102 protein-coding genes, 4 tRNA genes and 1 riboswitch (2 of these 107 only partly in view) are annotated in these 114,114 nt (G+C 64.5%); of the genes, 70 read left to right on the top strand and 36 right to left on the bottom strand.

Annotated elements, in window-relative coordinates:
• The 3 genes from gmk to ACIGJB_RS11265 all read left to right on the top strand — a co-directional run.
• Window positions 1-584: the 3' portion of a guanylate kinase gene (gene gmk / locus ACIGJB_RS11275; RefSeq protein WP_483729900.1), read on the top strand. Its footprint begins 67 nt before the window's first position; the window shows 584 of its 651 coding nt (coding positions 68-651); its start codon lies beyond the left edge, outside the window; the stop codon is at window positions 582-584.
• 90 nt (window positions 585-674) lie between these two features.
• On the top strand, window positions 675-878 hold the full coding sequence (rpoZ, locus tag ACIGJB_RS11270; RefSeq protein ID WP_006578656.1) for a DNA-directed RNA polymerase subunit omega: 204 nt from the start codon (window positions 675-677) through the stop codon (window positions 876-878).
• Window positions 879-954: 76 nt separating this feature from the next.
• A complete protein-coding gene (locus ACIGJB_RS11265) occupies window positions 955-3,516 on the top strand; it encodes a RelA/SpoT family protein (protein ID WP_483729899.1) in 2,562 nt (853 codons plus the stop codon).
• An 18-nt stretch (window positions 3,517-3,534) separates the two neighbouring features.
• Here the strand turns inward: ACIGJB_RS11265 and greB are convergent, their stop codons facing one another.
• Complete coding sequence (gene greB / locus ACIGJB_RS11260) at window positions 3,535-4,101, bottom strand: transcription elongation factor GreB (protein ID WP_483729898.1); 567 nt, start codon at window positions 4,099-4,101, stop codon at window positions 3,535-3,537.
• Window positions 4,102-4,233: 132 nt separating this feature from the next.
• Between greB and ACIGJB_RS11255 the strand changes: the two genes are divergently transcribed.
• The 3 genes from ACIGJB_RS11255 (at window position 4,234) to ACIGJB_RS11245 (ending at window position 5,102) form a co-directional block, all read left to right on the top strand.
• Window positions 4,234-4,310: transfer RNA gene (locus ACIGJB_RS11255), tRNA-Arg, on the top strand.
• Between the two features lie 279 nt (window positions 4,311-4,589).
• Complete coding sequence (locus tag ACIGJB_RS11250; protein ID WP_483729897.1) at window positions 4,590-4,874, top strand: hypothetical protein; 285 nt, start codon at window positions 4,590-4,592, stop codon at window positions 4,872-4,874.
• A gap of 152 nt (window positions 4,875-5,026) precedes the next feature.
• Window positions 5,027-5,102 (top strand) — tRNA-Met (locus ACIGJB_RS11245).
• Window positions 5,103-5,250: 148 nt separating this feature from the next.
• On the opposite strand, the gene ACIGJB_RS11240 is transcribed toward ACIGJB_RS11245, so the two are convergent.
• Together ACIGJB_RS11240 and ACIGJB_RS11235 are read right to left on the bottom strand one after the other, a co-directional pair.
• Window positions 5,251-5,520, bottom strand: coding sequence for a hypothetical protein (locus ACIGJB_RS11240; protein WP_483729896.1), 270 nt, complete (start codon window positions 5,518-5,520; stop codon window positions 5,251-5,253).
• A 66-nt stretch (window positions 5,521-5,586) separates the two neighbouring features.
• The gene (locus tag ACIGJB_RS11235) at window positions 5,587-5,889 is read right to left on the bottom strand and encodes a hypothetical protein (RefSeq protein ID WP_483729895.1); all 303 of its coding nucleotides are present in this window, start codon (window positions 5,887-5,889) and stop codon (window positions 5,587-5,589) included.
• Window positions 5,890-6,247: 358 nt separating this feature from the next.
• Here ACIGJB_RS11235 and ACIGJB_RS11230 point away from each other — a divergent pair, with 358 nt between their 5' ends.
• The 3 genes from ACIGJB_RS11230 to lpxO all read left to right on the top strand — a co-directional run bounded on the left by ACIGJB_RS11230 (window position 6,248) and on the right by lpxO (window position 9,064).
• Window positions 6,248-7,660, top strand: coding sequence for a DUF2252 domain-containing protein (locus ACIGJB_RS11230; protein WP_483729894.1), 1,413 nt, complete (start codon window positions 6,248-6,250; stop codon window positions 7,658-7,660).
• A gap of 47 nt (window positions 7,661-7,707) precedes the next feature.
• Complete coding sequence (locus ACIGJB_RS11225; RefSeq protein WP_483729893.1) at window positions 7,708-8,013, top strand: hypothetical protein; 306 nt, start codon at window positions 7,708-7,710, stop codon at window positions 8,011-8,013.
• Window positions 8,014-8,161: 148 nt separating this feature from the next.
• Complete coding sequence (gene lpxO, locus ACIGJB_RS11220) at window positions 8,162-9,064, top strand: lipid A hydroxylase LpxO (protein ID WP_483729892.1); 903 nt, start codon at window positions 8,162-8,164, stop codon at window positions 9,062-9,064.
• Between the two features lie 47 nt (window positions 9,065-9,111).
• On the opposite strand, the gene ACIGJB_RS11215 is transcribed toward lpxO, so the two are convergent.
• Entirely contained in the window at window positions 9,112-10,587 is a 1,476-nt protein-coding gene (locus ACIGJB_RS11215; protein WP_483729891.1) for a sensor domain-containing diguanylate cyclase, read from the bottom strand.
• Window positions 10,588-10,762: 175 nt separating this feature from the next.
• Window positions 10,763-12,199 carry an aminotransferase-like domain-containing protein gene (locus ACIGJB_RS11210; RefSeq protein ID WP_483729890.1) on the bottom strand — a complete coding sequence of 479 codons (1,437 nt, stop codon included), beginning with the start codon at window positions 12,197-12,199 and terminating at the stop codon, window positions 10,763-10,765.
• Between the two features lie 176 nt (window positions 12,200-12,375).
• On the opposite strand from ACIGJB_RS11210, the gene ACIGJB_RS11205 reads away from it, so the two are divergent.
• Window positions 12,376-12,741 (top strand): hypothetical protein, encoded by a 366-nt coding sequence (locus ACIGJB_RS11205; RefSeq protein ID WP_483729889.1) that lies wholly within the window; start codon window positions 12,376-12,378, stop codon window positions 12,739-12,741.
• 123 nt (window positions 12,742-12,864) lie between these two features.
• Window positions 12,865-14,481, top strand: coding sequence for an NAD(P)/FAD-dependent oxidoreductase (locus ACIGJB_RS11200; protein WP_483729888.1), 1,617 nt, complete (start codon window positions 12,865-12,867; stop codon window positions 14,479-14,481).
• 10 nt (window positions 14,482-14,491) lie between these two features.
• Here ACIGJB_RS11200 and ACIGJB_RS11195 read toward each other — a convergent pair whose 3' ends face one another.
• Complete coding sequence (locus tag ACIGJB_RS11195) at window positions 14,492-15,763, bottom strand: TIGR03862 family flavoprotein (protein WP_483729887.1); 1,272 nt, start codon at window positions 15,761-15,763, stop codon at window positions 14,492-14,494.
• Between the two features lie 93 nt (window positions 15,764-15,856).
• Between ACIGJB_RS11195 and ACIGJB_RS11190 the strand changes: the two genes are divergently transcribed.
• On the top strand, window positions 15,857-16,456 hold the full coding sequence (locus ACIGJB_RS11190; protein WP_483729886.1) for a DUF1415 domain-containing protein: 600 nt from the start codon (window positions 15,857-15,859) through the stop codon (window positions 16,454-16,456).
• Here the strand turns inward: ACIGJB_RS11190 and ACIGJB_RS11185 are convergent.
• Window positions 16,453-17,298 (bottom strand): class I SAM-dependent methyltransferase, encoded by an 846-nt coding sequence (locus ACIGJB_RS11185; RefSeq protein ID WP_483729885.1) that lies wholly within the window; start codon window positions 17,296-17,298, stop codon window positions 16,453-16,455. The genes ACIGJB_RS11190 and ACIGJB_RS11185 overlap by 4 nt on opposite strands.
• A gap of 233 nt (window positions 17,299-17,531) precedes the next feature.
• Between ACIGJB_RS11185 and ACIGJB_RS11180 the strand changes: the two genes are divergently transcribed.
• The 3 genes from ACIGJB_RS11180 to ACIGJB_RS11170 all read left to right on the top strand — a co-directional run bounded on the left by ACIGJB_RS11180 (window position 17,532) and on the right by ACIGJB_RS11170 (window position 21,743).
• Window positions 17,532-19,154, top strand: coding sequence for a DUF342 domain-containing protein (locus ACIGJB_RS11180; protein ID WP_483729884.1), 1,623 nt, complete (start codon window positions 17,532-17,534; stop codon window positions 19,152-19,154).
• Between the two features lie 239 nt (window positions 19,155-19,393).
• Complete coding sequence (locus tag ACIGJB_RS11175) at window positions 19,394-19,867, top strand: SRPBCC family protein (RefSeq protein WP_483729883.1); 474 nt, start codon at window positions 19,394-19,396, stop codon at window positions 19,865-19,867.
• Window positions 19,868-20,186: 319 nt separating this feature from the next.
• A complete protein-coding gene (locus ACIGJB_RS11170; protein WP_483729882.1) occupies window positions 20,187-21,743 on the top strand; it encodes a methyl-accepting chemotaxis protein in 1,557 nt (518 codons plus the stop codon).
• 53 nt (window positions 21,744-21,796) lie between these two features.
• Here ACIGJB_RS11170 and ACIGJB_RS11165 read toward each other — a convergent pair whose 3' ends face one another.
• The 4 genes from ACIGJB_RS11165 to pepN form a co-directional block, all read right to left on the bottom strand.
• The gene (locus ACIGJB_RS11165) at window positions 21,797-24,004 is read right to left on the bottom strand and encodes an OsmC domain/YcaO domain-containing protein (protein ID WP_483729881.1); all 2,208 of its coding nucleotides are present in this window, start codon (window positions 24,002-24,004) and stop codon (window positions 21,797-21,799) included.
• A 235-nt stretch (window positions 24,005-24,239) separates the two neighbouring features.
• Window positions 24,240-24,315, bottom strand: a tRNA-Thr gene (locus tag ACIGJB_RS11160).
• Window positions 24,316-24,462: 147 nt separating this feature from the next.
• Entirely contained in the window at window positions 24,463-25,488 is a 1,026-nt protein-coding gene (locus ACIGJB_RS11155; protein ID WP_483729880.1) for a class 1 fructose-bisphosphatase, read from the bottom strand.
• A gap of 76 nt (window positions 25,489-25,564) precedes the next feature.
• Window positions 25,565-28,264, bottom strand: coding sequence for an aminopeptidase N (gene pepN / locus ACIGJB_RS11150; protein ID WP_483729879.1), 2,700 nt, complete (start codon window positions 28,262-28,264; stop codon window positions 25,565-25,567).
• Window positions 28,265-28,501: 237 nt separating this feature from the next.
• Here pepN and ACIGJB_RS11145 point away from each other — a divergent pair, with 237 nt between their 5' ends.
• Together ACIGJB_RS11145 and ACIGJB_RS11140 are read left to right on the top strand one after the other, a co-directional pair.
• Complete coding sequence (locus tag ACIGJB_RS11145) at window positions 28,502-29,176, top strand: DUF4136 domain-containing protein (RefSeq protein WP_483729878.1); 675 nt, start codon at window positions 28,502-28,504, stop codon at window positions 29,174-29,176.
• A gap of 267 nt (window positions 29,177-29,443) precedes the next feature.
• Entirely contained in the window at window positions 29,444-31,771 is a 2,328-nt protein-coding gene (locus ACIGJB_RS11140; protein WP_483729877.1) for an NADP-dependent malic enzyme, read from the top strand.
• Between the two features lie 100 nt (window positions 31,772-31,871).
• Here ACIGJB_RS11140 and ACIGJB_RS11135 read toward each other — a convergent pair whose 3' ends face one another.
• From ACIGJB_RS11135 to ACIGJB_RS11110, 6 genes are all read right to left on the bottom strand, one after another.
• Window positions 31,872-32,117 carry a hypothetical protein gene (locus ACIGJB_RS11135; RefSeq protein WP_483710874.1) on the bottom strand — a complete coding sequence of 82 codons (246 nt, stop codon included), beginning with the start codon at window positions 32,115-32,117 and terminating at the stop codon, window positions 31,872-31,874.
• 235 nt (window positions 32,118-32,352) lie between these two features.
• Window positions 32,353-33,420: a porin gene (locus ACIGJB_RS11130; RefSeq protein ID WP_483710875.1), complete on the bottom strand. Its 1,068-nt coding sequence runs from the start codon at window positions 33,418-33,420 to the stop codon at window positions 32,353-32,355.
• A gap of 200 nt (window positions 33,421-33,620) precedes the next feature.
• Window positions 33,621-34,139, bottom strand: a complete 519-nt coding sequence (uraD, locus tag ACIGJB_RS11125) for a 2-oxo-4-hydroxy-4-carboxy-5-ureidoimidazoline decarboxylase (RefSeq protein ID WP_483729876.1) — start codon at window positions 34,137-34,139, stop codon at window positions 33,621-33,623.
• Complete coding sequence (gene puuE / locus ACIGJB_RS11120; RefSeq protein WP_483729875.1) at window positions 34,136-35,086, bottom strand: allantoinase PuuE; 951 nt, start codon at window positions 35,084-35,086, stop codon at window positions 34,136-34,138. The genes uraD and puuE overlap by 4 nt, the downstream gene beginning before the upstream one ends.
• A 78-nt stretch (window positions 35,087-35,164) precedes the next feature.
• Window positions 35,165-36,571 carry a nucleobase:cation symporter-2 family protein gene (locus tag ACIGJB_RS11115; protein WP_483729874.1) on the bottom strand — a complete coding sequence of 469 codons (1,407 nt, stop codon included), beginning with the start codon at window positions 36,569-36,571 and terminating at the stop codon, window positions 35,165-35,167.
• Window positions 36,572-36,718: 147 nt separating this feature from the next.
• Window positions 36,719-37,468 (bottom strand): GntR family transcriptional regulator, encoded by a 750-nt coding sequence (locus ACIGJB_RS11110; protein WP_483729873.1) that lies wholly within the window; start codon window positions 37,466-37,468, stop codon window positions 36,719-36,721.
• A gap of 339 nt (window positions 37,469-37,807) precedes the next feature.
• Between ACIGJB_RS11110 and uraH the strand changes: the two genes are divergently transcribed.
• The 3 genes from uraH to ACIGJB_RS11095 all read left to right on the top strand — a co-directional run bounded on the left by uraH (window position 37,808) and on the right by ACIGJB_RS11095 (window position 40,872).
• Window positions 37,808-38,161 (top strand): hydroxyisourate hydrolase, encoded by a 354-nt coding sequence (uraH, locus tag ACIGJB_RS11105; RefSeq protein ID WP_483710880.1) that lies wholly within the window; start codon window positions 37,808-37,810, stop codon window positions 38,159-38,161.
• A 31-nt stretch (window positions 38,162-38,192) separates the two neighbouring features.
• The gene (locus ACIGJB_RS11100) at window positions 38,193-39,401 is read left to right on the top strand and encodes a urate hydroxylase PuuD (RefSeq protein WP_483729872.1); all 1,209 of its coding nucleotides are present in this window, start codon (window positions 38,193-38,195) and stop codon (window positions 39,399-39,401) included.
• Window positions 39,402-39,666: 265 nt separating this feature from the next.
• On the top strand, window positions 39,667-40,872 hold the full coding sequence (locus ACIGJB_RS11095; protein WP_483729871.1) for an ISL3 family transposase: 1,206 nt from the start codon (window positions 39,667-39,669) through the stop codon (window positions 40,870-40,872).
• A 565-nt stretch (window positions 40,873-41,437) separates the two neighbouring features.
• On the opposite strand, the gene ilvD is transcribed toward ACIGJB_RS11095, so the two are convergent.
• From ilvD to xdhA, 8 genes are all read right to left on the bottom strand, one after another.
• Entirely contained in the window at window positions 41,438-43,297 is a 1,860-nt protein-coding gene (gene ilvD / locus ACIGJB_RS11090; protein ID WP_483729870.1) for a dihydroxy-acid dehydratase, read from the bottom strand.
• 178 nt (window positions 43,298-43,475) lie between these two features.
• Window positions 43,476-44,051 (bottom strand): TMEM165/GDT1 family protein, encoded by a 576-nt coding sequence (locus tag ACIGJB_RS11085; RefSeq protein ID WP_483729869.1) that lies wholly within the window; start codon window positions 44,049-44,051, stop codon window positions 43,476-43,478.
• 106 nt (window positions 44,052-44,157) lie between these two features.
• Window positions 44,158-44,315: riboswitch (yybP-ykoY riboswitch) on the bottom strand.
• 51 nt (window positions 44,316-44,366) lie between these two features.
• Window positions 44,367-45,509 carry a fatty acid desaturase gene (locus ACIGJB_RS11080; RefSeq protein ID WP_483729868.1) on the bottom strand — a complete coding sequence of 381 codons (1,143 nt, stop codon included), beginning with the start codon at window positions 45,507-45,509 and terminating at the stop codon, window positions 44,367-44,369.
• Between the two features lie 171 nt (window positions 45,510-45,680).
• Window positions 45,681-47,003 carry a guanine deaminase gene (gene guaD / locus ACIGJB_RS11075; RefSeq protein ID WP_483729867.1) on the bottom strand — a complete coding sequence of 441 codons (1,323 nt, stop codon included), beginning with the start codon at window positions 47,001-47,003 and terminating at the stop codon, window positions 45,681-45,683.
• A 61-nt stretch (window positions 47,004-47,064) separates the two neighbouring features.
• On the bottom strand, window positions 47,065-48,120 hold the full coding sequence (locus ACIGJB_RS11070) for an adenosine deaminase (RefSeq protein WP_483729866.1): 1,056 nt from the start codon (window positions 48,118-48,120) through the stop codon (window positions 47,065-47,067).
• A gap of 20 nt (window positions 48,121-48,140) precedes the next feature.
• Window positions 48,141-49,133: a xanthine dehydrogenase accessory protein XdhC gene (gene xdhC / locus ACIGJB_RS11065; protein ID WP_483729865.1), complete on the bottom strand. Its 993-nt coding sequence runs from the start codon at window positions 49,131-49,133 to the stop codon at window positions 48,141-48,143.
• A gap of 168 nt (window positions 49,134-49,301) precedes the next feature.
• Window positions 49,302-51,665 carry a xanthine dehydrogenase molybdopterin binding subunit gene (gene xdhB / locus ACIGJB_RS11060; protein ID WP_483729864.1) on the bottom strand — a complete coding sequence of 788 codons (2,364 nt, stop codon included), beginning with the start codon at window positions 51,663-51,665 and terminating at the stop codon, window positions 49,302-49,304.
• A 12-nt stretch (window positions 51,666-51,677) separates the two neighbouring features.
• Window positions 51,678-53,180: a xanthine dehydrogenase small subunit gene (gene xdhA, locus ACIGJB_RS11055; RefSeq protein WP_483729863.1), complete on the bottom strand. Its 1,503-nt coding sequence runs from the start codon at window positions 53,178-53,180 to the stop codon at window positions 51,678-51,680.
• Window positions 53,181-53,390: 210 nt separating this feature from the next.
• On the opposite strand from xdhA, the gene ACIGJB_RS11050 reads away from it, so the two are divergent.
• Complete coding sequence (locus ACIGJB_RS11050; RefSeq protein WP_483732316.1) at window positions 53,391-54,338, top strand: LysR substrate-binding domain-containing protein; 948 nt, start codon at window positions 53,391-53,393, stop codon at window positions 54,336-54,338.
• Between the two features lie 54 nt (window positions 54,339-54,392).
• On the opposite strand, the gene ACIGJB_RS11045 is transcribed toward ACIGJB_RS11050, so the two are convergent.
• Window positions 54,393-55,226: an ABC transporter substrate-binding protein gene (locus ACIGJB_RS11045; protein WP_483729862.1), complete on the bottom strand. Its 834-nt coding sequence runs from the start codon at window positions 55,224-55,226 to the stop codon at window positions 54,393-54,395.
• Between the two features lie 142 nt (window positions 55,227-55,368).
• Here ACIGJB_RS11045 and ACIGJB_RS11040 point away from each other — a divergent pair, with 142 nt between their 5' ends.
• From ACIGJB_RS11040 to ACIGJB_RS11020, 5 genes are all read left to right on the top strand, one after another.
• Entirely contained in the window at window positions 55,369-56,466 is a 1,098-nt protein-coding gene (locus ACIGJB_RS11040) for a substrate-binding domain-containing protein (protein ID WP_483729861.1), read from the top strand.
• Window positions 56,467-56,559: 93 nt separating this feature from the next.
• Entirely contained in the window at window positions 56,560-57,171 is a 612-nt protein-coding gene (locus tag ACIGJB_RS11035; RefSeq protein ID WP_483729860.1) for a DUF4126 domain-containing protein, read from the top strand.
• Between the two features lie 71 nt (window positions 57,172-57,242).
• Entirely contained in the window at window positions 57,243-59,852 is a 2,610-nt protein-coding gene (locus tag ACIGJB_RS11030) for an ABC transporter permease (RefSeq protein WP_483729859.1), read from the top strand.
• A gap of 36 nt (window positions 59,853-59,888) precedes the next feature.
• A complete protein-coding gene (locus ACIGJB_RS11025; protein ID WP_483710896.1) occupies window positions 59,889-60,308 on the top strand; it encodes a group II truncated hemoglobin in 420 nt (139 codons plus the stop codon).
• Window positions 60,309-60,353: 45 nt separating this feature from the next.
• Window positions 60,354-60,959 (top strand): DUF924 family protein, encoded by a 606-nt coding sequence (locus tag ACIGJB_RS11020; protein WP_483729858.1) that lies wholly within the window; start codon window positions 60,354-60,356, stop codon window positions 60,957-60,959.
• Window positions 60,960-60,993: 34 nt separating this feature from the next.
• On the opposite strand, the gene ACIGJB_RS11015 is transcribed toward ACIGJB_RS11020, so the two are convergent.
• The 10 genes from ACIGJB_RS11015 to ACIGJB_RS10970 form a co-directional block, all read right to left on the bottom strand.
• Window positions 60,994-61,578 carry an LOG family protein gene (locus tag ACIGJB_RS11015; RefSeq protein ID WP_483729857.1) on the bottom strand — a complete coding sequence of 195 codons (585 nt, stop codon included), beginning with the start codon at window positions 61,576-61,578 and terminating at the stop codon, window positions 60,994-60,996.
• Window positions 61,575-62,282: a TetR/AcrR family transcriptional regulator gene (locus ACIGJB_RS11010; protein WP_483729856.1), complete on the bottom strand. Its 708-nt coding sequence runs from the start codon at window positions 62,280-62,282 to the stop codon at window positions 61,575-61,577. Before ACIGJB_RS11010 ends, ACIGJB_RS11015 begins: the two co-directional genes overlap by 4 nt.
• Before the next feature lie 101 nt (window positions 62,283-62,383).
• A complete protein-coding gene (locus tag ACIGJB_RS11005; RefSeq protein ID WP_483729855.1) occupies window positions 62,384-62,869 on the bottom strand; it encodes a diacylglycerol kinase in 486 nt (161 codons plus the stop codon).
• Window positions 62,799-63,923 (bottom strand): glycosyltransferase family 4 protein, encoded by a 1,125-nt coding sequence (locus tag ACIGJB_RS11000; protein ID WP_483729854.1) that lies wholly within the window; start codon window positions 63,921-63,923, stop codon window positions 62,799-62,801. Before ACIGJB_RS11000 ends, ACIGJB_RS11005 begins: the two co-directional genes overlap by 71 nt.
• A gap of 58 nt (window positions 63,924-63,981) precedes the next feature.
• Window positions 63,982-64,980, bottom strand: coding sequence for a UDP-2,3-diacylglucosamine diphosphatase (locus ACIGJB_RS10995; RefSeq protein WP_483729853.1), 999 nt, complete (start codon window positions 64,978-64,980; stop codon window positions 63,982-63,984).
• Window positions 64,981-65,096: 116 nt separating this feature from the next.
• The gene (locus tag ACIGJB_RS10990) at window positions 65,097-66,080 is read right to left on the bottom strand and encodes an esterase/lipase family protein (protein ID WP_483729852.1); all 984 of its coding nucleotides are present in this window, start codon (window positions 66,078-66,080) and stop codon (window positions 65,097-65,099) included.
• Window positions 66,077-66,613 carry an RDD family protein gene (locus ACIGJB_RS10985; RefSeq protein ID WP_483732315.1) on the bottom strand — a complete coding sequence of 179 codons (537 nt, stop codon included), beginning with the start codon at window positions 66,611-66,613 and terminating at the stop codon, window positions 66,077-66,079. The genes ACIGJB_RS10990 and ACIGJB_RS10985 overlap by 4 nt, the downstream gene beginning before the upstream one ends.
• Window positions 66,614-66,718: 105 nt before the next feature.
• Entirely contained in the window at window positions 66,719-67,480 is a 762-nt protein-coding gene (locus ACIGJB_RS10980; RefSeq protein WP_483729851.1) for a DUF3106 domain-containing protein, read from the bottom strand.
• 2 nt (window positions 67,481-67,482) lie between these two features.
• Window positions 67,483-67,920, bottom strand: a complete 438-nt coding sequence (locus ACIGJB_RS10975) for a DUF3619 family protein (protein ID WP_483710906.1) — start codon at window positions 67,918-67,920, stop codon at window positions 67,483-67,485.
• Window positions 67,917-68,483 (bottom strand): RNA polymerase sigma factor, encoded by a 567-nt coding sequence (locus tag ACIGJB_RS10970; protein WP_483710907.1) that lies wholly within the window; start codon window positions 68,481-68,483, stop codon window positions 67,917-67,919. Before ACIGJB_RS10970 ends, ACIGJB_RS10975 begins: the two co-directional genes overlap by 4 nt.
• A gap of 344 nt (window positions 68,484-68,827) precedes the next feature.
• Between ACIGJB_RS10970 and ACIGJB_RS10965 the strand changes: the two genes are divergently transcribed.
• From ACIGJB_RS10965 to urtE, 44 genes are all read left to right on the top strand, one after another.
• On the top strand, window positions 68,828-70,591 hold the full coding sequence (locus ACIGJB_RS10965) for an acetolactate synthase 3 catalytic subunit (RefSeq protein WP_483710908.1): 1,764 nt from the start codon (window positions 68,828-68,830) through the stop codon (window positions 70,589-70,591).
• Window positions 70,591-71,082: an acetolactate synthase small subunit gene (gene ilvN / locus ACIGJB_RS10960; protein WP_483710909.1), complete on the top strand. Its 492-nt coding sequence runs from the start codon at window positions 70,591-70,593 to the stop codon at window positions 71,080-71,082. The genes ACIGJB_RS10965 and ilvN overlap by 1 nt, the downstream gene beginning before the upstream one ends.
• A 124-nt stretch (window positions 71,083-71,206) precedes the next feature.
• Window positions 71,207-72,223: a ketol-acid reductoisomerase gene (gene ilvC / locus ACIGJB_RS10955; RefSeq protein ID WP_483729850.1), complete on the top strand. Its 1,017-nt coding sequence runs from the start codon at window positions 71,207-71,209 to the stop codon at window positions 72,221-72,223.
• A gap of 249 nt (window positions 72,224-72,472) precedes the next feature.
• Window positions 72,473-73,126: a phosphatidylserine decarboxylase gene (locus ACIGJB_RS10950; RefSeq protein ID WP_483729849.1), complete on the top strand. Its 654-nt coding sequence runs from the start codon at window positions 72,473-72,475 to the stop codon at window positions 73,124-73,126.
• Window positions 73,127-73,151: 25 nt separating this feature from the next.
• Entirely contained in the window at window positions 73,152-74,042 is an 891-nt protein-coding gene (pssA, locus tag ACIGJB_RS10945; RefSeq protein ID WP_483729848.1) for a CDP-diacylglycerol--serine O-phosphatidyltransferase, read from the top strand.
• A gap of 127 nt (window positions 74,043-74,169) precedes the next feature.
• Window positions 74,170-74,673 carry a peptidoglycan-binding protein LysM gene (gene lysM, locus ACIGJB_RS10940; RefSeq protein WP_483729847.1) on the top strand — a complete coding sequence of 168 codons (504 nt, stop codon included), beginning with the start codon at window positions 74,170-74,172 and terminating at the stop codon, window positions 74,671-74,673.
• A 317-nt stretch (window positions 74,674-74,990) separates the two neighbouring features.
• Window positions 74,991-76,532, top strand: coding sequence for a 2-isopropylmalate synthase (locus ACIGJB_RS10935; protein WP_483729846.1), 1,542 nt, complete (start codon window positions 74,991-74,993; stop codon window positions 76,530-76,532).
• Between the two features lie 290 nt (window positions 76,533-76,822).
• Complete coding sequence (locus ACIGJB_RS10930) at window positions 76,823-78,073, top strand: branched-chain amino acid ABC transporter substrate-binding protein (RefSeq protein WP_483729845.1); 1,251 nt, start codon at window positions 76,823-76,825, stop codon at window positions 78,071-78,073.
• Window positions 78,074-78,247: 174 nt separating this feature from the next.
• The gene (rpsO, locus tag ACIGJB_RS10925) at window positions 78,248-78,517 is read left to right on the top strand and encodes a 30S ribosomal protein S15 (protein ID WP_483710916.1); all 270 of its coding nucleotides are present in this window, start codon (window positions 78,248-78,250) and stop codon (window positions 78,515-78,517) included.
• 431 nt (window positions 78,518-78,948) lie between these two features.
• Complete coding sequence (gene pnp, locus ACIGJB_RS10920) at window positions 78,949-81,117, top strand: polyribonucleotide nucleotidyltransferase (protein WP_483729844.1); 2,169 nt, start codon at window positions 78,949-78,951, stop codon at window positions 81,115-81,117.
• 163 nt (window positions 81,118-81,280) lie between these two features.
• A complete protein-coding gene (locus ACIGJB_RS10915; RefSeq protein ID WP_483729843.1) occupies window positions 81,281-82,285 on the top strand; it encodes an NAD(P)H-quinone oxidoreductase in 1,005 nt (334 codons plus the stop codon).
• Window positions 82,286-82,417: 132 nt separating this feature from the next.
• A complete protein-coding gene (gene tpiA, locus ACIGJB_RS10910) occupies window positions 82,418-83,122 on the top strand; it encodes a triose-phosphate isomerase (protein WP_483732314.1) in 705 nt (234 codons plus the stop codon).
• Window positions 83,123-83,174: 52 nt separating this feature from the next.
• On the top strand, window positions 83,175-83,540 hold the full coding sequence (gene secG / locus ACIGJB_RS10905; RefSeq protein ID WP_483729842.1) for a preprotein translocase subunit SecG: 366 nt from the start codon (window positions 83,175-83,177) through the stop codon (window positions 83,538-83,540).
• 186 nt (window positions 83,541-83,726) lie between these two features.
• Window positions 83,727-83,811, top strand: a tRNA-Leu gene (locus tag ACIGJB_RS10900).
• 163 nt (window positions 83,812-83,974) lie between these two features.
• Window positions 83,975-84,334, top strand: a complete 360-nt coding sequence (locus ACIGJB_RS10895; protein ID WP_483711464.1) for an NADH-quinone oxidoreductase subunit A — start codon at window positions 83,975-83,977, stop codon at window positions 84,332-84,334.
• Window positions 84,335-84,340: 6 nt separating this feature from the next.
• Entirely contained in the window at window positions 84,341-84,823 is a 483-nt protein-coding gene (locus ACIGJB_RS10890; protein WP_011297145.1) for a NuoB/complex I 20 kDa subunit family protein, read from the top strand.
• A gap of 1 nt (window position 84,824) precedes the next feature.
• Window positions 84,825-85,424, top strand: coding sequence for an NADH-quinone oxidoreductase subunit C (locus ACIGJB_RS10885; RefSeq protein WP_483729841.1), 600 nt, complete (start codon window positions 84,825-84,827; stop codon window positions 85,422-85,424).
• A 9-nt stretch (window positions 85,425-85,433) separates the two neighbouring features.
• The gene (locus ACIGJB_RS10880; RefSeq protein ID WP_483710922.1) at window positions 85,434-86,687 is read left to right on the top strand and encodes an NADH-quinone oxidoreductase subunit D; all 1,254 of its coding nucleotides are present in this window, start codon (window positions 85,434-85,436) and stop codon (window positions 86,685-86,687) included.
• 180 nt (window positions 86,688-86,867) lie between these two features.
• Window positions 86,868-87,368 carry an NADH-quinone oxidoreductase subunit NuoE gene (gene nuoE / locus ACIGJB_RS10875; RefSeq protein WP_211947722.1) on the top strand — a complete coding sequence of 167 codons (501 nt, stop codon included), beginning with the start codon at window positions 86,868-86,870 and terminating at the stop codon, window positions 87,366-87,368.
• Between the two features lies 1 nt (window position 87,369).
• Window positions 87,370-88,665, top strand: a complete 1,296-nt coding sequence (gene nuoF / locus ACIGJB_RS10870; RefSeq protein WP_483729840.1) for an NADH-quinone oxidoreductase subunit NuoF — start codon at window positions 87,370-87,372, stop codon at window positions 88,663-88,665.
• Window positions 88,666-88,677: 12 nt separating this feature from the next.
• The gene (gene nuoG / locus ACIGJB_RS10865) at window positions 88,678-91,053 is read left to right on the top strand and encodes an NADH-quinone oxidoreductase subunit NuoG (protein WP_483729839.1); all 2,376 of its coding nucleotides are present in this window, start codon (window positions 88,678-88,680) and stop codon (window positions 91,051-91,053) included.
• A gap of 27 nt (window positions 91,054-91,080) precedes the next feature.
• The gene (nuoH, locus tag ACIGJB_RS10860) at window positions 91,081-92,145 is read left to right on the top strand and encodes an NADH-quinone oxidoreductase subunit NuoH (protein WP_483729838.1); all 1,065 of its coding nucleotides are present in this window, start codon (window positions 91,081-91,083) and stop codon (window positions 92,143-92,145) included.
• A 71-nt stretch (window positions 92,146-92,216) separates the two neighbouring features.
• Window positions 92,217-92,708 carry an NADH-quinone oxidoreductase subunit NuoI gene (nuoI, locus tag ACIGJB_RS10855; RefSeq protein WP_011297152.1) on the top strand — a complete coding sequence of 164 codons (492 nt, stop codon included), beginning with the start codon at window positions 92,217-92,219 and terminating at the stop codon, window positions 92,706-92,708.
• A 141-nt stretch (window positions 92,709-92,849) separates the two neighbouring features.
• On the top strand, window positions 92,850-93,494 hold the full coding sequence (locus ACIGJB_RS10850; protein ID WP_483729837.1) for an NADH-quinone oxidoreductase subunit J: 645 nt from the start codon (window positions 92,850-92,852) through the stop codon (window positions 93,492-93,494).
• A 17-nt stretch (window positions 93,495-93,511) separates the two neighbouring features.
• Window positions 93,512-93,817 (top strand): NADH-quinone oxidoreductase subunit NuoK, encoded by a 306-nt coding sequence (gene nuoK / locus ACIGJB_RS10845; protein WP_011297154.1) that lies wholly within the window; start codon window positions 93,512-93,514, stop codon window positions 93,815-93,817.
• Window positions 93,818-93,880: 63 nt separating this feature from the next.
• Window positions 93,881-95,968: an NADH-quinone oxidoreductase subunit L gene (nuoL, locus tag ACIGJB_RS10840; RefSeq protein ID WP_483729836.1), complete on the top strand. Its 2,088-nt coding sequence runs from the start codon at window positions 93,881-93,883 to the stop codon at window positions 95,966-95,968.
• A 27-nt stretch (window positions 95,969-95,995) separates the two neighbouring features.
• Window positions 95,996-97,462 (top strand): NADH-quinone oxidoreductase subunit M, encoded by a 1,467-nt coding sequence (locus tag ACIGJB_RS10835; protein WP_483729835.1) that lies wholly within the window; start codon window positions 95,996-95,998, stop codon window positions 97,460-97,462.
• An 18-nt stretch (window positions 97,463-97,480) separates the two neighbouring features.
• The gene (gene nuoN / locus ACIGJB_RS10830) at window positions 97,481-98,956 is read left to right on the top strand and encodes an NADH-quinone oxidoreductase subunit NuoN (RefSeq protein ID WP_483729834.1); all 1,476 of its coding nucleotides are present in this window, start codon (window positions 97,481-97,483) and stop codon (window positions 98,954-98,956) included.
• A 19-nt stretch (window positions 98,957-98,975) separates the two neighbouring features.
• The gene (locus ACIGJB_RS10825; protein WP_483729833.1) at window positions 98,976-99,284 is read left to right on the top strand and encodes a DUF2818 family protein; all 309 of its coding nucleotides are present in this window, start codon (window positions 98,976-98,978) and stop codon (window positions 99,282-99,284) included.
• Window positions 99,285-99,329: 45 nt separating this feature from the next.
• Window positions 99,330-99,944: an NUDIX domain-containing protein gene (locus ACIGJB_RS10820; RefSeq protein WP_483729832.1), complete on the top strand. Its 615-nt coding sequence runs from the start codon at window positions 99,330-99,332 to the stop codon at window positions 99,942-99,944.
• A 155-nt stretch (window positions 99,945-100,099) separates the two neighbouring features.
• Window positions 100,100-100,558 (top strand): DUF1178 family protein, encoded by a 459-nt coding sequence (locus tag ACIGJB_RS10815; protein WP_483729831.1) that lies wholly within the window; start codon window positions 100,100-100,102, stop codon window positions 100,556-100,558.
• Window positions 100,559-100,644: 86 nt separating this feature from the next.
• On the top strand, window positions 100,645-101,847 hold the full coding sequence (locus tag ACIGJB_RS10810; protein ID WP_483729830.1) for an acyl-CoA dehydrogenase family protein: 1,203 nt from the start codon (window positions 100,645-100,647) through the stop codon (window positions 101,845-101,847).
• A 13-nt stretch (window positions 101,848-101,860) separates the two neighbouring features.
• Window positions 101,861-102,979 carry an acyl-CoA dehydrogenase family protein gene (locus ACIGJB_RS10805; RefSeq protein WP_483729829.1) on the top strand — a complete coding sequence of 373 codons (1,119 nt, stop codon included), beginning with the start codon at window positions 101,861-101,863 and terminating at the stop codon, window positions 102,977-102,979.
• Window positions 102,980-103,148: 169 nt separating this feature from the next.
• Window positions 103,149-103,592 (top strand): MaoC family dehydratase, encoded by a 444-nt coding sequence (locus tag ACIGJB_RS10800; protein WP_483729828.1) that lies wholly within the window; start codon window positions 103,149-103,151, stop codon window positions 103,590-103,592.
• 40 nt (window positions 103,593-103,632) lie between these two features.
• Window positions 103,633-104,109 carry a MaoC family dehydratase gene (locus tag ACIGJB_RS10795; protein WP_140950133.1) on the top strand — a complete coding sequence of 159 codons (477 nt, stop codon included), beginning with the start codon at window positions 103,633-103,635 and terminating at the stop codon, window positions 104,107-104,109.
• A gap of 569 nt (window positions 104,110-104,678) precedes the next feature.
• Window positions 104,679-105,650: a ubiquinol oxidase subunit II gene (gene cyoA / locus ACIGJB_RS10790; protein ID WP_483729827.1), complete on the top strand. Its 972-nt coding sequence runs from the start codon at window positions 104,679-104,681 to the stop codon at window positions 105,648-105,650.
• 8 nt (window positions 105,651-105,658) lie between these two features.
• On the top strand, window positions 105,659-107,632 hold the full coding sequence (gene cyoB, locus ACIGJB_RS10785; protein ID WP_483711465.1) for a cytochrome o ubiquinol oxidase subunit I: 1,974 nt from the start codon (window positions 105,659-105,661) through the stop codon (window positions 107,630-107,632).
• 5 nt (window positions 107,633-107,637) lie between these two features.
• Window positions 107,638-108,285 carry a cytochrome o ubiquinol oxidase subunit III gene (gene cyoC, locus ACIGJB_RS10780; RefSeq protein WP_483729826.1) on the top strand — a complete coding sequence of 216 codons (648 nt, stop codon included), beginning with the start codon at window positions 107,638-107,640 and terminating at the stop codon, window positions 108,283-108,285.
• The gene (gene cyoD / locus ACIGJB_RS10775; RefSeq protein WP_483729825.1) at window positions 108,286-108,636 is read left to right on the top strand and encodes a cytochrome o ubiquinol oxidase subunit IV; all 351 of its coding nucleotides are present in this window, start codon (window positions 108,286-108,288) and stop codon (window positions 108,634-108,636) included.
• A gap of 354 nt (window positions 108,637-108,990) precedes the next feature.
• Window positions 108,991-110,247: an urea ABC transporter substrate-binding protein gene (gene urtA / locus ACIGJB_RS10770; RefSeq protein WP_483729824.1), complete on the top strand. Its 1,257-nt coding sequence runs from the start codon at window positions 108,991-108,993 to the stop codon at window positions 110,245-110,247.
• A 93-nt stretch (window positions 110,248-110,340) separates the two neighbouring features.
• Complete coding sequence (gene urtB / locus ACIGJB_RS10765; RefSeq protein WP_483729823.1) at window positions 110,341-111,993, top strand: urea ABC transporter permease subunit UrtB; 1,653 nt, start codon at window positions 110,341-110,343, stop codon at window positions 111,991-111,993.
• On the top strand, window positions 111,993-113,198 hold the full coding sequence (gene urtC / locus ACIGJB_RS10760) for an urea ABC transporter permease subunit UrtC (RefSeq protein ID WP_483732313.1): 1,206 nt from the start codon (window positions 111,993-111,995) through the stop codon (window positions 113,196-113,198). Before urtB ends, urtC begins: the two co-directional genes overlap by 1 nt.
• Window positions 113,195-114,043 carry an urea ABC transporter ATP-binding protein UrtD gene (urtD, locus tag ACIGJB_RS10755; protein WP_483729822.1) on the top strand — a complete coding sequence of 283 codons (849 nt, stop codon included), beginning with the start codon at window positions 113,195-113,197 and terminating at the stop codon, window positions 114,041-114,043. The genes urtC and urtD overlap by 4 nt, the downstream gene beginning before the upstream one ends.
• A gap of 2 nt (window positions 114,044-114,045) precedes the next feature.
• Window positions 114,046-114,114 carry the 5' portion of an urea ABC transporter ATP-binding subunit UrtE gene (gene urtE / locus ACIGJB_RS10750; protein WP_483729821.1) on the top strand. 624 nt of this gene lie beyond the right edge of the window, so the window shows 69 of its 693 coding nt (coding positions 1-69); it begins with the start codon at window positions 114,046-114,048; the stop codon falls past the right edge of the window.

Here is a 114,114-nt window from a genome sequence, read left to right as displayed (position 1 = left end):
CCTCCGGAGCCGGCAAGTCGACGCTGGTCAACGCACTGCTCGCGCAGGACCCGGCGATCCGCTTGTCGATCTCCCACACCACGCGCGCGCCGCGCCCCGGCGAGCAGGATGGTCGCGAGTACCACTTCTGTACCGTGGATCAGTTCCGTGCCGCGCGTGACCGTGGGGAATTCCTCGAGTGGGCAGAAGTCCACGGCAACTACTATGCGACCTCGCGCGTGTGGATCGAGGAACAGATGGCGCAGGGCAACGACGTGCTGCTCGAAATCGACTGGCAGGGCGCGCAGCAGGTGCACAAGCGCTTCTCCAACGCGATGGAGATTTTCATCCTGCCGCCGTCGCTGACGGCACTGGAAGAGCGCCTGAAGAAGCGCGGGCAGGACGAGCCGAACGTGATCGTGCGGCGCCTGCTGGCAGCGGGCAGCGAAATGTCGCATGCGTCGGAGTCGGACTACGTCATCATCAACGAGGTATTCGACGACGCGCTCGAAGAACTGCGCAACGTGGTGCGTGCCACGCGCCTGCGCTTTTCCTCGCAAAAAGCGCGCCACAGCGAGCTCTTCATCGAGCTTGGCATTCACTGAGCATGCGTGCGCGCGGTGCGTCGCGGGGCGATTCGCGCGCGGTGCTGTAAAATAGCAACCCAACAGGTTTTGTCCCAAGGTGGATTTGATATGGCGCGTATTACCGTCGAAGATTGTCTGAAACACATCCCGAACCGCTTTGAGCTCGCCCTGGCAGCCACGTACCGTGCGCGCCAGCTGGTGCAGGGCCATACCCCGAAGGTGGAAGCGAAGGACAAGCCCACTGTGGTTGCCCTGCGCGAAATCGCCTCGGGCCAGGTCGGCATCGAAATGCTCAAGAAGGTACCGACCTGATTCCCCGGGCGGCCTGTGGTTCATCCTTGCATCGTATGCGCACGCATCCAGCAACCGGATTCCAGGGGCCGCCCCCATGCCTTCGTCACACCCATCCTCGTCAACCGTCTCTCCCGGCCAGCCGGCCGGCGCCGCGCCCGCGCGCAGCGAGACGGGCAGCGATGCCGGAGCGGCGTCCGCGCGTAAGCGCTCTTCGACCGGCCAGGCATCCGTGACCGCGCGCACCGGCGCTCCCAATCTTCCTGATCCGCTTGGCAACGATGTTGTCGGCGAGCGTGCCGTCGTGCCGCCGATGGCGCAGGGCAAGGCACGCATGGCGCCCGCGTCGGATTCGCACGATGACGTGATGGCCATGGAGGAGGCGCCGGCGGCACTGGCGGGCGACAGCCTGTTCATCGACGCCGTGCTGGCGCAGTCCTACCGGCACTTCTTCGGGCCGACGTCGCAACCCGCGGTGCCGCCGCGCCAGCAGGTCATCTCCATCACGCGGCTGATGGAGAAGCTGGCCTACCTGAAGGCGCCGGACCAGGCACGCGTACGCGAAGCCTTCCAGTTCTCCGACGAGGCTCACCTGGGCCAGTACCGCCAGAGCGGCGAACCGTACATTACCCATCCGGTGGCGGTGGCCGAGCTGTGCGCGGACTGGCGGCTCGATGTGCAGTCCATCATGGCGGCGCTGCTGCACGACGTGATGGAAGACCAGGGCATCACCAAGAGCGAACTGGCCGAGCGATTCGGTCCCAAGGTCGCCGAACTGGTCGATGGCCTGACCAAGCTGGACAAGCTCGAATTCCAGAGCCGCGAGCAGGCGCAGGCGGAAAGCTTCCGCAAGATGCTGCTGGCGATGGCGCGCGACGTGCGCGTGATCCTGGTGAAGCTGGCGGACCGTACGCACAATATGCGCACGCTCGACTTCGTGCCGCCGGAGAAGCGCCGCCGCATTGCGCTGGAGACCATGGAGATCTATGCGCCGATTGCGCACAGGCTCGGTCTCAACACCATCTACCGCGAGCTGCAGGAGCTGTCGTTCAAGGTCGGCTCGCCGTTCCGCTATGCCACGCTCGAAAAGGCGGTTAAGGCCGCGCGCGGCAACCGGCGCGAAGTGGTCAAGCGCATCCTGGAGGCCGCGCAGAAAGGGCTGGCCGATGCTGGCATCGTCGCGGAACTGTCCGGCCGCGAAAAGACGCTTTACAGCATCTACCGCAAGATGCACGACAAGCAGCTGTCGTTCTCGCAGGTGCTGGATGTCTATGGTTTCCGCGTGGTCGTGGAAACGCAGATGCACTGCTACATGGCGATGGGCGCGCTGCACGGCCTGTACAAGCCGATGCCGGGCAAGTTCAAGGACTACATCGCGATCCCGAAGATCAACGGCTACCAGTCGCTGCATACGACGCTGGTGGGTCCGTTCGGCACACCGGTGGAATTCCAGATCCGCACGCGCGAGATGCACCAGATTGCAGAGGCCGGCGTGGCCGCGCACTGGATGTACAAGACGCAGGCGGACCATGCCAACGATATCCAGCAGCAGGCGCACCAGTGGCTGCAGTCGCTGCTCGATATCCAGAGCCAGACCGGCGATTCGCAGGAGTTCCTGGAACACGTCAAGATCGACCTGTTCCCCGACGCGGTCTACGTGTTCACGCCCAAGGGCCATATCCGCGCGCTGCCGCGCGGCGCCACCGCACTGGACTTTGCCTACGCAGTGCACAGCGACCTGGGCAACCAGTGCGTCGCCGTGAAGATCAACAACGAGCTGCTGCCGCTGCGCACGGAGCTCAAGAGCGGCGATATCGTCGAAGTGGTGACGGCCCCGTATTCCAAGCCGAACCCTGCATGGCTTTCGTTCGTGCGCACCGGCAAGGCGCGCGCGGCCATCCGCCACTTCCTGAAGACCACCAAGCTCGACGAGGCGATCCAGCTCGGCGAGCGGCTGCTCGAGCAGTCGGCACGCCAGCTCGGCATCGAGCTGAAGGCGGTGCCGCAGTCGGTGTGGGACCGCATGATCCAGTGGACCGGCAACAAGCACCGCGAGGACATTTTCGCCGACCTGGCGCTGGGCCGGCGCGTGCCTGCCGTGGTGGCCAAGCGCATGGAGATCCTGCTGCAGGAACTGTCCGGCGATGTCGACAGCGCGCTGCTGGCGGCCGTGCAGACCTTCTCGGGAGAAGAAGCGCCGGCCGTGCCGATCACTGGCGACGAAGGCATGTCGATCCTGTTCCCGGCATGCTGCCGCGCGATCCCGGGCGACCCGATCGTCGGCTACCTCGGCAAGGGTGAGGGCCTGCAAATCCATGTGCAGGATTGCAAGGTGGCCAAGCGCCTGCACAGCAAGGATCCGGAGCACTGGATCGATGTCATGTGGGCGAAGAAGACCACGCGCGCCTTCGACGTGTCGATCAAGGTGATGGTGCGCAACGTCAAGGGCATCGTCGCCCGCGTGGCCGCGGACCTGACTTCGGCCGACGCCAACGTGGCGCACGTGTCGATGGAGCAGCAGGACGCAGGCCACCAGGAAGCCACCTACATGCAGTTCATCATCCAGGTACAGAACCGCCTGCACCTGGCCAATGTGATGCGGGCCCTGCGGCGCAACCCGGACGTGATCCGCATCTTCCGCGACCGCAACGACGGCTGAGCGCTGCCAGGGCGCGAATCAGCCTGTCTTGCGCGGCGGATAGCTGACGTCCAGGATATCGATCTGCTCCACGCCGGCAGGCGTGCGCAGCGCCACGGTGTCACCCTCGCGCGCCTTGATCAGCGCCTTGGCGATCGGCGAGATCCAGCTCACGTGATTCATGTCGAGATCTACCTCGTCCATGCCGACGATGGTGATGGTCGTTTCCTCGCCGGACTGGGTGGCGTAGGTGACCGTCGCGCCGAAGAAGATCTGGTCGTTATCACCCTGCAGGGAGGCGTCGACGACTTCGGCTTTGTCCAGCCGGCGAGTCAGGAAGCGGATGCGGCGATCGATCTCGCGCAGGCGCTTCTTGCCATAGAGGTAATCGCCGTTCTCGGAGCGGTCGCCATTGGAAGCAGCCCACGACACGATCTGCACGACATCGGGACGCTCGACGTCGATCAGCTGCATCAGCTCGTTGCGCAGGCGGTTGTAGCCTTCCTCGGTGATGTAGTTCTTGGTGCCGGCAGGCAGCGGGGTAGCGCCTTCGGGGAGATCGTCCTCGTCGTCATCGGACGATTCTTTGACAAATGCTTTGTTCATGGTCGGGATCACATCGTCGGTCTGCCATTATAGAAAACCACTCAGGCGGCCCGTGCTTGCAAGAAAAACGAAAAAAAGTGCACGAGGGGGTTCCCAAAAAAGAAAATTCAGATATAATCTCTTTTCTCGAGTGCGGCTGTAGCTCAGTTGGATAGAGTACTTGGCTACGAACCAAGGGGTCGTGGGTTCGAATCCTGCCAGCCGCGCCACCTATGCAGTACGAAAAGGGCTTCCGGAAACGGAAGCCCTTTTTCATTTCCGCCGTTCCGCGTTTCCCTCATTGCGCTATTTTCGCGCGTCTTTGATTTTCGCGCTGTTGCGGCCTGTCTTATTGCGTGCCGCCTGTCTCGCGCGACAAATCCTTTCATCCAGATTTCCTTACATGCAATCGGCATGGCTGCATGCTGATTGCCGCGCCGCCTTGCGATCGCTTGAACGCGCGCCTAGGCTCGAAACAAGGAGTGATGGTTTCGCAAAAGGAGATTGGCATGGCACAACCCGAGTGGCGTGTGGAAGCGTATCGCGACATGGATGTTTACGTGCTCGTGACGCCTCAGCATGAAGGGGGTGAAGGCGTGGTCAGCATGGAGGCATCGCCGCGCTGGGCCTACGAGGTGCGCGTCTGTCAGGAAGGCATGGACCCGGCCGATGCGGGCGACACGGAACTGCTCTCGAGCGGCGCGCAGCCCTTCGCCACCCGGCACGCGGCGGAAGTCGCGGCCTTCAGTGCCGGTTACTCCCTGGTGGATAGGATCGTCGGGCCGGCCAAATAGCGACATCGAAGCCGTGCTCGCCGAAGCCGAACCTGCAGGCAAGCAGCGCCGCAGCGCATGATGTTTCGCGCTATCGAGAGCGGGAATTCGTGCGTGGGCGGAAATAAAGCTTGCCAATCACGCGCGGGTCTTGCATAATCTTTCTTCTCAGACGCGGGGTGGAGCAGTTGGCAGCTCGTCGGGCTCATAACCCGAAGGTCGCAGGTTCAAGTCCTGCCCCCGCAACCAACACCCTTCAGGTGCCTGGTTCCAAGGCCGCTCGGCCAAATTTCCCAAAAGCAATTCAAGCAGACTCAACCGTCAAGCACGGTGCGGTCGATTTGCGTTCGCGTTCGCGCTTGATCGGTCGTGCATCGTTAATGCCGGGCGCATCGCCCTATTTCGATGCAACCAGGCTGGCGGCGCGCGCAAAGGTATCCCGCACCAGCGGCTGGCCTTCGCGATCGGCGGCCTCTGCGCGCTCGCGCAGGCGACTCGCCAGCACGCTCAGCGTGCCGCTGTCCGCGCCGCTGCGCGATGCGGCTTCGCGCACGACTTCATCGAGTTCGCCGCTGACGTCGGCGCCGTCGAATGCGCTGACTGAAAGCGCCGAAATGCGTTCGAGATAAAGGTTGACCAGCGCTTCGTCATGTTTCGGTTCGGGCATGTCTGCTCCTTGTCGACGACGGGGACACAAAGTCATTGTAGTGAAGGGGCAAGCCCCTTCCAGTACTCAGTCGTCGCGCGTGCGCCGCATAGGTTCGAGCGGAATGGGCTGGACGCGACGGCGCGCTGGACGCAAGGCCCGGGCGGGCCAGAGGACATAGTTCGTATGCGGGTCCAGCGGCTTGCCGAAGTACGACACCCAGACCTGAACGCCGTGTTCGGTCTCGGCAATGACGGCAGCTACCGCGCGGGCCGCCGCGGAAGGGGACTTGAGCAGTTCGGCCAGGGCTTCGACGCCCTGGACGACATGGTGTTTGACACCGGCAAACCATACGTACTGACGCATGGCGGACAACAAACGCTTGGTCATGAACGCGACTCTTCGTTGGATTGCGAGTGAGTGAGACTGCATGTCACTCGCTTTGTTCAGTGCATCTTGCGATGCGCTCGCGAAAGGCGCGAAAACTCATGATAGGCAACACCGCGATGAGGATCGTGCGGGCTGCATCACCTGCAAACCTTGGGTTCCAGGAGCAGCGGGGAGATTAGCATCAGTCGCCGCTCAGAGAAGAGAGTGATATCCCTGAGACGCACTGCGTAATCGTCCCGAGCTCGTAGGACTATGCGTTCCACATCTCCTGAAATTGACAAGCACCTGACCGTGCACTAGCTTCTGTTACAGATACCGCACAAATTGCAATCGCCGGTGCTCCCGGCATGGAGGCATTGTGGCAACAACGGAAGCGTTGGGCGATCGGCGCGGGAGCGGCAAGTCCGTGCGCAGAAAGGTGCCGCGCGGCGCGCATTTGTCGATCGGCAATGTGGACCGGGATCCGGTCGAGTTGCTGAAGATCAGCAGCGAAGGCCGCGTGCGGCAACTGGTGCCCTTGCGCTATGGCCGCATGATGGAATCGCCGTTCGCGTTCTTCCGCGGCAGTGCGATCGTCCAGGCTCACGATCTCGCGGGGACGCCCGATTCCGGCTTGCCCATGCAGATCTGCGGCGACTGCCACGTTGCCAACTTCGGCGGCTTTGCCACGCCCGAGCGCGCGCTGCTGTTCGATGTGAACGATTTCGACGAGACCAGCGTCGGTCCATGGGAATGGGATCTCAAACGCCTGGCCGCGAGCTTTGTCGTGGCTGCCCGGCATCTTCGGCACAAGCAGGGCGTGGCCGACGATCTGGTCTACCAGCTCGTGCGCAGCTACCAGGACCGCATGCAGGCCTATTCCGAAATGGGCATCCTGGAGACCTGGTACGACCGTATTACCTTCGATCGCCTGCTGGAACAGGAAACCTCGCCCGACATCCAGAAGCGTATCCGGCGCGGCATCGAACGCGCGGCCGACCGCACCAGCGAGGCGCTGCTGCCCAAGCTGGCCGAACTGGTCGGCGACAAGTGGACCATCCTCGATGCCCCGCCGGCGGTTTTCCACGTGCGCGGCCAGCAGACGCTGTTCGACCCCGACGACGACTGGATGACGGCAACGAATGTCGATGACGTCGCCGTGAAGGTCTACCAGGAATACCTGAGCACGCTCGCCCCTGACCGTCGGCGGCTGCTAAGCCATTTCACGCTCCACGACCGTGCGTTCAAGGTGGTTGGCGTGGGCAGCGTCGGCACGCGGTGCCTGATCCAGCTGATGATCGACAGCCATGGCAAACCGATCTTCCTGCAAGTGAAGGAAGCCACGCGCTCGGTCGTGGCGCGCCATTTCAAGTGTCCGGCGGCATCGCATGAAGGCCGGCGTGTCGTGGAGGGGCAGCGGCTGATGCAGGCCGCCAGCGACCTCTTCCTTGGGTGGACCAAGGGACCCTATGGGCGCCACTTCTACGTACGCCAGCTGCGCGACATGAAGCTGGCGCCGCAGTTCGAGCTGATGGATGTCGAGACCCTGGGCCGATACGCGGCACTTTGCGGCTGGGTGCTGGCGCGGGCCCACGCCAAGTCCGGCGGGCTCGCCGCGGAGATCAGCGGCTATCTCGGCACCGGCGACCGCATGGCCGAAGTGATGGTAGGCTATTCGAACAGCTATGCCGACCAGGTTGAAAAGGATTACGAGCGCTTCGCGGCCGCCTGCCGTTCGGGCCGGCTCGAAGCGCGCACCGAAGTCGACATGGCTGCGGATTTCCGCGTCTGACGCGGATGTGAAGCGGACGTGAAGCGGATTGCCAGGAGCGCTTGCCGATGACCGAAGACATCCTGATGCAACTCATGGTCGAGGTGGAGAAGGAAGACCCGATCGACTACGCCAACCTGCCGTTCGACGATGCGGCGCTGCGCCAGCTTGCGTGCCGGCTCATCGCCGAGCGCTCGAACGCGCTCGAAGCCTCCGGCATGCCCGCGGAAGCCCAGCTGGCGACGTTGTGGGCGTCCACCGCCAAGCTGGTGCTGGAGAACATCGTCCTCAACGCCAGGCTGCTGACCCTGCAGGGCATGCCCGATGATGCGCGTGCGCTGATCGAGCGCATTTCGCGCCAGTCGCGCGGCTAGTCCGCGCCTCGGCCGGGACGGCCATGTGTCGCCGCCTTATCACGGTGCGGCAAGCCCCGCATTTCGCTTAAAATACGCGTTTTGGCTCCGGCCCCGGCTGCGCACGTTCCGTGCGTGCGGGCTCCAGAGCCGCCTGGGGGAAATTCGGGTGATCAAGTGGATTATCGTCGCCGCGTATCTCGGCGCCATCCTGTATGTGCACTTCCGCGGCAAGGCGAGATTGCGCATCTGGCGACAGCTGCTCGACCATTCGGCGCTGGTCGCGCCGGTCAATTGCTTCATGTACGCGTTCTCGGGTGTGCCGCGCACGCCCTACATCCCGCTCGACAACTTCCCGGACCTGGAACGGATCCGCGCCGCGTGGCCGGAGATCCGTGACGAGGGCCTGGCCCTGGCAGCGATGCGCAAGATCAAGGCCGCGGAGAAGAACGACGACGCGGGCTTCAATTCGTTCTTCAAGAACGGCTGGAAGCGCTTCTACCTGAAGTGGTATGAGGCCCAGCATCCGTCGGCCGAGGCGCTGTGCCCGAAGACGGTGGCGTTGCTGCAAGGCATTCCAAGCGTGAAGGCCGCGATGTTCGCGGAACTGCCACCGGGCGGCAAGCTCAATCCGCACCGGGATCCGTTTGCCGGTTCGTTGCGCTACCACCTGGGCCTGGCCACGCCGAACGACGACCGCTGCTTTATCGAGGTCGATGGCGAGCGCCACAGCTGGCGCGACGGGCAGGGCGTGGTGTTCGACGAAACCTACCTGCACTGGGCCGAGAACAAGAGCGATGCCAACCGGCTGATCCTGTTCTGCGACATCGAGCGCCCGATGCGTTTTGGCTGGGCCAGCAAGATCAATCACTGGCTGGGCCGCAAGGTCATGACCGCGGCAAGCTCGCCCAATGACGAGAACGACCAGACCGGCACGATCAACAAGCTGTTCCGCTTCGTCTGGGTTGCCGGGCAATACCGCCGCCGCTACAAAGCCTGGAACCGCAAGCTGTACTACGTAACCAAGTTCGGGCTGATCATTGCGGGCATCGCGCTGATCATCTACCTGTAAGCAAAGAGCCGGCAAAACGCCGGCTCTTTTGCCATGGTGGAACCCGCCTAGTCCTGCCGGCGGTCCCCCCGGTCTTCGTAGTAGGCGCGCTTGGCGTCATACATGCGGCTGTCGGCCACCTTCACCACGTCGCTCAGGCGCTCGCCCTGCAGGCAGGTGGCAGCGCCAATGGAGAGGCTAAGTCCGGTACCCGGGTAGAACTGGTTGTTCAGTTCCACGACCTGTTCGATCTGCTCGACCACGGTGGCCGCGCCGCGCTCGTCGCGGCCGGGCAGCAGCACCATGAATTCATCGCCGCCGGTGCGGGCCACGCAGGCCTGTTCGCCCACGGCTTTCTTCAGGACTTCGCCGGTGCGCCGCAGCAGCGCGTCGCCGTCGCCATGCCCGAACTGGTCGTTGACTGTCTTCAGCCCGTTGAGGTCGACGGCGATGACGCTGACCGGCCACGGGCCCTTGCGGCCCAGGCGCGCCAGCTCGTCTTCGTAGAAGGCGCGGTTGTAGAGCTTGGTCAGCACGTCGTGCTTGCCCAGGAACTCCACATAGGCTTCGGCCTTCTTGCGCGCGGTAATGTCGGTGAGCGACACCAGCACCTGTTCCCAGTCCTGTTCGCAGCCCGGGAACACCGACCATTGCATGAAGACGTCGACGGAGCGGCCGTCGAGCGCGTAGTTGATGACCTCGCGCTGTTGCCAGAGCTTTTCGTGCCACAGGTCGACCAGCTGCTCGGCAAAGTGAATGCGCATGTCGTCGCGGAACACATCGCCCAGGCGCGAGAGCAGGATTTCCTTGGAGGCCGCGCCGAACATCTGCAGCGTCTGCTGGTTGACATCGAGCACGCGGATTTCCTGCATGCAGCGCGACACGAAATCCGGATGCACGTTGAGGAAGGTGCGGAAGTCCGTGATGCCGGCCGCGCGGACTTCGTCGAGCAGCATCTTCACGGCGCTGAAATCTTCGACCCAGAGCGACACGGGCGAATGCTCGAACAGGCCTACCGCGTATTGCTCGCTGCGGCGCAGGTTGCGCTCGGTACGCACGCGCGCGGTGATGTCCTCGATCGACAGCAGCACGCGCTCCCAGTCGGCTTCATGGCCGGGCATGACGGTGGCTTCCAGGCGGATATCGAGGCGCTCGCCGTCGAGCGTGTAGTTCACGGTCTGGCTGGCGAAACGGTTCCCGCCATCCCAAAGCTGGCCGAGCTCCTCGACATGCTGGTCGAACATGTCATCGCGGAAGACGGTGTCGAGATTGCCGACCAGGTCGGCGAGGTCGGCGGCGCGAAACAAGTCCAGCGTGCGCCGGTTCACCGCGATCACGCGGATCCGCGACGAGCATTGCGCCACTTCATCCGGATTGGCCCGCAGGTAGGCCCGCAAGTCCGTCACCCCTTCGGCGCGCAGCCGCTCGAAGTGCTCGCGCACGGCGCTGAAGTCTTCCAGCCAGAGCGAGACCGGCGCCAGTTGAAACAGGTTCTGGTAGTCGTCGTCGACGCGCGACGCCGCGGATGCACTGCGCAAGGCCATTCTCCCTTCTTCTTGTTGTCCCGATGATCGGCAGGGTGCAGCGGCAATGGCCAACGGTCCGGGACTCGCCAGGGACCGGTCGGCCAAGCCAGCGGCAAGGATAGGCCAGCGCAAATGAAAAAGGGGAACGGTGTTGCAAAAAAGGCGAGTGCCGCACGCGGTGGCGCAGCGAAGGCTATGCCGCGAGCCGGTGAACGACCGACGCCACGGTGCCGAGCGCGCGCTCGAGTTGCGCCGAGCGCGGCGTGCCACAGTTGATGCGTACAAAGCCATCGCAGCGCGGGGAGTTGGAGAACATCAGGCCCGGCGCCACGTAGACGCCTTCGCGCAAGGCCTGATGGAACACGGCTTCGGATGACGCGCCTTCCGGCAGTTCGACCCACAGGTGGAAGCCGCCGCGCGGCAGCGTCAGCCGTGTGCCGGCAGGGAAGGTTGCGGCGATTACCTGCGCCGTCCACTCGCGCTGCTGGCGCAGCGCCAGGCGCAGCCGGCGCAGGTGGCGCTCATACGCGCCCGTCGCCATGAATTCGGCCACGACCGCCTGGGACAGCATTTCGTTGGGGCGCGACAGCGCGAACTTCAGCATTTCCACGCGCGCATGCCATTTGCCGGCGGCGATCCAGCCGAGCCGTACGCCGGGCGCCAGCGTCTTGTGCACCGACGAGCAGTAGATCACGTTGCCGGTGCGATCCCATGCCTTCGCGGCAGCCAGCGGCGTGTCGAGGTCGGCGGTGGCGGACAGGCAGTCGTCTTCGATCAGCGGCACGCCGTGGTCCTCGCACCATTGCACCAGCTGGATCTTGTGGGCGTCGGGCATGACCGAACCGAGCGGGTTCTGCAGGTTTGGCATGGCGACCACGGCACGGATGTTGTCGTAGGTGCGCACCGCCAGTTCCAGCGCTTCCAGCGAGAGGCCGGTCTGCGCGCTGCAGGGAATCTCGAGCGCGCGCATGCCCAGGCTTTCGAGGATCTGCAGCAGGCCGTAATAGGTGGGCGATTCGACCGCAATCACGTCGCCCGGTCCGGCCACGGCGCGCAGCGCCAGTTGCAGGGCTTCGGTGCAGCCGTGGGTGATGAGTACCTCGTCCGGCGATAGCGTGAAGCGGCTGCGCAGTGCCAGCCGGGCCAGCGCCGCGCGCAAGGCCGGGTGGCCGCGCGGCACGGCAGCTTCGCCAAAGAGCGTGGTGTCGCGCCGCAGGATACGCCCGGCCGCCTGCTGGAGCGCGGCGAGCGGGTACAGCGACGGCGCGCCGCGGGCGCCGCCCAGACTGAAGGTGCACGGGTCCTGCTGGCTGCGCGCGAGCACGGACGAGATGCGCTGGTGCATGCCGATGTACTGGGCCGGATCGGGCAGCGTGGCCGCCGGCTCGGTGATCGGCGCGAGGCGCAGGGGCGTGGTGGCTCGCACGAAGTAGCCCGAGCGCGGGCGCGCCTCCACCAGGCCGTCGCTCTCGAGCTGCCGGCACGCCTGCAGCGCGGTCGACAGGCTCACGTCATGAGCGCTCATCAACGCCCGCACCGACGGCATGCGGCGCCCCGGCGCCAGCGAGCCCGCATGGATGGCGTGGCGGTAGTGATCGGCGAGCTGCTGGTAGAGCGGGGCGGATTCCATACGGCATGATCGCCCCGCTGGCAGGGGCGCGAACAGATACAGAAGGTGGGGTTCTGCATCGTAACAGAGCAAAAAAATCTGCACTGTTCCGGTACGGGGCCGATGGCGCTGTGGCTGTGTGGGCCGGAGGGGCGCCGATACGCTGGATACCTGTCCGAACCACGCAAGGAGTCCTCATGCCAGCCTCGATCCCCGCACCGATGTCCCCGATCCGCTACGCGCTCGGGCCTGGCCAGGCGCTTCGGCGCCATGCCGCGCGCGGCACTGTCATCCATGTGGCCAGGGGACGTATCGAAGTGTCCTTGCCGCCGCAATGGGCAATGATCGGCACACTTGGCCTGCGTTACCGCCTCAGCCCCGGCGGGGTGCTGGTGCTCAGTGAAAGCGGCTGGGTGACGGTGTCAACAACCGGCGCAGCCGAAGTGATGTGGCGGGAGCCTGCGCCGGGGCGCTGGCAACGCACGCGGCACGCACTGGCTGGATGGCTGCATCGCCATGGTTGGGCGGCCGCGAGCGGCCCGGTCCAGGCCGAAACCCGATAGAATGGCGCACCCGGCCAGCCTTGCCCGGCCGGGTGCCCTTTTCTGGCCCGCTCCTGATGCCCCTTGGCACGGATGACGCGGCCGTTCCGGCTACGCTTGTGGCCGCATCCTCGCAGGTTTTCCATGCTCCGCCTTTCCGAACTCAAGCTCTCCCTCGAACACACCGAAGACGATCTCGACCACGCCGTGCGCGGCGCGCTGGCGCAGATCGGCGTGAAGGGCGACGGGCTTGTGCAATACACGGTGTTTCGCCGCGCGCACGACGCGCGCAAGCGCTCCGACATCAAGCTCACCTACATCATCGACATCGAGGTGAAGGACGAGCCCGCCGCCATCAAGCGCATGGCCGGCAAGCCGAACTGGAGCGTGACGCCCGACATGGCGTACCGCTTCGTCGCGCAGGCGCCGCAGGGCGGCAATACGCAGCGTCCGGTGGTGATCGGCATGGGGCCGTGCGGCCTGCTTGCGGGCCTGCTGCTGGCGCAGATGGGTTTCCGCCCGATCATCCTGGAACGCGGAAAGGAAGTGCGCGAGCGTACCAAGGACACCTTCGGACTGTGGCGCAAAAGCGTGCTCAACCCCGAGTCAAACGTGCAGTTCGGCGAAGGCGGCGCGGGCACGTTCTCGGACGGCAAGCTCTACAGCCAGATCAAGGATCCCAAGCATTACGGCCGCAAGGTGCTCAACGAGTTCGTGCGCGCCGGTGCGCCGGAAGACATCCTGTACAAGGCGCGTCCGCACATCGGCACGTTCCGGCTGGTGAGCATGGTCGAGAAGATGCGCGCGGAGATCCGCGAGCTGGGCGGCGAGGTCCGCTTCGAGACCCGCGTCGACGACCTCGACATCGATCAGGGCAAGCTGCGCGGCCTGAAGCTGTCCACGGGCGAGTACCTTGCCGCCGAGCACGTCATCCTGGCGGTAGGGCACAGCGCGCGCGACACCTTCGAGGTGCTGCACAAGCGCGGCGTGTTCATGGAGGCCAAGCCGTTCTCGCTCGGCTTCCGCATCGAGCATCCACAGGGGCTGATCAACCGTAGCCGCTTCGGCAAGTTCGCCGGCAACAAGCTGCTGGGCGCGGCCGACTACAAGGTGGTGCACCACTGCAGCAACGGCCGTTCGGTGTACAGCTTCTGCATGTGCCCGGGCGGCACCGTGGTCGCGGCGGCCTCGGAGCCGGGCCGCGTGGTGACCAACGGCATGAGCCAGTACAAGCGCGCGGAGCGCAACGCGAACGCGGGCATCGTGGTGGGCATCACGCCGCAGGATTACCCCGGCGGTCCGCTGGCCGGCATCGCGTTCCAGCGCAAGTGGGAAGAGCGCGCGTTTGAACTGGGCGGACGCAACTACAACGCGCCGGGCCAACTGGTGGGCGATTTCATCGCGCGCCGGGCGTCGACTTCGCTTGGCTCGGTCGAGCCGTCCTACAAGCCGGGCGTGACGCCGACCGACCTCAGCACTGCGCTGCCCGACTACGTCATCGACGCCATCCGCGAAGCGCTGCCGGAACTCGACAAGAAGATTGCCGGCTTTGCCATGCACGATGCGGTGCTGACGGGCGTGGAAACGCGCACGTCGTCGCCGCTGCGCATCGAGCGCAAGGCGGACTACCAGAGCGTGAATGTGGACGGCCTGTATCCGGCCGGCGAGGGCGCCGGCTATGCGGGCGGGATCTACTCGGCCGCGATCGACGGCATCGAAGTGGCCGAGGCCGTGGCGCTGGCCATCGTCAACGGCCACTGAAAGCCGCTGATCAGCGCGCGGCCAGCCACAGCGCCGCGCCCTGGCCCGCGGTGCGGCCGCTCGCGAAGCAGGCCGTCAGCAGATAGCCGCCGGTCGGGGCTTCCCAGTCCAGCATCTCGCCCGCGCAGAACACGCCGGGCAGCGCGTCCAGCATCAGGCTGGCGTTCATCGCTTCAAAACGCACGCCGCCGGCGCAGCTGATGACCTCGTCGATTGGCCGCGCGCGCAACAGGCGCAGCGGCAACGCCTTGATCGATGCGGCCAGCGTTGCAGTGTCCTGCATGGCTTCCTTCGACAGGCACTCGCGCAGCAGGGCTGCTTTCACGCCAGTGATGCCGAGCCGGCTCTGCAGGTGGCTCGACAGCGAGCGCGAGCCGCGCGGGTGCGATACCTCGGCCAGCACGCGCTGCGCATCATGATTGGGCAGCAGGTCCAGGTGGACGATGGCTTCGCCGTCGCGCTCGATCCGGTCCCGGATGGGCGCGGACAATGCGTAGACGAGGCTGCCTTCGATGCCGCCCGCGCTGATCACGAACTCGCCCTGGCGATAGTGCGTGTTGCCCTGCGTATCGGTCACGGCCAGCGCAACGGGCTTGACCGGATGCCCGGCATGGCGGTCGGCAAACATCGTGCTCCAGCTGGCATCGAAACCGCAGTTCGCCGGCCGCAGCGCGGCGATGTCGACGCCGTGCTGTGCGAGCAACGGCACCCATGCGCCATCCGAGCCGAGCCGAGCCCAGCTGGCGCCGCCCAGCGCCAGGATCACGGCATCGGCGCGCACCTGCAGTTCGCCTTGCGGCGTGGCAAAGCGCAGCGCACGCGCCGTATCGTCAGTCCAGCCGAGCCAGCGGTGCCGCATATGGAACTGCACGCCGGCTTCTCGCAGCCGGTGCAGCCACGCGCGCAGCAGCGGGGCAGCCTTCATGTCGGTAGGAAAGACCCGGCCGGAACTGCCGACGAAGGTTTCAATACCAAGTTCGTGTACCCAGTCGCGCAAGGCTTGCGCGCCAAAGTCCGCCAGCATCGGCGTGATTTGCGCGGTGCGCTCGCCGTAGCGCGACAGGAATGCCGGTTCCGGTTCGGCATGCGTGAGGTTCATGCCGCTCTTGCCGGCTATCAGGAATTTGCGGCCTACCGATGCCATGGCATCGAATACGTGTACCTGGACGCCTCGCGCAGCCAGTACCTCGGCCGCCATCAGCCCCGCGGGGCCGCCGCCAATCACCGCGGCTTCAACCGGCAGGATGGTGGGCGTGGCGGCAAGCGTATCGGTGGGCGGCATGGCAAGGCGGGGATGGATGGCAGGGGCGTGCTACGCCGCGGATTATAGAGCCTGCGGCAGCGCTAAAATGGTGCTTTGTCCAGCCTTGCCGCCATGCCGTCTTCCGCCACCGACCAAGATGCCGTCATTGCCGCCACGCGCCACTGGCTGGCGCGCGCGGTCATCGGGCTCAATCTCTGCCCCTTCGCCAAGAGCGTGTATGTGAAGGAGCAGGTCCGCTATGTGGTCTGCGAAGCTACCGAAGCCGCCGACGTGCTCGACATGCTGGAGCGCGAGCTGAAGCATCTGGCCGAAACCGACCCCGCGCAGGTCGATACCACGCTGCTGATCATGCCCGATGCGGTGGCCGATTTCCTCGACTTCAACGACCTGCTTTACTTCGCCGAGCGCCTGCTCAAAAGCCTGCGCCTGGAAGGCATGCTGCAGATCGCGAGCTTCCATCCGCAGTACCAGTTCGAGGGGACGGAGCCGGACGATATCGAGAACTACACCAACCGCGCGCCATATCCGATCCTGCATATGCTGCGCGAGGACAGCATTGCCCGCGCCGCCGCGGCGTTTCCCGACGCGGCCGATATCTACGAGCGCAATATGGAGACCATGCGCCGCCTGGGCCATGAAGGCTGGCAGCGCTGGATGGAAGGTGACGACGCCGGCGACGACAGCGCGGCGCCGCGCGCGGCGGACGCTTAGTTCGTCGCCTGCTCGGGTGCGGCGAAGAACCGCTCGCGCATCTCTTCAAGCCCCAGCGTGGCGAGCACATTGTCCAGCCGCTCGGCGGGACGGCGGCGCGGCAAGTCCTTGAACTGGGCGATGATCAGCTCGTTCTTCATCGAGTGTTCCCAGCCGACCAGCTCGGTCACGCTGACCTGGTAGCCATGCGCCTCCAGCTGCAGGCAGCGCAGCACATTGGTCACCTGGCTGCCGAATTCACGCGTGTGCAGCGGATGGCGCCAGATCTCGGTCAGCGGGTTGCCGGCCAGCAGGCGTCCCTTGTTCTTGCGCAGCACGCTCGCGACCTCGGCCTGGCAGCACGGCACCAGCACGATGTGCCGGGCGCGCTTGGCCAGCGCGAAGCGGATGGCGTCGTCGGTGGCCGTATTGCAGGCGTGCAGCGCCGTGACCACGTCGACCGTCTCCGGCAGCGCCGGCGAGGTGATGGAGTCGGCCACCGACAGATTCAGGAACGACATGCCCGGAAACCCAAGGCGCGTGGCCAGTGCCTGCGAGTTCTGCACCAGTTCTTCACGCGTTTCGATGCCGAAGATGTGCGACCGGTCGTGCAGGCTCTTGAAGAACAGGTCGTACAGGATAAAGCCCAGGTACGACTTGCCGGCGCCGTGGTCGACCAGCGTGACGGCATCGCGCTCGGACTTGACCTCCTGCAGCAGCGGTTCGATGAACTGGAACAGGTGGTAGACCTGCTTGAGCTTGCGCCGGCTGTCCTGGTTCATCTTGCCGTCGCGCGTCAGGATATGGAGTTCCTTGAGCAGCTCGATCGACTGGCCGGGGCGGATTTCGTGGGTATTTGCCATGACTGCGGGGATTCGGGAGGCGGCGGGCGCCTCGGAAGCCGACAGTTTACCGAAAACGCTGCGCCCGTCTGCGCAGGCCCGGGTTTGCCCTGCCTCAAGTTTGGTCTCCAGATGCCGTAGGTATTCGATTGATAACAAGCGGACGTGCGCTCAAGCGCACCGGCATGCGCTGACTGTGCCTTGAACAGGTGCAGTGCGAGGGCGCCGCTGTACAAAGCGAATTTGGGGGACTCATGAGTCACGAGTCGGGTTTGCGCCTGGAGCTCAGTGAGCCGGGCGAGCAGGTGCGCGCACGCTACGTGCCCGAGACGGGCCGGTTGCCTCCGGACCACACCGCGTTCCGGGAATGCCTGGCCAGCCATGGCTGGGAGCAGGCGCGGCTGGACCCGCGCGCGATTGCGAAATTCCTCGGCCAGTGCCAGCAAGCCGATCGCGAGATCGATGCCACGGTCGGCGCGCTGATCGACGGCGCGTTCGAACTCGACATCAGCGACGATCGCCTGTCCGTGCGCCTGACGCTGATGCGTCCCGAAGGCGGCCGCGCCGTGACCGGGGTGGAAATCCGGCGTGCCGTCGCCGAACGGGGCGTGACGGCCCAGGTCCAGTCGCTGGTACTGGAAGCCACCCTCGCGGAGGGTGCCTGCGAACTGCGCGAGATCGCGGCGGGCATCGCTCCGCGGCAAGGCCAGCCGGCGCGCTTCGTCAACTTGCTGCAACCGCGCAAGCCCGCGCAGGCCGACGACGACGCCCCCATGGACTTGCGCGAACTCGGCAACCTGATGTTGGTCAGCCCCGGCACGCCGCTGATGCGCCGCGTTCCGGCCGAGCCCGGCAGCGACGGCGTCGATGTCTTTGGCAAGGCACTGGCCGCCGACCCCGTCGAAGACACGCCGTTTGCCGACGGACTGTCCGGTGCCGCGGCCGATCCCAACGATCCCGACCTGCTGATCGCCGTCCTCGCTGGCTCGCCGGTGGTGGGCATGCACGGCATCGCGGTCAGTCCGGTGGTGCAGGTGGAATCGGTCGACCTGCACTCGGGCAATGTGGCGTTCGATGGCACGCTGCGGGTGTCGGGCGACATCCGCACCGGCATGTCGGTGAAGGTTACCGGCGACGTGGTCGTGGACGGTGTCATCGAAGCTGCGACGATCGAGGCGGGCGGCAGCATTCTGGTCAAGGGCGGCATCATCGGCAAGGCCGAGGCGGGACACGGGCATGCGGACCCGGGCGGGACCATCAGCCGCGCCAGCGTGCGCTGCCAGGGTGCGGTGCAGGCGCGTTTCATCGAAAACGCGGTGGTGGAGGCGGGTACGGAGGTCAACGTCGAAAGCGGCATTCGCCAGAGCGATGTGGCTGCGGGCGAGCGCATCGTCGTGGGTGGGACCAGCGGCACGGGCAGCATCAGCGGCGGCCGCAGCCGTGCGCTGCTGGCGGTGCGTGCGGCGGTGTTCGGCGCGCCCGCGGGCACCGCCACGATCGTGCAGGTCGGCGTGAACCCGTACGCGGATGCCCAGCGTGCGGCGCTCGAGGCTGAGCGCCGGCGTCTGCTCGAGGAGCAGAACAAGGTCAAGCAACTCGTGGCCTTCTTTGCCAAGAACCCCGAACGCGCGGTGGGAGACCTGCGCGAAAAGGCGCGGGCCACGCTGTTCAAATCGTCGCGCGACCTGTTCGAGCTCGAGGAGAAGATCGCCAGGCTGGGCGAGCAGATGCAACCCGCGGCGGGGGCGGTGATCGACGCCGCCCGCCGCATTCACGGCGGCGTGACGCTGCAGGTGGGCAACCGCGTGCTCAAGGTGATGGAAGACAAGCCTGGCGCACAGATCCGCCTGGTCGATGACCGCATTGCTGTGACCTGACCGGCATGGCTGCGGCCTGCGGCTGGCGTCCGGCGGAATTTGTACTAAGCTGCAGTGGTGTCCTGGGGTGCCGCAGGATAGGCGATGGCTAGTGTTGGGCAGTGAATGCAGAAGCGGATCAGCAATCTGTGGAAGCGTTACACGGAACCGACTCACGTGGCACTGAATTCCCGAAGGCCAGCGCGCGCGCTGGCCTTTCTGTTACTGCACGCCGCTCGTGCATGCCAAGGAGAATCACGATGAGCAGTCAGCAGGACCTCGACCTCGAGATTTCCCGCGTGCTGAAGGCGCCGCGCGCTCTCGTCTGGAAAGCCTGGACCGACCCGAACCACCTGAAGGAATGGTGGTGCCCGAAGCCGTGGACCACCGAAGTCCTCGCTTTCGATTTCGTGCCCGGGGGCGCCTTCCACACGCTGATGCGCGGCCCTGGCGGCGAAACCAGCGACAACCCGGGGGTTTTCCTCGAAGTGGTGTCGCGCTCGCGCATCGTCTGGACCACCGGGCTGGTCGCGCAATGGCGCCCGGCCAACAACCCGTGGCTGCCGATGACCGCCTATATCACCATGGACGACGAGGGCGACGGCACGCGCTACGTGGCCACCGTCCTGCACAAGGACAAGGCGACGCGCGACCAGCACGAGGAAATGGGATTCTTCGAAGGCTGGGGGACTTGCATCACGCAGCTCGAGGCGTATGCGCAGTCGCTGAAGTAAGGCCGTATCGCGGCGCCGGTGTTGGTTGGCGCAGACAGCAAAAGGCCCCGGAAGCACCGCGCTTCCGGGGCCTTCTTCTTTGCTGCGTGCCGGCGCTCCAGGCCGGCTATTGGCTGCGCGATTGCAATCCGCCGGAAGGGGTAGGCGTGGCCCGCGCTTGCGCGCCGTCAAGCCGGAGCGATGTTGGGCATGCGTCGCATCGTCCTGTCACGGCCGATCGTGAATACTCCTCGCGGCCCCGCCACCGGGGTAGGCGGGATGGATCGGCTTCGCGCGCGAAGCCGAGGGCAAGGTTGCAACGACACAGACAACCAGCATCATGAGATTGAATCTACCGGTCACCGATCACGAATACCAATTGCCATCGGACGAAGTCATCATCACGAGGACCGATGCGCAGGGCAATATCGAATACGCCAACCAGGCGTTCTTTCGCAGCAGCGGCTATGGGCGTGACGAGGTCCTGGGCCAGCCGCAGAACCTCATTCGCCACCCCGACATGCCGGCCGCCGCCTTCGCCGACATGTGGGCGACGATCCGTGCCGGTACGCCCTGGACGGGCGTGGTCAAGAACCGGCGCAAGGACGGCGGCTTCTACTGGGTGCTCGCCAACGTCACGCCGGTGTTCGGAGACGGCGAACTTGCGGGCTACCTGTCGGTGCGGACCGCGCCGACGGCGGCGCAAATCGCCGCGGCAATGAGGCTCTATGCCGACCTCAAGCGCGAGGACCGGTCACGCTGGCGACTCTGCGGTGGCGAGGCATGCCGCAAGGGCGCGGCCGGTGTGGTGCAGCGCCTGTTGCGGCTGCCGGTGGTGGCGCGGCTGCTTGTCGTCCAGTCCGTGCAGGTCGTGCTGATCGCACTGGCGGCGGCGAGCGCGACGGTGTGGGCGGCACCCCCGGCCATCATCTGGGCGCTGGCGGGCGCGGCGGTGGCCATGTGCGGGGCCGCGGGCTGCTACCTGGCGCTCAATATCCTGCGGCCCGTGATGCGCCTGAACCGCAGCGCGCTGGCGGTGCTGTCCGGCCAGTTGCGGCATCGCTTTCCCGAATGCGGCGACGCGCAGACGCGCTTGCTCGGCCGTTTCCTGAACCAGATGAATGCGCGGCTGGTGGGCGTGCTGCTCGATACGCGCAACTCGATCGAGAGCGTGTGGCAGTCCTCGGCCGGCCTGGCCAGCGGCAACGCCGACCTGTCGGAGCGCACCGAGCAACAGGCCAGCGCCATCGAGGAAACCACGGCCACGCTGGCGCAGATAACCGAGACCGCGCGGCAGAACGCCAGCGACGCCGAACAGGCCCATCAGGAAGGGCGCCGCACGGCCGAGGCGGCCTCCGCGGCAGCGGGCGGCGTGCGCCGCTCGGCGTCGCTGATGGAGCGGCTGACGACGCAATCGCGCAAGATCGCCGAGATCACGTCGGTGATCGATGACATCGCCATCCAGACCAACCTGCTCGCCCTGAACGCCGCGGTCGAGGCCGCGCGCGCGGGCCAGCATGGCCGTGGCTTTGCCGTGGTGGCGGGAGAGGTGCGGTCCCTGGCCCAGCGCGCCGAAGCGGCCGCGAAGCAGATCAAGGCACTGATCGAAAACTCGCTCGAAGTTGTGCAGGCGAGCAGCGAGGCGGCCATCAGCGCCGGCGGCGAGATGGACCGCGTCGAGCAATCGGTGTCGGCGCTGACGCGGACGATTTCGGCCATTGCCAATGCCAGTCGCGGGCAGAGCGTGGAGATCGAGCAGACCAGCGCTGCGGTAGAGCAGATGACGCAGATCACGCAGATGAACGCGGCACTGGTCGAGGAATCGGCTGCGGCGGCGATGGGGCTGAAGCAGCAGGCGCAGGCGCTGGAGGATGCGGTGAATGTGCTGGCCAGCTAGATGCCGGATGCGTACGGATAAAGCAGGGGGGCGAACGCCCCCGCCATGACGCTTCAACCCCTGGCTGAAGCCGCTGCCTTTGCCCGCGCCGTATGCAATTTGTTGTAGCTGTCGATCACGCGCTGGTGCCGGTCGAGGCCCTCCAGTTTCATGCTGGTGGGTGTCAGGCCAAAGAAGCGCACGCTGCCGTCCACTGAGCCCAGGGCCGCGTCCATCCGCGCGTTGCCATACATCCGGCGGAAATTGACCACGTAGTCGTCCAGTTCCAGGTCGTCGTCGAGAAGCACCTCCAGCACGACATTCAAGGCCTGGTAAAACAATCCGCGCTCGACCGAGTTGTCGTTGTACTGCAGGAAGGCGCCCACCAGCTCGTGCGCTTCTTCGAGTTGCTGCAGGGCGAGATGAATGAGCAGCTTCAGCTCGATCACTGTTAGCTGGCCCCAGTCCGTGTTCTCGTCAAATTCGATGCCGATCAACGTGGCGATGTCGGAGTATTCATCGAGCTCATTGTTATCGAGGCGCTCGAGCAGCGCTTCCAGGCTTGCGTCGTCCAGTCGATGCAGGTTCAGGATATCTGCGCGGAACAACAGCGCCTTGTTGGTGTTATCCCAGACGAGGTCATCGACGGGATAGATCTCCGAATAGCCCGGCACCAGAATCCGGCAAGCCACGGCGCCCAGCTGGTCATACACGGCCATGTACACCTCTTTGCCCATGTCTCCGAGAATGCCGAGCAAGGTCGCGGCTTCCTCGGCGTTGGAGTTCTCGCCCTGGCCGGAGAAATCCCACTCGACGAAATCGAAATTCGCTCTGGCGCTGAAGAAGCGCCACGACACCACGCCGCTGGAATCGATGAAGTGTTCGACGAAGTTATTTGGCTCGGTCACGGCGTTGCTGACAAAGCTGGGCTGAGGCAAATCGTTCAAGCCTTCAAAACTGCGCCCCTGCAGCAATTCCGTCAGACTCCGTTCCAGCGCCACTTCGAAGCTCGGGTGCGCGCCGAACGATGCAAAGACACCGCCGGTTCGCGGGTTCATCAAGGTGACGCACATCACCGGATAGACGCCACCCAGCGACGCATCCTTCACCAGTACCGGAAAGCCTTGCTCTTCCAACGCCTGGATGCCGGCCAGAATGCCAGGGTATTTCGCCAGCACTTCTGGCGGCACATCCGGCAATGCCATTTCGCCTTCCAGGATTTCGCGCTTTATCGCGCGCTCGAAAATCTCGGACAGGCATTGCACTTGCGCTTCGGCCAGTGTATTGCCAGCGCTCATGCCATTGCTGACGTACAGGTTCTCGACCAGGTTGGACGGAAAATACACTACTTCGCCATCAGACTGCCTCACAAACGGCAGTGAACAAATGCCGCGCTGGGTATTGCCCGAATTGGTGTCGTACAGATGCGATCCACGCAACTCGCCATCGGGGTTGTAGATGGACCGGCAATATTCATCGAGAATTTCGGCCGGTAATGCATCTTTACGTCCGGGCTTGAACCAGCGCTCGTCCGGATAATGCACAAACGCCGCATTGGCGATGTCTTCGCCCCAATACGTGCCACCATAGAAATGATTGCAATTCAGGCGCTCGATAAACTCCCCCAACGCCGATGCCAACGCGCTTTCCTTGGTTGCGCCCTTGCCATTGGTAAAACACATCGGTGAGTGCGCATCGCGGATATGCAGCGACCACACATTGGGAACGATATTGCGCCACGAAGCGATTTCAATCTTCATGCCCAGGCCCGCCAAAATGCCCGACATATTGGCGATGGTTTGCTCCAGTGGCAGATCCTTGCCCGCAATATAGGTGCTGGTGTCAGCAGCCGGCTTCAGCGTCAGCAGCGACTGGGCATCAGCATCCAGGTTCTCGACCTCTTCAATCACGAACTCGGGTCCAGTTTGCACCACCTTCTTCACCGTACACCGATCGATGGAGCGCAAAATACCCTGGCGGTCTTTCTCGGAAATATCCGCAGGCAATTCGACCTGGATCTTGAAAATCTGCTGGTAACGATTTTCCGGATCAACAATATTATTTTGCGACAGGCGGATATTATCGGTCGGGATGTTGCGGGTTGCGCAATACAGCTTGACAAAATAAGCCGCGCACAAGGCCGACGAAGCCAGGAAATAATCGAACGGACCAGGTGCCGAGCCATCGCCCTTATAGCGGATGGGCTGGTCGGCGATTACCGTGAAGTCATCGAACTTGGCTTCAAGACGAAGCTTGTCGAGAAAGTTGACCTTGATTTCCATGGGGGTACTCCAAAAACGGTGCTCAATATGATGCGGCCGCTCGCATTCTACCCAGAAGGCAACCCCGCCAAGGCTGGCTGCACGCCCGGAGCGCCGGGGGACCTGATTTGTCCGAGAGCGTTGAGGGTAAGGATCGCGCGAGGAGGGCGCCTGTGGAACGGATGAAAGCCCCCTGCACAATGCCCAGAAACAACAAAGCCCAACCGGTGTGGCTGGGCTAAGTGCTTGTTTTGAATGGTGCCGAAGAGAGGAATCGAACCCCCGACCTTCTCATTACGAATGAGCTGCTCTACCGACTGAGCTACTTCGGCAACACGTTCCGTTGAACTGGAACAGCCCGCAATAATAGCAGCGCTCTTACCGCACTGCAAATATTTTTTGTGACGGGGTGGGGCGGCGCCGGAAAGCAAACAGGGCACCCGAAGGCGCCCTGTCAGGGAAGGGTAGACGCCCCAGCGTCAGCCTTGCTGCTGGGCCGCCGCGGCTTCGTGGTGATAGCGCGTGACGCGCTCCACTTCGTTCTTCGACCCCAGGATTACCGACACGCGCTGGTGCAGTTTTTCCGGCTGCACGTCCAGGATGCGGATGTCGCCATTGGTGGCGGCGCCGCCGGCCTGCTCGACCAGCATCGCCATCGGGTTGGCTTCATACATCAGGCGCAGCTTGCCGGCTTTCTGCGGCTCGCGCTTGTCCCACGGGTACATGAAGACGCCGCCGCGCGTGAGGATGCGGTGCACGTCCGCGACCATCGAGGCGATCCAGCGCATGTTGAAGTTCTTGCCGCGCGGGCCTTCGTCGCCGGCCAGGCATTCGTCGATGTACTTGCGCACCGGCGGGGCCCAGTGGCGCATATTGGACATGTTGATGGCGAATTCCTTGGTGTCTTCCGGAATCTGCACATCGGACTGCGTCAGGATAAAGCTGCCGGCTTCGCGGTCCAGCGTGAACACGTGCACGCCGTTGCCGACGGTCAGCACCAGCGTGGTCTGCGGGCCGTACACGGCGTAGCCGGCGGCGACCTGGTGCGTGCCAGGCTGCAGGAAGTCGGCCTCGGTCACGGTCTGGCCCGGCTTGGGCATGTGCAGCACCGAGAAAATGGTGCCGATCGACACATTGACGTCGATGTTGGACGAACCGTCGAGCGGGTCGAACATCAGCAGGTATTCGCCCTTCGGATAGCGGTTGGGAATCTCGTAGAACGATTCCATTTCTTCCGAGGCCATGGCGGCGAGATGGCCGCCCCATTCGTTGGCGTCGAGCAGCACTTCGTTGGCGATCACGTCCAGCTTCTGCTGGGTTTCGCCCTGCACGTTGCCGGTGCCGGCCGAGCCGAGCACGCCGGCCAGCGCGCCCTTGTTGACGGCGTTGGAAATGGCCTTGCAGGCGCGTGCCACCACTTCGATCAGCAGCCGCAGTTCGGGCTGGATCGTGTTGTGCTTGCGCTGCTCTTCGACCAGGTAGCGGGTCAGGCTGATGCGAGTCATGATGGTTCTCCTTGGATGGCCGCAATTCTACATGTGCCGCGAGGGCCAGCGCCGCGCCGGCGCTGGCCCCCGGGCGTCACGCGGCCAGCGACTTGCCGACGATTTCGCGCACGTCGCGCGACAGCGAGGCCGATGCCGAGACGCGTTCGAGCTCGGCGCGCATGCGTTCGCGCAAGGCAGGCTCATACTTCTGCCAGCGGTCCAAGACGCGCGCCAGGCGCGCCGCGACTTGCGGGTTGATCGTGTCGAGCGCCAGCACCTGGTCGGCCCAGAAGCGGTAGCCGGAGCCGTCCGCCGCGTGGAACTGCGCCGGGTTGCCCGAGCAGAAGCTGAAGATCAGCGAGCGGGCGCGGTTCGGATTGCGCAGGTTGAACGCGGGGTGCTCCATCAGCGCGCGCACCGTGTCGATGGTGCGCTTGCCGGCGTGCGGGCCGACCTCGCCGCGCTGCATGCCCTGCAGCGAGAACCACTTGTCGATGACCAGCGCATCGTCCTCGAAGCGCTCGTAGAAATCGGCCAGCGCGGCCTCGCGGCCCGGGGCGAAGCTGTTGACCAGCGCCGACAGGGCGGCAAAGCGGTCGGTCATGTTGTCGGCTTTCAGGTACTGCTCGCCGGCAAGCTGCAGCATGGCGTCGCTGCCGCTCTCGACCAGGTAGCCCAGCGCCAGGTTGCGCAGCGCGCGGCGCGAGGCCGATTCGGCGTCCGGGCTGTAGGGACCCGGCGTGGCGTTGGATTCGTAGGCCGCCAGCCAGTCGGCCTGCAGCGCATGGGCCAGGCCCGCGCGCATGAACTGGCGCGCCATGTGGATCGCGGCCGGATCGGCCACGCCCATGCGCTCGGCCAGGTAAGCCTCGGCCGGCAGCACCAAGGCCTGCTCGCGGAACGCGGGGCTCAGGCGGTCGTCATTGAGCACGGTGCGCATGGCACTGACCAGCGCGGGGTCGAGCTTCAGGTCGCGGCCGGCCTGCACGTCGGTCACGAGCTGCAGCAGCGCACGCGTGGCCAGGCGCTGGCCGGCTTCCCAGCGGTTGAACGCATCGCTGTCGTGGGCCAGCAGGAACGTGAGCTGGGCGTCGGAGTACTCGGCATCGACGATCACCGGGGCCGAGAAGTTGCGCAGCAGCGACGGCAGCGGTGCCGCGGCATCGCGCGGCAGGTTGATGAAGCGGAAAGTCTGCTCGGCCTGCGTGAAATCCAGTACGCGCGTGGTGCCGCCGGCCGCGGCCTCGCCTTCGAGCTGCAGCGGCAGGTCGTGGCCATCGGCGCCGAGCAGGCCGATCGCGAACGGGATATGGAAAGGCTGCTTCTCGGGCGAGCCGGCGCGCGTTTCGATGCCGACCTTCGGGCAGCGCTGCGACAAGGTCAGCGTCAGGCTGCCGTCGGCGGCGTTCCAGGCGGTGCGCGCCGTGACCACCGGCGTGCCCGCCTGGCTGTACCAGAGGCCGAACTGCGTCAGGTCGCGGCCATTGGCATCGGCCATCGCGGCGCGGAAATCGTCGCAGGCGACGGCCTGGCCGTCGTGGCGCTGGAAATACAGGTCCATGCCCTTGCGGAAGCCGTCGCGGCCCAGCAGGGTCTGGTACATGCGCACGACCTCGGCGCCTTTCTCGTACACCGTGACTGTGTAGAAGTTGTTGATTTCCTCGTAGCTGTCCGGGCGCACCGGGTGCGCCATGGGGCCGGCATCCTCGGGAAACTGCACCTGGCGCAGCACGCGCACGTCTTCGATGCGCTTGACCGCGCGGCCCGATTCCGAGCCCATCATGTCGGCCGAGAATTCCTGGTCGCGGAACACCGTCAGGCCTTCCTTGAGCGAGAGCTGGAACCAGTCGCGGCAGGTCACGCGGTTGCCGGTCCAGTTGTGGAAGTACTCGTGGCCGACCACGGCTTCGATATTGGCGAAGTCGACATCGGTGGCGGTCTGCGCGTTGGCCAGCACGTACTTCGTGTTGAAGATGTTCAGGCCCTTGTTCTCCATCGCCCCCATGTTGAAGTCGCCGACGGCGACGATCATGAAGCGGTCCAGGTCCAGTTCCAGCCCGAAGCGGCGCTCGTCCCAGCGGATCGCATGGATCAGCGAATCCATCGCATGGCGGGTCTTGTCGAGATCGCGCGCCTCGACCCAGACCTGGAGCAGCTTGTCCTTGCCGGAGGCTGACTGGATGGTTTCCTCGATGCATTCGAGCTTGCCCGCCACCAGCGCGAACAGGTACGACGGCTTGCGGAACGGGTCTTCCCACACGGCTTCGTGGCGGCCACCGGGCAGTTCGCGTTCGCTGACGAGATTGCCGTTGGACAGCAGCACCGGGCAGGCCGCGCGGTCGGCGCGCAGGGTCACGCGGTAGGTGGCCATCACGTCGGGCCGGTCCAGGAAATACGTGATGCGGCGGAAGCCCTCGGCCTCGCATTGCGTGAAGAAGTTGCCGTTCGAGACGTAGAGACCCGACAGCGAGGTATTGGCCGCCGGCTGGCAGGCCGCGGTGATTTCGAGCGTGCCGTGCGCGGGCAGGCCCGGCAGCGTCAGCGTGCCCGCCTGCTGGGTCGCGTTGGCCACGGGTCTGCCATCCACGCTCACGCCGATCAGTTCCAGATCCTCGCCGGCCAGCACCAATGGCGCGTCGGCGGCCGCGCCTGCATGGCGCGCGAAGCGCAGCGTGCTGGTCACGACGGTGCGTTGCGGGTCGAGGTCCAGCACCAGTTCGACGTGGTCGATGGTGAAGGCCGGCGGCGTATAGTCCTTGCGATAGACGGTAACGGGCGTATCGGTGCGCAGCATGGGGAATCCTGTCTTCGGAAGACCGTGAAAGCGGGGCGTGCCGGCCTGCGGGGCGAAGCACGGCTCTGAAGTAACCATTGTAGCCAAGGGGTAGACCGCATTGCCTGACGGGAATTCCGGCGCGGCGACGTGGTCTCAGAGACACGTCAGATCAATAACCAGAGAGGCTTCGATATGTGGCAATGGGCGGGCCGTGAAATGGGTGGAAGGGGCGGCCACTGTATTGACGAGAGTGGGATGTGGCGCAGGCTTGCCGTGTGGCTGGCGCTGGCCGGCGCCATGCTGATGACCGGGTGTGCGAGCACGGTCGTGACCGATGTCACGGCGTTCCGGCAGCCGGGCTGGCAGAACGATGCGCCGCGCACCTACAGCTTCGAACACACTGCCGAGCAGGCGGCGCAGCTGGAGCGCCAAACCTATGAGCAGTGGCTGGCCAGCGCGCTGGCGGGGGTCGGCTTCGAGCAGGTGCCCCCGAAGCAGGCGCGCTACCGGGTCAGCATGGAATACAACGCGGCGCCAGGCATGGTGCGCGTGGCGGAAACGGTCTACCCGGACCCTTGGTATGGCCCGTGGGGGCCGTACTGGGGGCCGTATGGGGCCTACCGGCCGTGGGGTCCGTGGGGCTGGCCCGGCTACTGGCCGCCGCCCCAGACCGTCGTCCGCGACGTACCGGTGACCTTCGCCAGCCTGCGCGTCTATTTCAAGGATGCGGCGACCGGGCAGCGGGTCTATCAGGTAAGCGCCCAGAACCAGACCGAGAACGGCAACCCGGCGGCGATGATGCCGTACCTGATCCGCAGCGCCTTTACCGAGTTTCCTGCCGAGAGCGGCCGGCCCCGGCGCGTAACCTTGCCGGTCGATGAGAGGCCGGCCCAGCCGGCGCCTGCCGACGCAAAAACGGCCCCTAAGTAATGCCGGCGAACCATATACATTGGCGTGCCATTGCATACGGCTGGGTAAAAGCTGTTTTGCTGCGATATTCGGCCGAAAACCCATTTCCCTCCTTGAAAGAGGTGGGTTAACGGCTGCTACCGTGGGCTAGAATAAGCGCTCGATTTTTCCGGCCCACACAACCGAAGCCCGTCAGGATGCTGCCCCTCGCTGCCGGCCATCGTGCCTGCTGCCTATAGGGTGGAATGCGCACGGGCGCCGGCAGAAGGCCATTTTCCGGACGAGCCAATGAGCAGCAAGACCAGCGGTGATGCACCGCAACATGCCCCGAACAGTCCTGAAGCGCAATTGCGCCTGGCTGCGCTGGAATACCACCGCAGCCCGACCAAGGGCAAGATCCAGGTAACCGCCACCAAGGCGCTGTCCAACCAGCGCGACCTGTCGCTGGCGTACTCGCCGGGCGTGGCCTACGCCTGCGAGGAAATTGCCAAGGATCCGTCGACTGCTGCCGAATACACCTCGCGCGCCAATCTGGTGGCCGTGGTCACCAACGGTACGGCCGTGCTGGGCCTGGGCGACATCGGCCCGCTGGCCGGCAAGCCGGTCATGGAAGGCAAGGGCTGCCTGTTCAAGAAGTTCGCCGGCATCGACGTGTTCGACATCGAACTCGACGCGCGCGACCCGGACAAGATCGTCGAGATCGTCGCCGCGCTGGAACCCACGCTGGGCGGCGTGAACCTCGAAGACATCAAGGCGCCGGAATGCTTCTACATCGAGCAGAAGCTGCGCGAGCGCATGAATATCCCCGTCTTCCATGATGACCAGCACGGCACCGCCATCATCTCGACCGCGGCGCTGCTCAATGGCCTGAAGGTGGTCGGCAAGGACGTCGCCAAGGTGAAGCTGGCCGTGTCGGGCGCCGGCGCGGCGGCCATCGCCTGCCTGGACACCATGGTGAGCCTGGGCGTGAAGCGCGAGAACATTTCGGTGGTGGACTCGAAGGGCGTGATCTATGTCGGCCGCGATGCCAACATGGAAGCCAACAAGGCCCGCTACGCGCAAGACACCTCGGCCCGCACGCTGGCCGATATCGTCAAGGGCGCGGACGTGTTCCTGGGCTGCTCCACTGCCGGCGTGCTGACCGGCGAGATGGTGAAGACCATGGCCGACCAGCCGATCATCCTGGCGCTGGCCAATCCCGAGCCGGAAATCCGCCCGGAAGTGGCCAAGGCCGCGCGCCCGGACTGCATCATCGCCACGGGCCGTTCGGACTACCCGAACCAGGTCAACAACGTGCTGTGCTTCCCGTACATCTTCCGCGGCGCGCTCGATTGCGGCGCGACCAAGATCACGGAAGCGATGAAGCTGGCCTGCGTGAAGGCCATCGCCGAGCTGGCCGAAGCGGAACTGAACGATGCGGTCGCCGCGGCCTACGGTGGCCGTGAACTGAAGTTCGGCCCCGACTACATCATCCCGACGCCGTTCGACCAGCGCCTGATCGAGAAGATTGCGCCGGCCGTGGCCAAGGCCGCGGAAGAGTCCGGCGTGGCCACGCGCCCGATCCAGGACCTGGATGCCTATCGCCAGCAGCTGTCGACCTACGTCTACCACACCGGCATGATCATGAAGCCGGTGTTCTCGGCCGCCAAGGCATCGCCCAAGCGCGTCGCCTATGCCGAGGGCGAGGAAGAGCGCGTGCTGCGCGCCGTGCAGGGCGTAGTTGACGAAGGGCTGGCTCGCCCGATCCTGATCGGCCGCCCGCACGTGATCCAGATGCGTATCGAGAAGGCCGGCCTGCGCCTGCGCGCCGGTGTCGATTTCGAGCTGATCAACCCGGAAGACGATCCGCGCTACCGCGCCTACCACGAGGCCTACCACGCGCTGCGCGGACGCGACGGCGTCACGCCCGACATGGCCAAGGTGGCGCTGCGCCGCTCGAACACGCTGATCGGCACGATGCTGATGCACATGGGCGATGCCGATGCGCTGCTGTGCGGTACCGTGGGCCGTTTCGAGGCGCACCTGGAACACGTCAACGACGTGATTGGCCTGGCGCCTGGCGCCAAGGTGTTTGCCGCGCTGAACGCGCTGATGCTCGAGAAGCACACGCTGTTCATCACCGACGCCTTCGTCAACGACGACCCGACCGCCGAACAGCTGGCTGCGATCACGCAACTGGCAGCGGAAGAAATCCGCCGCTTCGGCCTGCATCCGAAGGTCGCACTGATGTCGCACTCGATGTTCGGTTCGTCGACGCGTCCGTCCGCGCGCAAGATGCGCGAAGCGGCCGAGATCCTGGCGCGCGTGGCGCCGGAACTGGAAGTCGAGGGCGAGATGCAGGGCGACGCCGCGCTGGACGAGGACGTGCGCCGCCACTTCCTGCCGTCGACCAAGCTGGCCGGCAGCGCCAACCTGCTGGTGATGCCGACGCTGGACGCCGCCAACATCGCGTTCAACCTGCTCAAGATGACGGGCGGGCAGGGCGTGACGGTGGGTCCGATCCTGCTGGGCGCGGCCAAGCCCGTGCACATCCTGAACCCGCAGGCAACCACGCGCCGCATCGTCAACATGACCGCCGTCGCGGTCGCCGAGGCTAACGCCAACGCCGTGCGCTAAGCGCTGTCGTCACACAGCCATTCAGGCATGAAAAAGGCCGGGTCAATGACCCGGCCTTACTTTTTTGCTGTGGCGCGCCAAAAGCGCGCCGCACCGGTCGTTATTGCAGTACGTTGTACTGCTCGCGCATGACCACGATGATCGACCTGGCGGCAGCAAGCTGGTTATCCAGGTTCTCGACATACTCCTGCGGGAAATTCACTTCCGCGCTCCAGTTGCAGCCGGTATGGTCCGGCTGGTGCATTCGCACCGCGTGAAGCTCACATTCACCGCATTCGGGGTTGTTATCCAGGCACTGGTTCAGGATGGTCATCAGTTCGGAACGGGTCTTCGCATATCGCCGCATGAGTCACCTGTCTCGCTGTGGTTTTCGTAGTCCGGACAACCAATCTATGCACCGTGCCCCGCTGCTTCCAATTGAATCGGCCTATGAAGCGGTGGCTGCCGATCCGCGAGTGCGTGGCAGATAATGCGGCGCTGCAGCATGACGGCGCTGGACGAATGCCGGATGTGATGCCAGCGCGGCAACAAAAAAGCCCGCCAAGTGGCGGGCTCGGTGCTGCTTTCAGACTGCGTGGGCGTCAGAACTTGTGACGCACACCCACGCCGAACGTATCGCCGTGCTCGATGCCGGTGATCTTGTCGTAGTAATAGGCCGCGTACACGTCAGTGCGCTTGGACAGGTTGTAATCGTAGGCGACCGCAAAGGTATTGCGCTTGAAATCGCCGATCGAGTTATCGGTCTTGTCGTAGGCGTACGAAGCCAGCAGGCTGCCGGCGCCGATGGGCACCGATGCGCCGAACTGGCCGTTGACGTGCTTGATGTCGCCGGACGGCGCCGTGGTGGCGCGGGTCTTGATGTACTGGCCCTGGGCAAACAGCTTGACCACCTTGAAGTCATACGACAGGCCCAGCTGGGCTGCGTCCTGGCGCGACAGGCCGGCGTTGGCCAGGTCAGTCGCCACGTTGTCGAAGCGGACTTGCTGGTAGGCAACGGTGGCAGCGAACGGGCCATTGAAGTACATCAGGTTGCCGCCCCACTTGTTCTTGCCGCCCGCGCCCGGCTGCTCGCCCATGGCGTAGATGAAGTTCGCGGTCAGGCCACCGAAGTTCGGCGTGGAGTACAGAATCGAGTTGTTCCAGCCCGAATCGCCGATGATGCCCGGGTCGACCACACCGCCGCTGGCAGCGCCGAAGTAGGTATGGAAGATTGCCGGCGAGAACACGTACGAGTCGACCAGCGGGTTGAACAGGATGGTCGAGATGAAGTAGGGCGTGGTGTTGCGGCCCAGCTTGACGGCGCCGGCCTTGTCGTTCTGCAGGCCGACATAGGCATTGCGGCTGAACATCGAGTCGCCGTTGAAGCGGCCCATGCTGCCGCTGTCGGTGCGGAAGAAGCCGTTCAGGTCGAACACGGCCTTGGTGCCGCCGCCCAGGTCTTCCGTGCCCTTGATGCCCCAGTAGGACGTCTGCATACCGCCCGAGTTGGCGACCCAGGCGCGCTCGCCGACGCCCGGGCTCTTGACGCCGCCGACAAACATGTCGGCCTGGCCGTACAGCGTCACGCTGGACTGGGCCATGGCCGTGCCGGAAAGAAGGGTAGCTGCTACCGCCGCCAGCTTCATTGCCGGCTTGTACTGCTTCTGCATGTTTAAGACCTCCGTGGTTTTATCCTGCTTGGAACGTTGTGTACTGGGTCCCTGTCGGGTTCTTGTTCTGGTCTTTACGCTTCTGTTCGTGCCGCCTGGTCTGGGCTCGGTTGACGGGCCCGCATTCATCGAGATTGCGGGCCGGGGTGCCGGCGGCATCGGGTACAGCGTTTTTGTTATACAGGTGTTGCTTTTTTTGCTCAGCCGGATACTAAGTCGTCAAGGCGGAACTGCGCAATGCGATGGATCTGGTTGATGCAAGTTTGCAACTCCACGTCGGGCGTGTTGTCGATGCGGCGGGCAAACTCGTTGATGATGCCGGCGCGGTCATAGCCGCGCACGGCCAGGATGAACGGGAAGCCGAACTTCTGGTTGTAGTTGGCGTTGAGCGACTGCAGGCGCTCGAATTCTTCGGGCGTGCACAGGTTCAGGCCCGCGCCGCTCTGCTCGCGCGTGGACTCGGCCGTCAGCTCGCCGCGCACCGCGGCTTTGCCGGCGAGTTCCGGGTGGGCGCGCACCAGCTTGACCTGCGCATCAGTGCCGGCCTCGTCGACTGCCTTGCGCAGTGCGCCGGCCAGCTCCGCCACGTTCGCGAACGGGCGCTGCGCCGCGGCGGTCTCGGCGAACCACGGTGAGTGTTCATACAGGCCGCCCAGCACCGACACGAATTCGGCGGTGGGCATGGCGTTGAGTTGGGCGATGGAGTATGTCTGGCTCATGCTTTGTTGTGGGGAGTGTAGGGGTGGGTCTCGACCCAGTGGCGGGCGATATCGACACGCCGGCAGATCCACACCTTGTCGTGGCCCTGCACATAGTCGAGGAAGCGCTGCAGCGCGCGGAAGCGGCCCGGCCGGCCGAGCAGGCGGCAATGCATGCCGATCGACAGCATCTTCGGCTGGTCCAGCCCGCTGGGGTCGCCTTCGTCGTACAGCACGTCGAACGAATCCTTCAGGTACTGGAAGAACTGTTCGCCCGTATTGAAGCCTTGCGGCGTGGCGAAGCGCATGTCGTTGGAGTCGAGCGTGTACGGCACCACCAGGTGCGGCTTGGTCTCGCCGCCGGTGACTTCCACTTCGGTCCAGAACGGCAGGTCGTCGCCGTAGTAGTCCGAGTCGTAAAGCAGGCCGCCGTGCTCCACCACCAGGCGGCGCGTGTTGGGGCTGTCGCGGCCGGTGTACCAGCCAAGCGGCATCGAGCCTGTCAGTTCCCTGATGATCTCCATGCCGATGCGCATGTGCTCGCGCTCGGTGGCTTCGTCGATGTTCTGGTAGTGGATCCAGCGCCAGCCGTGGCAGGCGATCTCGTGGCCCAGTTCGACAAACGCGCGCGTGAGTTCCGGGTGGCGCTGCAGCGCCATCGACACGCCGAAGATGGTCAGCGGCAGGCCGCGGCGCTCGAACTCGCGCAGGATGCGCCAGGCACCCGCGCGCGAGCCGTATTCGTAGATGCCCTCCATGCTCATATGGCGGTCGGAGTAGGCCGCGGCGCCGACGATTTCGGAGAGGAACTGCTCCGACGCGGCATCGCCGTGCAGGACGCAGTTCTCGCCGCCCTCTTCATAGTTGAGGACGAACTGCAGGGCGACGCGCGCGCCGCCGGGCCAGCGGGCGTGCGGCGGCCGGGCGCCGTAGCCGATGAGATCGCGAGGATAGTTCTGCTTGGTCATGGTTTGTTTCTGCTTCAGGGAACCGGCCGGCCTTCCTTGCGGAGGGGCGGCCTGGGACCGCGGTCCCGGTTGCTGCAATTACTCCGTGCCGTGCGAGTTCGCGGCGGCGTTGCGCATGGCTTCTTCGCGCGACTGGATGCCGTTGTAGAAGAGGTTCAGCGCAACGGCCACGATGGTGCCGAGCACGATCCCGCTGTGGGTGAACGGCACCGTCCACTTCGGCAGGTACTGGAAGAACGTCGGCGCCAGGGTCGGGATCATGCCGAAGCCGATCGCGATGGCGACGATGAACAGGTTGTGGCGGTTGCGGTTGAAATCGCAGCTGCCCAGGATGCGGATGCCGGTCGCGGCCACCATGCCGAACATCACGATGCCGGCGCCGCCGAGCACGAACTGCGGCACCGATGCCACCACGTGGGCCATCTTCGGGAACAGGCCGAATGCGATCAGGATGATGCCGCCGGCCGCCGCCACGTAGCGCGAGCGCACGCCGGTGACGGTCACCAGGCCGACGTTCTGCGAGAACGAGGTGTACGGGAAGGTGTTGAACAGGCCGCCAATCACCGTGCCCAGCCCATCGGCGCGCAGGCCGCGGGTCAGGTCTTCGTTGCTGAGCTTCTTGCCGGTGATGTCCGACAGCGCCAGGAACATGCCGGTCGATTCCACCAGCGTGATCAGCATGACGATGCACATCGACAGGATCGCGCTGATTTCAAAGGTCGGGATGCCGAAGTGCAGCGGCGTGATGACAGCGACGAAGCTCGCTTCGTTCAGGCCTTCGAACGACACCTTGCCCATGGCCATGGCCACGAACGTGCCGGCGATGATGCCGAGCAGCACCGCGCAGTTGGCCACCAGGCCGCGGCCGAACTTGGTCAGCAGCAGGATGATTGCGAGCGTGAGCCCGGCGATGCCGAGGCTGGTCAGGTCACCGTAGGCGAGATTGGGGACTTCCTTGACCACGCCGTCGATTACGGCGCGCGTGGTGGGCTGGCCGCCGGCTGCCCAGTTGATGCCCACGCGCATCAGCGACACGCCGATTAGCGTGATCACCGTGCCGGTCACCACAGGCGGGAACAGGCCGAGCATGCGGCCCATCATGGGCGCAATCAGGATGCCGAACACCCCCGAGGCAATCACCGCGCCGTAGATGCCGAGCAGGCCGATGTTGGGATCGGTGCCGATGGCGATCATCGGTGCCACCGAGGCGAAGGTCACGCCCATCATCACGGGCAGGCGGATGCCGAACTTCCAGAAGCCGAACGCCTGGATCAACGTGGCCAGGCCCGCGGCGAACAGGTCGGCATTGATCAGGAAAGCGAGCTGGTCCTTGGGCAGCTTCAGGGCGCCCCCGACGATCAGGGGAACGGCGACGGTGCCGGCATACATCACCAGCACATGCTGCAGCCCGAGCGCGAGCAGGCGCCCGGAGGGCAGACGCTCGTTGGTCAGGTCCGTGGGGACCGTGGTGCTTGCGGAAGTCATTGATGCGTCTCCTCTCCTTGGGTTTGATGGGAACACCGGCGTCCAAGGCCTCCTTTATGGAACAGCGCTTCCGCCGCGTCCTTCAGGACGCTGTCATGGATGGCGCAGCCAGGCCTCGTTCGGCGTGATGCCGGCGGGAACACCGTGCTAGGTGGAGCGGCCCAGCACGCTGCGAAGATCGAAGGCGCCCGGATCGTCGGGCTGTACGCGGTCGGCGCAGGCGCCGAGGTGGTGCGCCATGCGCGACTGGGCCAGCGCGGCATCGCCCTGTTCCAGTGCGTCGAGGATTTCCTCGTGCTCGTCGAACGAGCACGCGTTGTTGCCGGGCGCTTCGACGCTGGCGATCATCAGCGTGGTGCGCGACACCAGCCGGCGCATCATGTTGACCAGCAACGCGTTGCCGGACAGCTCGGCCAGCGCGGTGTGGAACTCGGCCGACAGGCGGATCCAGGTGGGGCGGTCATGCGTGAGGAAAGCCTGGCGCTCGCTGGCCACCATCTTGCGCAGCGGCGCGATCACGGTCTTCACATCAGGCATGGCGGCGAGCTTTTCGAGCACGGCGCGTTCCATCATCTGGCGCAGCTCGAACATGTCGTGCGCCTCGTCGGTGGACGGGCTGGCGATAAAGGCGCCGCGGTTGGGTTCCAGGTCGACCATGCCGTCGGTCGCCAGGTGCGACAGCACCTTGCGGACGGTGTGCCGCGCCGTGGCATAGATCTCGCAAAGCGAATGCTCGGTCAGCTTGGTGCGCGGCGGCAGCCGGTGCTCCATGATGGCGTCATAGATCTCGTGGTACATGCGCTCCTCGACCGAACCCTTGCGTGCGGGCTTCTCGGATTTCTGTTCGGTCAGGGCGGCGTCGGCGACACCGGCAATCAGCTTCAGGCTCTTGGACATCTTGGCACCAAGCGGTAGGACGGAAACAGCGGGCTGCGGCCCCCTGCGGGACCACCGTCTGCGGTGCCGGAAATCCCGGCTGTCAGCAAGCGGCGATCCGAAAATTGTTGACAATTATTTGGTTAAGCCTTCAATATTGTCAACAAAACCGAATCAGGTTTTCGACAACTAAGGGTTAGTCCCCAGTTGTCAACCGGGTAGGGGCAGGCGCATTGTCGCCACGCACCACCCAGCGCCGGGATGCGTTACATGACGTACCGAGCGGGCACCATACCCTACATATGGTGCTAGTGAAGGCAGCGGCGCCCCTCACAACCCAATCGCACAAGGACCAATACGATGGGACGCTTGACCACCCACGTTCTCGACACCGCCGCCGGCACCCCGGGGCAGGGCATGTCGATTACTCTCCATAAAATTGTCGACAATCGCCGCGAAACGCTGAAGACCGTGGTGACCAACCACGACGGCCGTTGCGACCAGCCGCTGCTGGAAGGCGCCGATCTGGCCGTCGGCGAGTACGAGCTGGAATTCGCCGCCGGCGATTACTTCCGTGCGCAAGGCGTGAAGCTGCCCGAGCCTGCGTTCCTGAACGTGGTGCCACTGCGGTTCGGCATTGCCGATACCAACGCGCACTACCATGTGCCGCTCCTGGTTTCGCCGTGGTCGTACTCGACCTACCGCGGCAGCTGAACCGGTGGTCTAGGGAAACAGGAGACAAGACATGGAAGGCTATATCCTCGACTGGGCCAATATGCTGTTGCGGTGGGTGCACGTCATCACCGCCATTGCATGGATCGGTTCCTCGTTCTATTTCGTCTGGCTGGACAACAGTCTCACCAAGCCGCTCGCCACCGACCTGAAGGACAAGGGCGTGGATGGCGAGTTGTGGGCCGTGCACGGCGGCGGTTTCTACAACCCGCAGAAATACCTGACCGCACCGAAGTCCCTGCCCGAGAACCTGCACTGGTTCTACTGGGAGTCGTATTCGACCTGGATGAGCGGCTTCGCGCTGCTGGTGGTGCTGTACCTGTTCAACGCCAGCACGTTCCTGATCGACAAGAACGTGTTCGACATGTCGCCTGGCGCGGCGGTCGGCTTTGCGGTGTCGTACCTGCTGATCGGCTGGATCGTCTATGACAGCATCTGCCGCCTGTTCGGCAAGAACGATCGTCTCGTCGGCATCCTGGTGGCGGTCTACATCATGGCCGCGGCCTTCGTCGCCTGCCACATCTTCTCGGGCCGCGCGGCGTTCCTGCTGACCGGCGCGATGGTCGCGACGATCATGAGCGCGAACGTGCTGGTGTGGATCATCCCGGGGCAGCGCAAGGTGGTGGCGGCACTGAAGGCCGGGCAGCCGGTGGACCCGATCCACGGCAAGCGCGGCAAGCAGCGCAGCGTGCACAACACCTACTTCACGCTGCCGGTGCTGTTCGCCATGCTGTCGAACCACTACAGCATGACCTATGCCGCCAAGAACAACTGGCTGGTGCTGATCCTGATCATGCTGGCCGGTGTGCTGATCCGGCAGTTCTTTATCCTGAAGCACAAGGGCAAGATCAATGTGCTGTGGCCTGCGGCCGGCGTTGCCGCGCTCGGCGTGGTGGCCGTGCTGATTGCGCCGCAACCGCGTCCGGCGGTGGCCAGCGGTGGTGCCGATGCGGCTGCGACGGCGGTGAGCTTCACCAAGGTCCAGGAAGTTATCAATACGCGTTGCGTGCAGTGCCACGCCGAAGCGCCGAAGATGATGCCTACGGCGGCCAAGGGCATCAAGCTCGACACCGCCGACGAAATCAAGGCGCACGCACAGCTGATCTACCAGCAGGCCGTCCAGCAGAAGGCCATGCCGCTAGGGAATGTGACGCAGATTACGGACGACGAACGGGCGCTGTTGGGACAGTGGTTTGAAGGCGGTGCCAAGACGACCAACTGATTGATATCCAGCATGAGGGCTCGCCGGCGAGCGGGCCCATGAACACTGAGCATCGGTGATCGACGGTTCGGAGGTCGCGCAGTCTGGCGGCCGGCAGTACCGGACCGGCGAGGGTTTAGACGGGGCTTCGGCTCCGTTTTTTTTGGTTCTTCGCCGATCTGCGTGACCGTATAGAAACAAAAAGGGCCAACGCGCCCACCACTGTTATCTTGGAGTTGCGACACAACAAGAATCAGGAAGGTGGAGGTTGGCCCTGCGCGATTGTATGGCCCAGCTCGGCTGCTGGGAAGGCTATCGCCTGCGCGATAGCTGGGAAGAGACCCGTAATGGGCAACGTATTTGCCTCATCCGGCTGGAACCTAAGGGGCGCCGGAGGCGGTGCTGCGATGGCTGTGGTCGAGGCGTTAGCAGTATCCACGATCGGGTAGAGCGACGCGTGCGGGATCTGCCTATGTTCGAGACTCCGGTGGAGTTGGTCGTGCCGCGACTTCGTCTAGCTTGCCGGCAATGTGGCCCGAAGCTGGAACGCCTGGACTGGCTCGCACCCTATGCGCGGGTGACAACGCGGCTAGCCGCCAGCGTAGCGCGACTGTGCAAGGTCATGTCGTTGCGCCATGTCGCTGCCTTCTATCAATTGGCCTGGACTACGGTCAAGCGCATCGACCTGCGTCATCTGGAACGGGAACTGGGGCCGGTCGACCTGAAAGGCGTCACCGTGATCGCGATGGACGAGTTTGCTATCCAGAAGGGCCATCGCTATGCCACGGTCATCGTTGAGCCGTCGAGCAAGCGGGTACTCTGGGTTGGGCGCGGACGCTCGCGAGAGGAAATCCGACCCTTCTTCGAGCTACTTGGCCCCGAAGGCTGCGCCAAGATTCGCGCCGCAGTGATGGACATGAATACCGCCTACGACCTTGAAGTGCAGATGCATTGCCCGCACGCACAGGTCGTCTATGACCTGTTCCATGTGGTGGCCAAGTACGGCCGTGAAGTCATCGATCGCGTTAGGGTGGATGAGGCCAATCGGCTACGCGGCGACAAGGCGGCCCGTAAGGTGGTGAAGTCTTCTCGCTGGTTGCTGTTGCGCAACCGCGAGAACGTTACCCGTGAGGCCGATCAGATCCGGCTTGATGAAATACTGGCGGCCAACCAAGCGCTGATGACCGTCTACGTGCTCAAGGACGATCTCAAGACACTTTGGACATACCGGCATCCCGGCTACGCCCGGCGCTTCTGGCAAGGGTGGTACGAGCGCGCCATGGCCAGCGGCATCGCACCTCTTTGCCTGTTCGCCAAACGCCTCAAGCCTTACCTGCCAGGCATCCTGGCTCATAGCCGCTGGCCGTTGGGAACCAATCTGGTGGAGGGCATCAATAACCGGATCAAGGTCATCAAACGGATGGCCTATGGCTTCCGTGATGACCATTACTTCTTCCTGAAGATCCGGGCGGCCTTCCCCGGAAATCGGTGAAGAACCTTTTTTTTTGGGTTCTTCAGTGAATGATGGGGGTGTTGTGCTTGGCATGCGCGGCTGTTTCGCAGGCGTAGCCTGCGAGTCACTTTTTGTCCGAGCGACAAAAAGTAACCAAAAAACGCGTTTGCTTGTCCTAGCGGACGAATATTGATCGTAGCGTGCGAAGAATTTCGTACGGGTACCCGCTTCAGAGCGTGCCCCGCTGCCTGCCGCGTGGAGCGCATCCGTTTGCAGGCTCTCCAACAATGATTGAACCAGCCCCGAACCTGTCCGTGGCCCGACACTGCCACCGTTATCGCATCATCGCCTTCGGCTGCTGCGCGGCGCACAAGTCGGTTAGTTAGGGGCATCACCGGCGCTGACGCCGGTGCTTCCGTTTCTTTCTTCCCTCGGTTTTTGCTTAGTGCGCGCAGCGCAGCCGTAGGCGTCCTACCGCTGGTGCGGTTAGCAGGAGCCACCAAGTAATCCGGGTTCGCTCATCCGACTAATTAGCGAAGAACCATAAAAAAACCGCTCCGAAGAGCGGCTCGCGTTCCAGCCGGGGCATCAGCCCATGGCAGGATCAGTCATCCAGCAACGACAGATCCCGCACCGCGCCCTTGTCCGCCGACATAACCAGCTTGGCATAGGCCTTGAGCGCTGCCGACACCTTGCGCGGACGCGCCTTGGCGGGCTTCCAGCCCTTGGCGTTCTGCTCTTCGCGGCGGCGTGCGAGCTCTTCGTCGGAGAGCAGCACGTCGATGGTGCGGTTCGGGATGTCGATGCGGATCCTGTCGCCGTCACGCACCAGACCGATCGCACCGCCGGCTGCCGCTTCCGGCGAGCAGTGACCGATCGACAGGCCCGAGGTGCCACCCGAGAAGCGGCCATCGGTCAGCAGCGCGCAAGCCTTGCCCAGGCCCTTGGACTTGATGTAGCTGGTCGGGTAGAGCATTTCCTGCATGCCGGGGCCGCCCTTCGGGCCTTCGTAGCGCACGATCACCACGTCGCCGGCCTTGACCTTGTCGTTGAGGACGTTCTCGACGGCCTCGTCCTGCGATTCCGTGACGTGGGCATTGCCTTCGAACACCAGGATGCTCTCGTCCACACCGGCGGTCTTCACCACGCAGCCGTCCACCGCGATATTGCCGCGCAGCACGGCCAGACCGCCTTCCTTCGAAAACGCATGCTCGTACGAGCGGATGCAACCCTCGGCGCGATCCAGGTCCAGGCTCGGCCAGCGCGTGTTCTGGCTGAACGCGACCTGCGTCGGGATGCCGGCCGGGCCAGCCATGTAGAACGTCCGGACAGCGTCGTCCTGCGTGCGGACGATGTCCCACTGGTTCAGCGCATCGCCGAGCGTCGGCGCATGCACGGTCGGCACATCGGTGTGCAGCTTGCCGGCACGCTCGAGTTCGCCCAGGATGGCCATGATGCCGCCCGCGCGGTGCACGTCCTCGATGTGGTACTTGTTGGTGTTCGGTGCGACCTTGCACAGCTGCGGCACGACGCGCGACAGGCGGTCGATGTCGTCCATCGAGAAATCGATGCCGGCTTCCTGCGCGATCGCCAGCAGGTGCAGGATGGTGTTGGTCGAGCCGCCCATGGCGATATCGAGCGTCATCGCGTTCTCGAAGGCCTTGAAGCCGACCGAGCGCGGCAGGATGCGCGCATCTTCCTGCTCGTAGTACTGGCGGGCCAGTTCGACGATGCGGCTGCCGGCGCGCTTGAACAGCTGCTCGCGGTCCGCGTGCGTGGCGACCACCGTGCCGTTGCCGGGCAGGGACAGGCCCAGCGCCTCGGTCAGGCAGTTCATCGAGTTGGCGGTGAACATGCCCGAGCATGAACCGCAGGTCGGGCAGGCGGAACGCTCCACCTCGGCCACGTCGGCGTCGGAATAGGCCGGATCGGCCGCGATCACCATGGCGTCGACGAGGTCGAGCTTCTTGAATTCGACGGCCTTGGTGACAGGGTTGGCCAGGCGCGTCTTGCCCGCTTCCATGGGGCCGCCCGACACGAAGATCACCGGGATGTTCAGGCGCATCGCGGCCATCAGCATGCCCGGGGTGATCTTGTCGCAGTTCGAGATGCACACCATGGCGTCGGCGCAGTGCGCGTTGACCATGTACTCGACCGAGTCGGCGATGATGTCGCGGCTCGGCAGTGAATACAGCATGCCGTCGTGGCCCATGGCGATGCCGTCATCGACTGCAATCGTGTTGAATTCCTTGGCCACGCCGCCGGCGGCCTCGATCTCGCGCGCGACCAGCTGGCCCAGGTCCTTCAGGTGGACGTGGCCGGGCACGAACTGGGTGAACGAGTTCACCACCGCGATGATCGGCTTGTTGAAGTCGTCGTCTTTCATGCCGGTGGCGCGCCACAGGGAGCGGGCCCCAGCCATGTTGCGGCCGGCGGTGGAAGTCTTGGAACGGTATGCGGGCATTGTGGGGTCGTGGAATCTAAATCGCAGAAAGGATGCGGGGCCACGGGAATAGGGACCCCTCGCGCGCCCGTGCGAACAACCTCTTGAGCTGCGCCCTGGGCAGAACCCGTGATTATCCCACACCGCCGGCTGCGCGTAGCCGGCGGGGCCGGTGTCGCGCGCAGCCGCATGCAGGGAGTCAGCCGCCGATATTCAGCAGCGCCAGCACGCCCAGCACCAGGAAGATGCAGGCGGCAATCTTGTGCACCAGGCCGATCGGCATCTTGTTGGCGAACTTGTCGCCGAGCAGCACGGCCGGCGCATTGGCCAGCATCATGCCGAACGTGGTGCCGGCCACCACGGACAGCACCGCGCCGTTGAAACGGGCCGCCAGCGCGATCGTGGCGATCTGGGTCTTGTCGCCCATCTCGGCAAAGAAGAACGCGACGATGGTGGCGAGCAGGATGCCGAGCGTGCCTTTCACCGGCTTGGCGTTTTCTTCGTCGTCGAACTTGTCAGGGATCAGCATCCAGCCGGCCATGGCGATGAAGCCCAGGCCCAAAATCCAGCGCAGCAGCGTTTCGCCGAGCACGTGGGTGATCCAGCCGCCCAGCGCCCCGGCAAAGCCGTGGTTGACCAGCGTGGCGATCAGGATGCCAAGGATGATGGGGAGCGGCTTGCGGTAGCGCGCGGCCAGGACGAGCGAGAGCAACTGCGTCTTGTCGCCCATTTCAGCGAGCGCGACGATGCCTGTGGAGACGAGGAAGGCTTCCATGTTGTTATGTGAGTAACCGGGCCGCAATGCATCGCGAGATGCCAATGACACACACCTTTCCCGGCCCGGCCAGAAAGGTGAGGTCATCGGTCTCGCCAGGCTTTGGATCGGGCTGGGCCATCCATACGGATACGGCCAGCCAGTCCGGAGCTGCGCACGCCATAACCGCAAGCGGTCAAGTCTGTTGACGTACGCCCCTGTCTTCCGGGTGCCGCATTGCGCGGCGCGGTGAGATCAGGGCGGCTACTCCCCAATGGAAGCCGCGATTATAGCGGCGACGGCGGTGAGCGTCCACCGCCGGAAAAATGTGCCCTGTCAGGCGGGAACCGGCGACTGCTCGCTGGTGCGGCGGCCGCGGAAATCGGTCCAGCACAGGGCCTTGAAGTCGTACAGCTTGCAGCGGCGCGCGGTCCGGAAGTACCAGCGCCACGAGAAGTTCTCGATGATGATACGGCCCGGCAGCGCATGTTCGAGCAACGCCTGGGCGCGCTTCAGGCGGTACAGCGGCACGCTCATGTCCACGTGGTGCGCGGTGTGTTCCATGATGTGGTGCAGCGCCGCACCGATGCCGTGGCGGAAACGCAGGTGCACGGTGGTCGAGACAAAGGGCTGGGCCTTGGCCCACATGGCCTTGGTGTCGTACCACGCCACGCTGGTGTGGGTGTGGTGCACGTACAGCACGAAGCCGACTGTCAGGTTCCAGACCAGGAAAGGCAGGACGAAACCAGCGCCGACCATCATCCAGGCTGATTGATCCGTGGCCAGTGCGGCCCACACCAGCGCGCCGATCCACGCGGCGCCGAAGACGGCCACGAGCGTGCAGTCGGCCATGAAAATCGGCCGGCGCGTTGCCATCTGGCGCTTGCTCGGGAAGAACAGCTTGAACCACCAGATCTCGATCAGGTAATACAGCCCGGCGCCGAAGCCGTTGCGGTAGATGCGCTCCATCATGCGGCGCCAGCGCGGCAGCGCCTGAAATTCCTCAAGCGAATACGGCGCCCAGACGAAGTCGAAGCCCTTCAGGTTGGTGTAGCCGTGGTGCACGACGTTGTGGCCGACTTCCCACAGGCTGTAAGGCGTGAGCGACGGCAGGAAGGTCAGCCGGCCCAGCCACTTGTTCAGGCCGCGGCGCGGCGTCAGGCTCTGGTGGCAGGCGTCATGGCCGATGATGAACAGCCGCGCGATGATCAGCCCGGCCAGTACGCCCAGGCCCAGCTTGGCGGCCCAGTGCGGCGCCAGCACGATGCCGGCCAGCGTGGCAGCGAACAGCAGGTAATCAAAGGCAAACAGCATCAGCGCGCGCGGCGTGCTGCGCTGGCCCAGCGGAATCAGCCAGCCGCGAATGATCTTGCGCGACGGCAGCGGTTGGTCCGGAGCAATCGGATCGGGAAACGGCCGGTCTTTGGCGGCCGGTGCTTCAAACGTTACCTCGGGATGCGTGGCAGCGGTGGGGGTCATGTAAACCTTCAGGTTGCAGGCGTTGCTGAAGGCCTGGTATGGCCGGCAACGGAACCATAAAGGTTAGAGGGGTTCGCCGGTCCGAGTCTTGATCACCGTCAATTCGTGCCGGAGCGGTCCCGGGTAATGGCGACCTTCGGCCGCGTCATGTGGCCGAAGGTCGGTCAGTCATCACATGACCGGCGTCTGTACTGCCTCGCCCATCACATAGACGCTGTCGATCACACGGTCGTCGCCGAGCATGGCGAAGGCGAACAGCTGCTCTTCCAGCGTCTCGGAACGGCCGCTGCGGCGCGCGATCAGCGGCGTCGCCTGCGGATCCAGCACGATGAAGTCGGCTTCGCAGCCCTCGCTGAAGCTGCCGATGCGGTCGGACCAGCCGAGCGCCTCGGCCGCGGCGCGCGTGGCCAGGTAGAACATGCGCAGCGCCGTCAGATGGTAGCCGCCCATGCGCGCGACCTTGTGCGCGGCGTTCATGGTGCGGAACATCGAGAACGAGGTGCCGCCGCCCACGTCGGTGGCCAGCGTCACGTTCAGGCGGTTGGCGTCGGACTGGTGGAAGTCGTAGAAGCCGCTGCCGAGGAACAGGTTCGATGTCGGGCAGTGCGCGACCGCGGCGCCGCTGTCGGCCAGGCGCCGGCGGTCATCCTGGTCCAGGTAGATCGCGTGGCCGTAGAACGCGCCCGGGCGCAGCAGGCCATAGCGGTCGTACACGTCCAGGTAGCTGCGCGCGTCGGGGAACAGCTCGGCCACCCATTTCACCTCGTCGCGGTTCTCGGCCACGTGCGTCTGGATGAACGCGTCAGGGTAGGCCTTGGCCAGTTCGCCGCAGGCCGCAAGTTGCGCTTCGGTCGACGTCGGCGCGAAACGCGGCGTGATGGCGTAGGCCAGGCGGCCCTTGTTATGCCAGCGCGACATCAGGTCGGCCGAATCGCGCGCGCCGGTCTCGGCGGTGTCGCGCAGGAAATCGGGGCAGTTGCGGTCCATCATCACCTTGCCGGTGATCATGCGCAGGTTGCGCTGCTCGCTCTCGGCAAACAGCGCCTCGGCCGAAGCCTTGTGCACCGTGCTCCAGACCACGGCGCTGGTGGTGCCGTTGCGCAGCAGCTCGTCCGTGAAGAAGCCGGCCACCGCGCGCGCGTATTCGGGCTCGGCAAAGCGGCGTTCCTCGGGGAAGGTGTAGGTGTCGAGCCAGTGCAGCAGCCCGGGCGACGGCGACGCGATGATGTCGGTCTGCGGGTAGTGCACGTGCGTGTCGATAAAGCCCGGCACGATCAGCTTGCCGCGGTGGTCCACGACCTCTGCACCCGCCGGGATGCGCGAGGCCAATGCCTTGTAGTCGCCGGCTGCGACGATGCGGCCGACGGTGACGATCAGCAGACCATCTTCCCAATACTGATAGGCGTCCTCGTGGAATTGCGGGTCGTGCAGGAAATGCAGCACGCGGCCGCGGATCGCGCGGGTAATGGACGGGGTCGGGGGAGTGGTCGTCATGGTCTGTCTCTCGGGACCGGCCTGCGCACGCGCAGGACCGGGCTATTGCTATGCGCCGCGCTCAGGCCGCTGGGACCGTGGCGGGCGGGGACGTCGGCGTGGCCGACCAGAAGTGGTCGACCTCCGCCAGGAACTCGGCCTTCTGCATCGGAGGCAGGAAGGCCGCTTCAAAACTATTGCGCGCGAGCTGGTGCGCATCGGCCGCATCGAGCGGCAGCGCTTCGAACGTGGCTTCCCAGTTGGCGTTCATGTAGCCGCCGAAGTAGGCCGGATCGTCCGAATGCAGCGTGACCATGACGCCGGCATCGAGCATGCGCTTGAGCGGATGCTCGCGCAGGTCCGGATGCACCTTCAGCTTCTGGTTCGACAGCGGGCACACCGTCAGCGCCACGCGCTCGCGCGCCAGGCGCTCGATCAGCGCGGCATCGTCGATCGAACGCACGCCGTGGTCGATGCGCTCCACCTTGAGGATGTCCAGCGCGTCGATGACATATTGCGCGGGGCCTTCCTCGCCGGCGTGGGCCACCAGTCGCAGGCCGAGTTCACGGGCACGCGCGAACACGCGCGCGAACTTCCCGGGCGGGTTGCCCTGCTCCGACGAATCGAGCCCGACGCCGACAAAGCGGTCGCGGTAGGGCATCGCGGCTTCCAGCGTCGCGAACGCGTCTTCCTCGGACAGGTGCCGCAGGAAGCAGAGAATCAGGCTGCTCGAGAAATCGTATTCGGTACGCGCCTGGGCCAGTGCGTCGGCGATGCCGTCGATCACGGTGCCGATCGGCACGCCGCGCGCGGTGTGGGTCTGCGGATCGAAGAAAATCTCGGCGTGGCGGACATTGTCGGCGACGGCGCGCTTGACGTAGTCCATCGTCATGTCGAAGAAATCTTCTTCCGTCAGCAGCACGCTGGCGCCGGCGTAGTAGATATCCAGGAACGATTGCAGGTCGGTGAACGCGTACGCCGCGCGCAGGGCCTCGACGGTCGGGTAGGGCAGGCTCACCTGGTTGCGCTGGGCCAGCCGGAAGATCAGCTCGGGTTCGAGCGTGCCTTCGATATGCACGTGCAGTTCAGCCTTGGGAGTACGGCGGATCTTGTCCGCCAGCGCGGCATCGATGGTCATGTGGGGCCTCGGTCTTATGGTTACGGATGCACCGTCTCCCCGTGGCTCGCATGCAGCGCGGCGAGACGCTGGTCGCGGACCTGCAGCAACTGGGCGACGATGGCTACCGCAATCATAGCCGGTGCCTTGTCGGTGATCCCCGATACGCCCATCGGGCATGTCATTTCGGGGAAGCGGGCCGGGTCGACACCGTAGTCCGCAAGCCGGTGCTCGAAGCGCGCGCGCTTGGTCTTGGAGCCGATCAGCCCGAAATACGCAAAGTCCGTGCGCCGGAAGATTTCCTCGCACAGGGTCTGGTCCAGCGCGTGGCTGTGCGTCATGACCAGGAAGTAGCTGCCCGCGGGCGCCTGCGCCACTACGGCTTCCGGCGTGTCGCTGGCCTCGGCCTCGACGTTGTCGGGCAGGCCGGCCGGGAACAGCGTGTCGCGCTCATCGACCCAGTGCACGCGGCACGGCAGGTTGGCCAGCACCTTGACCAGCGCATGGCCGACGTGGCCGGCGCCGAACAGGACGACGTGCATCTCGTCGGGGACCAGCGTGTCGGTCCAGGTGCCGTCGGCTTCGAGCGTGACCGACGGCACCGCCGCGCGGCATTCGGTGGCGGTTACGACACCCGATGCCGGAACCGTGCGTTGCAGTGATTTGCCCGCGGCGAAAGCGGCTTCAACCGCGTCCAGCCAGCGCAAGTCGTCCTTGCCGAGCACTTCGAAGCCCAGCTGCACCACGCCGCCGCAGCACTGGCCCAGCGCGGGCCCCAACGGAATGCGTTCGATGCGGCGCTGTTCCTTGCCATCGGCCAGCATGGCACGCGCGATATCCATGCCGCGCCATTCCAGGTGCCCGCCGCCGATGGTGCCGACCAGGTCGTTGGCGCTGACCAGCATGCGGATGCCCGGCTCGCGCGGCGCGGAGCCCTTGACTTCGACGATGGTGACCATCGCCACCGGCACGCCGGTGCGCACCATGCGCGCGGCGTCGGCGAAGCGGAAGGGTTTGAGCGGTGCGTCCTGCATGTCGGGGCCTTGGTGGTGACTGCCGGCTGGCGCCGGTCTCGTGGTCAATGCTGTGGTCGATGGTTTGCGTGCCAGCGGAGTGGCGCGCGCCTGCGCGGGCGGCCGGCCCCTTGCCCGCCCGAAAGCAGGCAAGGGGGGAAAGTCCGGCGGGCCCGGCAGGCGCGCGCGTCAGGCCGGCTGTGCAGCGCTTTCGCGCATGGCGTACACCGCATCTACGGCGTCCAGGATGGCTTCGCTGGTGGCCGGCGCGCGCAGCGGCGGGTTGACTTCATAGTCACCCAGGGCGGCGATCGCATCGCGGATCGCGAAGAACACCGAGAACGGCAGCAGCAGCGGCGGCTCGCCCACAGCCTTGGAGCGATGAATGCTGTCTTCCACGTTGCGGTTCTGGAACAGGCGCACGTTGAAATCTTCGGGGCAGTCGTTGATCGTCGGGATCTTGTAGGTGGACGGGGCGTGCGTCATCAGCTTGCCATCCTTGTTCCACCACAGTTCCTCGGTCGTCAGCCAGCCCATGCCCTGGATAAAGGCGCCTTCCACCTGGCCGATGTCGATGGCCGGGTTCAGCGATTGGCCCGCATCGTGCAGCGCGTCGGCGCGCAGCAGCTTCCATTCGCCGGTCAGCGTGTCCACCAGCACCTCGGAGCACGCCGCGCCGTAGGCGAAGTAATAGAACGGCCGGCCATTCAGCTTCTTCTGGTCCCAATGCAGCTTGGGCGTGGTGTAGAAACCGTCCGACCACAGCTGCACGCGCGCCACGTAGGCTTCGCGGGCCAGGTCGCCGAATGGCAGGCGCAGCTCGCCGGCCACGATCAGGTCATCGTTGAAGCGCACGCTCTCCGGCGTTACGCCAGCCTTGCGTGCGGCGAACTCGGCCAGGCGTTCGCGGATCTGGCGCGCGGCGTCCTGCGCGGCCTTGCCGTTCAGGTCGGCGCCGGTCGATGCCGCGGTGGCCGAGGTATTGGCCACCTTGCTGGTGTCGGTCGCGGTCACGCGCACGCGCTCCAGGCGGATGCCCAGTTCATGCGCCACCACCATTGCCACCTTGGTGTTCAGGCCCTGGCCCATTTCGGTGCCGCCATGGTTCACCAGCACCGAGCCGTCGTTGTACACGTGCACGAGCGCGCCGGCCTGGTTGTAGTGCGCCACGTTGAACGAGATGCCGAACTTCACCGGCGTGATCGCGATGCCCTTCTTCAGGACCGGGCTGGTGGCGTTGAACGCTCGCGTCGCTTCGCGGCGCGCACGGTATTCGCTCGTGACCATCAGTTCGTCGATCAGTTCATGGATGACGTTGTCCTCCACGGTCTGGCCGTACGGCGTGACATTGCGTTCGGTCTTGCCGTAGAAGTTGGCGCGGCGCACGTCCAGCGAATCCTTGCCGACATTGCGCGCCACGTTGTCGAGGATGTACTCGATCGCGAACGCGCCCTGCGGGCCGCCGAAACCGCGGAACGCGGTATTGCTCTGCGTGTTGGTCTTGCCGCAGTAGCCGTCGATCTGCACATTCGGCAGCCAGTAGGCGTTGTCGAAGTGGCAGATCGCGCGCGTCATCACAGGGCCCGACAGGTCGGCCGAGAATCCGGCGCGCGACACCATGTCGATCTTCACGCCTTCGATGCGGCCTTCCGTATCGTGGCCGACTTCGTAATCGAACACGAAGTCATGGCGCTTGCCGGTGATCATCATGTCGTCGTCGCGGTCCGGGCGCAGCTTGACCGGGCACAGCAGCTTCCAGGCCGCCAGCGCGGCGCAGCACGCGAACATCGCCGACTGCGATTCCTTGCCGCCGAAGCCGCCGCCCATGCGCCGGCATTCCACCAGCACCTGGTGCGCGTGCCAGCCCAGCATATGGGCCACGGCGTGCTGCATCTCGGTCGGGTGCTGGGTCGAGCACCAGACGTGCATGCCGTCGTTCTCGCGCGGCGCGGCGTAGGCGATCTGGCCTTCGAGGTAGAACTGCTCCTGCCCGCCCAGGCGGATATTGCCCGCATCGCGCTGTGGGGCGGCAGCGATATGGCGCTGCGGCTCGCCGCGCGTCAGGTGCATCGGCGGCAGCACGTAGCTGCCTGCCGCGTGTGCGGCCTCAGGCGACAGCACTGGCGGGAGGTCTTCGTATTCGATCACGCCCAGACGTGCGGCGCGGCGCGCTGCATCGTGCGACGTGGCCACCACCACGAAGATCGGCTGGCCAATGAACTGCACCACGTCGCGCACCAGGATGGGGTCGTCGTGGATGATCGGGCCGCAGTCATTGACGCCCGGAATGTCGTCCACGGTCAGCACATCCACGACGCCCGGCGCCGCGCGGACCTTGTCGAGCGAAATCGACTTGATGCGGGCATGGGCGCGGCTGCTCATGCCGAGCGCCGCGTGCAGCGTGCCGGCCAGCTCGGGAATGTCGTCGGTATAGGTGGCGGTGCCCGCCACGTGCAGGTGCGCCGATTCATGCGGACGCGAGATGCCGACCTGCGGCACGGTCTCGTCGGCCACGCTGGCGTCGAGCAGGAAGGGTTCGGTTTGCTTGTTCATGCCGATCTCTCCTCAGGCCGTGACGGTTGCGATGGCGCCGGCGCCGAGCGCGCGGACATTGACGGCGGATGCGGGCAGTGCATCGGCACGCGTCTCCAGCCAGAAGCGGTACAGCAGGTTGGCGGCACCGCGTGTGCGGTACGAGGCGGTCGAACGCATGTCGGACAGCGGTGTGTAGTCCTGCGACAGGGCCGCCATGCCGGCGCGCACGGTCGCCTCGTTCCACGGCTGGCCCATCAGTGCGGCTTCAGTCGCCGCGCCGCGCTTGGGCGTGGCGGCCATGCCGCCAAACGCGATACGCGCCTGCGTCACCACACCTTGCTCGACCGTAATGCCGAATGCAGCGCACACCGCGGAAATATCCTCGTCAAAGCGTTTGGACAGCTTGTAGGTCCTGAAGTGCTGCGGTCCCTTGACCGGCACGCGCAGCGCGGCGACGAACTCGCCCTCCGCCATGGCCGTCTTCTGGTAGGCCAGGTAGAGGTCTTCGAGCGGCAGCGTGCGGCGCGTCTCGCCGTGTTGCAGTACCACTTCGGCGCCGAGCGCGATCAGCGCCGGCATCGAATCGCCGATCGGCGAGCCGTTGGCGATATTGCCGCCGAGCGTGCCGGCATTGCGGATCGGCAGCGAGGCGAAGCGCTTCCACATCTCCTCGAGTTCCGGGTGCGCGGCGGTCAGCGTGGCGTAGGCCTTCTCCAGCGTCACACCGGCGCCGATCTCGATCATGCCGTTGCGCTCGGTGACGGACTGCAGGTCTTCCACCTGGCCGATATAGAGCAGGTTGCCGAGTTCGCGGAATTGCTTGGTGACCCACAGGCCCACGTCGGTGCTGCCCGCCAGGATGCGGATGCCCGGTTCGGCCGCCTTGATCGCGCCGAACTCCGCCGCGGTGCGCGGGGCGTAGAAGTCCTGCCCCTTGGCGCTGTAGCGGAAAGTTTCGCCGCGCTTGAGGTTGCGCAGCTTATCGGCGATCTGCTTCGGGTCGAGCTTGCTGGCGTGCGGGGCGGGCAGGGCCATCATGCGCTCGCCGGCGTCGATGATCGGGCGGTAGCCGGTGCAGCGGCACAGGTTGCCGGTCAGCGCGTCGCAAATCGTCTGGCGGGCCGGCGCTTCGCCGCCCGGGGTGTGCTGCTGGTACAGCGCCCACAGCGACATGACGAAGCCGGGCGTGCAGAAGCCGCATTGCGAACCGTGGCATTCGACCATGGCTTCCTGCACCGGATGCAGCGTGCCGTCGGCCTGGCGCAGGTCCTCGACGGTGATCAGCGCCTTGCCGTCGAGCGTGGGCAGGAACTGGATGCAGGCGTTGACAGCCTTGAATTCGACATCGCCGCCGTCCTGCAGCTCGCCGATCACGACGGTGCAGGCGCCGCAGTCGCCTTCGGCGCAGCCCTCCTTAGTGCCGGTGCAGCGGACGTCCTCGCGCAGGTACTGCAGTACGGTGCGGGTAACGGGGGCGTCGGATACTTCCCTGACCTGGCCGCGATGGAAAAAGCGGATGGTTTGCGTCTCCATGGTCTTTATCTCGTTCTGTGATGGCGGAAACATAGCATTGGCGCAATTCATGCAATATTCCGCCCAGGTGATATGCCCCATCAGAATGCCCGTCCATCGGCTCGCCGGCCACGCCGATTGACCGATGGCGGGTTGCGTGACATACACTATGCGCCGTTCCCTTACCCCACGCCAGCCTGCCGGCCCAGCCCCGGCACGCCCTCTATCGCCATGCACGGACGCGACCATCTCGACACCTATTTGCTGCGAGTGCTCCACACTCTGCTGACCGAGCAGAGCGTGACCCGCACGGCCGTGCGCCTGGGCCAGTCGCAGCCGGCCATCAGCAATACGCTCAAGCGCCTGCGCGACATCACCGGCGACGCTATTTTGGTGCGGGGCAAAAACGGCATGGTGCCGACCGAGCGCGGGCGCGAACTGCTCGAGCTGGCCGAACAAAGCCTGGCGGCGATGGACCGCATCGCCCGTCCCCCGCAGCAGTTCGATCCGGCCACCACGACGCGCACTTTCCACCTTGGTGCGCCGGATTACCTGGATGCGTTTTTCCTGCCCAATATCGTCGAGCGCATGCGCCGCCTGGCCCCGGGTGCCAAGCTGTTCGTGCATCCGATGACCTCGTCGGGCGACTTCCTCGAAGACCTGGAGCAGGGGCAACTGGACATCGTCATCGGCAACTGGCTGTCGCCCCCGGAACACCTGCATATCTCGCCGCTGTTCGATGACGAGGTGGTCTGCATGCTGGGCGGCCAGCACCCGCTCGCGCGCAAGGGGCTGACGCTGAAGCACTACCTTGAGATGCCTCACCTGGCGCCGGCCCCTTATGCCTCGATGCAGCGCAGCATGATCGACCAGGCGCTCGCCGAACAGGGCTACAAGCGCAATATCCAGGTGACGCTGCCGTATTTCGGGCTGGTGCCGTATGTGCTGATGAAGACCGATATGGTGTTCACCACCGGACGCCAGTTTGCTGCCCACTATGCGCAGTACCTGCCGATCCGGATGGTGCCGGCGCCGGTGACGTTTCCGCGCATGCGCTTCTACCAGCTCTGGCACGAGCGCTGCCATGCCGCGCCGGATGTGATGTGGATGCGCCGGATGATTGCCGAGGTGGCCGCCGACCTGCCGCAATTGCCACGGCTGGAAGCCGAGGCGACCTGAAACGAAAAGGGCAGAGCAGGGCTGCCCTTGAGCCCCCTCGTGCTGTTGACCGGCTTACTTGCTGGCTTGCGTAGCCATGTAGTCCGGGAAAAACAGCTGTTCGCCTTCCACCTTGTAGCCCGCAATGGCCTGCTGGCCTTCCGGTGAAGTGATCCACTCGATCAGCTTCATCGCGTCGGTGTAGTTGGTGCCAGGGTGCCTGGCCGGGTTGACCGCGATGATCCCGTACGGGTTGAACATCTTCGGATCGCCCTGCACGGCGATGGCCAGCCCGGTCTTGGCGCGGTAGGCGCCGTAGGTGGCGCGGTCCGACAGCGTATAGGCCGGCATCTGCGCGGCCATGGTCAGGACCTCGCCCATGCCGAGGCCGGCATTGACGTACCAGGGCTGGCCCTTCGGCTCGATCCCGACTTGCTTCCAGTAGTCCTTCTCCATCACGTCGGTGCCCGAATTGTCGCCGCGCGAGATGAACTTGCTGCCGCTGCCCGCCAGCTTGCGAAAGCCCGCGAGCACATCCTTGCCGCCCTTGATGCCGGCCGGATCGCTGGCCGGCCCCACAACGATGAAGTCGTTGTACATGACGTCGCGGCGGTTGACGCCGTAGCCGGCCGCCATGAACTCGTCTTCCATCTTGCGTGCATGCACGAGCAGCACGTCCACATCGCCCATCTCGCCCATCTTCATGGCCTTGCCCGAGCCCACGGCAATGACCTTGATGTTCACGCCCGTCTTCTGCTCGAACTTTGGCAGCAGGTACTTGAGCAGCCCGGAGTTCTCCGTGCTGGTGGTCGTGGCCAGTTTCAGCTCTCCTGCCTGCGCGGCGGAAAAGGCAACCAGGCAAAGGACGCCGACTACGACGGGAAGCTTCCGGAATGCAGTCCGTGACATATAGGGTTCCTTGAGTTATGTCTATAAAAACATAATTGCCATGCCTTGGCAGGTCATGGAGAATGCACAAAACTACATGAAAAACGGGGCGATTCATTGTGGTCGAGGCACATCCAGGATGTAAATATGAAAGGCGGAACATATGACATTCCGCTTTGAGCTATTTCCGGTGATTGCGGAAGATGACAACCCGCGTGCCAACGCTAAGGTCTTCCAGTTGCTCAAGGCCGTGCGCGAGACTGGTTCGCTGCATCGCGCCGCGCGCGAGATCGGCTTGTCCTATCGCCACGCCTGGGGCGTGATGCGGACGTGGGAGGCCATGTTCGGACGCCCAGTGCTCGACATGGAGCGTGGCCGCGGCGCGTCGTTGACACGTTTCGGCGAACGCCTGCTGCGCGCCGAATTGCGTCTGCGGGAAATCATCGACCCTGCCGTGCAACGCGCCATGGCCGAGTTCGCCGCGGAGCTTGAAGACGCGTCCCAGCCCCAGACCTGCGTGCATTTTTCCGGCAGCCACGATCCCGCCATCGAGGTGCTATCCGCCGCGATCCGGGAGCAGACGGCCGGGCTCCAGATCGACACGGTGTTCTGCGGCAGTGTCGAGGGGCTGATCTGTCTGCAGGAACGGCAATCGGAACTGGCCGGTTTTTATGTGTCGCCCGTGCAGACAGCGGGGTCCGTCGCGCACCTGACCCTGCGCAAGTGGCTGCGGCCCGCCTCGGTGCGCCTGCTGCGCCTGGCGTGGCGTGAGCAGGGCCTGATCGTGGCGCCCGACATGGTTGGCAAAATCCATTCGCTGCGTGACCTGGCCAACACCCGGGCACGCTTCATCAACCGGCAGCGCAGTTCCGGCACGCGCATGCTGTTTGACCAGCTCCTGGTTGCCGACGGGCTCTATCCGGATCAGATCACCGGCTACGACGAGCCCGAATTCAGCAACGAAAAGGTGGCCGAAGCCGTGCATGCCGGGCGCGCGCAGGTCGGCTTCGGGTTGCGCATGAATGCCGAGGCGCTGGGCCTGGGTTTTGTGCCGCTCACGCGCGAGGCGTACTACCTGGCGCTGCGCAAGAACGACCAGACCGCAGGCTGGATGCCGGGCCTGCTGGGTTTGCTGGCCGATCCCGCGTTCGCGCGGCGCATCGAGGCCTTGCCGGGCTACGCCATGGCCGAGCCCGCCGGCATCCTCACGCCGCAGGAAGCGTTGCCGTGGTTCGGCCCCGACGGCAAGGAGGGCGGCTGATCCGCTGGGGGCCGGGCCTGATTGCAGGCGCGGGGTTCGCGCTACACTCCTTGGAGTGCCCTGAGCCATCGTTCCGCCATTGCAAGGAGCCCCATGCTGGAAACCGCCGCGCTGGCCGCAGGCATGTCCTGGGCCAGCGGCTTTCGCCTCTATCTCGCAGTCCTGACCGCCGGCGCGCTGTCGCGGCTGGGCTGGCTGCACCTGCCGCCGGGGTTGCACGCGCTGGAGTCATGGTGGGTGATCGGCGTGGCGGCGGTGCTCGCGCTGGCGGAGTTCATCGCCGACAAGGTCCCCGGCTTTGATTCGGTCTGGGACAGCATCCATACCTTCATCTGTATTCCTGCCGGTGCCATCCTTGCGGCCGCGGCGTTCGGCCAGATGGACCCGCAGTGGATGGTCGCGGCCGGTCTGGTCGGCGGAACCCTTGCCGGCACGGCTCACGTTGCCAAGGCCGGCACGCGTGCGCTGATCAATGTTTCGCCGGAACCGTTTTCGAACTGGGCGGCCTCATTCACCGAGGACATCACGGCAACCGGCAGCCTGCTGCTGGCCTTCTTCCTGCCGGTGCTGTTCCTGGTCCTGCTGGCGGTCTTCCTGGTGATTGCCGTCTGGCTGCTGCCCAAGCTCTGGCGCGGCGTGCGCCGCCTGCATGCTACCTTGCGCAACCGCACGGATCGCTCGCGACCGCCCGCAAGACGAACCTGACCGCTTGTCCGGCCGCGCGCCGCTTGATTGCCCGTCTGGCGGCGCCGTGAAAGAGACTGGAACCACCATTGATGCCAACCGAATCCGCTTCCGTGCCCGACACCGCCGTTTCCGCTTCCGTTGCTCCTGAAGCGCGGCCGGGACATCGATTCTCCCCCTGGCGCCAGGCCTTGCGCATGGCGCGGCGCGACTGGCTGGCCGGCGAGCTGTACCTGCTGTTGTTTGCGCTGGTGCTGGCGGTCGCCGCGCTAACCAGCGTCGGCTTCCTGGCCGACCGCATGCGCCTGGGCCTGGAGCGCGATGCGCGGCAGATGATCGCGGCGGATGTGCTGCTGGTGTCCGACCACCCGTTCGATGCGGCGTTTGCCAACCATGCTGCCGAGACCGGGATGGCGGTGGCACACACGGTAACCTTCCCGAGCATGGCGACGGCACGCCGTGCCGATGCTCCGGCCGGCGCGGAAGCGCCGAGCCAGCTCGCCGCGCTCAAGGCGGTCAGCCCTGCCTATCCGTTGCGCGGCAAGCTGAAGGTGGCGGCCGTGCCCGGCGGTCCGGAGCAGGCCGTCGAAGGCATTCCGGCGCCCGGCACGGTGTGGGTGGACGAGGCGTTGCTGGGCGCGCTGGGGCTGCGCGTGGGCGATGCCCTGCAGCTTGGCAGCCGCACGTTCCGCATCGACCGTATCGTCACGCAGGAACTCGATCGCGGCGCGGGCTTCATGAACTTCGCGCCGCGCGTGCTGATGCCGCTGTCCGATCTCGACAGCACCGGCCTGATCGGCTGGGGCAGCCGCGTGAGCTATCGCATGCTGGTGGCGGGGCCCGACGCGGCTGGCCGTGCCTACCAGCGCTGGGCGGCGGGGGAGATCGACCGCCTCAAGCTGCGCAACACGCGCGTGGAATCGCTCGAATCGGGGCAGCCGCAGATGCGCGCGACGCTGGACCGCGCCGAGCGCTTCCTGTCGCTGGTCGCGGTGCTGTCGTCGATGATCGCCGCGGTGGCGATCGCGATGTCGGCGCGGCGTTATATGCAGCGGCATACCGACGCGTGCGCGGTCTACAAGTGCATGGGGCTGTCGCGCCGGCAGATCCTGGCGGCCTTCGGCCTGGAGTTCCTGTTGCTTGGCGCGGCCGGGGCCGCGGTGGGCGTGGTGCTGGGCTATCTGGCCCACTACGGGTTGCTGATGTCGCTGGGGGGGCTGCTGCAGGTCTCGCTGCCGCAGCCGTCGTTGTTGCCGGCGATCGTGGGCGTGCTGGCCGGGCTCGTGCTGCTGGCGGGCTTTGCGCTGCCACCGTTGCTCGCGCTGACGCGCATCGCGCCGTTGCGCGTGCTGCGCCGTGATATCGGGCCGCCGCCCGTATCGGCGTGGGCGGCTTATGCGCTGGGGCTTGGCGCATTCGTCGCGTTGTTGCTGGTGGCGGCGCGCGATCTGCGGCTCGGGCTGACCACTGCTGGCGGGTTTGCCGCGGCCGGTGCCGTGTTCGCGCTGCTGGCGCTCGGGCTGCTGATGCTGCTGTCGCGCGCGCTGCGCGGCCGGCTGTCGGGCCGGACCGCCGTGGGCTGGCGCTTCGCGCTGGCGGTGCTGGAGCGGCGCCGCGCCGTGACCGTGCTGCAGACCGTGGCGCTTGCGGTGGGCCTGATGGCGCTGCTGCTGCTCGGCATGACGCGCAACGACCTGGTTGATTCGTGGCGCAACGCGACACCCGCCGACGCGCCCAACCGCTTCATCATCAACATCCAGCCGGACCAGCGCGAGCCGCTGCGCGACATGCTGGCCAAGGCCGGCATCCATGACCTGCTGTATCCCATGGTGCGCGGACGCCTGACGCAAATCGGCGAACGCCCGATCCGTGCGGACAGCTACGCCGAAGGCCGCGCGCGCAACCTGGTGGAGCGGGAATTCAACCTGTCCTATACCGACGCGTTGCCGGAGGGCAACCAGGTGGTCGCCGGCCGCTGGCTCAACGGGTCCGGCGCGGGAGCATCGGTCGAGGAGGGCATCGCCAAGACGCTCGGCATCCGGCTCGGCGATACCCTGCACTTCGATGTCGCCGGCCAGACCGTGCAGGCACCCGTGACCTCGCTGCGCAAGCTCGACTGGGGATCGATGCGGGTCAATTTCTTCGTGATCCTGCCGCCGGCCGCCATGCACGGGCTGCCCGAGACCTATATCACCGCCTTCCACTTGCCGCCCGCGAGCGCGGCGCTTGGCAACCGGCTGGTCGCGGCGTTTCCCAACATCACCATGGTCAACACCGACCTGATCCTGCGGCAGATCCAGGCGGTGCTGGACCAGGTCATTGCCGCCGTGGAATTCCTCTTTGTCTTCACGCTGGCGGCGGGCATCACGGTGCTGTACGCGGCACTGTCAGGCGCGCGCGACGAACGCATGCGCGATGCCGGCCTGCTCAAGGCACTGGGCGCTTCGGCCGCGCAGGTCAGGCAAACGCAGTATGCGGAATTCCTGGTGGTCGGCGGGTTGGCCGGCCTGCTGGCCAGCCTCGGTGCGATCGCGGTCGGCTGGGGGCTGTCCCAGTATGTCTTCGATTTCCCTTATCGCTTCAATCCGTGGATCGTGCCGACCGGCGTAGTTTCTGGCATGCTGTGCGCTTTTGCGGGCGGTTGGCTGGGCCTTCGCGATGTGCTGCGCCAGCCGGCGCTGGCGACATTGCGTGATGCATGATGCCCCGGCTTTCCGTCTCAGTTTGCGAGTACCTGAATGAGCACCGAACCCGAATCCACCGGCAAGGCCGGCACCGAAGTCACGGCCTTCGACCTGGTCGGCGGCGAAGCGCGCGTGCGCGAGCTGGTGGACCGCTTCTACGACCTGATGGACCTGGAGCCCGAGTTCGCCGGCCTGCGCGCGATCCATCCGCCTTCGCTCGACGGATCGCGCGACAAGCTGTTCTGGTTCCTGTGCGGCTGGCTGGGCGGCCCCAATCATTTCATCGAGCGCTTCGGCCATCCGCGCCTGCGCGCGCGCCATATGCCGTTCGAGATCGGCGTCAGCGAGCGCGACCAGTGGATGCGCTGCATGGCGCTGGCGATGCAGGACATCGGTTTGTCCGAAGATTTGCAGCTGCGCCTGATGCAGGCCTTCTTTCAGACCGCCGACTGGATGCGCAACGTCGCCCGCTGAAGCGGCCCGGATCGCCCGAGAGTCTTTTCAAAAAGGGGTAGGACGATGCAAGACAAGTTGCCCGAAGCCGCTCACGAACTGCTGGAGTTCTGGTTCGGTCATCACGGCTCGCCGGTCTGGAACACCGAGCGGCGCGAATGGTTCACCAAGTCCGCCGCGTTCGACGAGGTGATCCGCTCGCGTTTCCTGACCTTGTGGGAGACGGCGCACTCCGGCGACCCTGACGACGGAGAGGACTGGTGCGCCACGCATGAAGGCGCCTGCGCGCGCGTGGTGCTGCTGGACCAGTTCCCGCGCAACCTGTTCCGCAACGACCCGCGCAGCTTTGCGACCGACGCCCAGGCACTGGCGCTGGCGCGGCGCATCGTTGAGGGCGGGATGGACCGCGAGTTGCCGACCGGCTTTCACCGCATGTTCTGCTACCTGCCGTTCGAGCACTCTGAGTCGCTGCAGGACCAGAACGAAAGCGTCAGGCTGACAACGCAGTTGCGCGAAGAAACCGCCGGAAAGGTGGACGTGGTGGAGTGGGCGGAAAAGCACCGCGTGGTCATCGCGCGCTTCGGCCGTTTCCCGCACCGGAATGCCATCCTGGGCCGGCAGAGCACGCCGGAGGAACTGGCCTTCCTGAAGGAGCCGGGCTCGTCGTTCTGAGCGTTGAGCTTGCCCGGCCCCAAAGGACCCTGCATCAGATCTCGTCGCGGCGTTCCTGCCACTTGTCGACGATCTCGCGCGGGGCGTTGTCCAGCTTGCCGAGCAGCGCGGCCGGCGTGTCGGCTACATGCAGCAGGTCGGCATGCACCTGCTTGAGGAATCCTTCCTGCACCGCGTGCGACAGGAAGCCCAGCATGCCGTCATAGAAGCCCGCCACGTTAAGCAGCCCGACCGGCTTGGCATGGTAGCCGAGCTGCAGCCACGTGAAGGTCTCGAACAGCTCCTCGAACGTGCCCACGCCGCCGGGCATGGCGATAAAGGCCTCGGCGCGGTCGGCCATCATCTGCTTGCGTTCGTGCATATTGCGCACCACGTGCAGTTCGGTCAGTCCGCGGTGGCCCACCTCCTTTTGCATCAGCGCATCGGGGATGATGCCGATCGCGGTGCCGCCGTGCTCGAGCACGGCATCGGCAACGATGCCCATCAGGCCGACCTTGCCACCGCCATAGACCAGCGACATGCCGTTTTCCACCAGTGCCTTGCCGAGCGCTCGGGCGGTCTGGGCATACTCGGGGCGGTTGCCGGGGCTGGAACCGCAATACACGCAAACGGATTTCACGTCTTGTCCTTGTCTGACTGGTTTTCCTGGGGTGCGCCGGACGCGGCGTATTCGCGCGCGCGCTGCTCGAACGCCTCGCGCGCGCGGCCGCGCAAGTACGGCGCCAGGATCGAAAAAATGTGATAGCTGGAGCCGTGCAGGTAGCCGCGGATCTGCGCCGGGTCGTTGTACTGGCGCGGATGCTGCACGAACTGGAACGACAGCCAGTAAGTGGCGAGCACGACCATGTTGGTACAGATCGCCTCGACCTGCTCCGCGGTCGCTTCCATCTCGCCATCTTCGATGAACTGGGTGCAGATCTCCAGCGCAAAGCGTTTCTTCTGCCCGACGATGCGCTTGAAGTTGGTCTCGAGCATGCGGTTGCGCGCGAGCAGGTCGTTGATGTCCCGGTACAGGAAGCGGTAGTTCCACAGGAACTCCGACATGTACTGCAGGTAGCCCCAGCTCTCGTCCAGCGTGGCCTTGTGGTCCTCGGGCAGCTTCAGGCGACGTTCCATCTCCTGCTCGAAGCGCACGAAGATGGAATTGATGATGTCGTCCTTGTTGCGGAAGTGGTAGTAGAGATTGCCGGGGCTGATCTCCAGGGCGTCCGCAATGGTGGTGGTAGTGACGTTGGGTTCGCCGACTTCGTTGAACAGGCGCAGCGAGACGTCGAGGATGCGGTCCCTGGTGCGGCGGGGACCGGTTTGCGGTTTGGGTTCCATGGGCGTCCGGGCGATCGGTGAATCGGGGCAGGGTAGCGATTATAAGCAATCGGCCCGGCCTGCCTTTCGTACTTTCGCCCTTGCGGCATACCGGCGGCGGCTCAGCCTGCCAGCTGTCGCAACCAGTGCACGAGGTGCGGCCCGGCAATCGCGATCCACGTGCCGCCGCAGAGGATCAGTGCCAGCATGACCGCGGCGCTGCCGAAATCCTTGGCGCGCTTGGACAGGCTGTGCCGCTCCAGCGAGATGCGGTCGATCGCTGCCTCGACGCTCGAGTTCAGCAGCTCAACCATCAGCACCACCAGCAGCGTGCCGAGCAGCATGATGCGCTCGACCGTGCCGACCGGCAGCACGAAAGCGCACGGCGCCAGGATCGCCACCAGCGTCAGCTCCTGGCGGAACGCGCTTTCCTCGAGTACGGCGTAGCGCAGACCGGAAAAGGAATTGATCGCGGCATGCCAGGCACGGGCCAGGCCGCGATTGCCCTTGTGCGGGTTCTGCTCGATCGAATAATCGTTACTTGGCGGGCGAGCTGCCTGCCCCCGCAGCGACGGGTCGGACGGCAGCGGCTGAGGTGGTTTCGGCATGGGTCTGTGGGGCGGGTTGGACAGGCACGTCGTCCGCGCTGCCGGTACTGCCGCCGGCCGAAAGCGGACGCAGGTGCGCCAGGAACTGCTCGGACGCGGCTCGCCACGAGAACCGCTCGGCATGGGCGCGGGCGGTCGCGCGGTCGATGCGCAGCGCTTCCAGGCAGGCTTCACGCAGGTCTTCGTGCATCACGCCGGCCGGGCTGTCGCCGAGCACATCGATCGGGCCGGTCACGGGATAGGCCGCTACCGGCAGGCCGCTGGCCAGCGCTTCCAGCAGCACCAGTCCGAAGGTATCGGTGCGGCTCGGAAACACGAAGACGTCAGCCGAAGCATACACCCGGGCCAGTTCTGGCTGGCTCAGGACGCCGAGGTAGTTGGCACCCGGATAACGCGCGCGCAGCGAGCCCAGCGCGGGGCCGTCGCCCACCACCCATTTGGAGCCCGGCAGGTCCAGCGCCAGGAAGGCCTCCACGTTCTTTTCCACGGCCACGCGGCCGACATAGAGGAAGATCGGATGCGCGGTGTTGAGCACGTTGACGCGTTGCGCCTTGAACACGTCGAGGTCCACGCCGCGGGTCCACAGCACGCAGTGTCCGATGCCGTAGCGCCGCAGGTCGTCCAGCACCACGGGCGTCGGCGCCATCACGGCTTGCGCGGGGCCGTGGAACCAGCGCAGGAAGCGGTAGGTCCACGACAGCGGAATGCCGAAACGGGCCTGCACGTACTCAGGGAAGCGCGTGTGGTAGGCCGTCGTGTACGGCATTTCGCGGCGCAGCGCGTAGCGGCGCGCGGCCATGCCCAGCGGACCTTCGGTGGCGATATGCAGAGCGTCCGGCGCAAAGTCGCGGATGCGCTGCGCCACGCGCGCCGACGGCAGCAGCGACAGGCGGATCTCGGGATAAGTCGGGCACGGCACGGTGCGGAATTCCAGCGGCGTGATCATGTCCACCGTGTGGCCCATGGCCTCCAGCTCGCGGCGGGTCGACTTGAGCGTGCGCACCACGCCATTGACCTGCGGTTCCCAGGCATCGGTGACGATCAGGATCTTCATGCGGACTCCTCGGCGATGTGGCCGCGTTCTTGAAAAATCGGGGGATCGGGCCAGCGGTTCAGCCCGTGATGGCGGCCGCGCGACGGCGCTTGCGCGGCATGGCTTGCGGCGCGTCGAGCAGCGTGGTCCAGTAGACGATCTTGAGCTCGCCTTCCATGGTTTCGACCAGCGCCGACAGGCTTTCGACCCAGTCGCCGTCGTTGCAGTAGAGCTGGCCGTTCACGTCGCGGATCTCGGCCTTGTGGATATGGCCGCAGACCACGCCGTCGCAGCCGCGCCGGCGCGCTTCGTCGACCATCGCGTGTTCGAACGAGCTGATGTAGTTCACCGCGTTCTTGACCTGGTGCTTCAGGTACTGCGACAGCGACCAGTACGGGAAGCCGAGCCGTGCGCGGATGCGGTTGAAGTGTCGGTTCATCGCCAGAATCACCGTGTACAGCGAATCGCCAAGGTACGCGAGCCAGCGCGCGTGGTGCACCACGCCGTCGAACAGGTCGCCGTGCACGACCCACAGGCGTTTGCCGGTAGCCGTCACGTGGACGGCTTCTTCGCGCACCGTGATGTCGCCGAACGCCAGGCCGTCGAACTGCCGGGCGACTTCGTCGTGATTGCCGGGGACGTAGATGACCTCCGTGCCCTTGCGCGCCTTGCGCAGCAGCTTCTGCACCACGTCGTTGTGGCTCTGCGGCCAGTACCAGCCGCGCCGCAGCTGCCACCCGTCGATGATGTCGCCGACCAGGTAGAGCCGTTCGGATTCGTTGTGTTTGAGGAAATCGAGCAGGTAGTCGGCCTGGCAGCCGGCGGTGCCCAGGTGGATGTCGGACAGCCAGATCGCGCGGTACTGCTGGATCGGGTGCGGCTCGGGTGGGAAATGCTGGCTGGCATCGGACGGCGGTGCCAGCGCCGGCAGGGCGGGGGGCTCGGCCGGCGGCGGCACGAAGGCCGCGAGCGCGGCGATGCGCGACAGGACCTGCGAGAGTTCGGGATCAGGACTGCCACGCAGCCTGTGCGAGACTCCCGACAGAATTCCGAGTGCAGACCGGATTGCTTGAACCATGGCGGCCCCGATGACGGCGATGGCTGCATTCAGCCAGTACGCCGTGACGGAGCGGTGACGGAAACATGAATGACATATGAAACGTTGCCGCCATCCGACAGCACCGCCCGGGGATATCAGGGCGCTGCCGTGCGCAGCGAGGCCAGGGCGTCGAGCACCGCCGCGATGGCGCGCGGATCGCGCAGCAGCGATACATGGCCGATGCCCGTCAGCGTCTTGTGCTGCGCGCCGTCCAGCCAGCTGGTGCAAGGCGGGCCGGCGATGGAATCGTGCCAGCTGAAGATCGACACCAGGCGCGTGCGCAAGCCCGGTGCATCGGCTTCGGTCCGGGCCAGCCCCGTCAGCCAGGGGCTGCCGCAGCGCATCTGCCAACTGTTGCGGCCGGCGCCGAAGCGGGCCAGAGCGCAGCCGTGGTGCGGGGTGCCAAGCGTGACGACCCCGGCGCAGAGCTTCTCCCCGGAGCGCGCCAGTGCCGCCCGCGCGACCAGCCCGCCCATGCTGTGGCATACCAGCAGCGGGGGCTGGCCTGTACGCGCATTGACCTGGCCGATATGCCGGCGCAGGGCGTCGGCATAGTCGTCGAGATCGCCCAGAACGGGTTCGAGATCGATGGCTTCGCAGGGATAGCCGGATGCCGCCAGCGCGGGTTGCAGGTCCATCCAGACAGCATGATTGCAGGCGTAGCCATGCACCAGCAGCACAGTGGGCGTCGGGCGGCTGGCGAACGTTTCCGCGGGCTGCGCGTATCGGCGGTGAGAGCAGAACGGCTGCAGCCAGTTGAACATGCGGAAGACCGCAATGAACTCATTGGCGAAGCACCGGATGGCCTCGGCGGGCCGCAGCGGCAGCCTGCCGCTGGCAAGCCCGGTCGGCGCGGGAGGAGGGCGCAGGTGGCGCGCCACGCCGGTACCGCGCAGCGTCATGGCAAAGGCCAGTCCGATGCCCCCGGCAAGTCCGGCCAGCATGGCCGCGATGCCGGCAAACAGTGCCGCCGGCCAGCTCCAGCCGGCGTATTGCGTCAGTAGCCAGCCGATTCCGGCCGCAGTGGCCGCCTGCAGCGTTACCGCCACGCGGCGCGCGCTGGCGGCGCTCAGGGTCATGGGCGCGGTGGCCGCAGGTCGGTCACGCGCGTGCGCGCCAGGCGGTCGTGCAGGAACTGGCGGCGCGGATCGAGCAAGGCCAGCAGGATCCATACGAAGAGCCCGCCGCAGAGCACGCCGACGAACGGGCCTTTCACCAGGCCTAACCAATGCCCGAGCGCTGCCGAAGGCGGCAGCCACAGCCACGCCAGGACATAGCGCAGCGCGGCCTGCGGCCATCGCGGCGGCTCGCCTTGGGCGGTCTCAATCCGCATGCGCCAGGTCTGCATGGCCAGCGTCTGGCCGCTGCGCTGCCAGAACCAGGTGAAATAGAGCCCCATGACCACAAAGCTCCATCCCTGGATGGCATAGGGGCTGTCGAGGCCAAGCTGCTGCAGCGTCGGGCGGACCAGCAGGAATAACGCCGTCGAGGCGCTCAGCACGCCGAACAGGAGTACCCCCTCGTACAGCATGCAGGCGATGCGTCGACGTAGCGGTGGGGCGGACGGTTGCGAGGAGACGGCGGGCGACGGAGCGAGGGTGGCGGCAGGCATGGCACGGAATCGGATGACCTTGGACAAGCGTTCCGGCGTGACCGGGCCTGGCCCGGGCATGGGCGGAATCCGGCGATTATGCCAAATGGCTGTCCGTGGGGCGCTTTACTGCCGGATTGTGCTGTCGGCCTGGGTGGTGGCAGCGGCTTCGGACCCGCCTTCCGGTGCGGACGCGGGGGCTGCCGGAGCTGCCGGCGCGTTTGCCGGCGGCGTTGCAGCCGCCGGGGCGGCCGATGCGTCGGCGATGCCGGCCCTGGCCGTTGCCGCCGAGGCCGGCTTTGCAGTCCCTGCGGCAGCCTTCTTGTCCTGGCGAATCTGATGGCTGGTGTCACTGGGCAGGCGTTTGCCGCTGGGCAGCGCACTGACCGCGCCGGGCCGGCGCGGCACGCGCTCGGCGGCCGCCAGCTTCTTCTTCTGCTCTTCGGGCAACTGCTGGTACTTGTCCCAGGCCTCGGCTTTTTTCTCTGCCGGCAAGGCGCGCGTGATCTGGTAGTTCTCGCGCGCCAGGCGGCGCTGCTGCGGCGTCATCTTGACCCACTCGGCCATCCGCGTCTGCAGCCGGGCCTGTTCATCCGGCGAAAATTTCGGGTAGCGTTCGGCAATACGCAGCCACTTGCGCCGGTTGAGTTCGGGCAGTGTGTCCCACAGCGGCTGCAGCGGCCCCAGGATGCGCTGCTGGACCGGCGTCAGTTCCGACCAGGCCGGGCGTGCATTGACAGCCTGCGCGGCCTGCGGCGCCGACACCGGGCCTTGCGCATGGGCCGCGGGCGGTATCAGGCACCAAGCGACGGCAGCACAGAAACCCGACAGCAGCAGGGTTTCCAGCCGGCGGCGGATTGCGTCGGGGCGGGAAGTCGCACGGGCCATGTCTATTGCCCGCGCTTCAGGAACACGTGGAAGCCCTGGTCGGCGTATGCCGTGGGGGGGAGGTCGTCGAGCAGCATGGCGGCATCGATGTCCGCCAGTTCCTCGACACGCTTCTGTTGCTGCCAGTGATAGATGCCGATCAGGCCGGCGCCGAGCGCGACCAGGGCCCAGACCAGCGCGCCGCGCTTCAGCCAGCTGCCGACCCGGTGCAAGGCAGAATCGTCTTCGTCGTCGAACGACGGCGCGTGATGGCCGGTCGGCATGGCAAATTGCGGTGCGCGCACCGGCGCCTCGGCTTTCTTGTGGGCCAGCGCCATGCGGCGCGCAGCGGCCAGCCGCTCGCTCACATCGGCCGGCAAATTGTCGGCGGATGCGTCAAGTGCAGCGCGAACCTCATGCGCGAAGCGTAGTTCCTGAATTTCTCTGTCGTTTCTGCTCATAGTCGAACCCCCCGTGCGCGCAATGCTTGCGCCAGGGTATGCGTGGCACGGGAACAGTGCGTCTTGACGCTGCCTTCTGAGCACCCCATGACCGCGGCGGTTTCGGCGACGTCCATATCCTCCCAGTAACGCATCAGGAATGCCTCGCGTTGACGCGTGGGCAGACGCTGGATTTCCTGCTCGATGATATGCATTACCTGTGCCCGCTCGACCTTGTCGGCGCTGCTCTCGGCCAGCTCTGATCCGGGCTGGGCTTCGAGCGTATCGAGCAGGTCGTTGTCGTCGCCGTCGCGTTCGTCGCGCAGGCTTGAGAACAGCGACACCCAGGTATTGCGTACCTTCTGCCGGCGGAAATGGTCGTGAATCGTGTTCTGCAGAATGCGCTGGAACAGCGGGGGCAATTCCGCGGCGCTCTTGTCGCCGTATTTTTCCGCCAGCTTGATCATGGCGTCCTGGACGATGTCCAGCGCCGCTTCGTCGTCGCGCACGGCAAAGACTGCCTGCTTGAAGGCGCGCCGCTCGACGCTGGCAAGAAAGTCGGACAGTTCCTGGTCGGTAGCCATGCAGGCGGGTGAAAACGATATCTCTGTGCTGGCGGAAGTGCTGCGAACGGCTCGCGGCGTAGCCGGAGTGGTGCGATGCTAGCAAAAAACAACTGGCCATGACCACTTCTGTATTGTCCCTAATACAAGAACCCGTCTGCAAAATGGCGGCGGGGCGACAAAAAAGATCATAGACCGCGCTGGTGCATTGCAGTATCATCGACGGTTCACACGACATCAGTGGTTGTCTCATCCGGCCGCTTATGAGGCGGTCTTCCATGCAGACGCGCACCGCTTGAACCCGTGCCACAAGCCCGGCAGAGAGCATCCAAACAATTTTTTGCCGAAAATTGCAAAGGACTGAAATGAACATGCCCAGCGCGGAATTCTCCCACGCAGACAGCAATTCATCTGCCGCACCCGAAATGATCGGTGCGGAAATTCTCGTTCACGCACTAGCCGAAGAAGGCGTTGAGTACGTCTGGGGTTATCCCGGCGGCGCAGTGCTGTATATCTACGACGAGCTTCACAAGCAAACCAAATTCGAGCACATCCTGGTGCGCCACGAGCAGGCCGCGGTTCACGCCGCAGACGGCTATGCGCGGGCAACCGGCAAGGTGGGCGTCGCCCTGGTGACCTCCGGTCCCGGCGTGACCAATGCCGTCACGGGCATTGCCACCGCGTATCTCGATTCGATCCCGATGGTGGTGATCACCGGCAACGTGCCGACCCACGCGATCGGCCAGGATGCCTTCCAGGAATGCGATACCGTCGGGATCACCCGGCCGATCGTCAAGCACAACTTCCTCGTGAAGGACGTGCGCGACCTCGCATCGACCATCAAGAAGGCGTTCTATATTGCCTCCACCGGCCGTCCGGGCCCGGTAGTCGTGGACATTCCCAAGGATGTCTCGCGCAACACCTGCAAGTACGAGTACCCCAAGTCGATCGACATGCGCTCGTACAGCCCGGTGAACAAGGGGCATTCGGGCCAGATCCGCAAGGCCGTGGCGCTGCTGCAGGGTGCGGAGCGTCCGTACATCTACGCCGGCGGCGGCGTGGTGCTGGCCAATGCCAGCGAGGAACTGCGCCAGCTCGCTGCCCTCACGGGCCACCCGGTCACCAACACGCTGATGGCCCTGGGCGCGTTCCCGGGCAGCAGCAAGCAGTTCGTCGGCATGCTCGGCATGCACGGCACGTATGAAGCCAATATGGCCATGCAGGACTGCGACGTGCTGATCGCCATTGGCGCGCGTTTCGATGACCGCGTGATCGGCAATCCGGGACACTTCGCCTCGCAGGCGCGCAAGATCATCCATATCGACATCGACCCGTCGTCGATTTCGAAGCGCGTGAAGGTCGATATCCCCATCGTCGGCAACGTCAAGGACGTGCTGCAGGAACTGATTGCCCAGCTCCAGGCCAGCGACGTCAAGCCCAAGCGCGAGGCCCTGGCCAAGTGGTGGGAGCGCATCGAGCAATGGCGTTCGGTGGACTGCCTCAAGTACGACCGCAGCTCCGAGATCATCAAGCCGCAGTACGTGGTCGAGAAGATCTGGGAACTGACCAAGGGCGATGCCTTCATCTGCTCCGACGTCGGCCAGCACCAAATGTGGGCCGCGCAGTTCTACAAGTTCAACGAGCCGCGCCGCTGGATCAACTCCGGTGGCCTGGGCACGATGGGCGTGGGCCTGCCGTACGCCATGGGCATCAAGAAGGCGTTCCCGGAGAAGGAAGTCGTCACCATCACCGGTGAGGGCTCGATCCAGATGTGCATCCAGGAACTGTCGACCTGCCTGCAGTACGACACCCCGGTCAAGATCTGCTCGCTCAACAACGGCTACCTGGGCATGGTGCGCCAGTGGCAGGAAATCGAGTATGACAACCGCTACTCGCATTCCTACATGGATGCACTGCCTGACTTCGTGAAACTGGCCGAGGCCTATGGCCATATCGGCATGCGCGTGGAAAAGACGTCCGACGTCGAGCCGGCGCTGCGCGAGGCCTTCCGCCTGAAGGACCGAACCGTGTTCCTGGACTTCCAGACCGATCCCACCGAAAACGTCTGGCCGATGGTCCAGGCGGGCAAGGGCATTTCCGAAATGCTGCTCGGCGCGGAGGACCTGTAATGCGACACATCATTTCGGTCCTGCTGGAAAACGAACCGGGCGCGCTGTCGCGCGTGGTCGGCCTGTTCTCGGCTCGTGGCTACAACATCGAGACGCTGACGGTGGCCCCCACCGAAGACGCATCGCTGTCGCGCATGACGATCGTCACGACCGGTTCGGATGACGTGATCGAACAGATCACCAAGCACCTGAACCGCCTCGTGGAAGTGGTGAAGGTGGTCGACCTGACCGAAGGCGCGCACATCGAGCGCGAGCTGATGCTCGTGAAGGTGCGCGCGGTCGGCAAGGAGCGCGAGGAAATGAAGCGCACCGCCGACATCTTCCGTGGCCGCATCATCGACGTTACCGAGAAGACCTACACCATCGAGCTGACCGGCGCTGGCGTCAAGCTCGATGCGTTTCTCGATGCCATCGACCGCACCGCCATCCTCGAGACCGTCCGTACCGGCGGCTCGGGCATTGGCCGCGGCGAGCGCATCCTGAAGGTCTGAACGGACGTCCCGCACGCACGCTGAAAGTTTTCGCAGTATCCCCCCGGGCGGCGCGATCCGGACGCACACGATGCGCCTGATGATGCCGCCTCCTCATACAAAGATAGAGACTGAAGGAATTATCATGAAAGTGTTTTACGACAAGGACGCCGACCTCTCCCTCATCAAGGGCAAGAACGTCACCATCATCGGCTACGGCTCGCAAGGCCACGCCCACGCGCTGAACCTGAAGGATTCGGGCGTGAACGTGACGGTTGGCCTGCGCAAGAGCGGCGCGTCGTGGAACAAGGCCGTCAACGCCGGCCTGCAGGTGAAGGAAGTGGCCGAGGCCGTGAAGGGCGCCGACGTGGTCATGATCCTGCTGCCGGACGAGCAGATCGCCGACGTGTACAAGAACGAAGTGCACGCCAACATCAAGGAAGGCGCCGCGCTGGCCTTCGCCCACGGCTTCAACGTGCACTACGGCGCCGTCGTGCCGCGCGCCGACGTGGATGTCATCATGATTGCGCCGAAGGCTCCGGGCCACACCGTGCGCGCCACGTACACCCAGGGTGGCGGCGTGCCCCACCTGATCGCCGTGTACCAGGACAAGTCCGGCGCCGCCCGTGACATCGCGCTGTCGTACGCCACCGCCAACGGCGGCGGCCGTGCCGGCATCATCGAAACCAACTTCCGCGAAGAAACCGAAACTGACCTGTTCGGCGAGCAGGCCGTGCTGTGCGGCGGTACCGTCGAGCTGATCAAGGCTGGCTTCGAAACGCTGGTGGAAGCCGGCTACGCGCCGGAAATGGCCTACTTCGAGTGCCTGCACGAGCTGAAGCTGATCGTCGACCTGATCTACGAAGGCGGCATCGCCAACATGAACTACTCGATCTCGAACAACGCCGAGTACGGCGAATACGTCACCGGCCCGCGCGTCGTGACTGAAGAGACCAAGAAGGCCATGAAGCAGTGCCTGAAGGACATCCAGACCGGCGAGTACGCCAAGAGCTTCCTGCTGGAAAACAAGGCTGGCGCCCCGACCCTGTCGTCGCGCCGCCGCCTGAACGCCGAGCACGAGATCGAAGTGGTTGGCGAGAAGCTGCGCGCCATGATGCCGTGGATCGCCAAGAACAAGATGGTCGACCAGTCGAAGAACTAAGCTGCCTGACAGCTTTAAGGCTGTGCCGCCCGATGGGTGGTACGGCCACAGCCGTTCAGTGTCTCGTGGATGCCTTCTATAGTGAGAAGGGATTCGCGGGGCCTGAACGGCTTTTTGTTATCCTTGTCAGACTTTGGGCGGAGCTGCCTTATCCTGCTCTGCTTCGGTGCCGTCGGGCCCGCCAGTGGCCGCGTCTGCCGCAGTTGAGTGCGCGATCGTGCCTTTTCCTTTCCATCAAACAAGCACTGCATGAACTATCCTCATCCGCTGATCGCCCGTGAAGGCTGGCCATTCCTGGCCGGCGCCTTTCTCATCTCGCTGCTGGTGCATGCCAGCGCGGGTTTCTGGTGGGCATTGCCGTTGTGGATCATCACGCTGTTCGTGCTCCAGTTCTTCCGTGATCCGCCGCGCCCGATTCCCGCGCAACCGAATGCCGTGCTGGCACCCGCCGACGGGCGCATCGTCTCGGTGGAAAAGGTGCAAGACCCGTATGCCGGCCGTGAAGCGCTGAAGATCAGCGTGTTCATGAACGTGTTCAACGTGCATTCGAACCGTGCCTCGATCGACGGCCAGGTCGAGAAGCTCGAATACTTTCCGGGCAAGTTCGTCAACGCGGACCTGGACAAGGCGTCGACGGAGAATGAACGCAACGCGGTGGTGATCCGCCGCGCTGCCGATGGCCAGATCGTGACGCTGGTGCAGGTGGCTGGCCTCGTGGCACGCCGCATCCTGTGCTACACCCGCGTCGGCGACAGCCTGGCGCGCGGCCAGCGCTATGGTTTTATCCGTTTTGGTTCCCGGGTGGACGTCTACCTGCCGCTGAATGCGCGGCCGCGTGTCACCATCGGCGAAAAGGTGTCGGCATCGTCGACGGTCCTCGCCGAGCTGGATGAACTGAAGTAAGCGACAACCAGACAGGAGCGCTGTAATGGTTGCCTTCCATCGACGCAACAAGCGGAACACCAATGGCAACGTGACGCACCTGCGTCCGTTCCGCCACAACCAGCTGCGCGGCGCGGATGACCTGGACGACGATGCCGCGGATGACCAGGACATCATCTACGAGCGTCCGCGCCGCCGCGGTATCTACCTGCTGCCGAATGCGTTCACCACGGCAGCGCTGTTCGCCGGTTTCTTCGCCATCGTGCAGGCCATGAACATGCGCTTCGACGTGGCGGCCATCGCCATCTTCGCGGCGATGGTGCTCGACGGCATGGACGGGCGCGTGGCGCGCATCACCAATACGCAGAGCGCGTTCGGCGAACAGTACGACTCGCTCTCGGACATGACGTCGTTCGGCGTGGCGCCAGCCCTGGTGATGTACGAATGGATCCTGCATGACCTCGGCAAATGGGGCTGGATCGCGGCCTTTGTCTATTGCACGTGCGCGGCCCTGCGGCTGGCGCGCTTCAATGCCAATATCGGCGTGGTCGACAAGCGCTTCTTCCAGGGGCTGCCAAGCCCGGCGGCCGCGGCGCTGGTCGCCGGCTTTGTCTGGCTGGTGATCGACAACAAGCTGCCGGTCAAGGAACTGTGGATGCCGTGGGTGGCGTTCGGCATCACGTTGTATGCCGGGCTGTCGATGGTGTCGAATGCACCGTTCTACAGCGGCAAGGCGCTCGATGTCCGCTACCGCGTGCCGTTCGGCATGATGGTGCTGGTACTGGTGCTGTTCGTGCTGGTGTCGACCGACCCGCCGGTTGCCCTGTTTGCGCTGTTTGTCGCCTATGCGATATCCGGTTACGTGCTGTGGGCCTGGCGCGGCATTCACGGCCAGCCCGGGGTGGCCAAGCGGACGCGCGATAGCGGCAATCACTAGTTGATGCGAAAGGGAAGGGCGCTGCGGCGCCCTTCATGTTTTGCAGCGGACGCTGCACCACCGGTTCCTGCCATGGCAGCCACCATGGCATGCATTCTGTGTTTTCACTCACCGTCAGGAGGATGTCATGGGTATGTTCGACTTCATCAAGGAAGCGGGGGAAAAGCTGTTCGGCGCCGGCGAGGCCAAGGCCGCGCAGGCCGCCGCGACGGCCGACGCATCGGCCGAGAACGTGGATGCGGCCAACCGCGCTGCCGGCGATGCCATCGAGGCTTACATCAAGCAGATGGGCCTCGATGCCACGGGCCTGATGGTGCAGGTGGATGGCTCCCAGGGGCTGGTGACCGTGTTCGGCGTGGCGCCCGACCAGGCTACGCGGGAAAAGATCGTCCTGTGCTGCGGTAACGTTCAAGGCGTGGACAAGGTCGAGGACAAGATGTCGGTCAACGTCGAGTCGTCCGAGTCGCAGTGGCACACCGTGGTCAAGGGCGACACGCTGTGGGCGATCTCGCAGGCGGCCTACGGCAACGGCGCCGAGTACAACCGCATCTTCGAGGCCAACAAGCCAATGCTGTCTCACCCCGACAAGATCTACCCGGGCCAGAAACTGCGCATTCCTCCGAAGGGCTGAGACCGGCGCCGACCGTGCCCGTGATTACCCGTCTTGCATGGGCGCGGCAACTCCGCTATATTCCTTGCCATGATTTCGCGCCAAGCCCTACTCGCCCGCACCACCCTAGGTGGCCTACTAGGCCATCAGGTCGGGACGCGCGTGCGCTGAGGCTATCCATACCTTAGCGCGGAATCACCAAGGAATTTTCCAACGCCCCGGCCTGCATCGATGCACGCCGGGGCGTTTTGCATTCCCGCATCAGGGATGCGCGAAACAGGCGGTACCCGGCGGCACGATGGCGGGGACAGCACACGATAAAGCCCAGGAGCTCCACAATGTCTGACAAACTCATCATTTTCGACACCACCTTGCGCGATGGCGAGCAGTCGCCCGGCGCCTCCATGACGCGCGAGGAAAAGATCCGCATTGCGAAGCAGCTGGAGCGGCTGAAGGTCGATGTGATCGAGGCTGGCTTTGCGGCAAGCTCCAACGGTGACTTCGAAGCCATCCGTTCGATTGCCCAGGTCGTCAAGGATTCGACCATCTGCTCGCTGGCCCGCGCCAACGACAAGGACATCGCCCGCGCTGCCGAAGCACTCAAGCCGGCCAATTCCTTCCGTATCCACACGTTCATCGCCACCTCGGCGCTGCACATGGAAAAGAAGCTGCGCATGACGCCTGACCAGGTGTATGAGCAGGCCCGCCTGGCCGTGCGTTTTGCGCGCCAGTTCACGGACGATATCGAGTTCTCGCCGGAAGATGGCAGCCGCTCGGACATGGATTTCCTGTGCCGCGTGCTCGAAGGCGTGATCGCCGAAGGCGCAACCACCATCAACCTGCCCGATACGGTGGGTTACGCCGTGCCGGAGGGCTACGCCGGCCTGATCCGTTCGGTGCGCGAGCGTATCCCCAACTCCGACAAGGCCGTGTGGTCGGTCCATTGCCACAATGACCTCGGCATGGCGGTGGCGAATTCGCTGGCAGCGGTGAAGCTCGGCGGCGCCCGCCAGATCGAATGCACGATCAACGGCCTGGGCGAGCGCGCCGGTAATACCAGTCTCGAAGAAGTCGTGATGGCCGTGAAGACGCGCCGCGACTACTTCAATCTCGACGTCGGCGTCGATACCTCGCAGATCGTGCCGGCCTCGAAGCTGGTGTCGCAGATCACCGGTTTCGTGGTGCAGCCGAACAAGGCCGTGGTCGGCGCCAATGCATTCGCGCATGCCTCGGGCATCCACCAGGACGGCGTGCTGAAGGCGCGCGACACCTACGAGATCATGCGTGCGGAAGATGTGGGCTGGACCGCCAACAAGATCGTCCTGGGCAAGCTGTCGGGCCGCAACGCGTTCAAGCAACGCCTGCAAGAGCTTGGCATCGAGCTCGAAAGCGAAGCCGAAGTCAATGCCGCCTTCGGTCGCTTCAAGGAACTGGCCGACCAGAAGGCCGAGATCTTCGACGAAGACATCATGGCCATCGTCTCGAACGAGGCCCAGCATGACGCCAACGAGCACTATCGCTTCATCTCGCTGTCGCAGCGGTCCGAAACCGGCGAGCGCCCGCATGCCCGCGTGGTGTTCAATATGGACGGCCAGGAACAGGCTGGCGAAGGCGAGGGCAACGGTCCGGTAGATGCCACGCTGCACGCGATCGAGTCGCAGGTGAACAGTGGCGCCGAGATGGTGCTGTACTCGGTGAACGCCATCACCGGCGGTACCGAGGCGCAGGGCGAGGTGACGGTGCGTCTGTCCAAGGCCGGCCGTATTGTCAACGGTGTCGGTACCGACCCGGACATTGTGGCGGCATCGGCCAAGGCCTACCTGGCCGCGCTGAACAAGCTGCACGACAAGGCCGTTCAGAAGATCAACCCGCAGATCTGATTTTCAGAGCCGCATCCTGGCGCCGTTCCTATCCGAATCGGTGCCGGCGGCGAAGGGCCTATCCGGCCTGAACGCCCGAACCAGCCCGCCGGCCATCAAACATGGTCCGCGGGCTGTTTTCATGTGCACGGTCGGACTTCGCGCCGCATGGGCCGAAAATGCCGATGGTTGCCGCGAACATTCGACAAATCCGCGCATAGGCTCGGCATTTCGGCTGGCAACGGTGCGGCGTTGTGATTTGCCGCGGCGCTGGCGCTGCCTTACCATGCGCCCTTTCGTGGAGGCATGGCATGTGGAAACAGGCGAAGGGCTGGCTGGCGGTTGGCCTCATGTGGTTGGCAGCGGGAGCCCAGGCGCAGGAGCCCATTCGGCTCGGCATGATTGAGGGGCTGTCCGGGCCGTTCGCCAATGCCGGCGATGCCGTGGTCCGGAACCTGCGCATCGCGATCGAGCGGATCAATGCGCGGGGCGGCGTGAAGACGGCGCAGGGCAAGCGCCCGATGGAGCTGGTGACCTTCGACAGCAAGGGCAATGTCGACGAAAGCCTGATCCAGTTCCGCGGGCTCGTGGACAAGGGCATTCCTTTTGTCCTGCAAGGCAACAGCTCGGCGGTGGCGAGCGCGCTGGTGGCCGCAATCAACCGGCATAACGCCCGACAGCCCGACGCCCGGGTACTGTTCCTGAACTATTCGGCCGTCGACCCGAGCCTGACCAACGAGAATTGCAGCTTCTGGCATTTCCGCTTCGACGCCAGCGCCGACATGCGCATGCAGGCGCTGGCCGAAGTCATCCGGCAGGACCGCGCGGTGCGCCGCGTGTACCTGTTCAACCAGGACTACAGCTTCGGCCATCAGGTGTCGCGCTCCGCGCGCGAGATGCTGGCGGCCAAGCGGCCGGACCTGCAGTTTGTCGGCGACGAATTCCACCCGATCGGCAAGATCAAGGACTTTGCGCCGTACATCGCCAAGATGAAGGCCAGCGGGGCCGACGCGGTGGTGACCGGAAACTGGGGCAATGACCTGACGCTGATGGTCAAGGCTGCGCGCGAAGGCGGCCTGCAGGCCAAGTTCTATACCTTCTACGGCAATGGACTTGGCGCACCCGCCGCCATGGGGGATGCCGGCGTGGGTCGTGTGCTTGCCGTGGCGGAATGGCACCCGAACGTCGGTGGGGCTGCCTCGGACGCCTTCTACGAGCAGTTCCGCGCCCGCTATCCGGAGCCGAAGGACGACTACGTGCACCTGCGCATGCAGATGATGGTGGAAATGCTGGCGCGCGCGATCGAAAAGGCCGGCTCGACCGATGCCGTCCAGGTAGCCCGCGCGCTGGAGAATATGCGATACGTCAACGACTTCCACGAGGCCACCGTGCGCGCCGACGACCACCAGGTGCTGCAGCCGCTTTATGTCTCGGTCATGGAGCGGCAGGGCGGCGAAGTACGGTTCGACAACGAGGGCTCCGGCTACGGCTTCCGCACGGTGCGCAAGCTCAAGGCCGCCCAGACCACGCTGCCGACGACGTGCCGCATGCAGCGCCCGTAGCGAGTCGAGTCGGGGACGAGGAAGGCAGGCTGGCTCCCGGAAGGGCTTTCCGCTATAATCCGCGGCTGTCGTCACTCCGGCGTTTCCGGCGTGAGGGCAGATGCCAGTTTATGCATGGCACGACGCAAGTGGCGCATCCCGCGCTGTGGCGTTCGCAAGTAAAAGGAAATCATCATGGCATTCGCCAATATCAACAAGTCTGAAGTCATTCAGCAGTTCGCCCGTGGCGCCAACGACACTGGCAGCCCCGAAGTGCAGGTGGCCCTGCTGACCACCCGCATCAACGAACTGACCCCGCACTTCAAGGCCAACATGAAGGACCACCACAGCCGCCGCGGCCTGCTGCGCATGGTGAGCCGTCGTCGTCGCCTGCTGGACTACCTGAAGTCCAACGACGCAGATCGTTACCGCGCCCTGATCGAAAAGCTGGGCCTGCGCAAGTAAGGATTGGCTGGCATGGCAGCGCGATTCCAGGGTTTGCACGGTTTCGCGTGACGCCTCGATGCCTGCTTCAGCATTGCTGGGGCAGGCATTTTGCATTTCTGGCGGGGCAACTCGCGCCTTGTCCGCAATGCAGTAATACTTGAGTGATCTTCGCTTCACTGGACTTGAGGGGATTCCGATTCCCCGGTCCCCCGTTGCGGCAAGCCCCGCAACGGAGTAAGTTGCTCTTTTTCATGGTTTTCAATATCCGGATCGGCCAAGGAAACGGGGTTTTGTGTCATTCCAGCGCGGCATCGGCAACCGTGCCGCGCTGGAATGGCATAGCACTTCCCTGCAACTGCGACCGTTTCCGGCAGTTAGCCTGCGGCTGAGAACGCAGGCGGCGCACGCCGAGCAATGATTCCGGCGTGCACGCAAGACAAGGAATGCAAATGTCCATGTTCAACAAAGTAGTCAAGCAGTTCCAGTGGGGCCAACATTCGGTCCGTATGGAAACCGGTGAAATCGCCCGCCAGGCCGGTGGCGCCGTGCTGGTCGACGTGGAAGACACCGTCGTGCTGGCGACCGTTGTCGCCGCCAAGAGCCCGAAGGCCGGCCAGGACTTCTTCCCGCTGACCGTCGACTACATCGAAAAGACCTACGCTGCCGGCAAGATCCCCGGCGGCTTCTTCAAGCGTGAAGGCCGTCCGTCGGAAAACGAGACCCTGACCTCGCGCCTGATCGACCGTCCGCTGCGTCCGCTGTTCCCGGAAGGCTTCTACAACGACGTGCAAGTCGTCGTGCACGTGGTGTCGCTGAACCCGGACGTGCCGGCTGACATCCCCGCGCTGATCGGCGCCTCGGCCGCGCTGGCCGTGTCCGGCATTCCGTTCAGCGGTCCGGTGGGCGCTGCCCGCGTCGGCTACAAGGACGGCCAGTACCTGCTGAACCCGACCCGCTCGCAAATGGCGACTTCGGACCTCGACCTGATCGTCGCCGGTACCGAACGCGCGGTGCTGATGGTGGAATCGGAAGCGAACCAGCTGTCGGAAGAAGTGATGCTGGGCGCCGTGGTGTATGGCCACGAGCAGATGCAAACCGCGATCAATGCGATCCACGAACTGGTCCGTGACGGCGGCAAGCCGGAGTGGGACTGGGCCCCTGCGCCGAAGAACGAAGCGCTGATCGCCAAGGTCACCGAAGTGGCACTGCCGCTGCTGCAGGAAGCCTACCAGCTGCGCCAGAAATCGGCCCGCAGCCAGAAGCTGAAGGAAGTGTCCGCCAACGTGGCAGCCGCGCTGGCAGCCGCCGGCGTGGAAGCCGACAAGGTGGAAGTCGGCAACATCATGTTCGACCTGGAAGCCAAGATCGTGCGCGGCCAGGTGCTGGCAGGCGAGCCGCGTATCGACGGCCGCGACACCCGCACCGTGCGCCCGATCGAGATCCGCTCGTCGGTCCTGCCGCGTGCCCACGGTTCGGCGCTGTTCACCCGCGGCGAGACCCAGGCGCTGGTGGTGGCTACGCTCGGTACCAAGAGCGACGAGCAGATCATCGATGCGCTGGCCGGTGAATACCGCGACCGCTTCATGCTCCACTACAACATGCCTCCGTTCGCCACCGGCGAAACCGGTCGCGTGGGCAGCCCGAAGCGCCGCGAAATCGGCCACGGCCGCCTGGCCAAGCGCGCACTGATCCCGGTGCTGCCGAAGGACGACGAGTTCGCCTATACCATTCGCCTGGTTTCGGAAATCACCGAATCCAACGGTTCGTCGTCGATGGCTTCGGTCTGCGGCGGCTGCCTGGCATTGATGGACGCCGGCGTTCCGGTCAAGGCGCACGTGGCCGGTGTGGCCATGGGCCTGATCCTGGAAGGCAACAAGTTCGCCGTGCTGACCGACATCCTGGGTGACGAAGACCACCTGGGCGACATGGACTTCAAGGTCGCGGGTACCGACAACGGCATCACCGCACTGCAGATGGACATCAAGGTGCAGGGCATCACCAAGGAAATCATGCAGGTTGCCCTGGCGCAGGCCAAGGAAGGCCGCCTGCATATCCTGGGCGCGATGCACAGCGCCATGGGCCACGCCCGCACCGAACTGTCGGCGCACGCTCCGCGCATGATCACCATGAAGATCCATCCGGACAAGATCCGCGAAGTGATCGGCAAGGGCGGCTCGACCATCCAGGCGCTGACCAAGGAAACCGGCACCACCATCGACATCCAGGAAGACGGCACGATCACCATCGCCTCGACCTCGACCGATGGCATGGCCGAAGCCAAGCGCCGCATCGAAGGCATCACCGCCGAAGCCGAAGTGGGCAAGATCTACAACGGCACGGTGCTGAAGCTGCTGGACTTCGGCGCGATCGTGAACATCCTGCCGGGCAAGGACGGTCTGCTGCATATCTCGGAAATCGTCAACGAGCGCGTGAAGGACATCAAGGACTGGCTGAAGGAAGGCCAGCAACTGCGTGTCAAGCTGATCCAGGCTGACGAGAAGGGCCGTCTGCGCCTGTCGCTGAAGGCTGCGCTGGCGGAAGAGGGCGGCAGCATCAGCCCGCAGACGCACGCCGAAGCCGCGCCGGCTCCGGCTGCACCGTCGGACCAGCAGCAGTAAGCTGAATCCGGTGCCGCCATCCGGCGGTATGGAAGAAAAAGCGGCTGGCGATGTCCAGCCGCTTTTTTGTTTACACTGCCGGGCAACCCAATTGAGCGACCGCTCTCACCGACACGCCGCGATGGCCTCTATGCGTCGCGCGCGACCAAGAAAAGGAGCAGCAATGCAAGCCATCGAGATTCGCGAATACGGTGCGCCCGAAGTCCTGCAGGAGACGCAACGCCCCGACCCGGTAGCCGGTGCCGGCGAGATCCTGATCCGCGTGGCCGCGGCCGGCGTCAATCGCCCCGACGTGTTCCAGCGCACTGGCAACTATCCGGTACCGCCCGGCGCGTCGGACCTGCCTGGCCTCGAAGTGGCTGGGGTCGTGGTCGGTGGAGACCTCTCCCATGCGGATAACCGCTTCGGGCTCAAGGTTGGCGACCGCGTCTGCGCGCTCGTGCAGGGCGGGGGCTACGCGCAACTGTGCACGGCGCCGGTGGCCCAGTGCCTGCCGGCCCCGAAGGGCCTGAGCGATATCGAAGCCGCGGCGCTGCCGGAAACCTTTTTTACCGTGTGGAGCAATGTGTTCGACCGCGGCTACCTGGGCCAGGGCCCGCGCGGCAAGGACGAGACGCTGCTGATCCAGGGCGGCTCCAGCGGCATCGGTACCACCGCGATCCAGATTGCCAAGGCGCTCGGCTACAAGGTGTTCGTCACGGCCGGCACCGACGAGAAATGCAAGGCCTGCGAGGATCTCGGCGCAGACCGTGCCATCAATTACAAGACCCAGGATTTCGTTGCCGAAGTGGCCACGCTGACCGCCGGCAAGGGCGTCGACGTGATCCTCGACATGGTGGCCGGCTCCTATCTGGGCCGTGAGCTGAAGTGCATTGCCGACGACGGTCGCATCGTTATCATCGCGCTGCTCGGTGGCGCCAAGGCGGAGATTCCCCTGGGCGATATCCTGCGCCGCCGCATCACGGTCACGGGCTCCACGCTGCGTCCGCGGTCCGCGGCATTCAAGGGGCAGATCGCCCAGGCCCTGCATCAGCAGGTGTGGCCGCTGCTCGAGGCGGGCAAGATCAAGCCGGTGATCCACAAGGTCTTCCCGGCGGCCCAGGCGGCCGAAGCCCATCGGATGATGGAATCCAGCGAGCACATCGGCAAGATCGTCCTGACCTGGTAAGCGGCCTTGAAAACGTTGCCGCGCCGGCCTGGCCGCGCGCGGTAGCGCCGGTCCGCTGCCGCAAGCTACAATAGCGGGTTTGATTTGGGAGGGGACCCCGTGAGACAAAAGCTCGTCATCGGCAACTGGAAGATGCACGGCAGCCTGGCCGCCAACGCTGCGCTGCTCGAGGGAATCAAGGCTGCACCGGCACGCGCGCGGCTGGCAGTCTGCTCACCTTTCCCCTATCTTGCACAATGCCAGGCGCTGCTGAACGGCTCGCAGGTGGTCTGGGGCGCACAAGATGTGTCCGCCGAGGCGCGCGGCGCGTTCACCGGCGAGGTGGCTGCGTCCATGCTGGGCGAGTTTGGCTGCACCTACGTGCTGGTCGGCCACTCGGAACGTCGTACGTACCACGCAGAAACGGATGCGATGGTTGCCGCCAAGGCGCTGCGCGCACTGGAATTCGGCATCCTGCCCGTGATCTGCGTCGGCGAGACGCTTGCCGAGCGCGAAGCTGGCCAGACCGAGGTCGTCGTGGGTCGCCAGTTGCAAGCAGTCCTGGACGCGCTGTCAGTTGAGCAACTGGGTCGCGTGGTCCTGGCCTACGAGCCGGTCTGGGCGATCGGCACGGGCAAGACCGCGACCAGCGAGCAGGCGCAGGCCGTGCATGCCTTCCTGCGCGGCCAGGTTCGCGAGTGCGACGCCGGCGTGGCCGAGCGCATGGCGATTTTGTACGGCGGTAGTGTTAAGCCGGACAATGCGGCCGAACTGTTTTCCATGTCCGATATCGACGGGGGGCTGATTGGTGGTGCCTCGTTGAAATCGGAAGATTTTCTCGCGATCGGCAACGCCTGAATGCCCGTCGCGCCGGATATCCGATCAGGCAAGTAACGCTAAATTTATCCAAATGGCAATTTTCAAGACTTTGTTGGTACTGGTGCAGGTGTTGTCGGCGCTGGGCGTCATCGGCCTGGTGCTGATTCAGCACGGCAAGGGTGCCGATGTCGGTGCGGCATTCGGGTCGGGCGCCTCGGGCAGCCTGTTCGGCGCAACGGGTTCCGCAAACTTCCTGTCGCGTACGACTGCGGTGCTGGCGACGCTGTTCTTCATCTGCACGCTGAGCCTGACGTTGATGGGTAACTACAAGCCCGCCGCGTCGCTGGGCGTGATGGGCTCGGCCCCGGCTACCGCGCCGGCTCCGGCTGGTGCCTCGGCGCCGGCTGCAGCGGCTGCGGATGCTTCGGCTCCGGCTGCGCCTGCGGTTCCGAAATAATCAAGCGGCCTTGTATTCGATTCCTGATTTTTTTTGCAGTTGTGCGTTGAACAATGCAGCAAAGCGGGTTAGAATCCAAGGCTTGAAACGATTCCCCAGCGATGGGGCTTGAGCAAAGGCAAAAACCTCTGCGAAAGCTCTGAAGGGCCTGAAAACCCGGCGCCAGGCAATATTGTTTCTCCCCCAGCCGACGTGGTGAAATTGGTAGACACGCTATCTTGAGGGGGTAGTGGCGAAAGCTGTGCGAGTTCGAGTCTCGCCGTCGGCACCAAAAAACTTGATCGAAGTTCGCTGTCGGGCAATGCTCCCGTCAGGGAACTTCGGCAATCCGCAAGGCGGCGCGCCGGAGGTTTCGGCATAGCGCCTGGGGTGGGCAACAGGACGCCGCTTCAGCTGGTGCTGTTGACAACATTCCAGATAAGGCTGGCCGTACCTTGACTCTCGAAGCCTACTTCCCCGTTCTCATCTTCATCATCTTCGGCGTTGTGCTTGGCATAGCGTTGATGTCGATTGGTCGGATTCTCGGCCCGAACAAACCTGATCCCGCGAAGCTGTCGCCCTACGAGTGCGGCTTCGAAGCGTTCGAGGACGCGCGCATGAAGTTCGACGTGCGCTACTACCTCATCGCCATCCTTTTTATCCTGTTCGATCTCGAAACCGCCTTCCTGTTTCCGTGGGGTGTTGCCCTGAAGGATATTGGCTGGCCGGGATTCATCGCCATGGGCGTGTTTCTGCTGGAATTCATCGTGGGCTTCGTCTACATCTGGAAAAAGGGCGCGCTCGATTGGGAGTGATGTGAAATGGCAATCGAAGGCGTTCTCAACGAAGGCTTTGTCACGACTACTGCTGACAAGCTGATCAACTGGACCCGCACCGGGTCGCTGTGGCCGATGACCTTTGGCCTGGCCTGCTGTGCTGTGGAAATGATGCATGCCGGCGCTGCGCGCTACGACCTGGACCGCTTTGGCGTGGTGTTCCGCCCGTCGCCGCGCCAGTCGGACGTGATGATCGTGGCCGGCACGCTGTGCAACAAGATGGCACCCGCGCTGCGCAAGGTCTACGACCAGATGGCCGAGCCGCGCTGGGTCATTTCGATGGGCTCTTGCGCCAATGGCGGCGGCTACTACCACTATTCGTATTCGGTGGTGCGTGGCTGCGACCGCATTGTGCCGGTGGACATCTACGTGCCGGGCTGCCCGCCCACGGCCGAAGCGCTGATCTACGGCGTGATTCAGCTGCAGAACAAGATCAAGCGTACCAACACCATCGCGCGCAAGGGCTGACATGGCGAAGCTTGAGACCCTGAAGGCCGCGCTCGAGAAAGTTCTCGGCAAGCGCGTGCAGAAACTGATCGAGGCGACTGGCGAACTGACGCTGATCGTCAAGGCTGACGACTACCTGGAAGTGTCCCGCATCCTGCGCGACGATCCCGCGCTGCGCTTCGAGCAGCTGATCGACCTGTGCGGCGTGGATTATTCTGAATACGGCGACGGTGCCTGGGACGGTCTGCGCTTTGCAGCCGTGTCGCACCTGCTGTCCGTGACCCACAACTGGCGCCTGCGCGTGCGCGTGTTTGCCCCGGATGATGATTTCCCGGTCGTGCCGTCGGTGATCGACGTGTGGAATTCGGTGAACTGGTTCGAGCGCGAAGCCTTCGATTTCTACGGCATCGTATTCGAAGGCCACCCGGACCTGCGCCGCATCCTGACCGACTACGGCTTTGTCGGCCATCCGTTCCGCAAGGATTTCCCGACCTCGGGTTACGTGGAAATGCGCTATGACCCGGAGCAGAAGCGGGTCATTTACCAGCCGGTGACGATCGAACCCCGCGAAATCACGCCGCGCGTGATCCGCGAGGACAACTACGGCGGCACGCAGCACTGATTACGCGCCATGGCAGATATCAAGAATTACACCCTGAACTTCGGCCCGCAGCACCCGGCCGCGCACGGCGTGCTGCGCCTGGTGCTGGAGCTGGACGGCGAAGTGATCCAGCGCGCCGACCCGCACATCGGCCTGCTGCACCGTGCCACCGAAAAGCTGGCCGAACAGAAGAGCTGGATCCAGAACGTTCCCTACATGGACCGTCTCGACTATGTGTCGATGATGTCCAACGAACACGCCTACGTGATGGCGATCGAGCGGCTGCTCGGCATTGAAGTGCCGGTCCGCGCGCAGTACATCCGCGTGATGTTCGACGAAATCACCCGCCTGCTGAACCACCTGATGTGGATCGGCGCGCATGCGCTCGACGTGGGCGCCATGGCGGTGTTCCTCTACGCGTTCCGCGAGCGCGAGGACATGTTCGACATGTACGAGGCGGTGTCGGGCGCGCGCATGCATGCGGCCTACTACCGTCCGGGCGGCGTCTATCGCGACCTGCCTGACACAATGCCGCAATATCGGGCGTCCAAGGTTCACAACGAGCGTGCCATCAAGGCCATGAACGAAGCGCGTTCGGGCTCGCTGCTGGACTTTATCGAGGACTTCACCAACCGGTTCCCGAAGTACGTCGACGAGTACGAGACGCTGCTGACCGACAACCGGATCTGGAAGCAGCGCCTGGTGGATATCGGCGTGGTGAGCCCGGAGCGTGCGCTGCAAATGGGTTTTACCGGCCCGATGCTGCGTGGATCGGGCATTGCCTGGGATCTGCGCAAGAAGCAGCCGTACGAGGTGTACGACAAGATCGACTTCGATGTGCCGGTGGGCGTGGGCGGCGACTGCTACGCGCGTTACCTCGTGCGTATCGAGGAAATGCGCCAGTCCAACCGCATCATCAAGCAGTGCATCGAATGGCTGCGGCGCAATCCGGGCCCCGTGATCACGGACAACCACAAGGTTGCGCCGCCGTCGCGGGTGGACATGAAGTCGAACATGGAAGAATTGATCCACCACTTCAAGCTGTTCACCGAAGGCATTCACGTGCCAGAGGGCGAGGCTTATGCAGCGGTGGAGCATCCGAAGGGCGAATTCGGTATCTATGCAATCTCGGACGGCGCGAACAAGCCTTACCGCCTGAAGATTCGCGCGCCCGGCTATGCGCACCTGGCCGCGCTGGACGAAATGGCCAAGGGCCACATGATTGCTGACGCGGTGACGATCATCGGTACGCAGGACATCGTCTTCGGCGAAATCGACCGCTAATCACGGACCGCCGGCCCGGACGACGATCCGGGCGCTTTCTTGCCACGAGGGCAGGGAGCGGCGGGGACACCGCGGCGGAACGGCAGGGCCTCAGGCCCGCCGGCGGAACAGGCAGCGACGGCTGCAAACCTGCGGATGCAAGCCCCGGTACGCTGCCTCCGCCGTTTTACTGCAATGACCATGCTATCAGCAGAAGCTCTCAAGGAAATCGATCGCGCGATCGCGAAGTATCCGGCCGACCAGAAGCAGTCGGCCGTGATGGCGGCGCTTGCCGTGGCACAGGGCGAGGTGGGCTGGGTTTCTCCCGAAGTCATGCAGTTCGTCGCCAGCTACCTCGACATGCCGCCCGTGTGGGTGGAAGAGGTGGCGACCTTCTACAACATGTACGACACCAAGCCGGTGGGCAAGTACAAGCTCGCCGTCTGCACCAACCTGCCGTGCGCCCTGTCGGGCGGCGAGCGGGCCGGCGAGTACCTCAAGCGCAAGCTCGGCATCGACTACAACGAGACCACTGCCGACGGCTGCTTCACGCTCAAAGAGGGTGAATGCATGGGCGCCTGCGGCGACGCGCCGGTGATGATCGTCAACAATACCCGCATGTGCAGCTTCATGAGCGACGACAAGCTCGACGCGCTGGTCGAAGAACTGAAGGCCGACGCTGCCGCCAAGGGGGCAAAGTAACATGACCTCTCTGCACGACCGCCACATCCAGCCGCTGATCCTGGCCGGCCTGGACGGCAAGAACTGGCACCTGGAAGACTACGTCAAGCGTGGTGGCTACCAGCAGCTCAAGCGCATCCTGACCGAGAAGATCCCGCCCGAGCAGGTGATCGCCGACGTCAAGGCCTCGGGCCTGCGCGGCCGTGGAGGCGCAGGCTTCCCGACCGGCCTGAAGTGGAGCTTCATGCCGCGTACGTTCCCGGGCCAGAAGTACCTCGTCTGCAATACCGATGAAGGCGAGCCCGGTACGTTCAAGGACCGTGACATCATTCGGTTCAATCCGCATTCGCTGATCGAGGGTATGGCCATCGGCGCATACGCGATGGGCATCACCGTGGGCTACAACTACATCCACGGCGAGATCTGGAACGAATACAAGATCTTCGAGGAAGCCCTCGAAGAGGCGCGTGCAGCCGGCTTCCTGGGCGACAACATCCTGGGTTCGGGCTTCAATTTCCAGTTGCATGCCCACCACGGCTACGGCGCCTACATCTGCGGCGAGGAAACCGCGCTGCTCGAATCGCTGGAAGGCAAGAAAGGCCAGCCGCGTTTCAAGCCGCCGTTCCCGGCCAGCTTTGGCCTGTACGGCAAGCCCACCACCATCAACAACACCGAGACGTTTGCCGCGGTGCCGTTCCTGCTGGCCGTTGGCCCGGAGAACTACCTGAAGCTCGGCAAGCCGAACAACGGCGGCACGAAGATCTTCTCGATCTCCGGTGACGTCGAGCGTCCGGGCAACTATGAAATCCCGCTGGGCACGCCGTTCGCCAAGCTGCTGGAACTGGCCGGCGGCATGCGCGGCGGCAAGCGCATCAAGGCGGTGATTCCGGGTGGCTCATCCGCGCCGGTGGTGCCGGGCGAGATGATGATGGCGTCCGACATGGACTACGACTCGATCGCCAAGGCCGGCTCGATGCTGGGCTCGGGCGCCGTAATCGTCATGGACGAGACGCGCTGCATGGTGCGCTCGCTGCTGCGCCTGTCGTATTTCTATTTTGAAGAATCGTGCGGCCAGTGCACGCCGTGCCGCGAAGGCACCGGCTGGCTCTATCGCATGGTCAATCGCATTGAACACGGAGAAGGGCGCCAGGAAGACCTGGACCTGCTCAATAACGTCGCGGAAAACATCATGGGCCGCACCATTTGCGCGCTCGGCGATGCCGCGGCGATGCCGGTCCGCGGCATGCTCAAGCACTACTGGAAAGAGTTCGAATATCACGTCGAACACAAGCAGTGCATGGTTCCGGCCTACATCTAAGCGTGGCAGAACATGGTTGAACTCGAGATCGACGGCAAGAAGGTTGAGGTTGCTGAAGGCAGCCTGGTGATGGAAGCCGCCCGCAAGCTGGGCACCTACATCCCGCACTTCTGCTACCACCGCAAACTGTCCATCGCGGCGAACTGCCGCATGTGCCTGGTTGAAGTTGAAAAGGCGCCGAAGGCGCTGCCCGCCTGCGCCACGCCCGTGACGCCTGGCATGAAGGTCTTCACTAATTCGGAGAAGGCCGTCAAGGCACAGAAGTCCGTGATGGAATTCCTGCTGATCAACCACCCGCTCGACTGCCCGATCTGCGATCAGGGCGGCGAATGCCAGCTGCAGGACCTGGCCGTGGGCTATGGTGCATCGGAGTCGCGCTACAAGGAAGAAAAGCGCGTGGTGTTCCACAAGAACGTGGGCCCGCTGATCTCCATGGAGGAGATGACCCGCTGCATCCACTGCACCCGCTGCGTGCGCTTCGGCCAGGAAGTGGCCGGCGTCATGGAGCTGGGCATGCTGAACCGCGGCGAGCACTCGGAAATCACGACGTTCGTGGGCCAGACCGTGGATTCGGAACTGTCGGGCAACATGATCGACCTGTGCCCGGTCGGCGCGCTGACCAGCAAGCCGTTCCGCTATTCGGCCCGCACCTGGGAACTGGCTCGCCGCAAGTCGGTGTCGCCGCACGACGGACTCGGCGCCAATCTCGTGGTCCAGAGCAAGAACCAGCGCGTCATGCGCGTGCTGCCGCTCGAGAACGAAGACGTCAACGAGTGCTGGATCTCGGACAAGGACCGCTTCTCCTACGAAGGCCTGAACAGCGCCGACCGCCTGACGCGCCCGCTGCTGAAGCAGGGCGGCCAGTGGATCGAAACCGACTGGCAGACCGCGCTCGAATACGTGGCCAACGGCCTGGCAGGCATCAAGCGTGAGCATGGCGCCGACCAGATCGCTGCCCTGGCGAGCCCGCACAGCACGCTCGAAGAACTGTACCTGCTGGGCAAGCTGATGCGCGGCCTGGGCAGCGACAACGTCGACTTCCGCCTGCGCCAGTCCGATTTCTCGGCAGCCCTGAAGGGCGCGCCGTGGCTCGGCATGCCGGTGGCTGACGTGTCCACGTTGCAACGCGTGCTGGTGATCGGCTCGTCGCTGCGCAAGGACCACCCGCTGCTGGCTGCGCGACTGCGTCAAGCTGGCAAGAAGGGCGCTCGCATTGCCGTGCTGGGCGCCGGCGGTGAAGACCTGCTGATGCCGCTGGCCGCTCGTATTGACGTGGCGCCGTCGGGCTGGACTGCAGCGCTGGCCGGTGTGGCCCGCGCCGTGGCCACCGCGAAGGGCGTTGCCGCACCTGCCGGCACCGAAGGTTTTGATGGCGGCGATGCTGCCGCCAAGGCTGCGGAAGCCCTGCTGTCGGGCGAGCGCCGTGCCGTGTTCCTCGGTAACGAAGCTGTGCGTCACCCGCAATTCGCGGCGCTGCACGCGCTGGCACAGTGGATCGCTACGGAAACGGGCGCCACGCTGGGCTTCCTGACCGAGGCTGCGAACACCGTTGGCGGTTATATCGCCGGCGCGCTGCCGAAGCAGGGTGGTGCCAATGCGCAGGCGATGCTCGAGTCGCCGCGCAAGGCCTACGTGCTGCTCAACACCGAACCCGAGTTCGATGCCGCCGATCCGCGCAAGGCCCTGGCCGCGCTGGCCCAGGCTGGAACCGTGGTCGTGCTGTCGCCGTTCCGCTCGGAAGCGGCCATGCAGTATGCCGACGTGATCCTGCCGGTCACGCCGTACACGGAAACCGCGGGTACCTTCGTCAACTGCGAAGGTCTGCCGCAGAGCTTCAACGGTGTCGTGCGTGCGCTTGGTGAATCGCGTCCGGGCTGGAAGGTCCTGCGCGTGCTGGGCAACCTGCTGGATATCGCCGGTTTCGACTACGACAGCGCGGAAGCCGTCCGTGGCGAAGTTCTGGCCGCACCGGTGGCGCCGCAACTGAACAACGCCACCGAAGCGCAGATCCGCGTGTCCGCAGCCGCTGCCAATGGCATCGAGCGGATTGCCGATGTGCCGATCTACCACGCCGACCCGATCGTGCGCCGCGCCGAATCGCTGCAGCTGACCGCCGCGGCCCGCCGCGCGCAGCAAGTGGCGCTGTCGGCCGACCTGTTTGCCGGACTGGGGATCCAGTCGGGAGATCCGGTCCGCGTGACGCAGGGCGAGGGTAGCGTGGTGCTGCCGGGCGTACTGGAAAAAACGCTGCCGGCCAACACCGTGCGCGTTCCGGCCGCAACGCCGGCCGCAGTGAGCCTCGGTGCCATGTTCGGCACGGTCAAGGTCGAAAAGGCTGTGGATCTGTCGGCGGGCCAGAAGGCTGCCGCAGCAGCCGGAGCGGCCTGAGCCATACAAGAATAGCGAGAACGCAACATGATCGACTGGATTACCTCGCAAGGCCACGCCATCTTCGGCGGCGCTTGGACGCCGCTGTGGATCCTCATCCGGGCCGTGCTTATCGTGGTGCCGCTGCTGCTGTGCGTGGCCTACCTGATTCTGTGGGAGCGCAAGCTGATCGGCTGGATGCACGTGCGTCTGGGCCCGAACCGCGTCGGCCCGCTGGGCTTGCTGCAGCCAATTGCCGACGTGCTGAAGCTGCTGCTCAAGGAAGTCATGACGCCGACGCAAGTCAGCAAGGGCATGTACCTGATTGCCCCGCTGATGGTGCTGATGCCGGCCGTGGCCGTGTGGGCGGTGATTCCGTTCCAGGCGGAAGTGGTGATGGCCAACGTCAACGCCGGTCTGCTGTACGTGATGGCGATCAGCTCGGTTGGCGTGTACGGCGTGATCCTGGCCGGCTGGTCCTCGAACTCGAAATACGCGTTCCTGGGCGGCATGCGCGCCGCCGCGCAGATGGTGTCGTACGAAATCGCCATGGGCTTTGCCCTGGTCACGGTGCTGATGGTGTCGGGCAGCCTGAACCTGCAGGCCATCGTCAACAGCCAGAACGCGGGCTATTTCGCCGACATGGGCATCAACGTCCTGTCGTGGAACTGGATTCCGCTGCTGCCGATGTTCGGCGTGTACTTTATCTCGGGCGTGGCTGAAACCAACCGTCACCCGTTCGACGTGGTGGAAGGCGAGTCGGAAATCGTTGCTGGTCACATGATCGAATACTCGGGCATGGGCTTCGCGCTGTTTTTCCTGGCCGAGTACATCAACATGATCATCATCTCGACGATGACCGCGCTGATGTTCCTGGGTGGCTGGGCGCCTCCGTTCTCGAGCTTCCTGACCAATCTGATCCCCGGCTTCTTCTGGCTGCTGATCAAGGTATTCCTGCTGCTGTCCGTCTTTATCTGGATTCGCGCCTCGTTCCCGCGCTACCGCTATGACCAGATCATGCGTTTGGGCTGGAAGGTGTTCATCCCCCTGACCGTCGGTTGGCTGATCATCGTGGCGATCTGGATCAAGTCGCCTTGGAATATCTGGCACTGAACAGCCAAGCGAGGACGCGCACACTGCAACGATGCAGCGCGCGCCTCGGGAAACACTAGGAAGCAATTGTCATGCTGCTCGCCATCAAGGACTTCTTCAACAGCCTGCTCCTGAAGGAACTCTTCAAGGGCATGGCGCTGACCGGCCGCTATCTCTTCGCGCGCAAGGTCACCGTCCAGTTCCCGGAAGAGAAGACGCCGATCTCGCCGCGTTTCCGCGGCCTGCACGCGCTGCGCCGCTACCCCAACGGGGAAGAGCGCTGCATCGCCTGCAAGCTGTGCGAAGCGGTTTGCCCGGCACTGGCCATCACGATCGAGTCCGACGTGCGTGCCGACGGCACCCGCCGTACCACGCGCTACGACATCGACCTGACCAAGTGCATTTTCTGCGGCTTCTGCGAAGAGGCCTGCCCGGTCGACGCAGTGGTAGAAACGCCGATCCTCGAATACCACGGCGAGAAGCGCGGCGACCTGTACTTCACCAAGGACATGCTGCTGGCAGTGGGCGACCGCTACGAGCCGCAAATTGCCGCGGCCAAGGCTGCGGACGCCAAGTACCGCTGAGATCGGTTGGCGCCGGCGTCGCCGGTGCCCCCCAGTGAATTTGAATCGGGCTCCGCAAGGAGCCAATGGAAGGATGCCGCAGGCGCGGACCACCCAAGGGGGTGTTTGTGCCGAAGGCCAAGAGAGGATCCGACACGGACCATGGAACTCACGACCACCATCTTCTACGTCTTTGCGCTGGTGCTGGTGCTCTCCGCACTGAAGGTCATCACCGCGAAGAACCCGGTGCACTCCGCACTGTTCCTCGTACTGTCGTTCTTCACGGCTGCGGCGATCTGGCTGTTGCTCAAGGCGGAATTCCTCGCCATCCTGCTGGTGCTGGTGTATGTCGGCGCCGTGATGGTGCTGTTCCTGTTCGTGGTGATGATGCTCGATATCGACATCGAACACCTGCGCCGGGACTTCTGGACGTACGTACCGCTTGCCTCCGTCGTTGGCGCGCTGATCATCGCTGAAATGGCCATCGTGCTGGTGCGCAATTTCATCGGTACGGTCGCCCCGGTGGTGGCGCCGGGCTCGCAGGATCCGAACTACTCGAACACGGGCGCGCTCGGCAAGCTGATCTACACCGACTACATCTACGCCTTCGAAGTGGCCGGCATCATCCTGCTGGTGGCCATCATCGCGGCCGTTGCGCTGACCATGCGTCGCCGCAAGGACGTGAAGGCCCAGGATATCTCGTCGCAGCTGCGTACCCGCCGCGATGACCGCGTGCGCCTCGTGGCCATGGCAGCGGAAAGCCAGTCCGCCCAGGCCGATGCCGCGGCGACCGCCAACAAGAACTAAAGCCACGGAGAAACGCTGTGCTCTCACTCGCCCATTTCCTCGTGCTCGGTGCGATCCTGTTCGCGATCAGCATCGTTGGTATCTTCCTGAACCGCAAGAACGTGATCGTGCTGCTGATGGCGATCGAACTGATGCTGCTTGCGGTCAATATGAACTTCGTCGCCTTTTCGCACTATATGGGCGACCTGGCTGGTCAGGTTTTCGTTTTCTTCATCCTTACGGTGGCCGCTGCCGAGTCGGCAATCGGTCTGGCAATCCTGGTTGTGCTGTTCCGCAACCTGGACACGATCAACGTGGACGACATGGATACCCTGAAGTACTGATATTCATGACGCACTACGCAATGAACCAAGACCGCTCACCGCTCGCACACCAATAAGCGTCCTATGGCAACCACGCTCAACCCCAACCTGCTGCTCGCGATTCCGCTTGCGCCGCTAGTCGGCTCAGCGATCGCCGGCCTGTTCGGCACCAAGTTCTTTGGTCTGTTTTCCTCGGAGTCGCGCGGCGGCCGCATGGTGGCCCACACCGCGACGATCCTCGGCGTGGCCATTGCCTGCGTGCTGTCGGTGATGGTGCTGCTCGACGTGATGAACGGCGCGAGCTACAACGGCACCGTCTACGAGTGGATGGCCATCGGCGACCTGAAGATGGAAGTCGGCTTCCTGGTCGATTCCCTGACGGCAATGATGATGGTGGTGGTGACCTTCGTGTCGCTGATGGTGCATATCTACACCGTCGGCTACATGGACGGAGACCCCGGCTACAACCGCTTCTTCTCGTACATCTCGCTCTTCACCTTCTCGATGCTGATGCTGGTGATGAGCAACAACTTCCTGCAGCTGTTCTTCGGCTGGGAAGCGGTGGGCCTGGTGTCGTACCTGCTGATCGGCTTCTGGTACACCCGCCCGACGGCGATCTTCGCGAACCTGAAGGCGTTCCTGGTGAACCGTGTCGGCGACTTCGGCTTCATCCTGGGCATCGGCCTGCTGCTGGCGTACAGCGGCAGCATGAACTACTCGGACGTGTTCGCCGCCCGCGAGAAGCTGGCGACCGTCATCTTCCCGGGCACCGACTGGATGATGCTGACGGTGGCGTGCATTTGCCTGTTCATCGGCGCCATGGGCAAGTCGGCCCAGTTCCCGCTGCACGTCTGGCTGCCTGACTCGATGGAAGGCCCGACCCCGATTTCCGCGCTGATCCACGCCGCAACCATGGTGACGGCCGGCATCTTCATGGTCAGCCGCATGTCGCCGCTGTTCGAGCTGTCGGACACCGCGCTGTCCTTCGTCATGGTGATCGGTGGCATTACGGCGCTGTTCATGGGCTTCCTGGGCATCATCCAGAACGACATCAAGCGCGTGGTCGCGTACTCGACGCTGTCGCAGCTCGGCTACATGACGGTTGCGCTGGGCGCTTCGGCTTACTCGGTCGCCGTGTTCCACCTGATGACCCACGCGTTCTTCAAGGCGCTGCTGTTCCTTGGCGCGGGTTCGGTCATCATCGGTATGCACCACGACCAGGACATCCGCAATATGGGCGGCCTGCGCAAGTACATGCCGATCACGTGGATCACCTCGCTGGTGGGTTCGCTGGCGCTGATCGGCACGCCCTTCTTCTCGGGCTTCTACTCGAAGGATTCGATCATCGAAGCGGTGGCCGAGTCGCACCTGGCGGGTTCGGGCTTTGCCTACTTCGCGGTGCTGGCTGGCGTGTTCGTGACGGCGTTCTACTCGTTCCGCATGTACTTCCTGGTCTTCCACGGCAAGGAACGCTGGGGCCAGAACCATGCTCACCACCCGCACGAAGGCGACCACGAGGAAGAAGAGGTCTCGCATGACCACCACCATGGCCTGGCTGCCGGCGAGAAGCCGCACGAGTCGCCGTGGGTCGTGACGCTGCCGCTGGTGCTGCTGGCCATTCCGTCGGTCATCATCGGTGCAATCGCGATCGAGCCGATGCTGTTCGGCGAGTTCTTCAAGCACGGCGTGGCGTTCAAGGACGTGATCTTCGTCGGCGAGAACCACCATGCCATGAAGGAACTGGAAGAAGCGTTCCATGGCTGGATGCCGATGGCGATCCATTCGCTGACCACCCCGGTCCTGTGGCTGGCCATCGCCGGTGTGGTGCTGTCGTGGTTCTTCTACATGAAGCGCCCGGACATCCCCGAGGCGATCAAGAACCGCTTCTCGGGCGTGTACACGCTGCTTGAGAACAAGTACTACATGGACGACATCAACCAGGCCGTGTTCGCACGCGGTGCCCGCCTGCTGGGTACCGGCCTGTGGAAGGGTGGCGACCAGAGCTTTATCGACGGCCTGTTCGTCAATGGTTCGGCCCGCGTGGTGGCTTCGTTCGCCGCCGCCAGCCGCTACCTGCAATCGGGTTACATCTACCACTACGCATTCGCGATGATCGTGGGCATGCTGGCGCTGCTGACGCTCACCGTAACCGGCGTGATCGGCACCAAGTGATAGGCACCGAGTAAGGAAAACAAAGAAATGGTTCTGTCTTTCGCAATCTGGCTGCCTATCTTCTTCGGCTTGCTGATACTGGCCTCGGGCTCGGACCGCAGCGCCTGCTACGTGAGGTGGATGTCGCTGTTCGGCTCGATCGTCAGCTTCATCGTCACGCTGCCGCTGGTGTTCCACTTCGACAAATCCACCGCTGCGATGCAGTTCGTGGAGAAGTCATCCTGGATCGAGCGCTTCAACATCCAGTACTACCTGGGCGTTGATGGCATCTCGATGTGGTTCGTTGTGCTGACCGCCTTCATCACCGTGATCGTCGTGATCTCGGCCTGGGAAGTGATCACCGAACGCGTGGCCGAGTACATGGCTGCGTTCCTGATCCTGTCGGGCGTGATGGTCGGCGTGTTCTGTGCGCTGGACGGCATGCTGTTCTACGTGTTCTTCGAAGCCACGCTGATCCCGATGTACATCATCATCGGCGTGTGGGGCGGCCCGAACCGTGTGTACGCGGCCTTCAAGTTCTTCCTGTACACGCTGCTGGGCTCGCTGCTGACGCTGATCGCGCTGCTGTTCCTGTACAACAAGACCGGTACCTTCGAAATCCTGCAATGGCACCAGGCCAAGCTGTCGATGAACGAGCAGATCGCGCTGTTTATCGCCTTCTTCATGGCATTCGCCGTCAAGGTGCCGATGTGGCCGGTGCACACCTGGCTGCCCGACGCCCACGTCGAGGCGCCGACCGGCGGTTCCGTGGTGCTGGCCGCGATCATGCTGAAGCTGGGCGCCTACGGCTTCCTGCGCTTCTCGCTGCCGATCGCGCCGGATGCAAGCCATTCGCTGTCCGCGTTCATCATCACGATCTCGCTGATCGCCGTGATCTACATCGGCCTGGTGGCGCTGGTGCAGGCCGACATGAAGAAGCTGGTGGCGTACTCGTCGATTGCGCACATGGGCTTCGTGACGCTCGGTTTCTTCATCTTCAATGAAATCGGCATCGAAGGCGGCATCGTGCAGATGATTTCGCACGGCTTTATCTCGGGCGCCATGTTCCTGTGCATCGGTGTGCTGTATGACCGCGTGCACTCGCGCCAGATCGCCGACTACGGCGGCGTGGTCAACACCATGCCGAAGTTCGCCGCGCTGTCGGTGTTCTTCGCGATGGCCAACTGCGGCCTGCCCGCGACCTCCGGTTTCGTTGGCGAGTTCATGGTGATCCTGGGCTCGGTCGAGTACAACTTCTGGATCGGCCTGCTCGCCGCCACCGCCCTGATCCTCGGCGCTGCCTATTCGCTATGGATGGTCAAGCGCGTGATCTTCGGCGATATCGTGCACCAGCACGTCCGCGAGCTGGTGGACCTGAACAAGCGCGAGTTCCTGATGCTGGGCCTGCTCGCCATCATGACGCTGTACATGGGCCTGCACCCGAAGCCCTTCACCGACGTGATGCACGCTTCGGTGGTCAACCTGCTGTCCCACGTGGCGCAGTCGAAGCTGTAATCGGGGAGAGATAACACTATGCAACCGTCCTCGACTCTCGCCTCCGTGGCGCCGATTATTTTCCTCGCGGTGTCGATCGCCGCGGTCAACTGGATCGACCTTGCCCGCGGCAAGGGCAAGCCAAGCGTCGCGTACCCGCTGTCGCTGCTGTTCACGCTGGTGCTGACCGTCTGGTTCGGCATCAACGCATCGACCGGCGAAACGCACTACGCGTTTGCGAACCTGGTCGTGATCGATCCGCTGGCCAATGTGCTGTCGGCATTCTGCTCGGCCGGCCTGTTCATGACGCTGGTCTACACCCGCCGCTACCTGGCGGACCGCGACATGTACGCCGGCGAGTTCTACCAGCTCTCGCTGTTCGCGCTCGGCGGCCAGATCGTCATGATCACCGGCAACAACTTCCTGACCCTGTACCTGGGCCTGGAACTGCTGTCGCTGTCGTCCTACGCGCTGGTGGCCCTGCGCCGCGAAAACCGCGTGACGTCGGAATCGGCCATGAAGTACTTCGTGCTGGGCGCGCTGGCTTCGGGCTTCCTGCTGTACGGCATCTCGATGATGTACGGCGCGACCGGTTCGCTGAACCTCGGCGAAGTGTTCCGCGTGGTCGAGTCGGGCCGCGTCAACACCACCATGCTGGCCTTTGGCGTGGTCTTCATCGTTGCCGGCCTGTCGTTCAAGCTCGGTGCCGCGCCGTTCCACATGTGGATCCCGGACATCTACCAGGGTTCGCCGACCGCGGTGACGCTGCTGATCGCCGGCGGCCCGAAGGTGGCGGCATTCGCGCTGATCGTGCGCGTGCTGGTTGAAGGCCTGCTGCCGCTGGCCGCCGACTGGCAGACCATGCTGGTGGTGCTGGCCGTCCTGTCGCTGGCCATCGGCAACCTGACCGCCATCGTCCAGACCAACCTGAAGCGGATGCTGGCTTACTCGACCATCTCGCACATGGGCTTCATCCTGCTGGGCATGCTGTCCGGCGTGGTGGCCAACAAGGTGGATGGCGCGGCGAACGCCTACAGCGCGTCGATGTTCTATTCGGTCACGTACCTGCTGACCACGCTGGGCACCTTCGGCCTGATCCTGCTGCGTACCACGAAGGGCTTCGAGGCAGAAACGCTGGAAGACCTGAAGGGCATGTCGCGTCGCAATCCGTGGTTCGCGTTCCTGATGCTGGTGATGATGTTCTCGCTGGCCGGTATTCCGCCGACCGTGGGCTTCTACGCCAAGCTGGCCGTGCTTGAAGCCGTGGTGAAGTCGGGCATGACCTGGCTGGCCGTGGTGGCGGTGCTGTTCTCGCTGATCGGCGCGTTCTACTACCTGCGCGTGGTCAAGCTGATGTACTTCGATGCACCGGTCGGCGAAGAGCCGCTGGAGGCCACCACGGGCCTGCGTTCGGTGCTGAGCCTGAACGGCGCGGCAGTGATCCTGCTGGGCATCTTCCCGGCTGCGCTGATGAACCTGTGCTACCAGGCCATCCGCGCAACGCTGGCCTCCTGAACGCAAGAGGCAGCAAGGCATGAGTTCCCCGACGGGCGGCTGGTTTGTCATCTTGCTGGCACTGCTTTGTGCCAACCTGCCGTTCATCAACCAGCGCCTGTTCGCGGTGATCCCGCTGCGCTGGCGCCGCAAGCCCCTGTGGCTGCGGCTGGTGGAACTGATCTGCCTGTATCTGGCAGCCGGCGTGGCCGGCTTTGCGGTGGAGGCGAGCCTCGGCAACGCCTTCCCGCAGGGCTGGCAGTTCTACGCCATTACGGCGTGCATGATGCTGGTGTTCGCCTTCCCAGGCTTTACCTGGCAGTACCTCGTCAAACACCGCACGGCCTGACGCCGGTCATGAAGCCGCCGGGCGTGCCAATCACCCGGAGTGCTTATGACGGAAAAGACCCAGGACCACCTAGCCCCGCCTGCAGGCGATGAAGGGCTCAAGGAAGTCTGCGTTGCCTCGGCAACCGTCCATCGCGGCAAATTCCTCACGCTGAAGCAAGACATCGTCCGCCTGCCCGACGGCAAGCAGACCGGTCGCGAGTACGTGGTACATCCCGGCGCGGTCATGATGATTCCGCTGTTCGACGACGGCACCGTGCTGATGGAGCGGCAGTTCCGCTACCCGGTAGGGGAGGTCATGCTCGAATTCCCCGCCGGCAAGCTGGACCCGCAAGAAGGCGCGCTGCGCTGCGGCGAGCGCGAGCTGGAAGAGGAAACCGGCTACAGCGCAGCGCGCTGGGATTACCTGACCCGCATCCATCCCGTCATTTCGTACTCGACCGAATTTATCGACGTGTTCCTCGCGCGCGGCCTGACCGCGGGGCAGGCTAAGCTCGATGACGGCGAATTCCTCGAAACTTTCATCGTTCCGGCTGGCCAGGTGCTGGACTGGGTGCGTCAGGGCCGCATTACCGATGTGAAGACCATCATCGGCGCGTTCTGGCTGGAGAAGGTAATCTCGGGGGTCTGGCAGCCCGGCGAGCAGCCGCTTCCGTCCTGAAGTGGTGAAGAAAAACGGCGATAGCCGGCCAAGAACCGAGCGGTGTGCTTCTCGCGCCACAGAAATGCGGGAAATCCCTTTGGGGAAAAATTAGCACGACCGTTCACAAAATTTCGATTCACGGATACTATTGCCTTTGACGGGCTGGAAAGATCATGAAGGTGCTCGACCTGCGTTGTGCGCAAGACCATCGTTTCGAGGGCTGGTTTTCCTCCGAGGACGATGCGCAGTCGCAAATCGCAAGTGACCTCGTCCAATGCCCGGTCTGCGGTGACCACGCCGTGAGCCGGCTGCCGAGCGCACCGCGCCTGAATCTTTCGGGCGCGACGCCGGTGCAGCGCGGCCAGGCGAAGGCAGGGCAGGCGGCGCCAGCGCCGGCCGCCCTGGAAGCCTTGCAGGCGGCCTATATGAAGGCCGTTCGGCAGGTGATGGCGCAGACCGAGGACGTTGGCGACCGCTTTGCCGAGGAGGCCAGGCGCATGCATTACGACGAGGCACCGGAGCGCGGCATCCGCGGTTCGGCTTCCCCGGAAGAGGTGCAGGCGCTGGCGGAGGAGGGCATTGAAACGATCCCGCTCGTGGTGCCGGATGCATTGAAGCAGACGGCTCACTGAATTGCGTCCTGTGCCCGTGGTTGTCGGCGCAAGACGCGCAGGCAGAACTACTTGCCGGCACCGTGCCGGCATCACTGGAGACGGGCATGGATCTCAATTACTCGGCGTCCGACAACGCCTTCCGCGAGGAAGTGCGTAGCTGGCTGGAAGCCAATCTGCCGGCGGATATCCGCAGCAAGGTGCTGAACCATCGCCGGCCCAATCGCGACGACCTGGTGCGCTGGCACAAGATCCTGGCGGGCAAGGGCTGGTCGGCGCCGCACTGGCCCGTGCAATACGGCGGCACCGGCTGGAATGCCACGCAGCGCCATATCTGGGACGAGGAAAATGCTCGCGTCGGCGCCCCTGGCGTGCTGCCCTTCGGCGTTGCCATGGTCGCGCCCGTGATCATGAAGTACGGCAACGAACAGCAGAAGTCGTACTACCTGCCGCGCATCCTGGACTGCACCGACTGGTGGTGCCAGGGCTACTCGGAGCCGGGCTCGGGCTCCGACCTGGCATCGGTCAAGACCCGCGCCGAACTGACCTCCGACGGCAAGCACTACATCGTCAACGGCCAGAAGACCTGGACCACGCTCGGCCAGCACGCCGACATGATCTTCTGCCTGGTGCGCACCGATCCCGAGGCCAAGAAGCAGGAGGGCATCTCGTTCCTGCTGATCGACATGAAGACGCCGGGCATCACCGTGCGTCCGATCATCATGCTCGACGAGGAGCATGAGGTGAACGAAGTGTTCTTCGACAACGTCAAGGTGCCGGTGGAAAACCGCGTTGGTGACGAAAACAAGGGCTGGACCTACGCCAAGTACCTGCTCGGCCACGAGCGCACCGGCATTGCCCGCGTCGGCAATTCCAAGCGCGAGCTGGGCTTCCTGAAGCGCGTGGCGCGCCAGCAGCAGAAGAACGGCAAGCCCCTGCTGGAAGATCCGGTGTTCGGCGCCAAGGTTGCCGCGTTGGAAATCGAACTGATGGCGCTGGAGATCACCGTGCTGCGCGTGGTGTCGAGCGAAGCCGCTGGCAAGGGCCCTGGCCCGGAAGCTTCGATGCTGAAAATCAAGGGCACCGAGATCCAGCAGATGCTGACCGAGCTGATGGTCGAAGCCGTCGGCCCTTACGCCCAGCCGTTCGACCCCGCCTACCTGGAGTGCGAGCACGAGCACGCGGTAACCGGCTACGACGATGCCGCCCCGCTGGCCGCCTACTACTTCAACTATCGCAAGACCTCCATCTACGGCGGGTCCAACGAAATCCAGCGCAACATCATCAGCCAGATGATCCTGGGGCTGTGAGGAGACACGGAACATGAACTTCAATCTCAGCGACGAACAAAAGCAGCTGGCTGACGCCGTACGCCGTTTCATCGACAAGGACTACGACTTCGAGTCGCGCAAGAAGCGCTATGAAAGCGAGGCCGGCTATGGCGAATCCGCCTGGGGCTCGCTGGTCGAGCTCGGCCTGACCGCGCTGCCGGTGCCGGAAGCGCAGGGCGGCTTCTCCGGCAAGGCGCTGGACATGATGGTGGTGCAGCAGGAACTGGGCCGCGGCCTGGTCGTCGAGCCGTACCTGGCAACCGTCGTGGGTGCCTATGCCCTGGGACTAGCCGGTGGTCAGGAAGCGCTGCTGGAGCAAGTGGCCGGTGGCGAACTGAAGCTCGCCGTGGCGTTCAACGAGCCGCAGGCGCGCTATGAGCTGAACAACGTGCGCGTCACCGCGCGCGACGGCAAGCTCAACGGCCGCAAGACCGTGGTGCTGCATGGCGGCCAGGCCGACAAGCTGATCGTGTCGGCACGCACCGGCGGGGCCGAAGCCGATCGTGACGGCATCTCGCTGTTCCTGGTCGATGCAAAGGGCGCCGGCGTCAGCATCAAGGACTACCGCACCATCGACAACCTGCGCGCGGCCGATGTCACGTTCCAGGATGCACCGGCGCAACTGCTGGGCGAGGGCGGCAAGGCCTTCGAGCAGATCGAGCAGGTGGCCGACTACGCCGCGGTGCTGCTGTGCGCCGAGGCCGTGGGCGTGATGGACACGCTCAACGCCGCAACGCTCGATTACGCCAAGCAGCGCCAGCAGTTCGGCGTGGTGATCGCGCGCTTCCAGGCTCTGCAGCATCGCATGGTCGAGATGTTCATCCAGGCCGAGCAGTCGCGCTCGATCACGCTGCTGGCCGCGGCACGCTTTGAAGAGTCGACGCCGGAAGAGCGCCGCCGCTACGTGTCGGCTGCCAAGGCCCGCGTTGGCCAAGCCGCGCGCTACGTTGGCCAGGAGGCCGTGCAGATCCACGGCGGCATGGGCGTGACCAACGAACTGCCGGCCGCGCACATGTTCAAGCGCCTGACGCTCATCAACACCACGTTCGGTGATGTCGACCACCACCTGGGCCGGTTCGCCGCGCAGGCGAGCTTCCAGCAAGCTGCCTGATCCAGGCGATGCCCAATCGAAACCGCGCCGTAGTCCAGGCGCGGTTTTTTTCTTTGCGCGCAGTTAGGGGCGGGTTCGGCAAATACGGACGCACGCCGTCACCTGCCATGCGAATATCGCGATGACCAGTCAACAGTCAGCGCCGTCAGCGACAACGGAGACACGACCCATGCTGTATTTCGAGGACTTTGCAGTCGGCAGCCGCCGCGAACTCGGCTCCTACCTCGTCACCGAGGAAGAGATCCTCGGCTTTGCCCGCCAGTATGACCCGCAGCCATTTCATATCGACAAGGAGGCCGCCGCCAACAGCATCTATGGCGGCCTGATCTCGAGCGGCTGGATGACGTGCTCGATCATGATGCGCCTGCTGGTGCTGAGCACCACCGGCAAGTCGGCGAGCATGGGTTCGCCCGGCGTCGACGAGATCCGCTGGCTGAAGCCGGTCTATGCTGGCGACACGCTGACCGTGGTGCTCAATGTGCTGGATTCCCGGCCGTCGCAATCGAAGCCGGATCGCGGCGTGGTCCACACCCAGTGGGAAGCCACCAACCAGCGCGGCGAACTGGTCTGCACGGTCAAGGGCATGGGCATGTACGGCCGCCGCCCTGCGTGAGATCGCCCCCGCAAACTTAAACAACGAGGAGATAACGGACATGCGCACCATCGCATCGCTCGAAGAGCTGGAAAGCCTGCAAGGTCAGGAGGTCGCCGTCAGCGACTGGATGGAGATCACTCAGGAGCAGGTAAACCTGTTTGCCGAAGCGACCGGCGACCACCAGTGGATCCACGTCGACGTGGAGCGCGCCAAGAAGGAATCGCCTTACGGCGGCCCGATCGCGCATGGTTTCCTGACGCTGTCGCTGGTGCCCAAGTTCATGCACAACGCGCTGCACATGCCGTCGAAGATCGGCGTCAACTACGGCCTGAACCGCGTGCGCTTCACCGCACCGGTTCCCGTGGGTAGCAAGCTGCGCGCGCGTATCAAGCTGCAGAAGGTCGAGCGACTCGACCCGCTGCCCAAGTCCCCCGAACTGGTGGGTGCCCAATCGACCTGGGAAGTGACGATCGAGCGCGAAGGCAGCGACCGGCCGGTGTGCGTGGCGGAGTCGATTAGCCGCCGCTACGGCTGAGTCGTTGTTGTTTTGTTGATACAGGAAGAAAAAAACCGCCGACTGGCGGTTTTTTTCAGTTTTCGACGTGAATGCGGATGCTGCAACACATTTTTAGCGACGTGAACAACGCTTTTAAAGATTGTCCGCTTTGCTGAACAGTGTGTTCTGTGCTGTTGGGTTTACCCGTAATGCTGCATTGCGGTACAGTCGCGCCCACGATGTTTTACGTGTTGCGCATTCCGGCCGGAAACCGCGCTTGCCCACAAGGCAGGCTTGCCGGGAAGTGCAAAAACCTCGTGGTTCAACGCTACCCGGCCGCAGTTTCGAGCCGGGACCGTTCGCGGTTTCGGCCATCAATTGCCGCAGTGCCCCCGCCTCAGGCGAGCCGCTCGCGCAGTAGTCAGTTGTCCTTCCGTGTTCATGGCGTTGTCAGGCCGCATGGTCATCCGGCGTTAAGTCCGCCAGACCCCAACGCCAGCTAAGGACACGTCCTTCAGGTTTTCCCTCAGCCCAACGCCTCTTGCTTCCGGCATCAGGCGGTGAAGCCACGCTTTGCCCAAGCGCGGCCTAACCAAACCAGTCGTGACATGAAGAAACCCATACTGCCGCGGTGGACGCGGTCCCTGCCAAGCCTCGGCCTGCTCTTGCTGCTCGCCGGCTGCAACATGACGCTGCTCGACCCGAAGGGGCAGGTAGGCGTCGACATCAAAGGCATCATCCTGATCGCCACCTGGCTCATGCTGCTGGTGGTGGTGCCGGTGATCATCCTGACGCTCGTGTTCGCCTGGAAGTACCGCGCCAGCAATACCTCGGCACGCTATGAACCCGACTGGTCGCACTCGACCGCGATCGAAGTCGTGGTGTGGCTGATCCCCTGCCTGATCATCATCGCGCTGGGCATCATCACGTGGAAGTCTTCGCACGACCTGGACCCGTACAAGCCGCTGGAATCGAAGCAGAAGCCGATTACCGTCGAGGCGGTGGCGATGAACTGGAAGTGGCTGTTCATCTATCCGGAGCTGAAGATCGCCACGGTCAACCAGATCGCGTTCCCGGTGGGCACGCCGGTGAACTTCAAGATCACCTCCGATTCGATCATGAATTCGTTCTTCATCCCGCAACTGGGCAGCCAGGTTTACGCCATGGCCGGGATGGAGACCAAGCTGCACCTGATTGCCAACGAAGCCGGCACGTATGACGGCATGTCCGCCAACTACAGCGGCGGCGGCTTCTCGGGCATGAAGTTCAAGGCGACGGCCATGTCGAACTTCGAGTTCGACGCGTGGGTCGCCAAGGTGCGCGCCTCCGAACGTCAGCTCGCCAGCGCGGACTACAAGGTCCTGGCTCAGCCGAGCGAAGCGGAGCCGGTTGCCTACTACGGCAAGGTCGAAGACGGCCTGTTCACCGGCGTCCTGCACCAATACATGGGCAACGACGGCCACGCCATGGCCCGCGAGGGTTTCGATGGCGGCCCGGTCTGCACGTCGCGTAACACGCTCGGCGAAGAGCGGGTGTCCATGGCCACGCCGGCCAAGCCGGCGCTCGGCGCGCAATCCTAGGAGCAATGATGTTTGGCAAATTGAGTTTGTCGGCGATTCCGTTTCATGAGCCGATCATCATGGTCGTACTGGCCGGCGTCGCCCTCGGCGGCGCTGCGCTGCTAGGCGCGATCACGTATTTCAAGAAGTGGGGCTACCTCTGGAATGAGTGGTTCACTTCCGTCGATCACAAGAAGATCGGCGTGATGTATTGCCTGGTCGCGCTGGTCATGCTGCTGCGCGGCTTCTCCGACGCGCTGATGATGCGCATGCAGCTGGCGCTTGCCACCAACGGTGCCCACGGCGTCCTGCCGCCGGAACACTACGACCAGATCTTCACCGCCCACGGCGTGATCATGATCTTCTTCGTGGCCATGCCGCTGATGACGGGCCTGATGAACCTCGTGGTGCCGCTGCAGATCGGCGCGCGCGACGTGGCGTTCCCGTTCCTGAACACGCTGTCGTTCTGGCTGTTCGTGTCGGGCGCCATGCTGGTAAACGTCTCGCTGGGCGTTGGCGAATTCGCCAAGACCGGCTGGCTCGCCTACCCGCCGCTGTCCGGCCTGGACTTCAGCCCGGGCGTGGGGGTGGACTACTACCTCTGGTCCTTGCAGATTTCAGGGTTGGGCACGCTGCTGACCGGCGTGAACTTCCTGGTGACGATCCTCAAGATGCGCGCCCCGGGCATGACCCTGATGCGCATGCCGGTGTTCACCTGGACCGCCCTGTGCACCAACGTGCTGATCGTGGCCGCCTTCCCGGTGCTGACGGTGTCGCTGGCACTGCTGGGCCTGGACCGCTACTTCGACATGCACTTCTTCACGAACGATGGCGGCGGCAATGCCATGATGTACGTGAACCTGATCTGGATCTGGGGCCACCCCGAGGTGTACATCCTGATCCTGCCGGCGTTCGGCATCTTCTCTGAAGTCATCGCGACGTTCTCGGGCAAGAAGCTGTTCGGCTACAAGGGCATGGTGTACGCGACGGCGGCCATCATGGTGCTGTCGTTCATCGTGTGGCTGCACCACTTCTTCACGATGGGCTCGGGTGCGAACGTCAACGCGTTCTTCGGCATCACGACCATGATCATCTCCATCCCGACCGGGGTGAAGATCTTCAACTGGCTGTTCACGATGTACCGTGGCCGCGTGCAGATGACCACGCCGGTGCTGTGGACGCTGGGCTTCATGATCACCTTCGTGATCGGCGGCATGACCGGTGTGCTGATGGCCGTGCCGGCAGCCGACTTCGTGCTGCACAACAGCCTGTTCCTGATCGCCCACTTCCACAACGTGATCATTGGCGGCGTGCTGTTCGGCTACCTGGCCGGCATCACCTACTGGTGGCCGAAGGCGTTCGGCTTCAAGCTGAACGAGCGCCTGGGCAAGTACGCCTTCTGGTGCTGGCTGGTGGGCTTCTACTTCGCCTTCATGCCGCTGTACGTGCTGGGCCTGATGGGCATGACCCGTCGCCTGAACCACACCGACAACCCGGCCTGGACGCCGTGGCTGTACCTGGCCGTGGTCGGCGTGGTCTTCGTCGCGCTGGGCATCTTCTTCCAGGTGTTGCAGATCGTCGTGTCGATCCGCGACCGCAAGAAGCTGGCCGACGTGACCGGCGACCCGTGGGGTGGCCGCACGCTGGAATGGGCGACCTCGTCGCCGCCGCCGTTCTACAACTTTGCGCACACCCCGGTGGTGCGTGACCTGGACGCGTTCGCCGACATGAAGGCCCGTGGCGAAACCATCCCGACCAGCGGATACGAGCAGATCCACATGCCGAAGAACACCGGCGCCGGTTTCTGGATGGGCCTGTTCAGCCTGGTGCTGGGCTTCGCCCTGGTCTGGCACATCTGGTGGCTTGCCGCCGTGGGCCTGGTTGGCATGGTGGTGTCGTTCATCCGCCGCGCCAACGATGACCACATCGACTACTACGTGCCGGCCGCCGAGGTCGAGCAGATTGAAACGCGCCAACTGCAGCGCATTGCTTCGCAGGCCTGATAACCATGTCGACAGAAGTCCTTGATCGCTTCGGGGCGGCGCAAGCCCCGGCTCATGCGCACTCGCATGACGACACGCACGACCACGCGCACCACGACACCAGCGAGAACACCATCTTTGGTTTCTGGCTGTACCTGATGAGCGACTGCATCTTGTTTGCGTGCCTGTTCGCCGCCTTCGCCGTCCTGCGCGGCGAAGTGGCGGGCGGCCCGTCGGGCAAGGAGCTGTTCGAGCTCAACTACGTGCTGACCGAGACCTTCATCCTGCTGTTCTCGTCGATCACGTACGGGTTCGCGATGATCTCGCTGCACAACCGCTCGAAAGGGCGGGTGCTGGTGTGGCTGGCTATCACGTTCGCGCTGGGCGCCGCGTTCATGTACATGGAAATCAATGAATTCCATCACCTGATCGCCGAAGGCGCCGGCCCGAGCCGCAGCGCGTTCCTGTCGTCGTTCTTCACGCTGGTGGGCACCCACGGCCTGCACGTCGCAAGCGGCATGGTGTGGATGCTGGTCCTGATGTGGCAAGTCAGCAAGAAGGGCCTGACCCCGACCATGTCCAAGCGCCTGAACTGCCTCAGCCTGTTCTGGCACTTCCTGGACGTCGTGTGGATCGGCGTCTTCACCGTGGTCTACCTGATGGGGGCAATGTAAATGGCACAGCAACACGCAGCATCGGCCCACGCCGAGTCGCATGGCCACAGCAGCTTCAAGTCCTATGTGATCGGCTTCGTGCTGGCGGTGATCCTGACCGTCATCCCGTTCAAGATCGTGATGGACGGCACCCTGGACCGTGGCACGACCCTGCTGATCATCCTCGGCATGGCCGCGGTGCAGGTCGTCGTGCACCTGAAGTACTTCCTCCATATGGATGGTTCGAAGGAGCAGCGCTGGAACGTGATGTCGTTCCTGTTCACGCTGCTGATCCTGTTCATCGTGCTGGCCGGCTCGCTCTGGATCATGCACAACATGAACGCGAACATGATGCCGTGGATGATGAAGTAATCGTCTTCCGGCGATAGACAACGGGGCCTTCGGGCCCCGTTTTTACTTGTGGCGGTGCATCGCGCACCGTGGCGCCGCACGCCTGCGGCGCCTTCCCGTTTTCGGCGCCAGCGCACCACCTGCCTGGCTTGCACCCGATTGTGCCGTGCACGCGCGCGGTGCGTCGTGGCCCGTTCCCGCCTGGCACCAGCGTGGTGCTTTCGCGCGGCATCTCCCCTGAAATTGTCTCTTGCCGGGCGCCCCGGCGGCGTCTGGCCGTCCGTCGAAGCTCAGACGAGCCATGGCACGGTAGTTGCGGATGCACCACCCGGGGAGCGTTGAGTCCCGTAACCAAACGACAAACTGGGAGCTGCAATGAAACGACGTGACATGCTGAAGCTGTCGGCGGTAGCCGCCGCGGCCATGATCGGCGCGAGCCCGCTGGCGATGGCGCAGTCCAAGGACCCGATCAAGATCGGCATCCTGCATTCGTTGTCCGGCACCATGGCCATCTCGGAGACGTCGCTCAAGGACGTGGCGCTGATGACCATCGACGAGATCAACAAGAGCGGTGGCGTGCTCGGCCGCAAGCTGGAGCCGGTGGTCGTGGACCCGGCGTCGAACTGGCCGCTGTTCGCCGAGAAGGCGCGCCAGCTGATCACCAAGGACAAGGTCGCTGTCACGTTTGGCTGCTGGACTTCGGTGTCGCGCAAGTCGGTGCTGCCGGTCTACGAAGAGCTGAACTCGCTGCTGTTCTACCCGGTGCAGTATGAGGGCGAGGAGATGTCGAAGAACGTCTTCTACACCGGCGCGGCGCCCAACCAGCAGGCCATCCCGGCCGTCGAATACCTGATGAGCAAGGAAGGCGGCGGCGCCAAGCGCTTCTTCCTTCTGGGCACCGACTACGTCTACCCGCGCACCACCAACAAGATCCTGCGCGCGTTCCTCAAGAGCAAGGGCGTGGCGGACAAGGACATCGAAGAGGTCTACACGCCGTTCGGCCACAGCGACTACCAGACCATCGTCGCCAATATCAAGAAGTTCTCGCAGGGCGGCAAGACCGCCGTGATCTCCACCATCAACGGCGACTCCAACGTGCCGTTCTACAAGGAACTTGGCAACGCGGGCCTGAAGGCCAAGGATGTGCCCGTGGTGGCCTTCTCCGTGGGTGAGGAAGAGCTGCGCGGCATCGACACCAAGCCGCTGGTCGGCCACCTGGCGGCATGGAACTACTTCATGTCCGTCAAGAATCCCGAGAACGAAGCGTTCAAGAAGCAGTGGGCAGCCTGGGTCAAGGCCAACAACCTGCCAGGCGGCGACAAGCGTGTCACCAATGACCCGATGGAGGCCACCTATGTCGGCATCCATATGTGGGCACAGGCCGTGAAGAAGGCCGGTACGACCGATCCTGACAAGGTCCGCGCGGCCATGTACGGCCAGACCTTCAAGGCACCGGACGGCTTCACGCTGACCATGGGCGACAACCATCACCTGTTCAAGCCGGTGATGATCGGCGAAGTGAAGGGCGACGGCCAGTTCAGCGTTGTGTGGAAGACCGCCAAGCCCATCCGCGCCCAGCCGTGGAGCCCGTTCATCTCCGGCAATGAAGGCAAGCCGGACAAGGTGATGTAAGCCACTTCGCTTGATGAAGCGACGCCGCTCTCTCGGGTGCGGGAGAGCGGCGTAGTTCGCTGTCCGCCAATACCCTCGCAAGTGCCTACCTCTATGCGCTATTCGATATCCGTTCATGCCATGCCGTGGCTGCGCGCCTTGCTGGCGGCGCTGCTGCTGGCTACGGCACCCTGGGCTGCCGCGCTGACGCAAGCCGACCTCAAGCCATTGGCCGAGGACGATTTCGATGCCAAGACCGCAGCCTTGTCCGCGCTGGCCAAGGCCTCGCCGGAACAGGCGGGGCCCATCCTGAAGGCGCTGCAGGACGATGCGCTGCAATACGCCCCGTCGGTGGGCATGGTGCGCCAGGAAGGCGGCAAGACCGTCGATGCCGTCACCGGCAAGCCGGTCACGGTCAAGGCCGATGAACTGGAATCGCTGACCCTGAACAACAGCTTGCGCGCAATTGTGGATAGCGCGGCTAGCAGCCTGCAGCTGCAGTCGCCAGATATCGCCGTGCGCACGCAAGCCATCAATACACTGTACGACCAGCCCGAGAGCGCCTCGCGCACCAGCGTGGAAGCTGCGCGCAAGGCGGAGGCCGATCCCGGGCTGCGCGCGCGGCTGGACGTGATCTGGGCCACAACGGTGCTGGCCGATGAGACGAATGCCGGTGACACGGCCCAGCGTGAAGCGCGGATGGACGCCATTCGCATCCTTGGCCGCGACAGCAATCCGCAAAGCCGCCAGAAGCTCGCGCCGCTGGTCGAGCGCGGCAGCGATGGCAAGTACCGCGAACCGGATGTCGAGGTACGCGTGGCCGCACAGCAGGCACTCGACGCATTGCGCAGCGACCAGCGCCGTGCCGAACTGGTCGGCAACCTGTTCGCCGGCCTGAGCCTGGGCAGCGTGCTGCTGCTGGCTGCACTGGGCTTGGCGATCACCTATGGCCTGATCGGCGTCATCAATATGGCGCACGGCGAGTTCCTGATGATCGGCGCGTATGCCACCTACGTTGTGCAGACGCTGTTCCGCACCTATGCGCCCGGCGCGTTCGACTGGTATCTGCCCGCAGCGCTGCCGGCGTCGTTCCTGGCCGCTGGTATCGTCGGTTTCGTGCTGGAACGCCTGGTGCTGCGTCATCTCTATGGCCGGCCGCTGGAGACGCTGCTGGCCACGTTCGGCGTGAGCCTGCTGCTGATGCAGGCCGTGCGCACGCTGTTCGGCGCGCAGAACGTCGAAGTGGCCAACCCGGCCTGGATGAGCGGCGGCGTCGAATGGATGCCGGGCCTGGTGATCCCGTACAACCGCATCGTCATCATCCTGTTCGCGCTGGCGGTAGTGGCTGTTGCCTGGGCCGTGCTCAACCGCACGCGGCTCGGCCTGTTCGTGCGCGCCACGACGCAGAACCGCACCATGGCCGCGTGCGTGGGCGTGCGCACGTGGAAGGTGGACAGCTACGCCTTCGCCTTCGGCGCGGGCATTGCCGGCATGGGGGGCTGCGCGCTGTCGCAGATCGGCAATGTCGGCCCGGACCTGGGCCAGGCTTACATCATCGATTCCTTCATGGTCGTGGTGCTGGGTGGAGTCGGGCAGCTGGCGGGCACGATCGTCGGCGCGTTCGGGCTCGGCATCATCAACAAGTTCATCGAGCCGTTCTACGGCGCGGTGCTGGCCAAGATCTTTGTCCTGGTGCTGATCGTGCTGTTTATCCAGAAGCGGCCGCAGGGACTTTTCGCGCTCAAGGGGCGCAGCGCGGAGGCATGATGCAGAGCTTTCATTCCAATTCGCCGGCCACGCCGTTCCGACTTGCCGTGCCGGCGCGTCAGCCGCTGCTCACCGGGCGCGGCTGGACTTTGCTTGCGGCCTTGACGGTGGTGGTGGGCATCGGCGTGCCGGTCTGTGCGCTGCTCGTGCCGGAGGGCCATCCGCTGCACCTGTCGGCTTATGCGCTGACGCTGATCGGCAAGATCATGTGCTATGCGCTGGCCGCCATTGCGCTGGATCTGGTGTGGGGCTACTGCGGCATCCTGAGCCTGGGCCATGGGCTGTTCTTTGCACTGGGCGGCTACGCGATGGGCATGTACCTGATGCGCGCGATCGGCCGCGAAGGCGTGTACAAGAGCGACCTGCCGGACTTCATGGTGTTCCTCGACTGGAAGGAGCTGCCCTGGTTTTGGCACGGCACCGAGCACCTCGGCTACGCGTTGCTGCTCGTGGTGCTGCTGCCGGGCGTGCTGGCCTGGCTGTTTGGCTTCTTCGCGTTCCGCTCCCGCATCAAGGGCGTGTACCTGTCGATCATTACGCAGGCCATGACGTATGCGGCGATGCTGCTGTTCTTCCGCAACGAAACTGGCTTTGGCGGCAACAACGGGTTCACCGACTTCAAGCGCATTGCCGGCTATGCCGTGGCCGCGCCGCAGACGCGCACCGCGCTGTTCGTCCTGACTTTCCTGGCGTTGATCGCCGGATTCGTGGCATGCCGCTATATCGTCACGTCCAAGCTCGGCCGCGTTGTGACGGCAGTGCGCGATGCCGAGATGCGCGTGATGTTCTCAGGCTACAACCCGCTCGGCTACAAGCTGTTCGTGTGGACGTTCTCGGCTGTGCTGTGCGGCATTGCCGGCGCGCTGTACGTGCCGCAGGTGGGCATCATCAACCCGGGCGAGATGTCGCCGGGCAACTCGATCGAGATGGCTGTCTGGGTGGCGGTTGGCGGCCGCGGCACGCTGATCGGACCGGTGATCGGGGCGTTCCTCGTCAACGGCGCCAAGACGATGTTCACGGCCTACTTCGCCGAGTACTGGCTGTTCCTGCTCGGCGCGATGTTCGTGCTGGTCACGCTGTACCTGCCGGATGGCGTGATCGGCCTGTTGAAGCGCCTGCGCGAGCGCAGCCGCCGCACGAAGCCGGCCGTGAGCGATCCTGTATCCACCCCTGCCGTAGCGGGGCGCACCGGAGGCGAAGCATGAATGCCGCGCTCGAATACGGCCAGGCGGAAAGCGGCAATGCGACGGGGCTGGGCCGGGTGGTGGAGCCCGGCACGATCGATGTGTCGCATGGTCCGATCCTCTACCTTGAAGACCTGACGGTGCAGTTCGGTGGCTTTCGCGCGCTCAACAAGCTGAGTCTGTCGATCGACCACGGCGAGCTGCGCTGCGTGATCGGCCCCAATGGTGCGGGCAAGACCACGATGATGGATGTCATCACGGGCAAGACCGGTCCACGCAATGCCAATGTCAGCGGCCGCGTGTTTTTGGGCCAGACCATCGACCTGATGCGCATGACCGAGCCGCGCATCGCGCAGGTGGGCATCGGCCGCAAGTTCCAGAAGCCGACGGTGTTCGAACAGCATGCCGTCTGGGAAAATTTGGAACTCGCGATGAAGGCCGACAAGCGCTGGTGGTCGTCGCTTCGCGCGCGGCTCACGGGAGAAGGGCATCGCCGCATCGAGGAAACGCTGGCGCTGACGGGCCTTGAGGACGAAGCGTACCGTCCGGCGGGTCTGCTCTCGCACGGCCAGAAGCAGCGGCTGGAAATCGGCATGCTGCTGATGCAGCAGCCGCAACTGCTGTTGCTGGACGAGCCTGTGGCCGGCATGACCGATGAGGAAACCATGCAGCTCGCCGCGCTGCTGAACAGCCTGCGCGGCAGTTGCTCGATGATGGTGGTCGAGCACGACATGGAATTTGTCGCGGCACTAGCCGGGGACGCGGGCAAGGTCACGGTGCTGGCCGAAGGCAGCTTGCTGGCGGAAGGCACGCTGGACAGCGTCAAACGCGACGAACGCGTGATCGAATCCTACCTGGGAAGATAGCCATGCTGCAGGTCAATGCACTGAACCAGTTCTACGGCGGCAGCCACATCCTGCGCAATGTCTCCTTCGAG

This window comes from Cupriavidus sp. C2SS-8b (assembly GCF_057073745.1).
This window is presented reverse-complemented; position numbering and strand designations above follow the sequence as displayed.

Bases quoted from the DNA above. Each gene is read 5' to 3' on its own strand.
- rpoZ (WP_006578656.1), top strand. From the start codon at position 675: ATGGCGCGTATTACCGTCGAAGATTGTCTGAAACACATCCCGAACCGC.
- ACIGJB_RS11265 (WP_483729899.1), top strand. From the start codon at position 955: ATGCCTTCGTCACACCCATCCTCGTCAACCGTCTCTCCCGGCCAGCCG.
- greB (WP_483729898.1), bottom strand. From the start codon at position 4,101: ATGAACAAAGCATTTGTCAAAGAATCGTCCGATGACGACGAGGACGAT.
- ACIGJB_RS11250 (WP_483729897.1), top strand. From the start codon at position 4,590: ATGGCACAACCCGAGTGGCGTGTGGAAGCGTATCGCGACATGGATGTT.
- ACIGJB_RS11240 (WP_483729896.1), bottom strand. From the start codon at position 5,520: ATGCCCGAACCGAAACATGACGAAGCGCTGGTCAACCTTTATCTCGAA.
- ACIGJB_RS11235 (WP_483729895.1), bottom strand. From the start codon at position 5,889: ATGACCAAGCGTTTGTTGTCCGCCATGCGTCAGTACGTATGGTTTGCC.
- ACIGJB_RS11225 (WP_483729893.1), top strand. From the start codon at position 7,708: ATGACCGAAGACATCCTGATGCAACTCATGGTCGAGGTGGAGAAGGAA.
- ACIGJB_RS11215 (WP_483729891.1), bottom strand. From the start codon at position 10,587: ATGGCCTTGCGCAGTGCATCCGCGGCGTCGCGCGTCGACGACGACTAC.
- ACIGJB_RS11210 (WP_483729890.1), bottom strand. From the start codon at position 12,199: ATGGAATCCGCCCCGCTCTACCAGCAGCTCGCCGATCACTACCGCCAC.
- ACIGJB_RS11205 (WP_483729889.1), top strand. From the start codon at position 12,376: ATGCCAGCCTCGATCCCCGCACCGATGTCCCCGATCCGCTACGCGCTC.
- ACIGJB_RS11200 (WP_483729888.1), top strand. From the start codon at position 12,865: ATGCTCCGCCTTTCCGAACTCAAGCTCTCCCTCGAACACACCGAAGAC.
- ACIGJB_RS11195 (WP_483729887.1), bottom strand. From the start codon at position 15,763: ATGCCGCCCACCGATACGCTTGCCGCCACGCCCACCATCCTGCCGGTT.
- ACIGJB_RS11190 (WP_483729886.1), top strand. From the start codon at position 15,857: ATGCCGTCTTCCGCCACCGACCAAGATGCCGTCATTGCCGCCACGCGC.
- ACIGJB_RS11185 (WP_483729885.1), bottom strand. From the start codon at position 17,298: ATGGCAAATACCCACGAAATCCGCCCCGGCCAGTCGATCGAGCTGCTC.
- ACIGJB_RS11180 (WP_483729884.1), top strand. From the start codon at position 17,532: ATGAGTCACGAGTCGGGTTTGCGCCTGGAGCTCAGTGAGCCGGGCGAG.
- ACIGJB_RS11175 (WP_483729883.1), top strand. From the start codon at position 19,394: ATGAGCAGTCAGCAGGACCTCGACCTCGAGATTTCCCGCGTGCTGAAG.
- ACIGJB_RS11170 (WP_483729882.1), top strand. From the start codon at position 20,187: ATGAGATTGAATCTACCGGTCACCGATCACGAATACCAATTGCCATCG.
- ACIGJB_RS11165 (WP_483729881.1), bottom strand. From the start codon at position 24,004: ATGGAAATCAAGGTCAACTTTCTCGACAAGCTTCGTCTTGAAGCCAAG.
- ACIGJB_RS11155 (WP_483729880.1), bottom strand. From the start codon at position 25,488: ATGACTCGCATCAGCCTGACCCGCTACCTGGTCGAAGAGCAGCGCAAG.
- pepN (WP_483729879.1), bottom strand. From the start codon at position 28,264: ATGCTGCGCACCGATACGCCCGTTACCGTCTATCGCAAGGACTATACG.
- ACIGJB_RS11145 (WP_483729878.1), top strand. From the start codon at position 28,502: ATGTGGCGCAGGCTTGCCGTGTGGCTGGCGCTGGCCGGCGCCATGCTG.
- ACIGJB_RS11140 (WP_483729877.1), top strand. From the start codon at position 29,444: ATGAGCAGCAAGACCAGCGGTGATGCACCGCAACATGCCCCGAACAGT.
- ACIGJB_RS11135 (WP_483710874.1), bottom strand. From the start codon at position 32,117: ATGCGGCGATATGCGAAGACCCGTTCCGAACTGATGACCATCCTGAAC.
- ACIGJB_RS11130 (WP_483710875.1), bottom strand. From the start codon at position 33,420: ATGCAGAAGCAGTACAAGCCGGCAATGAAGCTGGCGGCGGTAGCAGCT.
- uraD (WP_483729876.1), bottom strand. From the start codon at position 34,139: ATGAGCCAGACATACTCCATCGCCCAACTCAACGCCATGCCCACCGCC.
- puuE (WP_483729875.1), bottom strand. From the start codon at position 35,086: ATGACCAAGCAGAACTATCCTCGCGATCTCATCGGCTACGGCGCCCGG.
- ACIGJB_RS11115 (WP_483729874.1), bottom strand. From the start codon at position 36,571: ATGACTTCCGCAAGCACCACGGTCCCCACGGACCTGACCAACGAGCGT.
- ACIGJB_RS11110 (WP_483729873.1), bottom strand. From the start codon at position 37,468: ATGTCCAAGAGCCTGAAGCTGATTGCCGGTGTCGCCGACGCCGCCCTG.
- uraH (WP_483710880.1), top strand. From the start codon at position 37,808: ATGGGACGCTTGACCACCCACGTTCTCGACACCGCCGCCGGCACCCCG.
- ACIGJB_RS11100 (WP_483729872.1), top strand. From the start codon at position 38,193: ATGGAAGGCTATATCCTCGACTGGGCCAATATGCTGTTGCGGTGGGTG.
- ACIGJB_RS11095 (WP_483729871.1), top strand. From the start codon at position 39,667: ATGGCCCAGCTCGGCTGCTGGGAAGGCTATCGCCTGCGCGATAGCTGG.
- ilvD (WP_483729870.1), bottom strand. From the start codon at position 43,297: ATGCCCGCATACCGTTCCAAGACTTCCACCGCCGGCCGCAACATGGCT.
- ACIGJB_RS11085 (WP_483729869.1), bottom strand. From the start codon at position 44,051: ATGGAAGCCTTCCTCGTCTCCACAGGCATCGTCGCGCTCGCTGAAATG.
- ACIGJB_RS11080 (WP_483729868.1), bottom strand. From the start codon at position 45,509: ATGACCCCCACCGCTGCCACGCATCCCGAGGTAACGTTTGAAGCACCG.
- guaD (WP_483729867.1), bottom strand. From the start codon at position 47,003: ATGACGACCACTCCCCCGACCCCGTCCATTACCCGCGCGATCCGCGGC.
- ACIGJB_RS11070 (WP_483729866.1), bottom strand. From the start codon at position 48,120: ATGACCATCGATGCCGCGCTGGCGGACAAGATCCGCCGTACTCCCAAG.
- xdhC (WP_483729865.1), bottom strand. From the start codon at position 49,133: ATGCAGGACGCACCGCTCAAACCCTTCCGCTTCGCCGACGCCGCGCGC.
- xdhB (WP_483729864.1), bottom strand. From the start codon at position 51,665: ATGAACAAGCAAACCGAACCCTTCCTGCTCGACGCCAGCGTGGCCGAC.
- xdhA (WP_483729863.1), bottom strand. From the start codon at position 53,180: ATGGAGACGCAAACCATCCGCTTTTTCCATCGCGGCCAGGTCAGGGAA.
- ACIGJB_RS11050 (WP_483732316.1), top strand. From the start codon at position 53,391: ATGCACGGACGCGACCATCTCGACACCTATTTGCTGCGAGTGCTCCAC.
- ACIGJB_RS11045 (WP_483729862.1), bottom strand. From the start codon at position 55,226: ATGTCACGGACTGCATTCCGGAAGCTTCCCGTCGTAGTCGGCGTCCTT.
- ACIGJB_RS11040 (WP_483729861.1), top strand. From the start codon at position 55,369: ATGACATTCCGCTTTGAGCTATTTCCGGTGATTGCGGAAGATGACAAC.
- ACIGJB_RS11035 (WP_483729860.1), top strand. From the start codon at position 56,560: ATGCTGGAAACCGCCGCGCTGGCCGCAGGCATGTCCTGGGCCAGCGGC.
- ACIGJB_RS11030 (WP_483729859.1), top strand. From the start codon at position 57,243: ATGCCAACCGAATCCGCTTCCGTGCCCGACACCGCCGTTTCCGCTTCC.
- ACIGJB_RS11025 (WP_483710896.1), top strand. From the start codon at position 59,889: ATGAGCACCGAACCCGAATCCACCGGCAAGGCCGGCACCGAAGTCACG.
- ACIGJB_RS11020 (WP_483729858.1), top strand. From the start codon at position 60,354: ATGCAAGACAAGTTGCCCGAAGCCGCTCACGAACTGCTGGAGTTCTGG.
- ACIGJB_RS11010 (WP_483729856.1), bottom strand. From the start codon at position 62,282: ATGGAACCCAAACCGCAAACCGGTCCCCGCCGCACCAGGGACCGCATC.
- ACIGJB_RS11005 (WP_483729855.1), bottom strand. From the start codon at position 62,869: ATGCCGAAACCACCTCAGCCGCTGCCGTCCGACCCGTCGCTGCGGGGG.
- ACIGJB_RS11000 (WP_483729854.1), bottom strand. From the start codon at position 63,923: ATGAAGATCCTGATCGTCACCGATGCCTGGGAACCGCAGGTCAATGGC.
- ACIGJB_RS10995 (WP_483729853.1), bottom strand. From the start codon at position 64,980: ATGGTTCAAGCAATCCGGTCTGCACTCGGAATTCTGTCGGGAGTCTCG.
- ACIGJB_RS10990 (WP_483729852.1), bottom strand. From the start codon at position 66,080: ATGACCCTGAGCGCCGCCAGCGCGCGCCGCGTGGCGGTAACGCTGCAG.
- ACIGJB_RS10985 (WP_483732315.1), bottom strand. From the start codon at position 66,613: ATGCCTGCCGCCACCCTCGCTCCGTCGCCCGCCGTCTCCTCGCAACCG.
- ACIGJB_RS10980 (WP_483729851.1), bottom strand. From the start codon at position 67,480: ATGGCCCGTGCGACTTCCCGCCCCGACGCAATCCGCCGCCGGCTGGAA.
- ACIGJB_RS10975 (WP_483710906.1), bottom strand. From the start codon at position 67,920: ATGAGCAGAAACGACAGAGAAATTCAGGAACTACGCTTCGCGCATGAG.
- ACIGJB_RS10970 (WP_483710907.1), bottom strand. From the start codon at position 68,483: ATGGCTACCGACCAGGAACTGTCCGACTTTCTTGCCAGCGTCGAGCGG.
- ACIGJB_RS10965 (WP_483710908.1), top strand. From the start codon at position 68,828: ATGAACATGCCCAGCGCGGAATTCTCCCACGCAGACAGCAATTCATCT.
- ilvN (WP_483710909.1), top strand. From the start codon at position 70,591: ATGCGACACATCATTTCGGTCCTGCTGGAAAACGAACCGGGCGCGCTG.
- ilvC (WP_483729850.1), top strand. From the start codon at position 71,207: ATGAAAGTGTTTTACGACAAGGACGCCGACCTCTCCCTCATCAAGGGC.
- ACIGJB_RS10950 (WP_483729849.1), top strand. From the start codon at position 72,473: ATGAACTATCCTCATCCGCTGATCGCCCGTGAAGGCTGGCCATTCCTG.
- pssA (WP_483729848.1), top strand. From the start codon at position 73,152: ATGGTTGCCTTCCATCGACGCAACAAGCGGAACACCAATGGCAACGTG.
- lysM (WP_483729847.1), top strand. From the start codon at position 74,170: ATGGGTATGTTCGACTTCATCAAGGAAGCGGGGGAAAAGCTGTTCGGC.
- ACIGJB_RS10935 (WP_483729846.1), top strand. From the start codon at position 74,991: ATGTCTGACAAACTCATCATTTTCGACACCACCTTGCGCGATGGCGAG.
- ACIGJB_RS10930 (WP_483729845.1), top strand. From the start codon at position 76,823: ATGTGGAAACAGGCGAAGGGCTGGCTGGCGGTTGGCCTCATGTGGTTG.
- rpsO (WP_483710916.1), top strand. From the start codon at position 78,248: ATGGCATTCGCCAATATCAACAAGTCTGAAGTCATTCAGCAGTTCGCC.
- pnp (WP_483729844.1), top strand. From the start codon at position 78,949: ATGTCCATGTTCAACAAAGTAGTCAAGCAGTTCCAGTGGGGCCAACAT.
- ACIGJB_RS10915 (WP_483729843.1), top strand. From the start codon at position 81,281: ATGCAAGCCATCGAGATTCGCGAATACGGTGCGCCCGAAGTCCTGCAG.
- tpiA (WP_483732314.1), top strand. From the start codon at position 82,418: ATGCACGGCAGCCTGGCCGCCAACGCTGCGCTGCTCGAGGGAATCAAG.
- secG (WP_483729842.1), top strand. From the start codon at position 83,175: ATGGCAATTTTCAAGACTTTGTTGGTACTGGTGCAGGTGTTGTCGGCG.
- ACIGJB_RS10890 (WP_011297145.1), top strand. From the start codon at position 84,341: ATGGCAATCGAAGGCGTTCTCAACGAAGGCTTTGTCACGACTACTGCT.
- ACIGJB_RS10885 (WP_483729841.1), top strand. From the start codon at position 84,825: ATGGCGAAGCTTGAGACCCTGAAGGCCGCGCTCGAGAAAGTTCTCGGC.
- ACIGJB_RS10880 (WP_483710922.1), top strand. From the start codon at position 85,434: ATGGCAGATATCAAGAATTACACCCTGAACTTCGGCCCGCAGCACCCG.
- nuoE (WP_211947722.1), top strand. From the start codon at position 86,868: ATGCTATCAGCAGAAGCTCTCAAGGAAATCGATCGCGCGATCGCGAAG.
- nuoF (WP_483729840.1), top strand. From the start codon at position 87,370: ATGACCTCTCTGCACGACCGCCACATCCAGCCGCTGATCCTGGCCGGC.
- nuoG (WP_483729839.1), top strand. From the start codon at position 88,678: ATGGTTGAACTCGAGATCGACGGCAAGAAGGTTGAGGTTGCTGAAGGC.
- nuoH (WP_483729838.1), top strand. From the start codon at position 91,081: ATGATCGACTGGATTACCTCGCAAGGCCACGCCATCTTCGGCGGCGCT.
- nuoI (WP_011297152.1), top strand. From the start codon at position 92,217: ATGCTGCTCGCCATCAAGGACTTCTTCAACAGCCTGCTCCTGAAGGAA.
- ACIGJB_RS10850 (WP_483729837.1), top strand. From the start codon at position 92,850: ATGGAACTCACGACCACCATCTTCTACGTCTTTGCGCTGGTGCTGGTG.
- nuoL (WP_483729836.1), top strand. From the start codon at position 93,881: ATGGCAACCACGCTCAACCCCAACCTGCTGCTCGCGATTCCGCTTGCG.
- ACIGJB_RS10835 (WP_483729835.1), top strand. From the start codon at position 95,996: ATGGTTCTGTCTTTCGCAATCTGGCTGCCTATCTTCTTCGGCTTGCTG.
- nuoN (WP_483729834.1), top strand. From the start codon at position 97,481: ATGCAACCGTCCTCGACTCTCGCCTCCGTGGCGCCGATTATTTTCCTC.
- ACIGJB_RS10825 (WP_483729833.1), top strand. From the start codon at position 98,976: ATGAGTTCCCCGACGGGCGGCTGGTTTGTCATCTTGCTGGCACTGCTT.
- ACIGJB_RS10820 (WP_483729832.1), top strand. From the start codon at position 99,330: ATGACGGAAAAGACCCAGGACCACCTAGCCCCGCCTGCAGGCGATGAA.
- ACIGJB_RS10815 (WP_483729831.1), top strand. From the start codon at position 100,100: ATGAAGGTGCTCGACCTGCGTTGTGCGCAAGACCATCGTTTCGAGGGC.
- ACIGJB_RS10810 (WP_483729830.1), top strand. From the start codon at position 100,645: ATGGATCTCAATTACTCGGCGTCCGACAACGCCTTCCGCGAGGAAGTG.
- ACIGJB_RS10805 (WP_483729829.1), top strand. From the start codon at position 101,861: ATGAACTTCAATCTCAGCGACGAACAAAAGCAGCTGGCTGACGCCGTA.
- ACIGJB_RS10800 (WP_483729828.1), top strand. From the start codon at position 103,149: ATGCTGTATTTCGAGGACTTTGCAGTCGGCAGCCGCCGCGAACTCGGC.
- ACIGJB_RS10795 (WP_140950133.1), top strand. From the start codon at position 103,633: ATGCGCACCATCGCATCGCTCGAAGAGCTGGAAAGCCTGCAAGGTCAG.
- cyoA (WP_483729827.1), top strand. From the start codon at position 104,679: ATGAAGAAACCCATACTGCCGCGGTGGACGCGGTCCCTGCCAAGCCTC.
- cyoB (WP_483711465.1), top strand. From the start codon at position 105,659: ATGTTTGGCAAATTGAGTTTGTCGGCGATTCCGTTTCATGAGCCGATC.
- cyoC (WP_483729826.1), top strand. From the start codon at position 107,638: ATGTCGACAGAAGTCCTTGATCGCTTCGGGGCGGCGCAAGCCCCGGCT.
- cyoD (WP_483729825.1), top strand. From the start codon at position 108,286: ATGGCACAGCAACACGCAGCATCGGCCCACGCCGAGTCGCATGGCCAC.
- urtA (WP_483729824.1), top strand. From the start codon at position 108,991: ATGAAACGACGTGACATGCTGAAGCTGTCGGCGGTAGCCGCCGCGGCC.
- urtB (WP_483729823.1), top strand. From the start codon at position 110,341: ATGCGCTATTCGATATCCGTTCATGCCATGCCGTGGCTGCGCGCCTTG.
- urtC (WP_483732313.1), top strand. From the start codon at position 111,993: ATGCAGAGCTTTCATTCCAATTCGCCGGCCACGCCGTTCCGACTTGCC.
- urtD (WP_483729822.1), top strand. From the start codon at position 113,195: ATGAATGCCGCGCTCGAATACGGCCAGGCGGAAAGCGGCAATGCGACG.